Here is a 113,812-nt window from a genome sequence, read left to right on the forward strand (position 1 = left end):
AGAAGAACAATTCTATATGGGGACCAATATCCTTTCGTTTGCACCAAATAAGCTGGTTAGCCTGCCTTCCAATAAGCGCGTGAATGAAGCGCTGCGTAAAGAAGGCGTGACGGTCGTCGAAGTGACTTTCTCGGAAATCATCAAATCCGGCGGCTCATTCCGCTGCTGTTCTCTACCGCTGCAGCGAGAATGAGTGAATGAAATGGACATATTTATATATCTCAAGTTTTGACAGGCTGAGCGGATTGCTTTACTTCTGTTCCGGCCCTTTAGCATAATAAAATGTGGAGGCGATTAGATTGGATAATTTTACGTTTTATAACCCGACGAAATTGATTTTCGGTAAAGATCAATTAGATAAATTGAAAGAAGAAATTCCTGCTTATGGCAAAAAAGTTTTGCTTGTATATGGTGGCGGCAGCATCAAACGCAGCGGCTTGTATGACAAAGTAATAACGGAACTGAAAGAAATCGACGCAGAAGTATTCGAGCTTTCTGGTGTGGAGCCGAACCCTCGTGTCTCTACTGCACGCAAAGGTGTGGAAATCTGTAAAACAGAAGGAATCGATGTCCTGCTCGCTGTTGGCGGCGGTAGTGTAATTGACTGTACAAAAGCGATTGCAGCAGGTGCGAAATATGATGGTGATGTATGGGATATCGTGACGAAGAAAGCCTTCGCAGAAGATGCTCTTCCATTCGGTACAGTGCTGACCCTTGCAGCGACAGGTTCTGAAATGAACTCTGGTTCTGTTATCACGAACTGGGAAACAAATGAGAAATATGGCTGGGGAAGCCCGCATACATTCCCGAGATTTTCTATCTTGGATCCGCAGAATACGTTCACGGTACCGCGTGATCAAACAATCTATGGCATCGTTGACATGATGTCCCACACATTGGAGCATTACTTCCATACAACAACAAACACGGAATTACAGGATCGTTTCTGTGAATCCTTGTTGCGCACTGTGATGGAAATAGGACCGAAGCTTCTTGAGGATCTGGAGAATTACGACAATCGCGCTGCTATCCTTTATAGCGGAACTATGGCATTGAATGGCGTGCTGAATATGGGCTATCGTGGCGACTGGGCGACACATAACTTGGAGCATGCTGTTTCTGCAGTCCATGACATTCCGCATGGCGGCGGTCTGGCGATCATCTTCCCGAACTGGATGAAGCATGTACTTGATGATGAGACTGCCCCTCGTTTCAAACAGCTTGCAGTCCGTGTCTTCGGGGTTGATCCGACAGACAAAACGGATAAGGAAGCTGCGCTGGAAGGAATTGATGCCCTGCGTGCATTCTGGAACAGCATCGATGCTCCGGCTACGCTTCGTGACTACGACATATCCGAGGATAGTTTGGAATTGATGGCTGAAAAAGCTTACGCGAACGGTGAATTCGGCGGATATCGCAAACTGAATAAAGAAGATTCACTTGAGATTTACAAAGCATCCTATTGAAACTAAAAGCCTGCGCATACTGATTGCGCAGGCTTTTTCTTTTAGGAACTCACCATTGTACCGCCGTTTACGTGAATGATTTGCCCTGTTACGTAGGAGGAGTCTTCACTAGCCAGGTATACATATGCCGGAGCCAGTTCATATGGCTGGCCGGCACGTTTCATTGGTACATCCTGACCGAAAGTGGCAACATCCTCAGCGGAGAAACTGGAAGGGATGAGTGGTGTCCAGATCGGTCCCGGCGCTACACCGTTCACTCGTATTCCTTTTGTGGCAAGGTTCTGGGATAGCGCCCTGGTGAAGCCAACAATTGCTCCTTTCGTACAAACATAATCAATCAAGTCAGGTTTTCCTTCGTAAGCGGTCACTGACGTCGTATTCACAATGGTGCTTCCCCTTTTCAAATGAGGGAGTGCTGCCTTGGTCAAATAGAAGAAAGCAAAGATATTGGTGTGAAATGTCGCATCCCATTGAGCGGTGGAAATATCCGTCAGGGAGTCTTGAGGGAATTGGACCCCGTGGTTGTTCACAAGGATATCCAGTTTCCCATAAGTTTGGATAGTATGCTCGACGACAGCCCGGCAATGCGCTTCGCTGCGCAGGTCGCCTACAATCAATGTACAGCGCTGGCCAAGCTGCTCGATTCTGTTCTTTGTACGTCTGGCATCTTCGTTTTCGTACTCATAATAATAGGGGATGACAACATCGGCACCTTCTTTTGCAAAAGCAATGGCTGCTGCTGCACCGATGCCGCTGTCACCTCCAGTGATGATGGCTACCCTTCCAGTAAGTTTTCCTGCTCCTTTATACTTATCTGTCTCAATGATCGGCCTCGGTTGCATCAGCCCCTCTATACCAGGCTGCTGGTCTTGGTGCTGGGGTGGGAAATAGAAGTTCGTGCCGGGCTGGGCCGGCCGGTATTTGTTATTGGATTGCTGCGTCAATTCTAGCCCTCCTCTACATTCATGGCTCCAGATGAAATATATGCACAAAGCGCGATTAATTTGCCAAGAAAGAGGAAATTTACGTTAGCAAACAGAACAAAAAGGGAAAAGGATTTGGAGTGTGATTATTTAAAAGTTGGAGAGGGGTCTTATTCATGGAAAAAGTATTTATCAGTCCAAGCCGCTATGTTCAAGGAAAGGATGTGCTCCAGAAAGCTGGCGAGCATGTGAAAAAAATCGGAGATAGTGCACTAGTACTTGCTGATGATTTTGTATGGGACTTGGCAGGTGATACAGTGCTTGAGGATTTGGGGAAAAACGGTATCCAAACACAGAAAATCGTATTCGGCGGAGAAGCCTCGACGGAAGAGATCAAAAGAATTGCGGGTGAAGGCAAGGAAAGTAATGTTGTTATCGGTATCGGAGGCGGGAAAACACTGGATACAGCCAAAGCAGTCGCGGACGAGCTGCAGGTCGGGGTTGTCATCATGCCGACGACAGCATCGACTGATGCACCGACGAGCGGCTTGAGCGTTATTTACTCTGAGGAAGGAACATTCGAGAGCTACAAGTTTTATGACAAGAATCCGGACCTTGTCCTAGTCGATACAAAAATCATCTCCCAAGCACCTCCGCGCTTTTTAGCTTCCGGAATTGCGGATGCGATGGCCACTTGGGTGGAAGCGCGTGCCTCCATCGAAGGACGGGGCACGAACATGGCTGGCGGTCTGGCGACGATTGCCGGGCAAGCGATTGCGGAGAAAGCGGAAGAAGTATTGTTTGAGTATGGTTTGCTTGCATATGAAGCTAATAAGCGTCAGATCGTCACGCCTGCATTGGAAGCTGTGGTCGAAGCCAATACACTGCTCAGCGGACTCGGTTTTGAAAGCGGCGGACTTGGAGCGGCACATGCCATCCACAATGGTTTCACCGCCCTGCATGGCGAAATCCACAATCTTACTCACGGGGAAAAAGTTGCATTCGGTACATTGACACAGCTGGCCCTGGAGGATCGCACATTGGATGAAATCAACACATACATTGATTTCTATCTCGCTCTGGGACTCCCGGTTACGCTGGAAGATATCAAACTGAAAGATGTGTCGGATGAAGACTTGCTCAAGGTTGCCGAACTAGCAGTACAAGAAGGGGAATCCATTCACAATTTGCCTGGAACAATCACAGCAGACCAGGTCGTGGATGCTATCAAAGCAGCCGATCAATACGCGAAAGCCTACAAGGAATCCATCGGATACGAAGGCTGAAACTAAGAAAAAGCTGGAACAGGAAAAAATGTTCCAGCTTTTTTTCTTTGCCTATTGACGTGTATTTATGTATTAGTGTACTATTTGATTAATACAGCAATACATCAGGAGGGTTTATTTCATGAAAGCTTGGCTAGCATTAGTTAAGAAGGAGTTCCGTGTGGGATTGCCGATCTTGCTATTGGCAGTTGTTCTATTCCTTGTCGGCTTAGTTATAGTCGCCGCTACTACCTATAGATTTGGACATGTGTGGGATGCTGTCGGTATCATCGGTTTAGTCTGGGGCAGCGGACACTTCTTTTTCATGGCTATTTACATGCTTTATAGTCTTGGAGTAGAAAGAAAAAAATTGCATCTCTGGCTCCATAATCCGATGCACGCTTCAGGCCTTCTCGCAGCAAAACTGGTGACAGGAACGGTTTACATGATTATTTCTTTGCTCATCGTAAGTATTGCGGCATATTTAGGTGGTTTGCACTTTGTCGAGTTTTCAAATGACACATGGTTTAAGATCGGTATAATTGCATTCCTGCACGTAGTTTCCTTTTCAGTAGACTTTTCTGTTTACGTCATTCTTGCATACGTTGTTTTTCTACTATTGGAAAGATACATGCCATCATTTCTAAGTGGAACAGTTGTCTTCATAGGCTGGTGGGTGTTTGCCTATCTTTCATATGGACTTATAGTAGATACCAAATTCTACACTGCGATTACAGAATGGGGGAAAATCGATTTAGGCTTTATCGCAAATTCTCTTCAATTCGATATTAGTGTCAAAGAAGCCATAGTCAATTTTCAAGGTGAGAACACTTTCATCTATGCTGGTAATTATGTTATTGAATTGATTACTATTCTCATCATCTTCTTCATCGCATCTTGGTTATTAGACAAAAAAGTAGAGGTGTAGAGTATGACCGATACATTTCAATCTTCCCAGCCGATTTATCTGCAGCTGGCAGATCGGCTGAATAGACAGATTGTCAGCGGCGAATTGAAGCCTGGCGACAAACTGCCTTCTGTACGGGAAATGGCAGTTTCATCGAAAGTAAATCCGAATACGGTACAGCGGACGTACCGCGAACTGGAGGCATCGGGAATCGTGGAATCACGCAGAGGGCAAGGAACATTCGTGACGGAAAATGAAGATATTCTTCTTTCGATACGTGAGAAGCTGAAACAAGAACAAATCGAGAATTTCATCCAAGTCATGCACGACATGGGTTATCAAAATCAGGAAATAACCGAAGGGCTCCAAACTTATTTGGAAGGAGGCGCGCGTCATGATTGAATTCAAAGATGTGACAAAGCGTTATATGACGAAGACGGCACTGAGAGACGTGAATTTGAAGCTCGATAAAGGCAAAATCATCGGTCTTGTCGGATTGAATGGAGCGGGTAAATCAACGACGATGAAGCTCATTGCTGGTCTGATCAGCCCGACCAAAGGGTCTGTGGAACTGGACGGAAAGAAAGTGACACGCCGGATGGCTTCGAAAGTGAGTTATCTGTCCGAGCTAGATGAGTATTATTCTTTCTACACCGTTCAGCAGACGATCGATTTCTTTGCGACGCAATTCCCTGATTTCAATAAAGAAAAAGCCGAAGAAATCCGAGCTTATATGAATCTGGATGCCAATACCAAGGTGAAACATTTGTCCAAGGGGAATCGCGGCAGGCTGAAAATCATCCTGACGCTGTCGAGGGAAGTACCGGTCCTGCTGATGGATGAGCCGCTATCCGGTCTGGATCCGCTTGTCCGGGATTCCATTGTGAAAGGCCTGATCACATTCGTGGACACACAGAAGCAGCTTGTTCTCCTTTCCACGCATCAGATCATGGAAGTGGAAATGATCCTCGATGAAGTGATTGCTATTAAGGATGGTGTATTGGTGGATCACCGGGATGTGGAAGAACTTCGCTATGATGAGCAGAAGGGCATATTGGAATGGATGAGCTCGATCTATGAGTAAAGAAGCATTACAACTCTTATTACAAGCAAAGGAGCAAAAAAACATGCATAAGCAGCCAGCAGTTGAAATCAAACAAGTAACCAAAGTGATACGCGGCCGGAAAATCATCGATCGCATCAATTTCTCCATTTATCCAGGTGAGGTGTTCGGCTTCCTAGGGCCCAATGGTGCCGGGAAGACTACTACGATCCGGATGATTGTCGGATTAATGGGCATAACGGATGGAGATATCCTGATTAAAGGCAATAGTATCAAAACATCTCATGGAGCAGCGATGAAACATATCGGTGCGATTGTCGAGAACCCGGAAATGTATAAGTATCTGTCTGGTTATCTGAATCTTGTGCATTTTGCAAGAATGAATGATGGCGTTGATAAAAAACGGATTGATGAAGTCATCGAGCTGGTTGGCTTGAAGAAACGGATACATGACAAGGTAAAAACCTATTCCCTTGGGATGAGACAGCGTCTCGGTATTGCACAAGCATTGCTGCATCGTCCGGATGTCCTCATTCTTGATGAACCGACAAATGGCTTGGATCCAGCCGGGATTCGCGAAATGCGTGAATATATCCGCAACCTGGCAGAAACAGAGGGGCTTGCAGTTATCGTATCCAGTCACTTATTGAGCGAAATGGAATTGATGTGTGACCGAATCGGAGTGCTGCAGCATGGCAAGATGCTAGGGGTGCAGCAAGTACATGAAATATCGAGTGAACAAACACAAATGGTCAGCTTCCAGGTCGAACCGGTGGATCAGGCAGCAATCGTTCTGAGGGATATGGGAAGCAAAAAACCGCAGATCAAGGATAAACATGTCATCATTGAGCTGACGCGTGATGAGATTCCGGCAGCGGCAGCCAAATTGACGCAGGAAGCAATCAACATCTACGGCATCCAAGCAGAAACGAAAACATTGGAAGATACATTCCTGGAATTGACTGGAGGGAAGGAAATTGTCTAAGTTTATTAATCTGGTAAGAAATGAACATATGAAAACTTTCCGTCGTCTGTCGACGTGGATCATGCTGGGTATTGCGGCGGCATTACTCATTACAATCGCTGCATTTACGGCATATTACGCAGAGGACAGTAATGGTGACTGGCGAGCAAACACAGAACAGCAGATACAGGACTTACAAAAACAAGTTGAGGCTGGAGAGTTGGATGCCGCGGACATCCAGCAGGATTTGACCACCATGCAATATCAGCTGGATCACGACATCGCGCCAGTTCAAAATGATTCACTTGCATCTTATATGGAAAGCATCATGTACTACTGTGCGCCATTTCTTATCTTGTTCATCGCTATCATTGCAGGGGGGCTTGTCTCTTCTGAATTCGGTACGGGCACAATCAAATTATTGCTTACCAAGACTCCTTCTCGTTTCAGTGTGTTAACTTCCAAGTATGTAAGCATGCTCGTCACAACAGTTATTTTCTTTGTATTCTTCATCGGATTTTCCTTTATTATCGGTGGAATATTCTTCGGATTTAATGGATTCGAGGCGAAGAGTGTTGTCTTTGATAATGGAGAAGCTGTGACAAATAATATACTAGCTTCCACTTTGAGAGATTACGGGCTGAATTTTGTCCAGACGTTAATCTATGCGACAATTGCATTTGCTTTATCTGCCATTTTCCGTAATACGGCCTTGGCAATCGGATTTTCCATCTTCATTTCGATGTTCTTCCCGACCATTAGTTTCATACTTTCAAGATATGATTGGTCGAAGTATATCTTATTCAATAATGTGGATCTGACAGTATACAACCCGGGTAATGTTCCGCCTGTGGATGGTATGACAATAGGGTTCTCCGTGGCAGTGATGGCGATTTATTTTGTCATCATCACTGGTATCACCTGGTTCAGCTTCATGAAAAGAGACGTCACAGCTTAAGCAATTCGTTTGCTTTATGTTTAAAATAACGGTAAAAAGGAATTAGTAATACTGTATGCAGTTTTTTCAAACTAATAAACGAAACAGGAGTGAATTAACATGAGTGATGTATTGTTCACATCTCACGCAAAAGCAACTGGCGGTCGTGAAGGCCATGTAAAATCTGATGATGGTTTGATCGATCTTGACCTTGTTCAACCGGGCAGCAAGAAAGATCGTGAAGGTTCCAATCCAGAGCAATTATTTGCAGCAGGATATTCCGCTTGCTTTGACGGAGCTTTCAATCATGTAGCAAGAGCTGAGCGTAAGCGCGTTGAGACAGAAACTTCTGTTGATGTAAGCTTATTGAAAGATGGCGATGGTTTCAAAATCGCTGCTGCTATCACTGTGGACGTAAAAGGAGTTTCCCAGGAAGAAGCAGAAGATCTATTGGAAAAGACCCATCAGTTCTGCCCATACTCCAAAGCGACTCGCGGCAACATCGATGTTGATTTGAAAGTGAATGTTGTAGAATAATAAGCAAAAAACCACTTCCGATCATGGAAGTGGTTTTTTTATGCTCATTTTTTACGTTGGAATAAAAACTTTGCCAGCAATGTCTGACAGATGACGAATAGTCCACCGACTGCCCAGTATAGCGGTAGTACCGCTGGTGAACTGAAGGAGATAAAGCCGATCATGAGTGGTGAAATGATACCGATCATACGGGCTTGCTGCCTTCTTGCCGGATCCACCCCAATCTGGGAGACGCGGTATTGCAGCCAGTAGACTGCCATGGCAATCACTGTCAGCGCAATATCCGGCGTCCCGAGATTGAACCAAAGGAAATCATGCGTTGCGATATCTGGTGTGTTACGGATGGCCGAATAGAATCCGATCAGAAACGGCATCTGGATCAACAGCGGGAGACATCCCATTGCTGAGAAAGGGTTCATACCATGAGTCCGATATAGCTCCATCATTTCCTGCTGCTGTTTTTGCCGGGACTCAGCATCTGTTTTGTTTTTGTACTTGGCTTGCAGAGCATCAAGCTCCGGCTTGAACAGTTTCATTTTTTCCTGTGTTTCGTACCCTTTTTTCAGCTGCATCAGCATCAAAGGCATCAAGATGAGACGTACTGCCAAGGTGATCAAAATGATGCTGATACCGTAATCATCGTGGAAGTAACTGGCAATCAGCTTGATCAAGTAAGAGAACGGACTGATGAAATAATGGTTGAACCATCCCTCACCAGATGTTCCTCCGCTTGTGCCCTGGCATCCTGCCAATACTGCGAGCAGACCAATGGAACTTAAAATAATACCGTACTTTTTGAAGAAAGTGGATACAGATGTGCGTTGCAAATTGTTTTTCCTCCTTGTTGTATCGATTGATTCTTATATGGATACAAACAAGAAGCTGCTTCACCATCATCGTCCGGACCGTCTTTGCGCATGGTAGTGCGAACGAGCCAATGAACGATCGGCCTGCTGTAAGAAATAGTAGTAGGAGTATGCAATTGCCAGTTGTCTAATGAATAGACATACTGCCATTGCATCACATCACTGGTACGAAAACGACTCGTGACTTTCGTTGTTGTCCGATGCGCCAATATGAGGGTCATCGTCAGACCGATATAAAATACCAACGATGTAAAATCATCGGCGAACATATTCCAAAAAGCGTACAGCATCTGTATACACCTCCTTTCGTTCCTTCTATTTTCCTATAGATCTAGAAACTTGTCAAAGTTACGCAGGGATTCCCGATTCGTTTGGAGAAATGGCTAGAAGAAGCGTTTTCTCTGCTGACGGCAGTTTATTTGAACAGTTTTATGACGGAGGGGGACGAACATGATAAACTGGTTAACAAGACTACAAGCTGCAGAGGTGAAGCCGATGTTCAAGATACGCGAAGCCAAGGTCTCTGATTATGACCAAGTCGCTGTTCTGTACAAGGAATTATACAATACACATTATCAAAATCAGCCGGAGTATTTCGCCCAAAAGACGGAACCGCTTGATCAGCATGTGTTCGAAAGCAATATTTATCTCGATAATAAAAAGGTTTTCTTGGTGGAAAAAGCAAAGGAAGTCATGGCTTTTGCTACAATACGGATAACAAATGAGACGGTTTCACATCGTGCACATATCTTTATTGAGGAATTCTGTGTCCGATCCGATATGCGCGGCAAAGGAATCGGTGGCCATCTGTTTGAGAAAGTCAAACGACATGGCAAAAAAATCGGGGCCTCAGAGATAGAGTTGAATGTATGGAATTTCAACTCCAGGGCAGAAGATTTCTACGTCAAAATGGGCATGCAAACCCGCTCAAAACGAATGGGAATATCTTTGAAATAAGTAAATTATTGTCGAAAAACCCCTTGAATGAGGGGTTTTTCGATGTCAAGTAAAAAAGTTTAAATTTTGTGGAAAATTATGTAGCCAAGCCTTCGGGTTGCGTTTATAATATTCTGGAATTACATAAATATATTTCCAGGAGGAAACATACGTGACAAAGAAACTAGTGGTTGGAATGATCATGGTTTTGCTTTGCTTGCAAGCGGTGGCTCCGCAGACTGCGTTCGCTGCCATTGATGTGAAAGAGCTTGAAGCTTATGCTGCTGAGCTTGGTACAGATGCAGAAGGTTTGAAACGTTATTTAGTTGATTTTGACTGGGGAACTCTCGAGGAAATCGATGCAGGATCCGTGGAAGAACTACGTGAATCACTCGGTGATCCGGTAACAAGTGAAAACTTCCAAGCATTTTTGGATGAAAATAATTATACTGCGGAACAATTCGAGCAAAGGCTAAAGGATCAAGGATATGCAGAGAAGGGTTATACGGCCAAGGATGTTTTACTTGTTACCGACTTGTACTATGTGATGGGTGAACCGGTAAATGCCGTGAACCTCCAGATGCTTGCCGATGATCTTGATATGACAGAGAAGGAATTAGCCGATCTCTTTGCTGAAAATGGATTCGATCTTTACAGCTATGTGTATATGGATGATCTATACGAAATGATCTACAACGATATCAACGGTGTGTCCTTGCATTTCCTGTTGCTGGAAGTGGACATGAGCAAAGAAGAGTTGGATCAACTTTTGAACGATAATGGAATGACATTGGATGACTTTGCTAGCTATGATGAATTAGCATCATTCATCTATACCGAAAGCGGCTATGAATTCGAGATGGAATGGGAATCAGTAAGTTCATTCCTTCAAGCAATCGGGATCAGCAAAGAGGAATACCTGAATTTCTATGACCATCTACATACAGTCCTGAGCAGCATGGATGAGGCGTTCTTTGAGAGACTGCTGGCATTGTATGATCGCTTGGAGGTATTCAGTGACTTTGAAACGATCAATGAGCTTGATGACAGCCAACGAGAAGAAATCGTGTCCATTTGGGCAGAAGCAATGGATTTGTTCCAGCTTCAAGCCAAATTTTATTTAGTAGATGGGGAAACGAAGCAGGAAGTCACCATCGAGGAGTTATCTCGTATAACAGACATCGGCAATCAAATACTGTTTGTCGAGCTGTATGATGCAGACGGTAACCTACTGATGGATTTCTCTTTGACTGGAGATCTGGTGAACCATGACATCTTTGACATTCCGGCTGCTGTCGAACAACCAAAGCCGGCAGTTGAGCAGGCAGCTCCAAAACACAAAGCGCCTGTAAAAGAAAAGGTAACAGTCACACCAGCGGAGACTGCAACTAAGACAGTGAAAGAAGAAGGGAAGCGCCTGCCGGATACAGCGTCTCCGGTTGGTAATGTTCTCTTAACCGGTGCGGTATTGATGGCTGCCGGAGCGGTACTTTATGCATGGAACCGTCGTAAAAAACATAGTAATTAATAACTAATGCACCATGAATTACGTGATTCATGGTGTTTTTCTATTAAAAAATGAAACAATCTGACAAGGAGGCTCGTACATATTATGGAAAGTGACAAATATGTTACAAGGAAAGGGTGAACCAAATGGCAGAACCGGCGATGCAGCTGATCGGGCTGAAGAAACAGATCGGCTCTAAACTGATTGTGAAGGGATTGGACTTCGACATTCAGCCGGGTGAGGTATTCGGCTTCCTAGGACCGAATGGAGCAGGAAAAACAACGACAATCCGCATGATGGTCGGCTTGATCCGGATTTCGGAAGGTGATGTGCGCATTCAAGGAAAGAGCATTAAGACGGATTATAAAGAGGCAATCCGACATGTAGGCGCTATCGTCGAGAACCCGGAATTATATGGATTCATGTCAGGTTATAAGAATTTGCTTGTATTTTCAAGAATGATTCCCGGGATTTCGAGAGAGCGAATCGATGAAGTGGTGAAACTCGTCGGACTTGAAAAGCGCATCCATCAAAAAGTAAAGCGATATTCCTTGGGTATGCGTCAGCGGCTAGGCATCGCACAGGCATTATTACATAATCCATCCATCTTGATTTTGGATGAGCCGACGAATGGTTTGGATCCATCAGGTATTCGTGAAATCCGCCAATACATACGCAGATTGGCAGAACAGGAAAATGTGGCAGTCATCGTCTCCAGCCACTTGCTTTCCGAAATGGAACTGATGTGTGACAGGATCGGTATCCTGAAAAACGGCGAACTCATCTCTATCCAGCAAATCCAAAATACCGAAGAGGATGCACCTACTGAAGTTGTTCAGATCGATTGTCCACCAAGCTATCACGAAAAAGCACAGCGTCTTTTGCAGGAACGATTTGGTGTAACGGCTATGGCCAGCGGTGAGAAACTGACATTCCCGATAACACGCGGTGAAATTCCATCCATTATCAAAGAACTGGCAGTCGCTGATATTGAAATGCATGGCTTTGCAGTCGAACGGAAGACGCTAGAGGATAAATTCTTACATGTGATTGGAGAGAATGTCATTGAGTAATTTTTTCCAGCTTGTCCGTAACGAACAGACAAAGCTGTACAGCCAGCTGTCGACATGGATATTGCTTGGTATCCTTGTTGTCATCGTTCTTGGTTTTGCAATAATAATGCGGACAGCTGAAGGTATCATGCCGTACGAAGATGAGACATGGAAGCAGACCTTGCAAGAAGAAAATCAAATGTATGCAGAAATTGACCCAACAGACCCGAACATCGCCATAAACAATTACCGGATAGAGAACGATTTAAAGCCGGAAGGAATGTCGGCTTGGGGATTCCTGTATGAGAGCCATTACCTGACAAGTGTGCTCAGTCTGATTACTATCATCGTTGCCGGAGGTATTTTGGCCAATGAATTCCGTTGGGGTACAATCAAATTATTGTTGACCCGACCTGCAACAAGAACAAAGATCTTCTTTGCAAAGTATGCGAGCGTCCTTTTGTTTGCATTGACGGCATTGATTGTTTTATTTATCTCCGCCTGGTTGTTCGGCATGATTTTCTTCGGACTTGGGGGAGATGGTTCTGTGCTCCAATTGAAGGACGGAGAAATCGTCGATGTTTCTGTCTGGACACGGATTGCCCAGGATTATGGGCTGCAGCTGGTTAAGCTGGCAGTATGGTCAACATTTGCCTTCATGATATCGGCAGCATTCCGTAACAGTGCATTGGCCATCGGAACGGCCATCTTCTTGATGTTCGCTGGCATATCGGTTGTCAGCTTCATAGCAGACAAACCGTTTGCAAAATACATCTTGTTTGCTAATCTGGATTTAACGCAATTTACAACAGGGTATAAGATGATAGACGATTTAACACTTACATTTGCGATTGTAACCATCATTGTGTATTATCTAATCTTCTTAGTCGTAGGATGGGTATTGTTCGCCAAGCGAGATGTGGCGGGTCACTAAAATAAGAGAGGGGAATTTATATGTTGAAAAGAACAGCAGAAAAAGTATTGGCAATCATTGGGGCAGTTTTGTTTCTTATCTTCGCAGGTTGGTCAGCTTTAGGTCTTGGAGGATCGGATGAAGCGGCAACCAATGAACTCCTAAACCAAGGTTTTACGCAAGAGGATGCTTCCATGTTTACTGATCTCGTGAATGGAATGTCTATTTGGCTGATCATTCTATATGTGATTTGTGCAATTCTTGGTTTTGTTTCCCTAGCTATGCTTAAACCAAATAAGAAAGCAACAGGTGCTGGTGTGCTTCTTATCGTTACAGCAGTGCTTGGTACACTTCTGTCTATCTTTACAGGCATCATCGGCGGCATCCTCTACTTGATCGCAGGGATCATGGCGATTGTGCGAAAGCCTGTTGAGCAATATAATGATAGGGGAGAGACTTATTAAGAACTAACGCGGGAAGGAGGTTTGACATGTTGAAACGAACAGCGGAGAAGGTACTTGCCATCATTGGTGCAATTGTCTTCCTCATTACTGCGGTCATGACAACTGTTAGAGTTGCTACGTACGATCCCGAAGCGGCTCGCGGTGAAATTTTGGATAATGGGTTGGATCAGCCGATTGATACAGATCTGGTTGCCAATATGGCAAGTTCCATCGGGATCTTTATCATCATTGTAAGTGTGATCTCTGCCATCTTAGGTATTGTGGCAGCAGTAAAGCTTAAAGCAGGTCGTAAGCAGGTTGGACTGGGTGTCATGTTGATCATCGCGGCTTTGGTGGGTTCGATCGGTACATTCCTATCGGGCTTTATCGGTGGTGTATTGTACACGATCGCAGGCATCCTGGTACTTGCGAGAAGACCTTTGGATGAAAGTAGAGTAGAGGGCTGAGAGAGAGGGAAACAGATTGATTGGACGTACTGCAGAATTGGTTTTGGGAATTATAGGTGTTGTTTTTAATGCATTGGCTGCCATTTTGGTTGGATTTTTCATCGTGGCAGCTGGAGATGCCATGAGGGAGGAGATTTATAATGATCCTACCCTTACAGCTCAAGATGCAGATCTGATAAGCAGTGTATTAGGCGGATTGGGATGGTATTTCGTCATTGTCAGTGTAATATCGGCTATTCTGGGTATTGTAGGAATCTTGCTATTACGCCGTGACGGCAGAGCCACAGTTTCTGGCGTTATCTTTATTGTAACTGCCGTTCTGTCTGCTTTGCTGACACTTTTCGTATCTTTTATCCCGTCAATCCTATTTCTAGTCGCAGGGATCCTGGCGATTGTCAGGAAACCAATTGACACAAATGACAACACGATAGAGAGCTACTAAAAAAACGGGGCACTGCTTTGGGGCAGTGCCCTTTTTACATGGATAACCCGATCAACGCTAAAGCAATACCAGCAGCATAACTGCATAGCAAGTAACTGACAGCGATGATTATTCGCTTTTTGCTGCTTAATTGGACAATTTCCAAATGGAAAGTAGAGAATGTGGTAAACGAGCCCAGGAACCCAACGGCGAGGAAGTTGTGCCAGTCCGTTCCCCAATCTGCCTGAAAAACCAGTCCGATCAGGAAAGAACCCATTACATTGATCAGAAAGGTCGCCAGCGGGAAGCTGTATGTCCAGAATGTCTCTACTCGTCTGCTGATTTCATAGCGAATCACTGCTCCAAGCCATCCACCTATTAAAACGAAGATAATATTCATATAGTATGCTCCTTATGACTTGGGACCGGCGAAAGTCGCAGCCCGAGAAGCAGAGCACCTAGACCACCGGTTGTACTGCAAGCAAGGTAGAGCAATCCGATATGTAACAGATCGTCTTGGATAAGCAAGGCTGTTTCCAGACTGACAGTCGAAAAAGTCGTAAAGGCGCCGACCATGCCAGTAGTCAGTCCTTTAGCAAGGGCAGGATTATCCGCAAAGAATCGTCTTTTCACAAAGTTAGTCAAATACCCCATAGCGAAACAACCTATGATATTGACGCAAAGCGTACCAAAGGGGAAGGTGCCAGTCTGCGGCATGATCACCCCGATAAGATAACGCAGAAGTGCCCCGACACTGCCGCCGCAGCCGATGGCGATATACACTTTCATACACAAACCTTCTTTTTCTGCATATACTGCTGTATGCCTGTATTATACCCTAATAGTTGTGTTACGCTAGTATGACGGATTTATAAGGAAGGGTAGTATGATGATGAAAAACGCGGCGATTCTTAGTGAGGAATACTTCATATCCTATTTTCGCCTGTTGCTGAATACACGTGGATGTACTGTGGGAGAAGCTTATCAGCTCGCAGTTGAACAGATTTTCGAAGGTGATATTAATATCTTCGGCGAAGAAACAAAAAAGAATTTTAAACTTGCCTATCAGACCGTCAAAGGATACTGATGCTTCCTTGACTGCCCTATTTGACATTGAGAATGGTTATCAATTAAAATGAGGGTAGATGAAGGGAAGTGAATGAAGGTGGCAAGTGTACTGATCGCATTCACCAGTATGTCGGGCAATACGGAAGAGATGGCTGACATCATGGAACAGACTTTGGAAGAAAAAGGAGTCGAGGTAACGAAGCTCCAAATTGATATAGATCAGTTAGATGTTTTTACCATGACCGATTATGATGGCATCTTGATGGGCACCTATACATGGGGAGACGGAGACATCCCTTATGAAATCGAGGATTTCTACGATGAACTGGATGACATCGAACTGGATGGCAAGCCGGTTGCCCTGTTTGGATCTTGTGACTCGATTTATGCAAGCTATGGTGCGGCCATTGATACATTCGAGGAGAAGTTCAAGGAACGCGGAGCAGAAATTGTCCTAGATAATATGAAAGTTGACCTATCACCAGAAGACGAAGATATTCGGAACTGTCAGGAATTCGCAGCTTCGTTTGCTTCGATAGTGGATAAACAGCATATATAAAAAGCAGTCTGCTAATGCAGACTGCTTTTTACGTCATGAGATTTTTTCTTCTGTTATTTCTCTTAGCATCAAGTTAATCACTTCGTCACCGATTTCCACTTTAGCCGCTTCTGTCCTGGTAACAGAGATATAAGAGGAAGAGTTCGTTATAATGATCGGTGTAGTGAGGGAGAAGCCGGCTGCTTTGATTCCCTCCATATCAAATTCCAGCAGCAAGTCTCCAGGTTTTACTCGATCACCTTGCTGTACATGCAGGGTAAAATGTTTACCGTCCAACTGGACAGTATCAATGCCTACGTGAATCAGTATTTCTGCTCCATGGTCAGAAGTCAAACCGATGGCATGCTTGGTCTTGAAAGCGACCGTTACTTCTCCATCGATCGGGGATACAACCTTGCCAGCAGTCGGCTCAATTGCAATCCCTTTCCCCATCGCTTCGGATGCAAATGCTGGATCATCCACGTTTTGGAGAGCGGTGACTCGGCCAGAAAGGGGGCTGGAGATAATTTCATTCTGCTGTAACGTCAACGTGTCTTCTGTTTCCTTTTTATCTATATTTGTTTCTGTTTTATCGTCAAAACCGAGAATGAGAGTTAGTATAACGGAAACGGCAAAGGCAGCTGCTATTCCAATGAGCAGACCAGGGAATCCTTCACCGCCGGGACCGTAGAAAATAGGCAAAGTAAGTAAACCTGGTGCACCGGATGCAAACGCCTTCGTTCCTGCCTGCGCAATGATGGCACCACCTACAGCCCCGCCGATTATGCCAGCGATAAATGGTTTCTTCAAAGGAAGCGTGACACCGTAGATTGCTGGTTCTGTAATACCGAAAAGGGCGGTGATTGTAGCTGACCCCGAAAGAGCTTTCATTTTCTTATTCCTTGTCTTGATCATGACAGCCAGTGCGGCCCCTGTTTGTGCGAAGATAGAAGCTGCTGCCGCCGGTTTTAATGGATCACTTCCATTTACAGCGATATTATTGATGAATACAGGTGCTAACCCCCAATGTACACCAAAGATAACCAGGAGCTGCCAGCCGCCGCCAAGCAGAGCGCCAAATAACAATGGACTGAAATTGAATACTGCTAGAAGTCCAGAGGCAATCCCATTACCGATATTGACACCAAGCGGTCCGAATACAATCAACGTGACAGGAACCATTATCGTCAGCAAAATAAGTGGTGTCACGAAGTTGCGGACAGATTGATGGATAAAGCGGTTACATATATTTTCCAGCTTCGACATTAATATTATTGAGAATATGATTGGAAGAACTGTTGAAGCGTATTTCATTAGAACAACTGGAATACCAAAGAAGGAAGTATCTGTACCTTCCTCAAACAAGGTAACAATTGTAGGATATAAAAGCGCACCTGCAATAGTCAAGGCAACAAAAATATTACCATTGAATTTCCGGGCAGTTGTCACAGCCAACAGCAGCGGCAAGAAATAAAAGAAGCTATCAGCGGCTGCGTAAAGGATCGTATAAGTCGTCCCTGCAGAATCAAGCCAGCCTAAGTTGTCTGAAATCAGCAGCAAACCTTTCAGAATACCGGCACCAGCCATTACACCTAATAGTGGTGCAAAGATACTCGAAATAACATCAATGGCTCTGCTGAGCATATTGCCGCTTTTCTGCTGATCCTTATCTGCTTTTTTGCTGTCGGAAGTCAAGTCGGTGAAGGTACCGATAGCTTGATAGACTTGGGATACGTCATTTCCAATAACGACCTGATACTGGCCGCCGCTTCTTTTGACGGTTATGATTCCATCGGTATTTTCCAGTTTAGTTGTGTCAGCTTTCGATTCATCCTTGAGTACGAATCGCAGTCGAGTTGCACAGTGGACAAGTGAGTGGACATTCCCCTCCCCGCCAACAAGCTTGATGATTTTTTTTGCCAATTCATTGTACATAGATAACACCTCCATAAAAAATGAAAAAACCTAAACACAGTAAAGCGTGGGGGTGCATCCGCCGCTTCCTGCATTTAGGTTTTGCCTGAGAATCAGTTACAATCCTAATATCTATATTTGGTTGATGATTTCATTATAATTAATAGAAATGATATGTCAACGCTTACATTGATTATCTGTTCATCACTCGCTGAAGGTGGATTGTTAAATAGAACATCTCTTCCTTTGTCAGCTCATGTCCATACTCGGATACGATGAAATCTTTAATTTTCCTGCTGCAGTCAGCTGCTTCGGGGTACTTTTCTGACATCATTGTATAAAGATAAGCATCATTGCTGCCATAATATGTTTTCGTGAATATACGCTGTGCAAAATATCGTAAATGAGTGATGAATCGAGATACATTCAAGGAATTCTCATCTAGATCCATCTTGTAATGATACTTCACGATTGTCATGATATGCTCGACGAAATGGGTGATATCCATCGTGTTGGATACTTGTTCATTCATTTCAGCATTTATGAAATGGATAGCAATCAAGCCAGCTTCCTCATCGGGCAATTGATATCCAAGAGACTCCTTGATTTTAGCTAAAGCTTGCTTTCCAACATCAAATTCAGCAGGGTAAAGCTGCTTTGTCTCCCATAATAGGGCATTTTTAATATCATATCCCTGCTGATGCCTTTCGATAGCGAAATGGATATGATCTGTCAGTGCCACGTAAATATTTTCGTGAAATTGTTTTTGCAGCTGTACAGTTGCTTCCTGGACGATCGTTTCTACAAGTGAAGCTAGCTCCATCGGTACTTGTCGCAATAATGTCTGAAAGTTATTTGATACTTGCTTGTCTTTCAATGTAAAGATCTTCTGAATCTTGTCATCATCCAGCCGATCCCCGACTTTTTTGTGGAAAGCCAAACCTTTCCCCATGACAACCAATTCTGTGCCATCCAATTGATACACACTTACGACATTATTATTGATGATCCTGGCTATCCGCATGTATATGACCTCCTTGGGAGAGCCATGATGCCCTAAACGAACGGTTGGGCGTCTGGTCTTCCTATACTGCTATCATGTTAAACCATTTGTACTGATCACTTTCTGGTACCAATGGAAACTTTTCTTCTTTTTTCGTTCCAAGCTGCCATTCCCCTGATTATCACGATCTACATAAATATAGCCATATCGTTTCTTCATTTCACCGGTGGATGCACTGACCAGGTCGATTGGTCCCCAGCTTGTGTAGCCGATAAGATCAACACCATCTTTGATTGCTTCTGCCATCTGCTCGATATGCTGCTTTAAGTATTCGATCCGGTAGCCGTCTTCTATCTCATCTTCTTTATTCGGAACGTCAATTGCACCCAATCCATTTTCGACAACGAAGAGGGGCAGCTGATATCGATCATAAAGCTGGTTCGCTGTTATTCGGAAGCCTTTTGGATCAATTGTCCAGCCCCACTCGGACTTCTTGAGGTATGGATTGGAAACAGAGTGGAACACATTTCCCGCAGTCGATTTGGCCAAGACCTCCGGATCAGTGCTGGTCGTCCTGGAGGAGTAATAGCTGAAGCCGATGTAATCTACTGTATTAGCTTTCAAAATCTCTTGATCTTCAGGTTGCATATCAATCTGAATATCATTTTCCTCGAAGAATCTACGGGCATAGCTTGGATAGTATCCACGAGCTTGGACATCGATGAAAAAGTAAGATTCCCGATCCCGATCCAACGCAGCTTTGACATCATCCGGATTGCTTGTATATGGATAAAACATACCTGCAGCAAGCATGCAGCCAATTTTTGCTTCTGGCGCTATCTCATGACAAGCTTTCACCGCTAAAGCGCTTGCTACCAGTTGGTGATGTGCAGCTTGGTATTTAATCTGCAATTCTTGATCACCTTTTTCAAATATCAGCCCTGCACCGAGGAAAGGAAGATGAAGCAACATATTGATTTCGTTGAATGTCATCCAATACTTTACTTTATCGCGGTAACGTGTCAGGACGGTTTTGGCATACTTCTCAAATAAAGTAACCAGTTTCCGGTTACGCCAGCTGCCATATTTCTCTACGAGGGCAACTGGGACATCGAAATGAGCTAAGGTTACGACAGGCTCGATTTTATGCTCCAATAAGCAATCAAACAAAGAATCATAGAAAGCGAGACCCTGTTCATTCGGTTCATCTTCTTCACCAGTGGGAAAAATCCTGGTCCATGCAATAGATACTCGAAGTGCCTTGAAGCCCATTTCAGCAAACAAAGTAATGTCCTCACGAAAGCGATGATAAAAGTCGATGGCTTCATGGGATGGATAGAATAAATCATTTTGCAGCTCTAATGTAGGGATATGACCTTCCATATATGCCCTTCGTTTCTCCCCCGCCGGGAGCAAATCAACGGTGCTCAGTCCTTTTCCGTCTTCCAGAAAAGCTCCTTCTGTTTGATTGGCAGCCAATGCACCACCCCATAGAAAATCATTTGGAAAAACTGAATTACTCATCCTTATCTCTCCTCCAAAAATAAGAATAACCCAGCACAATAACACACTGCAGCGCAGTGGTATCGACTAGGTTATGCCCAAAAAGGTAACATTCCATATTTCTATATATACAAGTCTATTTTAAGGAAATGTGACAGCGCTGTCAAAGGGCATTTCAAACAGTTTTTTTAATTTAAAAAGGAATATGTAGAACAATGTCGAATAAATTCGGGTATAGGATCAGAATAGGAGGCAGGACTATGGACATATTCCCTATCGTAACAAATCAGCATGATGAAATGATTGAAATTACCGAATCTATTCAGCGCTATATACAGTCAACAGGCATCTTGGAAGGGATAGCAGTCATCTCCTCCTTGCATACAACAGCGGGCATCACCGTAAATGAGAATGCAGACCCGGATGTGAAGCAAGATTTTCTTCGTCGGCTTGCTGAAGTATTTCCTTGGGAACATAAATTGGATCTCCACGCAGAAGGAAACACAGCTGCTCATTTGAAAACAAGTACCGTCGGGCATGCTCAGACCGTGCTTATTTCGGGGGGCAGATTAGTGTTAGGGACGTGGCAAGGCGTCTATTTTTGTGAGTTTGATGGACCAAGATCGCGGAAATACGCAGTACAAGTCCTGTCGTCCGGAAAGGGTGGGGCATGATGGAGCAGCCCTCTGTTTGCGCAATGTGCGGTACTGTCCTGCATATACCGGAGAAAGGTGAATTACTGCTGCAGCTGCCGGAATCCCCTCAACACCCAGCACTAGGTAATCCGCTCAGGCAGGAAGATACATATACGATTTATCAATATTTCAATAAACAGCAGTTGGAGCAGATGCTGCTCTCCATTCGAAGTCATAGTATTACCTCAGCAATGTGTTCTGTTGCCAAAAAAGTCACACATAGTTATCCGATGCTATCTGTCGAAGAGCTGCTGCATCGGATACAATATCCTCAATTTACGGAGATTATCCACAAAAGAGCATTTCGTTCCTTTTTGCAGCCGATCATTTCAATGAAGGATGAAGCAATTTTCGGTTTTGAGCATTTATTGCGCGCAGACAAATTGGAAGTATCCCCTGCTGTTTTATTTAATTTCGCAGCAGAAGCAGGACTCACTTCCATGCTCGATCAAGAAGCAAGACAGACAGCAGTCAGGAAGAGGGCGCGCGAAGGCATACCTGTTGGAGTGAAAAGTTTCATCAACTTCCTGCCCTCCACCATCTACGATCCCGATTTCTGTCTGAGACAGACTTTCCATATAGTCAATGAATATGGGATTGCTCCAAACGACCTTGTATTCGAAGTGGTTGAAACAGAGAAGTTGGATGACATAGCCCGTTTGAAACGAATTTTCAAACGCTACAAACAAGAGGGCATGATGGTGGCTCTTGATGATATAGGCGCAGGCTATTCCACACTCGATCTGTTCAGGGAACTGGAACCTGATTTCGTCAAAATAGACAGAGCATACATATCTTATTGCGATACGGATTCCAAAAAACAGGAATTTCTCCATAAAGTAATTGATGTTGCCAGAAATCTTGGTTCAAAGGTTCTGGCAGAAGGGATTGAAAGAGAAGCAGAATTCAGTTTTTGCAAACAAATCGGTATCGATTTAGCCCAAGGCTACTTTGTTGGGAAACCGAGCCCGGAAGCTCTAGCTGATGATAGACTGTTTCCATTAAGATAAATGTTTGAAAGACCTGGTACTTGGCGGTTACATTACGCCGAAGTGGCAGGGCTTTTTGTTGTGTTTTATATAAAATTTAATCGGAAAATTTTACATAACCTTTACAATCACTTCATTTTCTTTTAACTTCGCCGATATATGGTACGTGATTATGCAGCGTAGTGCTGTGTAATAGTTATTAGTTTAAAGGAGATACATAAGTGAAAGTGATGAGAAATGTAAAAATCAGGTCAAAGCTATTTATTTTGATCCTGGTAGGAGCCATTGCGCTCGGTGTTGTAGGTGCATCTGGGTTGATTTACACACGGGAGATGGCTAAAGATGCTGAAAAGATGTATACAGACAAAATTCTGCCCAATTTATCACTTGGTATAATCCAAGAAGATAACACTGCGAACGATACATATTTATTGGAAATGATGCTCGTGACGGAAGAGGCAAGGAATGATGAACTGAATAAGCTGCTTACTGACTCCATAGTTGAAATTGATGATGAAGTGGAGAAACTGGAGCATAGTTATATGTCCCAAGATAGTAAGAAAATCTTCGAAACCTACCAGCAAGAGCGTGAAAAGTTGCATGATGTTCGAAATCGAGTTTTGAGCCTGACATTGGCGAACCAGAATGAAGAAGCTTATGATTTGTATGTCAAAGAACAGGTTCCGCAGCTTACTCTCGTAAATGATAGACTGAAGAAAATGCAGCTGCAGAACACAAAAGAAGCAGAGCAGGCTTATAACGAAGCGAATGAGGACGTAAAAACAGCCACAATTATCTTATCGATTGTCATTGCTGTCGCGTTGATACTGCTCATTGCGATAGGTATCTTGATTACGAAGCTTATTGTAACTCCTGTAAAAGAGTTGAGTGAATTACTGGGCAAGGCAGCAGATGGTGATTTCAGCAGCGATGGTTCGTATCAATCCAAAGATGAGATGGGGGAGCTGACAGCTTCTTATAACACTATGGCTGATGGTATGCGATCCATCATCCGTGTTGTGAACGATACATCTCAGCAAGTGGCAGCTTCCGCTGAGGAATTGAGTGCTAGTGCGGAACAAAGCAGTTCGTCATCCGAACATGTGGCAAGAACGATGCAGGAATTGGCAGGCGGGTCTGTCCAGCAGCTCGAACTTGTTACGACAGCTACAGGGACAATGAACGCCATGGGACAGCATACGAGTACATTAGCTGCAAACGTACAGACCGTTGAAGAAGCGGTAAGAAAGACTTCTGAGCTTTCTGTCCAGGGAGGAAATGCAATCAAGGATGTCAATAAACAGATGGATACGATCACTTCCCATGTTCAGGAATTGTCTGCTTCCATTGACAGCCTGAACAAGCGGTCGACGGAAATCAGTGATATTACAAGTGTCATCACAGATATCTCGGCACAGACGAATCTTCTTGCCCTGAACGCCACCATCGAGGCAGCTCAGGCTGGAGAACATGGGAAAGGATTTGCAGTTGTTGCGGATGAAGTGCGGAAACTGGCCGAGGAAACGAAGGGAGCAGCAGCGCAAATCGCTTCTTTGATCGACTTTATCCAAAAAGACACAACTGCAACAATCGACCTGATGCAGTATGCGGCGAATGAAGTGCAGGCAGGTACGCAAGTTGCAGGTCAAGCAGGCGGATCCTTCCATCAAATTGAAACTGCTGTAGCTGGACTGGTGAAGGAATTCCAAGAAGTGCGAGTCGCTCTGGAAGGTATGCTTGCTGGAACGGATTCTGTCAATCGTTCACTTGGTGATGTGAACGAGGTAGCTGAGGAAGGAGCTGCTTCAACGGAAAGTGTATCAGCTGCAACTGAGCAGCAGCTGGCAGCTATGCAGGAAATCGCTGCTTCATCCAGTTCGCTTGCGTATCTAGCAGAAGAGCTGCAAACCTCTGTAGCTCGTTTCCGCGTATGATTTAATTGGCCAGCAGATAGTAGACGATAAAAGATAAAATGATCAACAGAAAAATATAGATAAAGATTTTCACTCTTGAACCCTCCCTAAGAAGTAGACGAATACTTCCTGGAAAAGGGTTCATTTTTTTACATGCTTTGTCTGCAAACTGTGCATACTAGCCCCAGTGTGTATAAAAAAGGAGGTAATTGGCATGGATGCATTTCAAGCAGGTGATATCGTCTACGTCATCATTCGCAACCCCCATGCGCAGGGAGTGGCAAATATACAGGAAGCAGCAGTCGTCCATAATCCAGAGAAGCCAGGGGAACTTGCGTTGTTTGTTTATGAAACATATTATCCGTTGACGGATGAAGTAGCCGTCTATCAAGATCTTGGGGAGGCGGAAGAGGCGTATGTGGCTGCTTTCGGTCTCACCGAGGGCGGATATTATGGTTAAACCATTCGTACCACAGCTAGTCTATATCGAACCAAGGGCATTAGAGTACCCGCTTGGAGTGAAACTGCAAAATAAATTCAAGGATATGGGAGTGGAAATCCGTGAGACCACTTCCCATAATCAGGTTCGCAATCTGCCAGGGGACAATGATTTCCAGAAGTATCGCACGGCTAAATCGACATTGGTCGTCGGGGTACGGAAGACATTGAAATTTGATACGTCGAAACCATCAGCGGAATACGCGATTCCTTTTGCGACAGGCTGTATGGGGCATTGTCATTATTGCTACCTGCAGACAACGATGGGATCCAAACCTTATATCCGTACGTATGTGAATACAGATGAGATATTTGAAGCAGCAGAGCAGTACATGCAGGAGAGGGCTCCTGAGGAAACAAGGTTCGAGGCTTCGTGTACATCGGATATTGTCGGGATCGATCATCTGACGCATACGTTGAAGCATGCAATAGAATATTTCGGGCGGTCCAAGCACGGCCAGCTGCGCTTCGTAACGAAATTTGCCCACGTGGATCATTTGCTGGACGCAGATCATCAGGGACGGACACGATTTCGCTTCAGCATCAACGATGATTATGTGATCAAATATTTCGAGCCTGGCACCTCCCGTTTGAAAGATCGGATTGAAGCAGCTGTAAAAGTAGCCGAAGCTGGGTATCCGCTCGGTTTCATCGTTGCCCCGATATATTTACATGAAGGATGGCAAAGTGGTTACCCGGAAATGCTGGAGCATTTGGAAGCAGCGCTGCCTGCACATGCCAAAAAGAACCTCACTTTTGAATTGATTCAGCACCGTTTCACCAAGCCAGCGAAACGTGTCATCCAGAAAAACTATCCGATGACGAAGCTGGAACTGGATGAGAATAAGCGAAAATACAAGTGGGGGCGCTATGGAATCGGAAAATATGTATATCAGAACGAAGAACAGGAAGAAATCAAGGATGTGATCGGCAGTACGATTTACAAGATGTTCCCGCAAGCACGAATTGAATATTTCACCTGATGCATCGGTTGACAATCTTATCCATGCATGTGATAGTTAAGGGGACAATTGAATTTTGAGGAAGTCCACTAGGGGTGCCGTTTGGCTGAGATAAGAGAAATCTTTATCCCTTTGAACCTGATCTGGTTAACACCAGCGTAGGGAAGTGGAGCCGGATTCGTGTAAGCTTTGACACTATCACTATGTATACGAGTCGCTCCATACTTCTGGAGCGGCTTTTTTTATATAGCCGGCGCCAATCACACTTCATCAGGGCTTTCTCCAATAAGGGGAGGAAATGACATGTTTTCTGCACAATTGAGAGAAGAAGCAAACCCGGTTTTCGAAGCGATCTATAAACATCCATTTGTTACAGGAGTAGCAAATGGCCATGTGCCGAAAGAAGCATTGATCCATTATGTGAAGGCAGATTATGAGTATCTGACTGCGTTCGCTCGTATCTATGGCTTGGCAGTCAGCAAATGTGAGACACGGGAAGAGATGGATTTCTATCAATCTCAGATCAACTTTGTCCTGCATAGTGAAATTCATCCGCATAATGTTTTTTGTAAGGTTGCCGGTGTGAAATATGAAGATTTGCAACGTATGACACCGCCGCCAGCAGCGGACCACTATATATCCCACATGATGAATAGTGCTGTACATGGAGATATTGGGGAATTAATGGCAGCACTCCTGCCTTGCCCATGGACGTATCAAGCACTGGCGGCCCATATTATCGAGACGAAGTCACCGGATGCATCCAATCCGTTCCTGGAGTGGATCTTGTTCTATGGCAGCAGGGAAGATGGTATGCCGGATGTGACATCCGAACTTTGCAAGCGGCTGGACAAATGGGCTGAAACGGCAGGATCAGCAGCGAAAGAACGAGCACGGAAAGCCTTCCTGAAAAGCTGTATGCTGGAACATGCCTTCTGGGAGATGGCAACCACCGAGCAAGACTGGATGGTGCCGTTGAAAGGAGATACCCTTCATGCCTGATGTTAGAAGTGCTTTGACGATTGCTGGTACGGACCCTTCAGGCGGTGCTGGAATCCAGGCGGACCTGAAGACATTCCAAGAGCGTGAGGTATATGGCATGAGTGTGATCACATCTCTCGTCGCACAGAACACGACAGGCGTGCAAGCGATTCATCATGTACCCGTTACATTTCTGGAACAGCAGCTGGAATCCATTTTTTCAGATATCATACCGGCTGCTGTCAAAACCGGAATGATTGCATCAGAAGAAATGATGCAGTGTATTGCCGCTGTGTTGCATAAATCGAAGGCAGCTTATATCATGGATCCGGTCATGTATGCCAAAAGCGGGCATGCCCTCATGGGGGAAGATTCGAGAGATGCGCTCAAGTCGCATCTCGTTCCGCTGGCAACACTGGTTACGCCGAACGTACCCGAGGCAGAAGAACTGACTGGTATCCGGATAGATGATGAGTCTAGCATCAAAACAGCAGCAAAAAGAATCGTCCGGGAATATGGAGCAAAAGCTGTCCTGTTGAAAGGCGGGCATATGGAAGGGGCTTTTGCAGCAGATTGGCTTTATGATGGCGAAAACTTCACCTCCTTCACAGCCGAGCGTGTACAGACAAAGCATACACACGGTACAGGGTGCACATATTCGGCAGCGATTACAGCGGAATTGGCGAAGGGGAGATCCTTGCAACAAGCGGTTAAGGTTGGCAAGGAGTTTGTGACAGATGCCATTCGATATTCGCTGCAGCTAGGCAAAGGAAATGGACCGACAAATCATTGGGGCTACCGTCTGAAAAGTGTGCCTGTGCAGGAGGAACAGCATCATGAAGTATACTGATGCGATAAAGGAAGTCCGCGCAAAGAACCCATTGATTCACTGTATTACAAACAATGTTGTCATCAATTTCACGGCGAATGGATTGATTGCACTCGGTGCATCACCGGTGATGGCATCTGCCAAGGAAGAAGCGGCACAGATGGTGCAGCATGCACAGGCGTTGCTGATCAATATCGGTACACTGTCTATAGCGGATGTGGAAGCGATGATCCTAGCCGGGAAAGAAGCGAACAGACTCGGTATACCGGTGATTTTCGATCCTGTAGGTGTGGGTGCGACAACATACCGTACAGAAACAGCCCGTCGTATACTGGCAGAGGTGGATATCACTGTCATCCGCGGAAATGCGGGTGAAATAGCTGTCCTGGGCGGTACATCTGCCAACATAAAAGGGGTGGACGGTTCAGGTGAAGGTATCTCACCTAGTCTCGTTCAGCAGATAGCAAGGGAACTGGATTCGGTTGTGATTGCAACAGGAAAAATAGATATCCTCTCGGATGGGAACAATACGTACAGCATAGCGAATGGTCATGAAATGCTCACTAACATAACAGGGTCTGGCTGCTTGCTTGGTGCAGTTGTTGCGGCATTTACAGGAGTAGCAGATGATATAATGGAAGCATGCATCGGCGCGCTCAGCTTTTATGGTATAGCAGCAGAAGCAGCGGCTGAACATACAGAAGCCCCGGGAAGTTTTCAGGTTGCTTTTCTGGATCAGCTTTATTTATTAGGGGATAGTGCAAGTGATATGGAACAGGTGGATAAAATCGAAGTAGTTGTGAAATGAAACAATCAGCAGGAATTATCCTGCTGATTGAAATGGTCAGTCATCCGGATGGGGATGATGACCATGCCTATGTGGCTTTGGAATGAAGCCATCCTTCTCCAACTGCTCAAATCGTTGGTCCAAGTGCTTCACGATTTGGTCTGCTCTTTCCTCGGAGAAGACGCCGAATTCAACGTATTTCTCGATGATTTGCTTTTCCTGCTCCAATGCTTGTTTCTGCAGTGCTGCTATTTCCTGCTTTTGCTTATCTGTCAAAACATCGGCGACAACTTCATCAGCAGCGAAAGAAGCAGCAGGATTGGTAATGACCAATCCGAGACATAGAGCGATGATGACAGCCCCGGCTTTTATCCATTTCAACTTTACCATCTCCTTGCTCAAAGCTTGGGCTTACTTTACGCAGTTTTGGGATTACTATCCATCTTCCACACTTTTTCCTAAATTAGCAGCAAGGAGTTTTTCTATCTGGGGAATGAGAACATATTCGATTGGGGATCAGGATGTGTAAGTATCAATGGAAAAGGAGCAGTAACATGAAAGAAGAATTGGAGCTATATTTCATCATGGGCAGTCAAAACTGCCCGGACAAGGATCCAGAGGACATACTGGAACACGCGCTCAAAGCTGGTATCACGATGTTCCAGTTTCGTGAAAAAGGGGAAAGAGCGAGGGTAGGAGAAGCAAAACGGCAGCTGGCTGAGCGGCTCCAGGCTAGATGCAGGGCGCACCGCATTCCTTTCATCGTTAATGACGATGTCGACCTTGCCATTGCGATTGGCGCAGACGGCGTGCATGTCGGACAGACAGATGAAGCGATGCAGGTAGTGAAGGAGCGTTGTCCAGAGCATTTCATAATCGGTGTAAGTGCCCAAAATGCCGAAGAAGCCAAGAAGGCAATCCGAGACGGAGCGCATTATATCGGGGTCGGTCCGATTGCTGCCACCCGTACTAAAATCGATGCCAAGTTCCCGATCGGACTGACTGGGCTGCGGGAAATCCGGAAACAAGTCGGGGACTTCCCTATTGTTGCAATCGGGGGTATCAATCAAAAAAACGCAGAAGCTGTTCGTCAAGCCGGCGCGGATGGCATCTCGTTCATCTCGGTCTTGACCAAAGCAGTAAATATCCGGCAGGCTGTCGATGAGTTGAAAATGGGAATGGAAAAGATGCACAGATAAGTGCATCTTTTTTATTTGGCAGGGGGCAACGCTGCTTGAGGATATAAAAATGTAAGTTTTTGGTCACAATTCATTATATACGCTTGTCTTTTTCTTTTATACGATGGAAGAGACATTTGAAAATTGGAGTGGTAGATAATGAAGAAGGTGATGTTCGTCTTGCTGGCATTATTTTTATATATGCTGCCGCAGACTGTATCTGCCCATGCAGTCTTGACGGCATCTGACCCCGGACAGGGTGATATCGTGAGAGAGAGCTTGGATGCTTTCACGCTGACATTCAATTCGGATGTGGAAGATGTTGTGGAAACAAAGGTGACGGTTGATGGACAAACATTCAGCACAGAACCTGCGACTGTGGATGGAACGACAATTAACGTACCATTGGCACAAGAAATGATCAATGGCGATTATGCATTGAGCTACAAAGTGATTTCAGCTGATGGACATGAGGTTGGTAACACAGTTTCTTTTACAGCAGAAGGGTTGACAACGAATGACGATGAAGATGTTCAATCCGCAGAGAAAAGCGATCAAAATCTGAAAGTGAACGAGCAGGAGCAAACAGCTGCTGAAAAAACGAATGAAGAAGAGGAAGGTTCCAATACAGGATTCATCACCACTGGTTTGGTGGTCATCATCCTTCTTTGTGCGGGAGTCTTGTTCTTCGGATATCGGAAAAAGGATTAATTCTCCATGATTCTTGTCCCATTATTGGAGTTGCTGTCGTATATCGCTTTCTCTTTTCTCGCAGGGTCTATTGTATTCCGATTTGTACGCAAGGACGAAGCAGCTATCCAGACGCCGCGAAGTGATGTCTTGGCATCGGCAGCATCGGCAGCTCTTGTTACAAGCGGCCCGGTCATCAATCTTGTTTCTCTGCTTGGTACACAAAACGGTTATGGCCAGGCATTGAGACAGGTTTTATTTCAATTCACGGCCGGAAAAGTATGGATCGGAATCTTTGTTCTCGCCATTGGTGTCTGGCTGCTGCTTTATTTCGATAAACTTCCGGTTCTGACACTCATCTTGTTCCTTGGGATGCTATTTCTTGATGCGTATGGCAGCCACACAGCCACAGAGGGCGGTTTGGTCGGTGCATTCGCTCATTTCATACATTTAGGTGCTGCCGTTTTCTGGGTTGGTGTGCTGATTCATGTTTGTTTTTATGCTTCGGAACACTTCAGTTGGGAAAGTTTCCTGAAGTGGTTCACGCCGTTTGCAATCCTGCTCGTTATTGCAGTGATAGCCAGTGGAATCGTCATCATGCTGTTTGCGATGGATATCCGGGATTACGGAAATGCTTTGATGCTCACTTATGGGCAAATGCTGTTCATAAAACATATCGTGTTCATTCCAGTGCTTATATTTGCTGTCATCAATGGATTTCTGGCAAGGAAGGCACATCGTGATCCAGACTTCCGTCCAGTCGGCTGGATACGTGCTGAAGCTATCTTGTTGGCGATTGTCTTCATTTGCACAGCGATACTTGGTACATCCGCCACACCAGCGGACATTCCCGCTACTTTAAGCAATGAAGGTTCTGCACTGATTTTTGGCAGCATTTTTCCTCGTGTAACGGCTGAAAGTGTCGCAACCTGGCATTGGGGTGTGGCTGGAGTTATTTGCTTCATCGGATTTTTCTTCTTTTTGACCAGTATCATATATTTTTTCAAGAAAAGAGCAGCAGCAAGCTTCGCATTGGCAGCGGCGTTTGTTGCCTCGGGACTTTTATACACTGCCATTATGACTAGCTTGCAATATTGATAGTCTATAAAAAAAGACATTATTCCACTTTTTATCACGGAATGTTTCGTTTGGGCAAACATTCTGCTGGAAAAAGGAAAAAGAAATTGGAATCATGTCTTTTTTTGTGTGCTGCTGTCACCTATTTTCCCAATACATTTCGTTGGAAGCTTATGCTAGATTTACTGTAATAGTTTCTGAGAGTCTAGATTGACAGTGATCGGACTCTACCCCAGTGACTATAAAATCCAGCGAGGTGATGAAATGAAAAGAAAACTGGCAAGTATCGCTGCTGTCGCAATGATAGGATTATCTGTATTTCAGCCGCTGCAAGCTTCAGCTGCTCCTGACGAAACGGCAAAGAATGAGGAAGTCCGAGTACTAGTCAAGCAGAAGGAGGGTGTGTTCTCCACGCAAGCCACTGACAAGGTCAAGGAAGAACATGGTGTCCGTAACAGCTTCGGTAATGAAGGCTTTACAACTGAGGTATCTGAAAAAGAGCTCGAGGAGCTAAAATCCGACAAAGCCCTGGAAGTAACCGAAGTTAGTGTATATACGAAACAAGAAGTGTCTGAAAAACGAGATCTTTCGACACAAGCTGTATCCGACCGCACACCGTGGGGAATTCAAGCAATCTATAATAATCCATCCATTACTAGAACAAGTGGCGGAAATAATATTAACATCGCTGTCCTCGATACTGGTACATCTGTTAATCACCCAGACCTTGCTGCCAACGTGGAGCAGTGCATCGACTTTACTCAAGCCTCCAGTGGACAAGTCAATGGCTCTTGTGTTGACCGTGATGGACATGGTACGCACGTTTCCGGTTCTGCGCTTGCCAATGGCGGGAGTGGTTCAGGTATCTTTGGTGTAGCACCTGAAGCAGATCTGTGGGCATACAAAGTACTTGGCGATGATGGACGAGGTTATTCCGATGATATCGCAAACGGAATCAGGAAAGCTGCGGATGATGGAGCAAACCGTGGCGAGAAAGTCGTCATTTCTATGTCCCTTGGCGGCGGACAGGATTCTCTCATCTCCAGTGCAGTTCGTTATGCGAACAGCAGAGGCGCATTGGTTATCGCAGCAACTGGCAACTCTGGTCCATATGAAGGCTCAATCGGCTATCCTGCTGCACTGCCGGAAGCAGTTGCAGTTGCCAACCTCGAGAACCGTCAGCAAAACGGTACTTACCGTGTTGCCGATTCCTCCTCCAGAGGCTACAGCCGTACAGATGGTGATTACGTGATCCAACAGGGAGACGTAGAAGTATCAGCTCCTGGATCAGCCATCCTATCTACGTATCCAGGAAATACGTATGCATCACTGACTGGTACATCCATGGCTACACCGCATATCTCTGGTCTGGCTGCAAAAATCTGGTCTGAAAACACTAGTCTCAACAGCTCTCAGGTGAGACAGACACTGCAGTCGCGTGCCCGTGCCAATGATATTCTTGGCGGCTATGGTGCTGCGCGTGGCGATGATTATGCATCTGGTTTCGGTTTCCCCCGTGTACAATAATTTAAGGAAATGAAAAAAGAAGGCTCCTTTTGCGAGGAGCCTTCTTTTTTATAGTTTTCGAGGCAATCTCCATACAAGCACACTTGCTGTGCTGGCAATGCATCCGCCGATTAAAATCGTTGTGCCGATGCCTATCCATTCCGATAGCAAACCAGCAAATATAGAGGCCGCTGGGAGTAAGGTGAATGTGATGAAGCGGGATGTGGATTGGACTCGTCCGAGTAAATGGCGCGGTGTATAACGCTGTCGAATCGTTTTGATGATCGGATTCACCGCCCCTGCTGCCGCTGTGCCAATCATATTGAGACATGCAGCAAGCCATATCGTTTCTGTGAGGCCGACAAAGATGATGGATAATCCCCCGATCACTTTGGCAACGAATAGGATTTGTCTGTATGTAGAGAAGCGATCCGCAACAAAACCTAAGAAAGTCCCTAGCATGGCTCCGATTCCACCTGAGGATAGGACGATGCCGATAAGCATTGGATCATTTGTGAGTTTATCTATGTAAATGACCAGTAAGACAATGAGAAATTGAACGCCGAAATTGGAAATAAGTGAAATGAGATTTGTATACCAAATTTCTTTCTGGTGATAAATGAAAAGGAATCCTTCCTTCAGCTCTTGTATGTAGTTGGATATGGAAAATGCGCGCAAGCTGGATGTATGCTGATCGTATGGCAGCAGGAGGACCAGCCATACTGCGAGTAAGGATAATATGCATACTGCTATCAAGCTGTTATAGGTGCTGAGAAATAATAGAACAGCGCCGCCAAGACTTGGGCCAATCACGATTGTAAGTTGATATAGGGCACTTTCCAAACTGTTGGCATAATGAAGCTGGCGTCCGGAAACTAGATAAGGTATGGCGGTGAATTGTGCCCCTTGATAGAATTGCCCGGCAAAACCGATACATATAGATATGAAACAGATGAGGAGTAGGTTGAGCTGTCCAGTCGCAGCAAGGACACTTAACAGCAGAAAACAAAGGAAGCGTGTCAAGTCGGCCAACAGCAGTACATACTTCCAATTCGATCGGTCAAGCAAAGGGCCGATAAGAGGCTGTAGCAGCATAGTTGACCGTTCTGCAGCTATGGCGATCGTAACAGCTATGGCCGAAGAGGTCACTTCCAGCACGAGCAGCGGCAGCAGGAGGCTGTACACCTGCCCAGCCATGGCTGCCATGGTCGTGCTCATCATCAGGCGGGATAATGGATGGGTCAGCGTGATTTTTTGAGCGGGCATGTGTATCATCCTTCCAAAAAGGTCTGAAGTTCATGATCCAAAGACGCAATCGCGTCTTTATTCGCGTAGTAAACTTGTTTATTTGACCCGATGAGTCCGGCAGATTTGAGCATTTTCAAATGATGATGCAGAGTGGATTTGGCAACGGGAAGCTGTTCAGCTAAATACTGGAGCGTATGTTCACTTTCCATCAAACGTTTTAGTAAATTAAGTCTGATTGCATCCCCTAATGCCTTATATTTTCTTACAAGCATCGTATCCGGATTATATTTATTTTCTGGGTCGATACTGCCTGCGTGGATCGGATAATAGAACACTTTTGTTCCAGGCAGATCAGCGAGTATCGTCCACGGTCTATAATGGTAATGCGGAATAAATAGGATGGTGCGGATAGAGTCGTCCGGTTTATAGCTGGAGCTATTTGTCACCCAGCGTATGAAAGTCAGTTTATCCATTGCAGTCAGCCTTTGTTTTTTGTTGGAGATATCTCTTTCCAGCACATCTTGCAATAGCTTTTTCTTCGGCTCAATCACCTCGATGAACCATTTGGTCATGATCGAGATCAAATGACTTTTCAGGAAGGATATATCTACCTTTACGATAAAACCGATATAATTTGGGAAGAAAGGATTGTCCTTGGTTATTTTTTGGAGAGTGGCCAAGGAACTGGCATTTCCCTGAGCAGCCTTGATTCGGTGCTTTTCGAATGTGCTGCCAATGTAAGGTAGGCATCTCTCCCGCAATCTCTGTTTGGGCATGTCGGAGATTTCCGCTGTCCATTCTTTTAAAGTCCGGACATTTGAGTGGTGCAGCAACTGAAGCAGTGCTTTCCATGTATTGTGCGCATGGACGATTTGCAATTCGTGCTGCAGTTCCGGTGAAAAGCCGTTTTCCGGATCATCCCACATTTTTTCCAAGTGTTCGAGCGTTCCTTCCAGCGATGTATTCGTAACCGCCGCAATCCCTAAAGCAGCTTCCCATAATAAGGATGATTCAAAGGAAATGGTATAATCGTTTTTTGCCTTAAAACCAGTTTGAATTGTCTGCATATTCATCACCTCAATTGATATCCTATACTAATAGAATTATAAATTCAATAAAAATAGAACGGGGAAAAATAATGATACATTATCACCATGCATTCGGTGTCTATGCCGTTATACAGAAAGACGGCAATCTGCTCGTCATCCATAAAAGCCGCGGTCCTTATACCAATCGCTATGATTTACCAGGTGGGAGTCCAGAAAATGGGGAAGGGTTACTGGAAGCTGTCATCCGTGAAGTAAAAGAGGAGACAGGTCTGATTGCAGAAGTTACGAAACAGATTGGAGTGGTGGATTTCAAGCTTCCTTGGCAGTGGAAGCATTTTACCGATGTGCACCATACCGCTGTCTTTTATACAGGGGAGGTTACAGGGACATTGGAAGTCCCCAAGCAGTTTGCAGGGCAGGATGCACTCGCAGCTGAGTGGGTTCCCATCGAGAAGTTATTCAGTAAGAACAGCTCGCCTTTGGTCATGCAGGCAATCAAATGGCAATCGTCGTTTGAAATGCCGCTTGAGACCGTTGTCTATCCTGATTGGGAAATCAGGAAGAAGAGTTACCTGCAAGGTGATCGGAGTATTAGATAAGGAAAAAAGAGGGTGCAGCTTCAGTGAAAATAGCCGGGATGCATGTATTATAGTTTGCTGTTTATCGTGGCAGGTATTTTGCACTTCGTATTGGATGATGGTTTTGCTGTCATGCTCCAGCGTACGTACCGCTGCGCTATTTCCGGAGCACATTAACAGTGCTGTTTATTATATTCCGATACCGGGGTTTGATCCGGCATATTCGAGTTCCTTTCGCATAGGTTGAAAACAACAATGTATGTCGAGGTGACCTATGCATACCATCAGTCTATGTATGATTGTTAAAAATGAGGAAGAGGTGCTGGCCGGCTGTTTGGAGAGTGTCCGGGATCTAGTTGATGAAATCGTGATCGTAGATACAGGATCCACTGATCGGACAAAGGAAATTGCAGCACAGTATACTCCACGCATCTTCGATTTTGAATGGATAAACGATTTTTCAGCTGCTCGGAATTACAGCTTCAGTAAAGCGACGAGTGATTACATTATGTGGCTGGATGCGGATGATGTGCTGTTGCCCAAAGATCAGGAGGCTTTCCGTAAATTGTGGAAAGAGCTGGCCGATGAAGTAGATGTCGTATCGATGTTTTATCATACATCCTTGGATGAGAAAGGGAATCCGTTATATCTTTATCGGCGCAATCGAATTGTAAGGCGCAGCAAGAATTTTCGCTGGCACGGTGCCGTGCATGAATACTTGGAATTCGGCGGCAATATCGTGGCGTCGGAAATAGCCGTCACACATCGTAAAAATAAAAAAACGCATACGATATCAGATCGAAATCTGCGAATCTATGAGTCTTACATTGCTTCGGGCAGAAGCTTGACGCCGCGCGATATGTTTTACTACGCAAATGAGTTAAAAGATCACGGAAAGTTCGACCTTGCCAAGAGTTACTATACCGATTTCCTTCATTCAGAAGCGGGTTGGGTGGAGGATAATATCCGTGCGTGCCAGTACTTGGCGGATTGCTGCAAAGCAGAAGGAGATATGGAAGGGTATCGAATGCACTTATTTCAATCGTTTCGATATGATCGTCCGCGGCCAGAATTTTGCTGTTTGATCGGGGATTTGCTGACGGAGGACCGGAATTATGAGGCAGCTGCATACTGGTATCGGCAGGCATTGGATTATGAAGGGAAGGAACTGCCGGGATTCAGTGTACCTGCTTATACGACATGGTATCCATACTTGCAGCTGACACTTTGCTATTCACGGATCGGCCTGATGGAAGAGGCAAAATTAGCCCATGACAAAGCTGTGTCCTATCATCCAGATCACCCGAGTATCCTCCATAACACAGCTTTTTTTGAGAAGTTTAAGCTTTGATTTCCTTTTGCTGTTTCCTATGTCATAATACGTACTATCAAGGTAAGATATGGAGGATTGGTTGTGGCACTGGATATAATTGCTTGGATTATCATTGCGGTGGCATTCATCGCTAGTTTTGCGGGAATCATCTATCCCGTCATCCCATCTCCGCTTATGCTCTGGATTGGATTTTTAGTATTTCAGTTCATGCTTAGTGATGGAGACTTATCTGTAATCTTCTGGATCGCTATGGTCATCCTGACGGTGATTTTGATCATCTCGGATATCATCGCGAACAGTTACTTTGTTAAGAAATTCGGCGGCAGTAAGTGGGGAGAGCGAATTGCGGCGATCGGCGTAATCGTAGGTTCCTTCATCATCCCGCCTTTGGGCATCATCGTGGTGCCGTTTGTTGCTGTGCTTGTGACGGAGTTAGTCCAAAAAAGGACACCGAGGGAAGCTATTTATTCTTCCATTGGCTCATTGCTTGGCTTCCTTGGAGGCTCGATAGCTAAAATCGTCATCCAACTGATCATGATCGTATGGTTCTTGATAGCAGCATTCGTATAAAGTGAAATAAGAAAGAGTGATTTCAACGTGAGGTCACTCTTTTTTGTTTGTGTCTATCAAACGAATTGAGGTAATGCTGATTGGAGGTGTATAAGAAAGTCATCATGCCTTCCGATCCCTGTAATAACGCCATTAAAAAACACCCTGTGGAAACAGGATGTTCGTTTATAAATATTGCTTATGCATATTGTGTTTTCTGCAATCTCATATCAAAGATGTAATAGCCAAATGGAATGACGGATGCGAGCAAGGCGAAGATTGCCCATTTCAATCCCCAGCCGACTTTCAGTGTTGTGTATCCAGCCCAAATCACATATAGGACGAAAAGCCCACCGTGGATGGCACCTATATAGGTGACGAAGATTGGCATATCCATCATATATTTTAGCGGCATTGCTATGAATAATAACAAAAGCAAGGAAGTCCCTTCGAGAAATCCGATGATTCGGAACCATTTCAGTGTCGCTTGCATGAAAGCCCTCCCAGAAACTATTTGTTAATAGTATAAGCAAGCTAGCCTATCTTTACCACTGCCCAGGAGAACTTGTCATAACATTGTCAAAATATCACTGCACGTCATAGATGGACGGGCGTCTGTCCTGGAATACGGGAATACGATTTCGTACGTCAGCCACTTGGTCGAGATCTGCTTCGCCATACAGGATGGTCGCTTCCTCTTTGGCTTCAGCGATGATTTCACCCCACGGCCCGATGATCAGGCTGTGCCCGGCAAAGTCATTTGCTGGATCACTTCCGGAGCGATTACAAGCAACTACAAAACATTGGTTTTCGATTGCCCGACTGAGCAGGAGTGCGCGCCAGTGATCGAGCCGCTGCTTTGGCCATTCGGCGACGACGAATAATACTTGCTGATCACCTGTCATATGCGTGCGGATGAATTCAGGAAAACGGATGTCGTAGCAGATGACACCGGCTGCTCGTTTATTTCCAATGGAGAAGGAGGCGGATCTGTCACCTTGGGAGAGGAACTTCTCTTCATCCATCAGACGGAATAGATGTGCCTTATCGTATTCATGGAGCAGTTCACCTGCTGGGCCATAGACAAGCATCGTGTTGTAGACGCCTGTTTCAGTACGTTTCGCGATGGAACCAGCGACAATATATATTTGGTGGGTCTTGGCCAGTCTGCGGATAAAGTGCCTTGTCGTTTCCCCTTCCTTATCGCTGATGGAATCAAGCCGCGTCAGATCATAACCAGTTGTCCAAAGCTCCGGCAGTACAATAACATCTGCATTTTCCTGCGCCTCGTTTATCAATGCTTCCATTTTTCTATAATTGGCTTCCGGGTTTCCAAAAACAATATCATGCTGGATCAATGCAAGTTTCATTGTGTCACTCCCTGATTTGCTGCAACGAAGGTCTCCACACTTTGCATGGCATCCACCACTTGTTCCGAAGAAGAAACATGCATGAAATGAATGGATTCTCCTGGTGCAACTGCACCGTCTGCAGCAATTTTCATCGCCTTATCCACATTCTCTTTTACGCCGAGCTCATTCAGTATAGTCGGCAATCCGAGCTTCCGATAGATTGGAAGCAAAGTCAGGATCTCCTCAAATTTATCTTCCAGTGCCAGCTGTACGAGAATACCGTAAGCTACCTTATTCCCGTGCAGCTGCTCATGTGTTTCGGAAAGTCTTGTCAGTCCGTTGTGGATGGAATGGGCGCCAGCAATGCGACCATATGCATCACCGAATCCGCCCACCATACCGCCTGCCATGATGATTGTTTCTGCTACGCGCAGAAATGCATTATCTGCTTGCTTATTCTGCAAGGAACAAATTGCTGCATCTCCTTCGGCAATGAGGATATCCCGGCATAGCTTAGCGGCATTACGGGCTATTTGAACAGCAAGCGGCTGATCAGTCATCTTTTCGGTAAGTGCATCCGCTTCGTACCATTTAGCCAATGTGTCACCAATTCCCGCAATCAGATACGGTGTAGGTGTCGTGAGCAGCAATTTCGGTTCAACTAGCAGCATGAAAGTGCTGCGCGGGAAGACCGTGTATTCGGCGAAATTGCCTTCTTCGTCATAGAACACACTTAGTGAGGCCCATGGGGAGCAATTGGATACGATTGTCGGAATCAGGATGACTGGGAGTCCTGCATCATTGGCAGCAGCTTTGGCAGTATCCAACACTTTTCCGCCGCCCACACCGATTATGAATTGAGCAGCTTCGCCGGCTGCGATACCTGCTAATCGAGCTGCTTCTGCATGTGTGCATTGGCCGTTGTAAGCAATCCGTTTCACTGGTAAATCGATCGGATCCAAGAATGGGGAAGCTGCTTTCCATGATGCATCCCCGTGAATAAGCAAACCATTGGTCCAGTTCAATTCGGATAGCCGTGCTGGTAGGCTTTCCAATATATTATCCTCGCAGACGTAATAGTTCGGGGCGCCTTTTATGTTGATGGTCATGTTGTCACCTCATTGAATTTTTACATAAAAAAACTCTTCCAGACTAATATGGAAGAGGGAAAGGCGTGTGTCTTCATCCCCTTATCCCTCAGCGTGTCGCTGTTGGAATTAGCACCGTGTGCAAATGCACCGGTTGCCGGGCTTCATCGGGCCAATTCCCTCCGCCTTCTCTTGATAAGAGTGTGTGATTCATGTATGATTTGTTCATTATCGCATTCTATTTCCAACACTGTCAAGATTGGTAATAGTCAGAATAGGAAGCGCGACACAACAGGAGAGTGAGTAAGATGGATTTTCCGTTTTCGGATGCATTGAAACGATTGCCGGAGCAGTTTTTTGCCGGCTTAGTACATAAAGTAAGCCTGCTGGAAAAAGAGGGCCACGATATCATCAAGCTCGGACAAGGGAACCCTGATCTGCCGACACCGCAGCATATCGTGGACAAACTGAAGGAAGCCGCAGATAATCCGGCTTATCATAAATATTCACCATTCAGAGGATTTGATTTCCTTAAACAGGTCATTTGTGACTTTTATGATCGGGAATACGGAGTGAAATTAGATCCGACAACAGAAGTGGCTATCATGTTCGGGTCAAAAACAGGTTTGGTGGAAATCAGCCAATGTCTGTTGAATCCAGGTGATTTGGCACTGCTTCCGGATCCGGGATATCCCGATTATATGTCCGGCATTGAACTTGCACAAGCACGGACATCGCTCATGCCATTAACGGCTGAAAATGAATTCCTGCCTAATTATGGTGCTATTCCTGCAAGTGATCTGGAAGAAGCAAAGCTGATGTTCCTGAACTATCCAAACAACCCGACTGCTGCAACAGCGGATCAGAAGTTCTTCGATAAGACAGTGGAACTGGCAAAGAAACATAAAATATGTGTACTGCATGATTTCGCTTATGGTGCACTTGGGTTTGACGGAGAAAAACCGCAAAGCTTCCTGCAATCCGAAGGCAGCAAGGAAGTTGGCGTCGAGATGTATACCTTGTCCAAAACATATAATATGGCAGGCTGGCGCATCGCGTTTGCAGTCGGTAATGCCTCTGTCATTGAAAGCATCAATCTAATTCAAGACCATGTTTATGTAAGCTTATTCGGTGGCATGCAGGAAGCAGCAGCTTACGCGTTAACTACAGATCAGACATGCGTGGAAGAACTTGTTCATACATATGAAAGCAGAAGAGATGCTTTCATCGGCCATTTACGTGCAATCGGCTGGGATGTACCCGAACCAAAAGGAACCTTCTTCGTTTGGCTGCCAGTTCCGCATGGTTATACATCCGAGGAATTCGCTGACTTGCTGCTCGAAAAGGCACATGTTGCGGTAGCGCCAGGGAATGGATTCGGAGAATATGGAGAAGGATACGTCCGAGCGGGTCTATTGGATACAGAAGAAAGATTGCTGGAAGCGGCAAAGCGAATCGAAAAGCTCGGAATCTTCTCAAAAGCATAAGAAAGAGCCAGTCACGGAATGGGACTGGCTCTTTTGTCTGTCAGCTGGTTACCGCGCAGCGATTTGGTCCGGATTCGATATCGGCTTCGTCTGTGCTGTCTATCGTCGCTTTTCCTTGGTTGGCTTCTCGAATCAGCTGATAACTATTCGGCTGTTGGGCAGGAATGCTTTTCAGAACGGAGGAAGCAAATTCGTCCGCATTCTGCAGCTGCAGTCTTGGATTTTTTCTGTACAGGTCTTCCATACGTGCTTGGACTGTACCATCACTTCCGATCTCTGACAGCTCGGAAAAATGAGAAGGCAGGACAATCAAGTCCAGGGATAATAATGGATATTCTTTATATAAAGTGTTATGCAGATCTTGTACCCATTGTTCTGCTTGACCCGCCAAATCCGGGCGTCCGATCGACTCGGTGAAGAGCGTATCCCCAGATAGCAAGTACGTGTCGTCAACGACAAAGCTCATGCTTCCTTCTGTATGGCCTGGTGAGGCCAGACAGCGCATGCCTTCTTCAGACTTCCCGAATGGTATTTCGGTCCCGTCTTGTAATGGGGAAAAGCTGAATTTTGCTTCTTTCCCATCATTAGCGGGGAACCAATACGTTGCCCCGGTTTCCTCTGCAAGCTTACTTCCGCCAGATAAATGATCTGCATGGAGGTGAGTATCAAGTACATGTTTGATTTTCCAGCCATTTTCCTTTGCAAAAGAAACATAGACTTTCGTGAATCTGGAGGGATCCACTACGGCTGCTTCGTCACCTGAGACGATCATATAGGAAAGGCAGCCTTTCCCGATACGCATAAACTGGTAAATGGACCCGCCATAAGTAAGATCGCCTACTTTACGGGGACTGATTGTTTCTCCCCAAGCTTGCATGCCTCCGACAACGTGGACAATATTTTCCATTCCAGCTGCTTTTAAGAGGGAGGCGGCGGTCTGAGCTGATTTACCCCGATAGCACATCACATAAACAGGTTCATGTTCTGGCAGCTGACGGCGGGCATGATTCGGGTCTGCTTTGATGTCGGCAAACGGAATATCATATCTTTTGACGCTGTCGACATCAATCGCCCAGTCTTGCACATCTGACCCTTGGCGGATATCAAGCAGATGAACGGTTTCTTTCTTTTTGACTCTTTCTGCCAATTCTGCTGTGTGCAATGGATTCATGCGATCGTCTCCTTTAGAAATCTTTTTTTAATATAGGAAGGAGCAGTTTGACTCCTTTCTTATTAACAGGGAATATCTTGCTGTCAGCCAGCAAGTGGCTTGCATAGCCAGCTGTACCCGCGAGTTGGGTACCGAATAGGGCTGTCTCCTGTTCGAAGAATGTCATCAATACGTAGAAATAGACCAACCCGATCAAAGAATGTGTGTAGCTTCGATGGCTGAGGAAAGATGCAATCCCGATATAACAGCCGCTCATGACAACCCATGTATGTCCCGTGTACAATCCGGTCAGCAGCACAGCGATACCTGTAATCAGCAGCATGAACTTCTTATTGATTACGCGGGAAAGAACCATAATTCCTGCTCCGATCGCTAAACCAATATAACGATCTTGGCCAAATAAATTCCACATACTATATAGAATGAGCAATAATCCGATAAAAATTGTAATATTGCGGATGGCTTTGTGTGAAAAAGTGATGCGGTTGGAGAGGATACCGCCTGTATCCAAATCTGGTACAAGGGCTGCAACTGCTGCTGTACAAGTCATGGTGACGGTAACAGCGCCTTCAGCATCCAAGGCGGTTGCACTTGCGAATCCAGCGCCTGCTCCGATTAATAAATGTGTAATTCCTTTCATTCTAGCTGTGCCTCCAAAAGTTAGTCTTTAAAAGCATACTAGAATCTTTATGTCATGGCTATCCGTATTGCTTCCAATGTACTTTCTTTCGCGAAAAATAATCCTCATCTTCTCTTGTTTCATCTACTTCGTTTTAAAAACTGGGAGGAAGCTGCTTTTACTTTATCCAATTGCCACCTGTACTTTTCTGTCTAGTCTTCCACTTTGTATTTTTGCAGCCTTTGTAGTGGACATAGCGACGAGCCCGGATATTGCCCATCTGGATATTCCTCCTTGTCATATTCATCCCGATAATATCGACCTGCTTGTGGTATTCCACAAACATCTTCGGCAGGATTCTTTTTAATTTCTGATGTCTTGAAGCGCCAATGGGGAAGGGTTTCACTCTTATAAGGCTCCACCATCAGCACACCTTGTTCACCGCGGCCGACACGATACTTATCCGTGTGTTTGCGAAAATCGGTGGAGGCATCAAAATGATCGTAATAGCCCATTTCCTTTCCCTCTGTCTAATTGTTAATGTATATAGTTACCGAATGTGCAGCATGTGAAACGCGATTTTTCTAATGGACATAGAAGGCAGCCGCATTCGTTTGTGATAAAATGAAAGTAATGGTCTCATGTCAGAAAGGAATGATTACAGTTGGGTAAAACAAAAGTGGGTATCGTCTTCGGCGGAAAATCCGCAGAACATGAAGTTTCCTTACAATCAGCAAAAAACATTGCCGATGCAATCGATAAAAATAAATATGATGTTGTCTTGATAGGAATCGATAAAGAAGGGAAATGGCAGCTGAATGATAAAGCAGATTATCTGCTGAATGCAAACGATCCGAAATTGATCGAATTGAAGCCTTCTAAGCAAGGCATCGCTGTTGTACCAGGGGTTAAGGAGCAGCAGCTTGTCAGTCCGAGCCAAGGCTCTGTCCTTGATCAAGTGGATGTCATCTTCAGCATCCTTCACGGAACACTCGGCGAGGACGGAAGCATGCAAGGGATGCTTCGAATCGCCAATCTTCCATATGTAGGCCCGAATGTACTCAGCTCGGCCGTCTGTATGGATAAAGATATCGCCAAGCGTCTATTGAAGGAAGCGGGAATTCGTGTTGCGAATGGTTTCACCTTCAAAAAGCGTCAGCTTGGATCCATCAAATATGAAGAAGTGGCAAAAGTGCTGGGCAGCACAGTCTTCATCAAACCTGCCAACCAAGGTTCCTCTGTCGGTGTAAGCAAAGCCAAGACAGAAGAGGAATTCTACAAAGGTTTGGAAGAAGCATTCCGTTATGACACGAAAGTGCTCGTGGAAGAAGCTATCGCAGGCCGTGAAATTGAAGTGGCAGTACTTGGCAATGAAGAACCAATGGCATCATTGCCTGGAGAAATCCTGCCGAAAACGGAATTTTATTCGTATGAATCCAAGTATATAGATGAATCCGGTGCAGAGCTTGCAATCCCGGCTCAGCTTTCCGAGTCTGTTACAGTACAAGCGAGGAAGCTTGCAGTTGAGGTGTTCCAGACACTGGATGTCGAAGGACTTGCGCGCGTTGACTTCTTCTTGACAGAAGATGGCGAATTCGTTGTGAATGAAGTGAACACACTGCCAGGCTTCACAAAAATCAGTATGTATCCAAAGCTTTGGGACATCACAGGCATCTCTTATTCAGACCTGATCGACCGTCTGATTCAACTTGCCATTGAGCGACACAAACGGGATAACGAATTGAGTAGTGCAGCTTTTGAACAATTTTGATTGAGATATACACATAGTATTTTAAAAAGGAGAACCCGAACTGAATGGTGACTCGTAAAATAGATTCACTACAGTTAAGGTTTTCCTTTTTGATTTGCCGTCTGAACGGAATGGAATAGTCGAGATAAGGAATGCGGCGGTTTTCGTTTCTATATTACGTCCAAAGGATTTATATTCCCTTATATGGATTTAAATGGTATATTGGGTTGATACGAGGTGAATAGTAATGATAGAAGTTAAACGTCAGAGAAGTTGGTCGGATCAGTTAAGAAATTATGATGTGATATTGGATGGTAAAAAGTTAGGAACTGTTGGTCGGAAAGAAAGCTGCAGTTTTCATGTGGAGCCTGGCAGACATACAATCCACTTAGAAATTGATTGGTGCAGGAGTAAAAAAATAGAGTTTGAATCTCGTGAAAACGAAACAATAAGCTTTAATTGCGGAGGACTGAAAGGAATAAGATTTCTTTTTTTAGTTTGGTATATCACTTTTGGCCGCAGCAGCTATCTTTGGTTAAAACGAGTCTGAAAGTGGCGTGAGCAAATAACTGACAGGGCTGTTACTGGCGGCCCTCTAGTTGACTCGAGTCATTTTTCATATGCAAAAGACTCCGCCTATGATACAATGAACTGCAGAATAGAATAAAAAATCCAGGCCATTCTGGGAGAGGTTCTAGCACAACCCTCTATAAAAAACTAAGGAACTATATCCTTGGGTATAGTCTTTTTTATTTTTTTATGGATAATTGGCAGCCTCTTCCGCGTGGAAGAGGCTTTTTTATTGGAGTGTCTGGAAAAAAGGAGAAACGCAATGAAGAAGGGTAAAGCCATCGTCGTATTCAGCGGCGGTCAAGATAGTACAACTTGTTTGTTTTGGGCAATGGAGCAGTTCGAGGAAGTGGAGGCTGTCACATTTAATTATAATCAGCGCCATAGCCTGGAGATCGAAGTTGCTGAACAAATAGCGAAAGAACAAGGAATCAGACATCATGTATTGGATATGTCCCTACTGAATCAGCTTGCTCCAAACGCGCTGACAAGAGATGATATCGAAATCGAACAGGAGGAAGGAGAGCTTCCGTCCACATTCGTGCCAGGGCGTAATTTAGTATTCCTCTCCTTTGCTGCGATTTTGGCTCACCAAGTAGGTGCCAAGCATCTTGTCACAGGTGTCTGTGAAACGGACTTCAGCGGCTATCCGGATTGCCGCGATATCTTCGTGAAATCACTGAATGTATCTCTCAATCTATCAATGGATAAAGATTTCGTCATCCATACGCCATTGATGTGGCTGGATAAAGCCGAAACTTGGGAAATGGCGGATCAGCTCGGTCAGCTTGAGTATGTGAAAGAAAAAACACTTACTTGCTATAACGGCATTGTAGCCCAGGGCTGCGGCGATTGCCCAGCTTGTAAGCTACGCCAAAACGGACTTGATCAATACGAAGCGAAAAAGGCGGCAAAGGTATGATCCAGCAAATTTATCCACAAGTACAGCATGACTATAGTTACGAGCTGAACAAGGATTTGCATTTCGCTGCAGCACACAGCATCCAGCATCCTGATGCCGGCAAGTGCCAGCAGGTGCATGGCCATACGTATTTTGCCAATGTGACGATTGCTGGGGATGAATTGGATGACAGTGGATTTTTATTCAATTTCTCCACAATCAAAGCACTGATTCATAAGAAATTCGACCATACCTTATTGAATGACCACACAGATGTATTCGAAAAAAACGATTTCCCGACAACAGAAGTGATGGCTCGAAAAATCTATGAATTGATTCAACAAGAACTGGATCAGCTGCCTCACAAGCCGAAATGCCTGCAAGTTTTCTTGCGTGAGACACCGACCAGCTATTGCGTATACCGACCAAAGCGAGGAACAGAAAATGGCCAGTAAATTTCCAGTTTTAGAAGTATTCGGTCCTACCGTGCAAGGAGAAGGAATGGTTGTTGGACAAAAGACGATGTTCGTCCGTACAGCAGGCTGTGACTACAGCTGTAGCTGGTGTGATTCTGCCTTTACATGGGATGGATCGGCCAAGGATGACATTCGGCAGCTGACTGCCGAAGAAATTTGGGACCGATTGGAGGAAGTGGGCGGAGATCGGTTCCGTCACGTAACCATCTCTGGCGGAAACCCTGCACTTCTTAAGAATCTAGGGGAGTTCACAGAGCTTCTTAAAAAGAAGGAAGTAAAAATAGCTTTGGAGACGCAAGGGAGCCGGTATCAGCCTTGGTTCCTGGAAATCGATGACCTTACCATATCCCCTAAGCCGCCAAGCTCCTTGATGAAGACAGATTTTCATCGTCTTGATGAGATAATCAACAATCTGAGAGATGCAGGGCGACTTATGCATGTGAGTCTGAAGGTTGTCATTTTCGATGAAGAAGATTTGCGTTATGCAACGAATGTTCATAAACGTTATCCAGATGTTAGTTTTTACGTACAAGTCGGTAACCATGATACAGCTACTTTGGATGATGCAGCATTGAAGGATGCATTGCTGTCCAAGTATGAATGGCTGATTGACCAGGTATCTGCTTCCAACGAACTGAATCATGTGCGTGTCCTGCCGCAACTTCATACACTTGTATGGGGAAATAAACGCGGTGTATAAATGAAGACGAGTTCTTAGACTCGTCTTTTTTTATGCCTGAAAGTGGGCAGGCACAATCTACCTGTCAAAATAATAGGATACCTAGTCAATAAATTAACAAAAAATGCTTGAATTTATATTAGTTATAATGCATAATAATTCACATAAATAAATCGAGCATTCAGCATGGAGAGGGAGATTCATTATGGCAAAGGATAAAATCGTACTCGCATACTCTGGTGGTTTAGATACTTCTGTAGCAATCAAGTGGCTGCAGGATAAATATAATTATGATGTAATCGCAGTTGGTTTGGATGTTGGGGAAGGAAAGGATTTGGATTTCGTTCAGGAGAAAGCCTTGCAGGTGGGAGCTATCAAATCCTATACAGTCGATGCTAAAGCTGCGTATGCAGAGGAATACGTACTTCCAGCTTTGAAAGCAAACTTGCTATATGAAGGAAAATATCCCCTTGTTTCCGCGCTTAGCCGTCCGTTGATCGCGAAGGTGCTAGTCGATATCGCGAAAGAAGAAGGAGCGGTGGCTGTAGCTCATGGCTGCACTGGTAAAGGAAATGACCAAGTGCGCTTTGACGTAAGCTTCACAGCTTTGAATCCAGACTTGAAGATTGTTGCTCCTGTGCGTGAATGGGCAATGAGCCGTGATGAAGAGATTGAATATGCACAGCAGCATGGCATTCCAGTCCCGGTTGGCAAAGAAAGCCCATATAGTGTCGATCAAAATCTTTGGGGCCGTTCCAACGAGTGCGGAATTTTGGAAGATCCGTGGGAGCAGCCGCCTGGTGATGCTTTCGGATTGACGGTTGATCCGGAAGATGCTCCGGATGAGGCACAGATCGTGACAATCACTTTTGAAAAAGGGAAGCCGGTCGCAATTGATGGCGAGGCTTATGCATTGGATGAACTTATCCTGAAATTGAACGAAATCGCAGGTAAGCACGGTGTCGGACGTATTGACCATGTTGAAAATAGATTGGTCGGAATCAAATCCCGTGAAATTTATGAATGCCCGGCAGCCGTGACACTTATTGCTGCCCATCAGGAATTGGAAGCTTTGACGATGACTCGCGAAATTTCCCAATTCAAGCCGATCGTCGAACAGAAACTGGCACAGACGATTTATGATGGTCTATGGTATTCTCCGCTTACAAAAGCGCTGCAAGCATTCATCGAAGAAACACAGCAGACAGTCTCCGGTAATGTCAAAGTGAAGTTGTACAAAGGACATGCACTTGTTGTCGGCAGGGAGTCCGCTGAATCGCTGTACAGCTTTGATTTGGCAACATATAAACCAGAAGATAAATTCGATCATGATGCAGCACTCGGATTCATCCAGCTTTGGGGTCTTCCTACAAAGGTGCAGGCTGAGGTTGCCCGTCAGCAAACAGTACAAATCGAGGCACCATCTCTATTGAAAATCGACAAAAAAGAAGCTGTGAAACAATGAAGCTCTGGGGAGGAAGATTCACGAAGCCGACCAATGAATTAGTAGACGCCTACACTTCCTCCATCGGCTTTGATCAGAAACTGGCTGAATATGATATCCAAGGCAGTCTGGCGCATGTGGCAATGCTCGGCAAATGCGGCATCATCGAACAGCATGAAGCGGAAACGATCGCAGATGGATTAAAGCAGGTGCTGAACAAAATCCAGGAAGGCGAAGCAACGCTCACGCAAGCAGATGAAGATATCCATATGAATGTGGAGCGGTTATTGATCGAGCACATCGGTCCGGTGGGCGGCAAGCTGCATACCGGAAGAAGCCGTAACGACCAAGTGGCATTGGATATGCGTTTATATTTGCGGGAAGCAATCGTCGATATTGTCGGATTGCTGGGAGCTGTACAGACGGCATTGACGGAACAGGCAAAGCAGCATCTGGATACGATCCTTCCTGGCTATACGCATTTACAGCGGGCGCAGCCAGTATTGTTTGGCCATCACCTTATGGCATACGCATATATGCTGCAGCGGGATGTCGAGCGTCTGCAGGATAGTTGGAAGCGCGTAAACAAAATGCCGCTTGGCGCAGGAGCCTTGGCTGGGACCACTTTCCCGATCGATCGGCATTTTGTCGCGGGGCAGCTCCATTTTGACGGGATTACCGAAAACAGTCTGGACAGTGTCAGTGATCGTGATTTTGTCGTGGAATTCCTGTCAGCTGCAAGTTTGATCAGTATGCACCTATCACGACTATCAGAGGAGTTGGTGCAATGGTCCAGTGCGGAGTTCAATTTCATCGAATTGGATGACGCATTTTCGACTGGCAGCAGCATGATGCCACAGAAAAAGAACCCTGATGTGGCAGAGCTTGTCCGGGGTAAATCCGGCCGGGTCTTCGGCCATCTAATGGGGATGCTGACAACCTTGAAAGGTCTTCCGCTTGCGTATAACAAGGATATGCAGGAAGACAAAGAAGGTATGTTCGATACAGTGGAGACACTGAAGGGGGCACTTGGGCTTTTCGCGCCGATGATCGAGACGATGTCTGTGAAGCAGGATAATATGTACCGCGCTGTCCGTAATGATTTCTCGAATGCGACAGATCTTGCCGATTATTTGGTGGCAAAAGGCATGGCTTTTCGTGAATCACATGCAGTGGTCGGTCAGACAGTATTGTACAGTATCGAACAAGGAAAGTACTTGCTGGATCTTGGTCTAGAGGAGCTGCAGCAGTTTTCCAGTCTGATAGAAGAAGATATTTATGAGGCACTTGCGCCGGAAACGGTCGTAGCAGCCAGGAATATTCCGGGAGGTACGGCCAAAGCAAGGGTCCAGGACCAAGTGGATAATATAGAAGCCTTGCTGGAAACAAATAGGAAGTGGACAGAAGAGCAGGCTGCCAAACTGGAGGGGTGAGCAGCTGCTCACCTTTCTTTTTCTTATAAATGCATATTTATTAGTTTTTCGGAATAAAGATAATGTCCGTTTCGGAAAGGAGCAGCATGAATGGAAGAGACAAAGGGTTATTTGATGCTCAGTACAGGCGATATATTGGAAGGTGTCTGGCTCGGTAAAACAACGGAATCAGATGGGGAAATGGTTTTCAATACAGCGATGACAGGCTATCAGGAAGTGATGACGGATCCTTCTTATGCCGGGCAGATTGTTACGATGACATATCCGCTGATCGGAAATTATGGTTTCAATGCACAGGACAAGGAAAGCCATACACCGTTTATCCATGGGCTTGTCATTTCGACGCCATGTGAAACACCGGCGCACTACCAAGCAACCCAGACATTGCAGGATATTGCGGATGCGTACAATTTTCCGATTTTGGCACAGGTGGATACGCGAAGACTGACAAAAATAATTCGCCAGCATGGGGACGTTTATGGAAAAATGACCAAAACGCCGGGAGCTGTTCCGGATAAAGCAAAGGTATCCGAGAAAATCGTGGAGAAAGTCTCCGTTAAACAGGAGCAGTTCCACCAAGCAGAAGGCCCACCGGCTGCCCATGTAGCAATCATCGATTATGGGTATAAGCATTCCATACGGGATATGCTGCTGGAAAATAACTGTGACGTCACCATTTTTCCTTTTGATACGACGCTGGAAGAGCTGCAGAAAGCAAAAGTGGATGGGGTTCTGCTGTCCAATGGTCCTGGCGATCCGAAATCCTTGGCATACTTAGCGGAAGAAATCAAACGGATTGCAGATTTTTACCCGACTCTGGGTATCTGTCTCGGACATCAGCTGCTGGCACTTGCATTCGGTGGAAATACGATGCGGCTGCCTTATGGACATCGCGGAAGCAACCACCCGGTTCAGCATCTGCCGAGCGGCAAAGTATCGATTACTTCTCAGAACCATGGATATGTCGTCGATGAAGCTTCTATTTCCCAGTCGCTTTGGAATATCCTTTACAGCAATGTCAATGATGGTTCGGTGGAAGGGCTGCAGCACTGCTCCAAACCGATCATGAGTGTCCAATTCCATCCCGAAGCGCATCCTGGACCGAGCGATACGTATGATGTGTTCGAACAATTCTTGAATTCGGTACGAAACAGAGGAGTGACAGCATATGCCTAAACAGCCACACATCAAGAAAGTCTTAGTCATCGGTTCTGGTCCGATTGTCATCGGGCAGGCGGCAGAATTCGATTATGCAGGCACACAAGCTTGTCTGGCTTTGAAAGAGGAAGGAGTAGAGGTCATCCTCGTCAATAATAATCCAGCCACGATCATGACGGATCAGGCATTTGCCGATCAAGTGTATTTGGAGCCGCTCACCTGTGAGTCCTTGACCAATATCATCGAAAAGGAAAGACCGGATGGCCTGCTGCCTACTTTAGGCGGCCAGACCGGCCTTAACCTTGCTGTAAGTCTGGATCAAGCAGGTGTTTTGGAAAAATACGATGTCACCCTTTTAGGTACACCGCTGGATGCCATCCAGCGTGGTGAAGATCGCGAACTGTTCAAGCAGATGATGCAAGATATCAACGAACCAGTACCGGAAAGCCTTCCGATCACTTCCATCCAAGAAGCCAAAGCTTTCGCTGAAAAAACGGGATTTCCAATCATCATCCGCCCGGCTTATACGCTGGGAGGAGCCGGCGGGGGGATCGCCAATGACCTACCTGAACTGCTGCGTTATGTGAAAAGCGGAATCCAGGCAAGTCCGATCAACCAAGTATTGATCGAGCAAAGTGTAAAAGGCTGGAAGGAAATCGAATATGAAGTGATGCGTGACGCCAATGACACCTGCATCATTGTCTGCAATATGGAAAATATCGACCCTGTTGGCATACATACAGGAGACAGTATCGTGGTCGCGCCTTCCCAGACGCTGACGGATAGACAGTATCAGATGCTCCGGACAGTATCTTGTAAAGTCATCCGTGAACTGGGGGTTGTCGGAGGATGTAATATCCAGTTTGCACTGAATCCGCATAGCGATGAGTACGTCATCATCGAGGTGAATCCGCGAGTAAGCCGCTCCAGTGCACTGGCTTCCAAAGCAACGGGCTATCCGATTGCCCGGATTGCCGCAAAGCTTGCACTGGGCTATCACCTACATGAGGTGCCGAATCCGATCACCGGAGATACATTTGCCAGCTTCGAGCCGGCCATCGACTATGTAGCGGTGAAAATTCCGCGCTGGCCATTCGATAAGTTCACACAGGCTGATCGTTTGCTTGGTACACAAATGAAAGCGACAGGCGAAGTCATGGCACTTTCCCGCAACTTGCCGGCTGGATTGCATAAAGCAATTCGTTCTTTGGAGATTGGACTTGAAGAATTCCGTCTCCCGTCTGCTGAAGCACTGTCGGACATCGAGCTGGAACAAGGTCTCAAAGCTGCAGATGATCGCCGGCTGTTCCTGCTTGCAGAAGCACTGCGCCGCGGGATAACGATTGAAACCATTCATGAATGGACAGAAATCACGACATTCTTCCTTCATGAAATGAAGCGAATCATTGATGTCGAGCAGGAATTGAAGGATGGAGGCTGGCAGCCGGATGAAATGCTTGTTCGAAAGGCAAAGACACTTGGGTTCAGCAATGTCGCCCTGGCCAGCGTTCTTGATCAGCCACTGGCGGCAGTCGAAGGACTGATTAAGGAGCTTGGAACCAAGCCATCTTATAAGATGGTAGATACATGTGCAGCAGAGTTTTCCGCGCAAACGCCTTATTTTTATTCCAGCTGGCAGGAAGAAGATGAGGTCGATCCATTGCCAGCAGCAGGTAAAAAAGTAGTGGTGCTCGGCTCTGGTCCGATTCGGATCGGGCAAGGGGTGGAATTTGATTTCTGTTCTGTACAATCGGCTCTATCTTTGCGGGAGCAAGGAATCCGTTCGATCGTCATCAATAATAATCCGGAAACTGTCAGTACAGATTTTAATACGGCAGACCATTTGTACTTCGAGCCGCTCACAAAAGAAGATGTGCTGCACATCATCGAAAAAGAGCAAGCCGATGAAGTGCTCGTCCAGTTCGGAGGGCAGACAGCAATCAATTTGGCTGCGGATTTGGCGGAAGCTGGGGTGACGATTGCTGGAACCAGCACGGCTTCGATCGATCGTGTAGAGAACAGGGAAGCTTTCTATGATTTGCTGCATTCTTTGAACATCCCGCATATTCCAGGCGCGACGGTGATGGATACAGCATCGTTGAAGGACGAGGCTCGCCGTATCGGCTATCCGATTTTGATTCGTCCATCTTATGTGATCGGCGGTCAAGGAATGGTCATCCTTCATTCGGAAGATGAGCTCGAGTCTTATTTGGAAGGACTGCAGCACCAAATCCAAACTTCCCATCTGTTCCCGCTGCTTCTCGATAAATATGTTCCAGGTATGGAAGTAGAGGTGGATGTTGTATGTGATGGAGCAGATATCCTTATTCCGGGCATCTATGAACATATCGAACCGGCTGGTATCCATAGCGGGGACAGTACTGCAATTTTCCCTGCTCCCAGCTTGAGTCAATCAGAGACAGATAGGATTGTAAGTTATGCAAGTCGAATCTCGGATGCTCTTCAGATGAAAGGCATCATGAACATACAATTTGTCTTCAGTAAGGATCGTGGCATTCTGTATGTCCTGGAAGTCAATCCGCGTGCCTCCCGTACAGTACCTATTTCCAGTAAGGTGACAGGTATCCCATTGGTTGACTTAGCGACAAGAATCCAGATGGGTGCAGCATTGCAGCAATTAGGTTACCCGCTTGGATTGCAAAAAGAGATACCATTCTTTGCCGTGAAGCTGCCTGTCTTCTCGACGACAAAGCTTGCAGGTGTTGATCCGCTCCTTGGACCGGATATGCAATCGACGGGAGAAGCAATCGGTTTAGGGAAAACGGTGCCGGAAGCACTGAATAAGGCATTTGGCTGGAAGGAAAAAACACTTAGAACTTTGACGGATGACGCACAGATCCTCTTGGATGCAGAAGCTTCCGATTTGATCCAGCTGGAAGCACTGCTTGGGCAGCTGCAAGCCAAAGCAGTACTGACAGAGGAAACGGCAGCGCTTCTGCCAGATGCGGATGGATATCAAGTTATTTCCTATGAAGAAGCGATCGATATGGTTGAAGATCAAAAAATGACAGCAGTATGCAGTACGAGAAAGGGGCGTCAAGGTATCCGTGAATCGGCATGGAAGACAGAGACGCCGTGTATGACAAGTTTGCCGACCATGCAAAGCTATTTGATGGCTAGCAAAGAGATGCTGGCAGACAGCCTATCAATTTCAGAATATCTGGATCAAGCGGAAAAGGAGCATGTGCGATGAAACAACGGACAGAGGAGCATTCCCTTGCAGGCAGAAGCCTTTTATCCTTGCAGGATTTGACAAAGGAAGAGATTCATTACGTGCTGGATTTGGCTGCCGGGCTGAAGAGTCAGCAGCAAAAAGGGGAGCTGATCCAGCCGCTGAATGGGAAAACATTAGGGATGATTTTCGAGAAATCTTCCACACGTACACGAGTCTCTTTTGAAACCGGCATTTATCAGCTTGGCGGTATGGGACTTTATCTGAATGCAAATGACCTGCAGCTCGGCCGCGGTGAACCTGTTGCAGATACAGCAAAGGTGTTGTCGGGCTATCTGGATGTGATCATGATCCGTGCCAATTCACATAAGATGGTCGAAGAGCTGGCAGCCCATGCCAGCATCCCGGTGATCAATGGTTTGACGGATTTGTTCCATCCATGTCAGGCACTGGCTGATATGCAGACAATCCTGGAATATAAGGAAACATTGGAAGGTGTGAAACTTGCCTATATCGGAGACGCCAACAATGTAGCCAACAGCCTGATGTTTGCGGCAGCGAAGACAGGTATGCAAATCCGGATTGCATCACCTGCCGGTTATCAGCCACTTCCTGAAATGGTAGAGAAAGCAAGCGCAATTAGTGATGATCCGGAATTTCTGCTTATTACGGAGAGTCCAGAAGTTGCATGCGCAGGAGCGGATGTCATTTATACAGATGTCTGGACGAGTATGGGGCAGGAACAGGAGACAAAAGCAAGACTTGCGGCTTTCCATGGATATCAAGTGAATGAAGCACTCATGGATTCTGCAGCGTCAGATGCCATCTTCTTGCACTGTTTACCGGCGCATCGGGGAGAGGAAGTCACCGCTGCTGTCATTGATGGTCCACAATCGGCCGTATTCCAGGAAGCGGAAAACCGTCTACATGTCCAAAAAGCGCTTATGCTTGCTGTTATGGGAAAATAGATAAAAAACAAAGAGGCTGGGACAAAAGTGTTTTAGCTAAATGAAAACCCGAACTATTGACGTGAATCTTGAAAAAAAGATACGCGTAAGTTCGGGTTTTTTGACGTTAACCTATACTAGCGTAGATAGAATACGGAGACTCCAACGGGAACAGCACGAGCTGAAGACCCCGCAGTGGTGATCTTTCCACGAGGAGGCTGAGGCCGTGCCCGTGGAAAGCGGAGTATTCTGCCGAAGCGGCAGCAATGTTCGCTTTTAAGCAATCATATTTTAGTTATGTCCCAGCCTCTTTCTGTATCTATGCGTTCACAATAAAGGAAAAATCATGTAGACTAGACGGTATATGTCCACTTACTCCACGTAAGGGACTTCTAGCATACAGGAGAGAGTAATTACTATGTTAACTTACGTAGCGCCAGCTATTTTCCTGGCGTTTGTCTATTTATTGTCCATCATTCCGTTTCACCAGACGTTCGGTATTACCAAGAAACAGCATTTATTGATGGCATCGTTCGCCATATATGTGATTGCCGTCGTCTGTCTTACATTTTTCCCATTGCCCGTGGATCAGCACCTCATCGAAGAAAATCAGCAGCTGGAAACAAGCTACCGCTGGAATACATCGCCGCTTGCTTCCATCATGCAAATCTGGCATACGACGCAAATAGATGGCTTCGGATACGGGCTGGCACTTAAAAATCTAGGAGGCAACATTCTCTTATTCGTACCGCTTGGCTTTTATCTGCCTTTGCTCGTGCGCCGCACCAGATCGTTCTTTGCCGTCGTTCTGTGCGGACTCATATTCAGTACGGCAATCGAGTCGACACAAGGTCTGCTCAATTATTTTGTCGGCTATAATTATCGATCTGTCGATATAGATGATATCATCCTCAATGTGTTAGGAGCTATGCTCGGCTATGCATTTTATTGGGTGGCGCTGCGTCCATTGTTGAAAAAGGACAAACTGTGATCAGCTTGTTTCCTGCCGGGAACCCTTGAAACCGAGCAATTCTGGTGAAAGGGAAGCTAGCGGTCCTAGTTTGCGCAGCTTCGGATACAGAAGCCAGGATATGGAAAGCAAGGCTAGGCCGACACCAGCGGCGCAAAAGACCCAAGACACAGGAAGAAGTGTGGCTGCGTAACCGCCGGTCAACGATCCGATTGGTGTTGCAATGGTGCTGAAGCTCGCGGTTGCGCTTGTGACTCTGCCGATCAAGGAAACAGGAAGTAAGGTCTGTAACATCGTTGCGAACGTAACATTGATGCAGCCGACAGGGACCCAAGCGAGCCCGAATAGGATTACACTCATCCAAGTCCATGGCACAAAAGCAGCAGCTGCCCATATTGCAGAAGCTAAGAACATGGTGAGGATTGTCGCTTTGCCGATGGGAAGTTTACTGAAAGAGGCTGCTAATAGTGCTCCTATCAAAGCGCCGCAAGACATAGCTGCTAAATACAAACCATATACAGCAGCCCCTTGCCGCTCGTCTGCAAAAGCTGGCATCACAGCCATAGCTGCACCAATTGCCAGATTGCATAATACTGCCCCGAATAATGCGGCAGCCAAAATGGTTGTGAATAGAATCTTGAGCCCTTCTTTCAATTCAGTGATGTAAGAATTTATAGCTGAACGAGCAGTGCCGGACATATCAGTCTGTACTTTTTGATGCGGAATTCTAAGGAAGCTGAATAAAAGGAAAGCAATACAGAAGGTGAAAGAGTCGATGATGAATAATAATGTCGCTCCAAAGACAGCAATCATCACGCCTGCAATGGCGTTAAAGATAAGATCGACACCTTGGTAAGCAAGGGAGAATAATGCATTACCAGCAGGCAGTTCTTCTTTTTTCAGAACGAGTGGTAATGCCTTGGTTTCTGTCGGATATGCGAATGCATTGATAGAAGTCAAAATCGGCATGATGATGAGTACCAGTGTGACAGACAGGAAGTCCAGCCAAGCCGCAAGCGGAATAAGCAGGATAAGCACGGCTTGGAGTGCTTGCGTCCATAGCAGCGTGGCACGTATCGGCCAGCGGTCAATAAGCGGGCCGATCAGGAACTGCAAAATATTCGGGATCTGTGTCAGGGCTCCGGCTAGCCCCGAATAAAATGCGCTGCCGCTCAGGTCATAAACAAGCCACATAGCGGCAATGAAATAAATGCTGTCGCCAATATTGGTGACAATGCGCCCTGAGAAAAGAAGGCTATAATTTCGCTGTTTTAAAATAGCAAACATCCTCAATCCTCCTCTTTTAGTTCAGTTTGATCGAACGACGGTGTATCGATTTCAAAACCGAAGGCAGAAAAGTGATAAAGCTTGCCATTTGGGTCATTTTCGGCCGCTTCACTTTTTTCACGCAGCGTCTGTATCAAGCCGAATAAACCTTGAATGAACTCCTTGAAATCGGCTTCTGTAGCACTGATTTCCCATATACTGCCGATTGCGTCCCAATCTTTCGGATCAGTGGAACCAGCTGCTTTGGCAAAGGATGATTCCGGGGCGGTGAGTATGGATGACCTCGTCTTATTTGCCATTTGCACATAAAGCTGTCTGGTCGATTCGCTGAGTTCTTCTGCATAGGGAAGTAAATTTTCCGATGGAAAGAAGCCACTTGCTGTGGATCGATAGAACTTCTGTACAATACCATTCTTTTCTTCGGTATGGACCACCTCAATCAAACTGTTTTTCTCCAACTCTTTTAAATGATAATGGATCTTTGGTCTGCTTGTTTCCAACAGGACAGCCAGCTGCTGGCCAGTATAAGATGTTTCGACTAGCTTCATCATCATTTCGGCGCGAAGCGGATCACTAATTGCTTTGAGCTGCTCAAGGGTCGTCAATGCCATTGCCTGTTTCATTTTGAAAACTCCTTTCGGTAAATTTATTTTGAACGGTCAACTTTATTTTACGGATTTAGTTTAGCGATTGTTCCACATATTGTCAACTCAGTTTTCAGACTTTTTTCCTGCTGTACAAGAAGATAAAAAATATGTTAAGGTAAAAGCAATCGAATAGGTTTTCTCTTGGGGCAGGGTGAAATTCCCGACCGGCGGTGATAGGCAGCACAGCTGTCTTCAGTCCGTGACCCGTTTTTACAACGGTGGATTTGGTGAGATTCCAAAGCCGACAGTATAGTCTGGATGGGAAAGAGGAAACGAGCGTGCTATCCACACGCCAAAAATGCTTTTCGTCTATTGACGATAGCTTGTTTCGCTATACTTTTGAATTCCTGAGCCCCAGAATTTTTGATTCTGGGGCTTTTTATATGAAGGATAGTGATGAAAGAGACAAGATTAAACTTGCTTCTCTTATTTCGACATCTAAAAAATTTAGTGATGAGATGTTACATGTTCGATGGCATCTCCATACCCCGATCAACCGTCACATTGCCCCGAGACGGTAATATTCCCATTCGTAGTATCTATGGAAGATTAGAAGGATAGGAGGAAGAATTGTGTTTACTGGAATCATCCAGGAAGTAGGCAGCATGATTGCTGTAGATCAACAGGAAAAGGCGATGCAGCTTACCATTGCCAGCGAGAAGCTGACAAAGGATATGCATATTGGAGACAGCATTGCTGTTAACGGTGTCTGCCTTACAGTCACCAGCTTTACATCGCATGCATTCCGAGTCGATGTGATGCCGGAAACATTTCGTGATAGTTCTTTATCGAATTTGCGCAGTACCGATGCAGTGAACTTGGAACCAGCACTTCAGCCAAGTGGAAGACTGGGCGGCCATTTCGTAAGTGGTCACGTGGATACGACCGGCACTATTCTATCCATCCGGGATGAGTCAAATGCACGCTATGTTGATATTGGCGTCACAGAAGGCCTGCAGTACTTAATGAAAAAAGGATCGGTCTCTGTCGATGGTGTGTCATTGACTGTGTTTGATGTGCAGGATGATTTATTTACCATTTCGCTTATTCCTGAGACAAGGAAGGCAACGATTTTAGGGAACAAAAAAGCTGGTGATCTAGTGAATCTTGAATTTGACCAGCTGGCCAAATACATGGAACGGCTTATGGGATACCAAAACAGCCCGCAGCCTGCTGGCATCACGACAGAAACATTAGCACAACACGGATTCATGGATTAGGAGGGAAAAGAATGAAAACGACGATAGCCCATGCAATAGAGTACTTGAAAAGCGGCAAAGCCATCATTGTCACCGACGATGAGAAAAGAGAGAATGAAGGGGATTTACTTGCCTTGGCAGCATTTGCAAGTCCTGAAACAGTTAATTTCATGGCTTCTGTCGGAAAAGGTCTGATATGTGCACCTATTTCCCGGGAAATTGCCGAAAGATTGGATTTGCCCCCGATGGTGGATACGAATACAGACCCACACGGAACGGCATTTACTGTCAGTATCGATCACATCGCTTCTACTACAGGCATCAGTGCATTCGAGCGTGCCCATACCATTGGGAAACTGGCTGATAAGGCTAGTGTACCGACTGATTTCCAGCGCCCTGGGCATATCTTTCCGCTAATCGCCAAACCGAATGGTGTGCTGGAGCGTCCTGGGCATACCGAAGCAGCAGTGGATTTGGCTGCGTTGGCCGGGACAGCAGAAGCTGCCTATATATGTGAAATCATGAATGAAGATGGCACGATGGCTCGCATGCCCGAACTTGAGCAGCTAGCTGAAATACACCAGTTGCCGATTATCACAATTGCCGATTTAATCGCTTATCGACAGCTGCATGAAAGCAAGGTAAAGGGTTGAATCAAATCAACTTCCACGATTAAATAATAAAACTACAAAATGGGCTGATAATGCCTGTATATAAAGGAGTATTCAAATGGTTAACGTATTGGAAGGAAATGTAGTAGGAACAGATTTGAAGATTGGTATTGTTGTAGGAAGATTCAATGAGTTCATCACGAGCAAGCTATTGAGCGGTGCCGTTGATACGCTGAAGCGTCATGGTGTCGATGAAACTAAAGTGGATGTGGCATGGGTGCCTGGTGCATTTGAAATACCTCTTGCAGCCAACAAACTTGCCCAGAGTGGAAAATATGATGCTGTCATCACATTGGGAACTGTGATCAAAGGCTCTACACCTCATTTCGATTATGTCAGCAATGAAGTCGCTAAAGGTGTCGCAAGTGCTGCTGATAAAGCTGGAATTCCAATTATCTTTGGTGTGCTGACAACCAATACAATTGAGCAAGCCATCGAACGCGCGGGTACGAAAGCGGGCAATAAAGGCGCAGAGGCAGCTGTTTCTGCAATTGAGATGGCTAATTTGCTAAGACAAATCTAACCAAAGCGAGAAGCAGGGGATATCCTCTGCTTCTTTTTCGTATTCAGAAAATAATGTACACTTTTAGTGGGAGGTGCTTGTATGAGAATGCGATGTGAATCATCGGGCGTTGTAACGAAACCAACATTCATAATGATCCACGGTCTGGGTTGGAAGGAAGTTCAAGTAGCGCTATATGAAAATTCGGACCATCTCACCATGCTTGATAAATCAGGCAGATTTATTGCTGATATAAAACAGTGCATTCGTGGGACAGTTGTGGAATGAGTGAGGAATTTCGGCCGCAGAAAATACATATCATCGGTTCTGTCGGCAGCGGCAAAACAACGCTTGCCAAGGAGTTGTCAGCATTGTCAAGCGCAGCCCACTACGAGTTGGATAACATTGTTTGGGAGCGCTCTTCGATTGGAGATAGACGCCGTACCGACAAGGAGAAGAAGGAAATCCTGAACGAAATCATCGGATCTGCTGCTTGGATCATCGAGGGAGTTCATACAGATGCTTGGATGGAAGGCAGCCTGCAGCAAGCAGATGTAATCATTTTGCTGGATCCTGGTTATAAGGTAAGGAACCTGCGAATCATCAAACGATATCTGCGACAGATATCAGGTTTGGAATCAGCTAATTATAAACCGTCTTTCCGTATCTTTCTTAATATGTTCAAATGGAACCGTTATTTTGAACATACGACTAAGCCTTATATCTTTGACACGTATTTAAACTATGGTCATAAGGTGATTATTGCTGAAAATAAAGCAGATGTGATCGATTATTTGCATTTTGCTAAAAAGCCATTCTGAAACAGGTTAATAGCCTGTTTTTTTGTTTTTGGGAAAAAGATGCAAAAATTACTTTGACACGCAGAGTAATATCGATTATGATTACTTTATCAGATAGAGTAATTTAGAAAGAAGGGGTGCCATATTCGGAGTGATACGATTCGAGGGCATCTGGACTCCATCATCCTTCGTCTGCTGATGGACGGGGATAAGTATGGCTACCAGATTTCGAAAGATATAGCAGCTTGGACACACGATGTATTCCAAATCAAAGAAGCGACGCTTTATGCTGTTTTCCAGCGGCTGGAGCGCCGGGAACTGATAGAGTCCTACCAAGGTGAAAAATCGCATGGAGGCAAGCGTAAATATTATACTATCACGATACTTGGGAAGGCATACTTGCATGAGGCAGCGAAAGAATGGAAAGAAGCAAAACAATTAATCGATGTATTTATGGAGGGTGTTTGATGCAAAAGATCAGAACGTATGTTGAAGAACAGTTTGCCGATCTGCCAGAGACCGAACAGGTAGTGACGTTAAAGGAAGAGATAAAGGATTCGATGGAAGAGAAGGCAGCGGATTTCATGCGCGACGGAAAAATGGAAGAGGATGCAGTTAACAAGGCAATCGTCGATTTCGGTAATTTAGCCGAAATTAAGAAAGAATTCATGCTCCAGCATACCTCACCGGAAACACCGAATAAAAAGAAGAAGCAAAAAGAAGATATGAGCACATTGAATCTTGGTTTTTCCATATGCGGTAGTGCCTTGGTCATAGCATTACTCGTCTTTGTGAATATGTATTATACACCGAGCGAAATCTGGTTTGTTTATCCGACCTTTGGTATCCTTTGGTGGCCGGTGAGTATGACTTTCGTTTGGTTGAAAGCTAGAAAAAGAAAGGTGTTGCATCGATGAAGCCGTGGAGATTGTTTTTAGCATTCATGTTGGTTAGCATGGGCGCATTTTCTGTTTATATCAACATGATGACGACACCGCAGGAGATTTGGTATACGTATAGTTTAGGTGCTGCTATCATCATCGCCTTACAGATTCTTCTGCCAAAGCAATTAACATTTGTCACATGGGTGTCGGCCATCATTGTCGGTGCGGTACTTGTAAGAGAGAATTTCTTGGATTCACCGTCGTATCCTTGGTATTTATACACTATCGGTGGTTTGGTTTTATGGGCTGTCGCAGTCACGTTTCGGAAGCATTTAGCGAATCTAGGCATAGCATGTCTCGTCAGCTTGACCGTCTGCCTGTACTATTTCAGTTTACATTCTTATTTCGGTCATGAAAATCCTTGGTACGGCTTCATTATCTTTACAATGAGCTGGTGGCCATTGTCCATCATAGGTCATCGCACCTCCAGTTTATTCTTTTCCGTAATAGGATTCGGATCACTCAGTGTGTTCTTCCTATTCGTGAATATTGCATATTCGCCTTCTGTGATCTGGGCGATCTACCCTATTTTTGGAGCGGCATGGTGGCCGTTGACAGCATACTTCTATAGTCATCGCCGTCATCTCAGCAGATAAAAAGACACCCTCTCGGGTGTCTTTTCGCTTACCTTGTATACATCTTCTTGGTCATTTTACTCAGCAGGCTGCTCGGCATGAGCTTCATGAACAGCACGGCTGCATGGATGTTCGCTGACGGGAATACAACCCGTTTTCCCTTTATGAATCCTAGGAAACCTTGTCTGGCCACATCTTCCGGAGCGTCACGGAACGAAGACATGATTTTGTCGTTGCCTGCCCGTTTGAAGAATTCGGTCTGCGTGGGACCTGGGCAAAGTGTCGTCACCGTTACGCCGTCCCCAGTCAACTCCTCTGCAAGTGCTTCCGAATAGCGCTGGACGAATGCTTTGGATGCATGATATGCCGCCATATATGGACCGGGAAGGAAGGCGGCCATGCTGGAAATATTCAAAATCCCATTTGGAACATTCCGGTAAGGGGAGTGAATGATATCATCGATGAACAGACGAGTCAGGTTTGCCAATGAAACCATGTTCAGATGCAGCAGCTTTTGCTGTGTCTCAAAGCTTGTATCCTCGAACTTGCCGCTAAGTCCGAAGCCGGCATTGTTCACAAGCACCTCGACGGTTTTACCTTCATCACGAATCTTTTGATATAGTTCATAGGCGCTGTTAGGCACGGACAAATCATGAGGAATGACAGTCACATTCGAATCTTGCAGTTCTGTTTGCAGCGATAGGAGTTTGTCCTTGGAACGCGCTACGATGATGAGATCATAGCCTGCTTTGGCAAACCATTTGGCTATATGGTAGCCGATCCCGCTGGAGGCTCCTGTAATTAGCGCGGTTGGTTTCATTGTGCTTCACCTCATTTGACAATCTATACCCTGTTGTCGGGCAGTAAAAACGCTATCTCCTATTAGTATACCCTTTGCTTGGTTCTGTTACAAAGCAGCAGGAATGTTTTTACCCATGGAAGAAAGGGAAAGGGCTTACAAAGGAGGGGAAAAGAGATGGTGCAAAAAAACGGTGCCAAAGGCGACAAGGATAAGCACGGATTTTCCAAGGTCGAAAGTGAGAATCGGGAAAAACAACTGGAGAATAAACAAGATATGCAGGTGGATGATATACCCGTGGATGAAGTGGAGCGGGAGCTGCAGGATGATCGGCATAAGCATCGGACAAAACAGGCATCCAATTCGGATCCGGAAGAATGAATCCTGCATCAAACTGGGTGCGGGGCTTTTTTTGTAAAATAGGAAATAAGCAGATGTGTCACTTGGACATTATCTGCTTATTTGAGCTGTTTTTCAATTGCCGGCTTCATGTCCAATGGGCTAGTTTTGGGAGCAAAGCGCTCGACAACATTGCCCTTGGCATCGACGAGGAACTTGGTGAAATTCCATTTGATGCTTTTGGTGAATAGTCCGCTGGCTTGACTGGTTAGATGTTTATAAAGCGGGTGGGCGTCAGGTCCATTTACTTTCACTTTCTCGAACATCGGGAAGCTGACACCGTAATTGCGCTGACAAACAGCTGCTATTTCTTTACTGCTGCCTGGTTCCTGATTCATGAATTGATTGCTCGGAAAACCAAGGATGACCAGGCCTTTCTCTTGGTATTCCTTATATAATTCCTGAAGCTGTTCCAATTGTGGAGCAAAACCACATTTACTGGCTGTATTCACAATGACGAGCACTTTGCCTGCGTAATCCTTGAGACTGACTTCTTTACCCTCTAAAGTAACGGCTGAATAGTCGTATACTGTCATATCGTTTTCCTCCTCTGCAAATTCAATGTAGCATAAACCGTAAAGTAGCGATAACAATCCGAACTTTTAATGGTAGAATATAGAAAAAAAGGGGGGTTATCCGATGGAGTTTTTCCTGAAACAGCTTGATCATGTGCAGCTTGCCTGTCCACGCGGCAGCGAAGGGCAAGCAAGGGAGTTCTTTGGGGATGTTCTTGGTTTTGAGGAGATCGAAAAACCAGCCAATTTGCGAGCAAGAGGGGGTGTGTGGTTCAGCTGCAATGCTATTACTGTGCACATGGGGGTGGAAGAACCGTTTTCCCCGGCACGAAAAGCCCATCCAGCTTTTGAGGTGGAAGGACTCGCGTCGCTTAGGCGCCATTTGGGTGAACACAATATTTCTTTCATGGATGATACAGATCTGCCTGGGGCTAACCGGATTTATGTATATGACCCTTTTGGAAACCGATTGGAATTCTTGGAATGGCAATAAAAAAAGAACCCCGCAGGGTTCTTTTTTAGTTTGCTACTGTTTCGTTTTCAAGTTTTGCAAGACGTTCTTCCACTTCTTCTTCAGTCAAGCCGTGTTCTGCCACGTACATGTTACGCGGGGAACGGCGGCAGCTGTCGGAGCAGCCGCGAAGATATTTGTGCTCATTCTCTTCAGAACAGATGATCTGGCGGTTGCAGGAAGGATCTGCACAATTTACATAACGTTCACAAGGCTGTCCATCGAAGTAATCTTTCGCAACGATGACATGTTCTGTTTGGTTGATCGGTACGGAAATGCGGGAATCAAAGACATACATTCTACCGTCCCAAAGTTTACCTTGTACTTCCGGATCTTTTCCGTAAGTGGCGATACCGCCATGCAATTGACCGACATCTTCAAAACCTTCGCGCACGAGCCAGCCGGAGAATTTCTCACAGCGGATACCGCCTGTGCAGTAAGTCAATACGCGTTTGCCTTCCAAAATATCTTTGTTTTCACGGACCCAATCCGGCAGGTCACGGAATGTTTCGATATCAGGGCGGATAGCGCCGCGGAAGTGACCAAGATCATATTCATAATCATTCCGTGCATCGAGAACAATCGTGTTCTCATCTTGCATTGCTTCATAAAATTCATGCGGAGAGAGGTAGTTTCCTGTCATCTCGCGGGGATCTATATCATCTTCAAGACGCAGCGTCACCAATTCAGGACGGTGGCGTACATGCATTTTCTTGAAAGCATGTCCATCTGCTTCGTCGATTTTGAAGACCATGTCCTCAAATCCTGGTTTTGCATGCATCATATCCATATAAGCTTGTGTCTGTTCCACTGTTCCGGAGCAAGTACCGTTGATGCCTTCCTTCGCAACGAGGATACGGCCCTTAAGTCCAAGTTCCTTACATTGCTTCAGATGTTCTTTGGCAAAAGCTTCCGGATCTTCAATATCTACATAGTTGTAATACAACAATACTCGATAATCACTCATTATTTTTTTCCACCTGTCATTTATATTTGCAAGATACAAAATTAGGCGTCATGTCGTTATTCATACTCTTGCAATCAAATATTTTAACATGAATGGAAGTCCAGTACAAATGGAATTTAAAACAACTTATTTTTGAAGTAATACCACATGCCAAAAGTGACCAATACAAGAAGGACACTGATGCCTAATGTTGTCCAGGGGCTGTCTTGGAATGGTATCGGCAGGTTCATCCCGAAAAATCCGGTCACGAATGTGAGCGGGAGCATGATTGTGGAAATAATCGTCAGGACGTTCAGTTTTTCCGCAGACTTGGCACTGATGATGGAATAATACGTATCCAATGCACTATTCACCAAGTCACGGAATGTTTCGGTAGAGTCGACGATACGTTCCAAGTGATCGATCAAGTCGGTGTAAAAAGGTACGTTTTCTTCCTGGATATCGAATTTCCATTTGCCGTTCACATTCAGGAAGATGCGCCGCTGAGGCAGGATCACTCGCCTGATCAGTATGATCGTCCGTTTCAAGGCGAGGAATTCCTCGGTTACCTCTTTGACGCCTTCGCTGTACATCTCATCTTCAAGTTCCTCAATCCGGATGCCGATTCGATCCAGAACCGGGAAGTATTCATCCGTGATGCCATCTGCCAGTGCATATAGCAAAAAGTCGGCTCCTTGGCTCATGAAGCGGGAAGAACGAGAGCAAATGGCATCCATCTGGCCGAGCCAGCGAAGCTTATGCCTATGGATGGTAACGACATAATTCGGTCCCAAAAAAACATTCAGCTCTAGTGTCGTAATTTCATTATCACTTTATTCGTTGTAACGCAGGGCGTGGAAGACGAAGAATTTGTATGCATCATAATCATCGACCTTTGCGCGCGGGCTGTCATGCAGGCAATCCTCGATCGCAAGCGGATGGAAATCGAATATCCCAGCTAGTTCATGCAATTCATGGGATTGCACGTCATAGGCATCGATCCATAGCAGATTATCCGGATCCTCCAAATGTCGATTGCTGTCTTGCAAAGAAATATTCGTATGCATCGTGTCTGTATGATGATCATAGAGATACGTCTTAATCATGCTGCCACCCCTTTCGTTACGCTTATTCTTTCACAAAATCTATAGTCACTATAAAAAAAGGGGGTAAGGACTGTCAACAGGAATATTTCTTCTTCAAAGCGGGTATAGAAAAGAAAACCAACGGGGAAACTGGAAGACAAATGACATGTTTGTCGGAATATTACTTGAAATAAATGACAATAGTCACAGGTCTTATTACATCTCCTTGTAAGCGGATTCTGCCAATAATGTCAGTAATGTAAGCGGTTTTATAGGGCGTAGGTCTCATTCTTAACTTAATTTGGAGAAAAAGTTAGAATTGGCTTGCATTCTTATTGAAAAAAAGGTACTCTTAAAGAGCAAAAGGAAACGGTTGAATAATCTTTACGATCTCTTTCACAATAAGTGGTGTAAAGGTATAACGATTCAATACCTGTACTTTTGTACTTCTATTGTAAGGAGGTCATTTAAATGACTGGAAAAGTAAAATGGTTTAACGCAGACAAAGGTTTTGGTTTCATCGAAAGAGAAGACGGCGACGACGTATTCGTACACTTCTCTGCTATCCAAGCTGACGGCTTCAAAACTCTTGACGAAGGTCAAGAAGTTGAATTCGAAATCGTTGAAGGCAACCGCGGCCCACAAGCTGCTAACGTAACTCGTCTGTAATATATCATACGACGACAGAGGCGCATTCTGGATTTTCCAGGATGCGTCTTTTATCGTTTTTAGGAGAGGTGAGCGCTGATGAGTCAAGAAGAGCTGTCTAGAAAAATCATCGAAAAGTATCAGGAAGACGAACGGATGATGATCCGGATATTCGTCCAGTGGTGTACGAATCATGACTTGGATGCTGTTTCCTTGTACGAACAAGCCTATCCGAACCAGGGGAAAAACGAGGCTTTGTCGGAAGCTTTGGAAGATGTCCTTCCTAAGGAAGAAGCGTCCGATATTTCGGATGAGATGGTATTGGAAGTACTGCAATTTTTCGGCAATGATGATTTGGCTTTCGTAGTCGCTTCTGCTGCACATAAAAGGAAGGGGAGCCGATAGATGGAACTGCTCGAAAAAGCAATTCAAGAAAGAGGAACCATCATTGGAGACACAATCGTTAAAGTGGATAGCTTTTTGAATCATGAGTTGGATACCTCCCTCCTTTATGAAATAGGGAAGGAATTCCAGCAGCAATTCAGGCATAAACGAGTGACGAAGATTGTAACAATCGAAGCGGGCGGTATTGCTCCTGCTCTAATGGCGGGGTTGGCTTTCAACGTTCCGGTTGTTTATGCAAAAAAGCAGAAATCGCTGACAATGAAGGGTGACGTATACTGTGAATCTGTTTATTCGTTCACCAAACAAGTCTACTCGGATGTGACGATTTCAAAAGATAGATTATCATCAGAAGATCATGTGCTGATCGTCGATGATTTCCTTGCCAATGGGGAAGCGGCAGCTGGATTGATCAGTATTTTGAAACAAGCCGGTGCTGAAGTTGCGGGTATTGGAATTGTAATTGAGAAGAGCTTCCAAAATGGACGGAAACGTCTGGAGGAATTGGGGATGGAGGTAGTGTCCCTTGCGCGGATTGCTCGCATCGGTGAAGCACGGATAGAGTTTTTGAAATCATAAAATCATAATGTGATAGGATGATAGTCTTTGGCTTACATATTGACATTATTGCCGATATTCGGCATTTTTCTTCTTGGCTTCATCGGGCAGAAACTGCTGAAGTTCGACATCAGAAGCATCTCGAAGATGTCGGTTTATCTGCTGTCGCCGGTATTGGCTTTCCAAACATTCTTTGAGAATCGTCTGAGTGTGGATTATATTTATCTGGCCATTTTCGTAGTGGGGATATGTCTGGCACTCGTTTTGATTTGTTATATCATCAGTTTGCTGCGAGGGTATGATCGCCAGGATACATACAGTTTGATGCTTGGTGCTTCCTTCATGAACAATGGAAACTACGGAACGCCGCTCGTATTGTTCGTTTTCGGTGCAGCGGGTTTTGATTATGCGGTCATCCTGCTTGTCTTGCAGCAGCTTGTCATGGTTACAATCGGCGTCTTCATCGCAGCTAAAGGAGGCGGTGCTGCGTTATCGGTCCGTGGTACGTTCTTGTCAGTCTTGAAGATTCCGATCATTTATGGAGCTTTGCTTGGTATCTTGTTCCAGACTTTATCCATACCGCTTAGCGGACCGGTTACCGAAGCCGTTCATCTCGTAGCTGATGCAGCGATTCCTACCGTCATGATCGTGCTTGGTATGCAGCTGGCTAATATTTCATTGAAATCCTTTGAATACGAGCGTCTTACTTATGCGCTCGTACTGAAGCTGCTTGTTTCACCGGCAATCGCGTACCTTTTCACCTTATTCCTCCCGGTCGACGATATGGTGAAACAGATCATGATCTTGGTAGCTGCCATGCCGACGGCTGCAAACACGACGCTTTATGCACTTGAATTCGGTGCCAAACCAGCTTATGTATCAAGTGCAACCTTGATCAGCACGCTTCTCAGTCTTATCACCTTGCCGCTCTTATTATATATACTTATATAAAGAGGCCAGTTTCCTGGCCTCTTTGCTCATGCTTTTTTCGTAAATAGTTTGATCAGAGCTTGTGTGCCGAGGTCTCCGTCGCCGTTTTCGGCCAGGCGTTCATATAACGAAAGGCTTAATTCCAATCCGGGAGTCATCAAGCCCATTTCTTTGGCGGCTTCCAGGGCAAGCAACATGTCCTTGATAAAGTGCTTTACATAAAAGCCGGGATCATAATCTCCTTTGATCATTCGAGGGGCAAGATTGCTCAAGCTGAAACTGCCGGCAGCGCCTGTCGTAATAGACTGAAGCACCTTCGAAGGATCCATGCCGGCATATTCCGCATAGGAAATCGCTTCACAAACCCCGACCATATTGCTTGCAATCGTCACTTGGTTGATCAGCTTCGTATGCTGTCCGAAACCGGCAGGACCTTGAAGGATGATATTCTCCCCCATTGCCTCGAAAATCGGCAGTACAGCTTGGAATGCCTCTTCTTCACCGCCGACCATGATGGCGAGTTTGCCGTTCTTGGCGCCGACATCTCCGCCTGAGACAGGAGCATCCAAGGCGAATATTCCCTTAGCTTTTGCAGCAGTATGAATTTCTTCTGCAAGGGCCGGTCTGGAAGTTGTCATATCGATTGCGTATGTACCGGACTTCGCGTGCTGTAGAATACCGCTTTCGCCAAAGTAAACTTCTTGCACATCACTTGGATAGCCGACCATCGTGATGACGGCATCCACACTGGCTGCAAGGCTTGCTGGTGTATCGTGCCAAACTGCCCCAGCATCGATCAATTCTTCCGCTTTCGCTTTCGTCCTCGTGTAGACAGCCAATTCAAAACCAGCCTGCATCAAGTTGCGGCTCATGCTCTTGCCCATGACCCCCGTGCCGATGAAACCGACCTTTTTAATGGTTCCCATATTATCCCTCCTTTGAATCTGTTTTCATCGTACCGCTAAGATGCAGGAATGTCGAGTGGGGTGATATTTTGACTCAAAATCACAAACATTTTTTCGCTAGGAAAAAACCTCGAAAGATGGCAGTTTCCGTTCTAAGATAGATTGTGAAATGAAGCTTGTGATCAAAGTAGAGATTGAAAGAGCCGGGGATGTATGGTAAAGTTTTTATACAACATCTTGTTAGTTCAGACATGAATCAATACTATATATAGTTTCGAAGGCGAGCAAGCCGGGTATCGACAGGTAGATGAAGAAATCGCTTTATCAGCCTGATAGACAGTGTTCTGTGACACTTTTTATTTGTCGATTCTGATCTAAGTTACTACTGTATCTAGTAGGACGGACAGAAGAGACACCTTCCTGGTAGTTGCTCACTTTGTGCGTTTAGGGGAAAGAAAAGTACTTACAATCACACCTGTATTTTGGAGGAGGAAGTTTCAACATGTTAGATACGACGCAGACAGACAATTGGAAAGAGCATATAGCATCCGTGCTCGAATCACCCTTTGCAGCAGCAGATGCGAAGCACTTAGTGCAATATGGCGAACGCCTGATGGAACAAAAGGCGTGGTCATCGGATAAGGAATGGCTGAACCAGCTGATTTTGGAAGGCTTGGCGCAGCTGGATGAAGAAGAGCCGCAGTGGACATATATCGCAGCCAGCTTATATCTGGAACTGCTTTATTTCCAAGCTTCACAGAACAGGGGTTATCATTTCGAGGACAAGTACGGATCCTTTTACAGCTTGATTCAGCAATTGACTGAAATCGGTATCTACAACAAATTCCTTCTCGACACATACAGTGAAGAGGAAATCAATTATTACAACAGCTTGATTGATTATAAAAAAGATGGTTTGTTCACATATATCGGGTTGCGTACGTTGGCGGATCGTTATTTAGCTACGGATCATAAAGGCGGTACATACGAGCTGCCGCAGGAAAGGTTCATGATCATTGCCATGACGATCATGAGCAAGGAGCCTGAAGCATCTCGTAAAGAGCTTGTTACAGAAGCTTACTGGGCATTGAGCAATCTTTACATGACAGTTGCTACACCAACATTGTCCAATTCAGGTAAGAGTTACGGTCAGCTTTCCAGCTGCTTCATCGACACAGTCGATGACAGCCTGCAAGGCATCTTCGACAGCAACACGGATATTGCCAACCTGTCCAAAAACGGCGGCGGCATCGGTGTCTATCTAGGTAAAATCCGCAGCCGAGGCAGTGCCATCAAAGGCTTTGAAGGTGCTTCTTCTGGAGTGCTTCCATGGATGAAACAGCTGAATAACACTGCGGTCAGTGTCGATCAGCTTGGACAGCGTAAAGGTGCGATTGCCACATATCTTGATATTTGGCATAAGGATATCTTCCCGTTCCTTGATGCAAAACTGAATAATGGTGACGAACGTCAGCGTACACATGATTTATTCACAGGCGTCTGCCTGCCTGATATCTTCATGGAACAAGTACAAGCACGAGGCAATTGGTACCTGTTCGATCCGCATGAAGTCCGCCGCGTGATGGGCTTCTCCCTGGAAGATTTCTATGATGAAACAAGAGGCGAAGGATCCTTCCGTGAGAAATACTGGGCATGTGTGGAGAATCCCGACTTGCATAAAGAAGAGGTTCCAGCAATCAATGTTATGAAGCGTATCCTGCGCAGCCAGCTGGAAACAGGCGGTCCATTCATGTTCTATCGCGACGAAGTCAACCGTCAAAATGCGAACAAACATGCAGGTATGATTTACTCCAGCAACCTTTGTACGGAAATCATGCAAAACCAAAGCCCGACACTCATGACGGAACAGACGACAAAAGACGGCAAAATCATCATTACGAAAGAGCCGGGAGATTTCGTCGTATGTAACCTTTCTTCCATCTCTTTGGCGAAAGCAGTTACAGAAGACGTCCTGGAACGTTTGATCCCGATCCAGGTGCGTATGCTGGATAATGTTATCGATTTGAATACGATCCCTGTCCTGCAAGCACAGATCACGAACCAGAAATACCGTGCCATCGGACTCGGCACATTTGGCTGGCATCATCTGCTTGCTTTGAAACAAATCGATTGGGAAAGTGATGAAGCTGTTGCATATGCAGATGAACTGTACGAGAAAATCGCATATCTGACTATCCGATCCAGCATGGAAATCGCAAAAGAAAAAGGTGCATATCCTATTTTCGAAGGTTCTGAATGGGCAGATGGCAGTTACTTCGACAATAAAGGCTATACCACTGGCGATTCAGCGCTTGACTGGAAAGGTCTGCAGGAGCAAGTGAAGGAAAACGGTATGCGCAACGCTTACTTAATGGCGGTAGCACCGAACTCTTCCACTGCACTGATCGCAGGAAGCACAGCGACTACAGATCCGATCTTCAGCAAATTCTATTCGGAAGAGAAGAAGGACTACAAAATTCCTGTCACTGCACCTGATTTGAATGAGGACACAGATCGTTTCTATAAATCCGCTTATGAGATCGATCAGCAGTGGAGCGTGAAACAAAACGCAGCACGCCAAAAGCACATCGACCAAGCGATTTCATTCAACATGTATGTACCGAACTCCATCAAAGCAAAAGAATTGCTTGATTTGCATATGGCCGTTTGGGACTCCGGAATTAAGACATCTTACTATTTGCGTTCTACATCCAACTAATACAGAAGGGACCCTATGAATGGGTCCCTTTTTCTATGCGTTTCACTTGTTCGTTACCGAAAGAAGCAGTGGGCTGCTCGTTTTCAAGATATAAACAGGCGTCCTCATCTATGCCGTACCCGATAGGGATGTCGTGCCGAATCAAACCCGCAATAAGGTTCGGCTCATCCTGCCATTGGGAGAAGTGGACACTGATCAGCTGGTTCTGGAGAAGACCAATACCCGGCCCGCTCCAAGCTAGCTGATGATCCGTGTCATGCGGGGATAGCAAAACGGTTTCGGGCATGATCAAGGCCCCGGCGCTATTTCCTGCCAACGGGATGCCGGCACGGTATTTCTCTTTTAGCAGCTGCTTGAATGGCTGCTGGGTATACAGTGCATGGTATGTTTCTGAATGACCGCCTCCGATGAATATACCAGTGGCATTTTGTATTATATCAGCTGCCTTTTCTGTATCTAAATTCCCTGTCTCATCAGGCACGATGACGGAAATGCTTTTCTCGTTGACTCCTTGGGTGATCCAGTGACTGGTATAACGCGGCAGGAATTCTTCCCAGCCTTCCCGATAGACGATCAATAGGGCAAGATGTGCTTTTTGACCGCCCGCTGCCCTGGCAAAGTGGACATTGGCTTCTTCCTGTGATGTATTGCCGCCGAGCAGATACAATTTACGTGTTTGCATAGACCTCTCCTCCATTTTCCTGATTATACAATAAGTACCGTCTTAATAGAGATAGGTTTTTTGTCGCATACTAAGTTGCAGCAGGAAATGAACAGGAGGAAAGTGCATGGTCACACAACAGACATTGAACGCCTGTAAGGAAATGCTTGAAAATCGTATGCAGGAATTGAAACAGGCACTGAAGGACCATTTTGGCGCCGAGATGTCCTATACGAAGGATGCGATGGGCGAGTTAAGTAACTACGATAACCACCCTGGTGATACAGCAACAGAATTATATGAGCGGGAGAAAGATATTGCATTGAATGATCATTTGGAGCAAGAGATGCAGGATATCAAGGCCGCACTTGCCCGGATAGAGGATGGAACCTACGGAATTTGTAAGATCTCAGGAAAGCCGATCCCAAAAGAACGGCTGCTGGCGATGCCGACAGCAGAAACACTTGTGGAATATAAGCCACAGCAGATGACCCTGCATGATAGACCGGCAGAGGAAGCTGTCATCCATCCTCGGCTCGAAGATCTTGAAGGAAAAGACGATGAGGAAGATACAGAGCACAACTTTTACGATGGAGAGGATACCTTGCAGGATCTGCAAGCGTACGGTTCGTCAGAAACACCTTCCGATTTTGTGAACGCAGAAAAGGATTATGATTACATGGCTGTGAATTCAGATGAAGAAACAGGCGGGGCACAGGATATCGAGAATTTCCTGCTGGCTGATATGGATGGGCATTATGATGGTGTGAATGAAGATCATGAAAAATATGAGGATTATCTGGAGGATGCAGACGTCAAATCGATTCTTTATGATGAATGAAGGGGCCGGGCTGGCATGCCCGGTTCTTTCATGTAAAGAGAAAGCAAGCATACATGCTTATCCTGCGGAATACGTTGGTACTACACGTCATGTATTCTAAAAAAGGGGTTGAAGCATGTTGACAGAGGCATGGACTTCGAGATTTTTCAAGCACGAGGATCGGGCAGCGCGGGACTTTGTGCTGAAATTACCGGATGCTTGGTGGAGCCGCAGCTATGAATATGGATGGGCAGCTTCTTTTGTGGAAGCAGAAGATATCGTATTGGATGCGGCTTCCGGAATCAGTCATCCGTTCAAGTTTCATTTGGCAGCCTCAGCTAAAACAGTCTATGCATGTGATATAGATAGCAGGATTACCGATGATCAAGCGATTTTGGATGATGTTACCAGGGAATTTGGACCGCAGGAAGCAGCGCGTTTGCCTGAAGGTATTCTTCAAAAAATTCATCGTGCCGAAGCAGACTTGACGTCATTACCGTATGAAGATGCTTTTTTTGATAAGATTTTCTGTATCTCGGTGATGGAACATCTGGATGTAAGTGTACAAAAGCGCGCTTGGGAACAATTCGGCCGCACCTTGAAGCCGGAGGGGCACGTTATTATGACATTCGATTATCCAACCGTCGAGATCGGCATCCTCGAAACATTGGCTGAACTTGCCGGGTTTGAATATGCCGGTCCAGTCGATTCGGAAATGCCTGCAGGTGCTTTATTCGATGACCGATGGGGGCGACTGTACTGCTATCGCGCTATTTTTCGGAAGAAGAAACCTCCGTCCACTTGATCAAGTTCGGGTAAGGGTCAAGAATGCTCTCATATTGCTCTTTCTGACCATAGAGAGCTTTGGGGTCCTGCTGGCGATAACGTTCATATTTCCGAATGCGATCTTCCGTTTTGGCCCAGCCAAAATGCTTGATGCGGGTAGCGCTTAGGCCGTTCGGCAGCTGGAAGATATTCTCGGGGAAGCGGCCGCAGTGTACTGGGGTATCCAGCCACTTGTAAGGAAATGCAGGCTGATAGCGCAGCAAAAAAGGACGATAGAATAAATGTGCCTGCCAATACTGATCTTCCCGATAATGCTCTTCATCCCAGAAATCATATAGACGAAACGAATATAGATCAAGGCCAGCTTGGTTCAGCAGCTGGTCTTTTTCTGTGAGAAAGGTGCTGTCCAGTACTTCATCAGCATCGAGATTAAGAATCCAATCAGGCTTGGCAGCAATCGTTTCCTCCCACTGCTGTTTCCGAAGCGCCACTTCATTGCTGAAAGTGGATGCAGGATTTTCGATCAGTTTCAATGGAACATCATATTCCTCGCAAAGCTGTCTGCAAATGGTTTTCGTATCATCTGTGCTGTGATCATCGATGATGACGGCTTGATCGACTGCGGGAAGGGAAGAACGCAGGGAACGCTCCAAAAAACGATCAGATTCATTTTTGACAATCATGGATAAAGTGAGCGTGTTGCTGCTAGTCTTTGTAACCCGAACATTATAACCGGGCCATTCATTCTCCCATCGGAAGGCGGGGAGCTTCGCTAGATCGGTCTTTCGGTAAAGATGGAACGCTGGGTAATGTGTATCCACATATAAGGGGATGTCGAGTGCGGCTGCACGGATGCAGAAGTGGCGATCTTCCCCCCAAAACGAAAGATTCGGAATTTCCCCGAAGTGGACACCCTTCTCCAACGCTTCCCTGCTGATCAGTGTGCAGGCACCAAGACCGCCAACTTCGTATAATCCAGGCTGTTGCATTTGTTCAAGGAATTTTTGATGCCGATCTATCGTTTCTTCTTCGGATAACGATTCGCCCCGGTGAATTAGAAATTGATCATATTCATCTTTCAGCCAGACTTGGGGCAGGGCTTGCGTGCCAGGCTGCCACGCTGTCCAAAAAATGCAGGAGATGATATCTTTTTGGTTCGCAAGCAATTGTTCCAAGGTAGCAGGGTGCAGGATGATATCGGAATCGACGAAAAAGATATAGTCCATTTTCTGCTCGATTGCATAAGCAATGAGCTTATTTTTCAATGCAGCAACTTTCCATATCAGAGCTTCCGTCCAGTAATGTGTGTGCTCATCTTTATGGTAAGTATCGGCTGTTTTGGATGGCAGAATGACGGCGTCGTTTTCTGCGGCAAAATCATGAAGTAAAGAACTGGATTCTGGGTCGTCATTATCGTCCACAAAACAGTAGGAGATAGATAAGTCCTTTGTTTGCAAGCTTTTGAGGGAATTCAAGTAGACGGTTAATATGTCGGGATCCTGTTTGACGGTGGTGCCGATCAATACGTTATACATGCATCATGCTCCTTTATGTAATCTGTTTATACTGTATTATCTGCAAGCATGGCATGTGCCTGTTCAGCTGGTTTTAACAATCTTTTTTCTTATCAGCTGCAGGAGTTGATTTTGTGAAGCTGCCAGCGGTGAGTGTGAATGAGCAGTTGATACGTGTCTTTGTGATTTCGTATGATATAAGCCAATACCCTTTTCGACCAATGATCTGATGTTACAAAAAAGGCGATCACCTACATTATTCAGGTGATCGCCTTTTTTATGGAAAGCTCTGGGGGGAGCGTATTCGGCCGCGAAGATGACATTTGGGGATATCATGTTTAGTTTTGTTTATGCTGCGGCCTTCATCTATCTGATCAATAAGCTGGGCTTATTGTTGTTGTTGCTGTTGGGTAGATTGTTCGGATTGCGTTGTTTGTTCTTTGGCTAATGTTAGTTTGGTTGTTTCTTTCTTTCCATCGCGATAATACGTTACGGTTACCTCATCACCGATATCCTTATCGGAATAAAGGTACGAGCGCAAGTCGACCATGCTCGTGATATCTTGGTCATCAATCTTCGTAACGACATCGTATTGCTGCAGGCCAGCTTCTGCTGCTGGAGAATTCTCCACCACTTGAGCCAGCACGACACCTTGTGTCACGTCTTCCGGCAGGTTCAATGTTTGCTGCGCATTAACATGCGGTACTTGATCGAGGCTGACTGCCCCAATGCCGATGTAAGGACGTTCTACTTTTCCGGAAGTCTCCAATTGATTGATGATTGGTTTGGCTGCATCGATCGGAATGGCGAAACCGATTCCTTCCACTTCTTCTTGGGCAATCTTCATAGAGTTGATACCGATCACTTCTCCGTTTGCATTAATGAGCGCGCCACCGCTATTACCAGGGTTGATTGCTGCATCTGTCTGTAATACTTCTGTTACCCAATCTTCTGTGCCATCATTATTGGAATCCACTGCTACGGAGCGATCCAACCCGCTGATGATGCCTTGTGTAACGGAACCTGCGAACTCGGCTCCTAATGGGTTGCCGATGGCAATTGCCTGCTGACCGACCGTCAAGTCATCTGAAGTACCGAATGTAGCCACAGTATCTACATTGGTTCCATCGATTTCAAGTACAGCTAAGTCGCTTATTTGATCTGTTCCAAGCAATGTAGCTTTTTCTTTTCCACCATTGGCTAGTGTGACTTCCAAGCTGGAGGCTCCATCGACTACGTGGTTGTTTGTAACGACGTATGCCTTGCCGTTTTCTTTCTTATAGATGACACCTGAGCCGGAACCAGCTTCTTCGGATTCAGAGAACAGATCAGTCTGCTGCAGGTTTTCAACACCTACTACTGCTGCCGATGCATCCTGAATCGCAGTGGTCAGGTTCTCGGTACTTGTTTGCGTTGCTAATGTCTTATTGCTTGATTGTGTTGTTGATGTATTATCTGTCCCCATGGTTGCGGGACTGGCTGCATTGGAGCTGAATGATATCACATTTGTAAAAACAAGAATGGCAACAATTGCAAGTACCAGGATGCCGCCTGCAATTCCGCTGATGAAGCTCGTCCATACTTTTCCTTTTTGTTTTGGCTGCTGCGGTTCTTTGATTGGTTCATCCACTTGTATTGCTTGTCTGTATTTGGTCGTTCCTTCAGTATGATCAGAGCCTTCGTGTTCATTGTCCATAAAAGACCGCTCTTGCTCTAATGATGAGTCATGCTGCTGTCCTTCTGGCTGCTCATTGAATTGATTGTCATTTTCTCTATTCATGTAAGACACCTCTTTCGTGTTGTGTATGCGTCGTTCTATACTACACATTCTACTGTCTGGTTTTGGCATCTTTTCGGAGCAATTATGTAAAATATGTGGAATGGACAATTGACAGGAAAGTCTTTTCTTTTTGCGATTTTGTGGGAAAATAACCGTAGAGAGGAAAGGGGTACGACAAAATGACGCATCATATAATCGTTGTCGAAGACGATCAAAATATACGGAATATAGTAGAAGCTTATTTGAAAAAGGAAGGCTATCAGATCAGCGTCGCCGAAACAGCGGAGCTGGCACTAGAAATTGCCGATAAAGAAACGCCTGATATGTGGATCATGGATATCATGCTGCCAGGTATGGATGGATACGCACTCTGCAATAAAATCCGTCAGACAAGTGAAGTGCCGATCATCATCATCTCGGCAAAGGATGAAGAAATCGATCGAATCCTCGGTTTGGAGCTTGGTGGGGATGATTATCTGACCAAACCATTCAGCCCGAGAGAATTGGTTGCACGCGTGAAGCGCCTGTTCAAGAGGTGGAACCTGCAAACAAATCAGGAACCGCAGCAAATGAAACAAATGGACCTCCAAGCAGGTGACTTGCAGCTTCAATTAGGAGAACGCCGTATCTACTGGCATGAGGCAGAGATAGAAGTAACGGCGAAAGAATTCGAGATGCTTGTGATCCTTGTCCAGAATCCGAACCGAGCTTTCTCACGTGATGAATTGCTGACACAAGTATGGGGGGAAGACTATTTCGGCAGTGATCGCGCCGTTGACGACTTGGTCAAACGACTGCGCAAGAAGATGGACGGCATCCCGATCGAAACAGTCTGGGGCTTTGGTTACCGATTCAGGATGAGTGAGGCATGAGACTGAAGACACAGCTGAATATTGCATTTACAACCCTATTGATTATTGTGATGGGCTTCACAGCTATTACGCTGTATTCGCAGCTTAGGGGACTGCTGGTTACGAATGAAACGAGGCAGCTAGAGGAAAGCGGGCAGATTTTAATCACGGCGATCAGCGGTGTAGATACGATTCCTGCTGCTACACTTGATTCCATGCTTAATAATTTGGATCTCAAAATGTTCATTTATAACGAAGAAACAGAGCAAGTGACCTATACCAACCTTGTTCGGTCTGATGCAGAACGATTTGCAGATAAATATGATACTGCTCCAACTCATAAGAACACTATCTGGCAAGAAAATCGAAATAGTTATGTAGTTAAATCAATCAGAACCAGCGAAGATCAAAACATGGTCATCCTCCGTCCGATACGTGAATTGGAAGAAGTGCAGCAAAGTTTCTTTCAGCGTATTTTTCTTGTGTTTTTGATCGGTGTCATGATAGCCATCTTAATCAGCACTTATCTGACACAGCGTCTTGTCAAACCACTCACGGAATTAAAATATCAGCTGAAAAAAATCGAACGGCGTGAATTCGATAATATAAAATCAGTCAAAGCAAGCGGTGAAATCAAAGAAGTAGAGCAAAGCGCCATCGAGATGGCCAAGGAATTGAATCGCTACATCACATCCCAGCGTCAATTCTTCCAAAACGCAAGTCATGAACTGAAAACACCGCTCATGACTATTCAAGGCTACGCAGAAGGAATCAAAGACGGTGTCTTCACAGGCAAAGATCAGGAACATGGACTGGAAGTCGTTGTGTCCGAAATCAAGCGTTTGAAACAGCTTATCAACGAAATGATCCTGTTGGCCAAGCTCGACAGTGAAGAAGGTATTTATAAAGAAGAGCAGATTGAAATCAAGGAACTGGTCGACTTGACCATTGACCGCGCCTTGCCGCTTGCAAGCGACAAAGATATCCAACTTACTTACAACAAACCTGCTGCAATTGTAATTAATGGGGATAAGGAGAAACTGCTTCGGGCAATGATGAATATAACGTCCAATGCCATCCGTCATGCCAACAGCAGGGTGCATATCTCTGTGCAGCCAAGCAGCATCAGGCAAGTAGAAATTACCATCAACGATGATGGAGCGGGTATTGCAGAGGAATTGATGCCGAATATGTTCCAGCGCTTTGTCAAAGGTGAAGGCGGAGAAACAGGACTTGGCTTGGCTATTTCGCGTGCCATCGTGGAACGGCATAACGGTATCATTCGAGCTGGGAAATCGGATTTGGGCGGAGCAAGCTTTACAATAATATTATAATGTTAATGTTTACCTATCCTATTGTACGGGTCATGAACTGTGGTATAATTAACAAGTTGTAGTCGGTTAGGATTACATGAAGAAGAGGAGACATGTATACATGCAATTAAGAGAAGATATTCGCAATATCGCGATTATTGCCCACGTTGACCACGGGAAAACGACTTTGGTCGATCAGTTGCTTAAATATTCTGGTACGTTCCGTGACAATGAACACGTGGATGAGCGTGCAATGGATTCCAACGACATTGAAAAAGAGCGTGGAATCACAATTTTGGCGAAGAACACTGCGATTAATTATAACGATACACGCATTAACATATTGGATACACCAGGACACGCCGATTTCGGTGGAGAGGTGGAACGCGTACTGAAAATGGTAGACGGCGTTTTGCTTGTCGTGGATGCATACGAAGGCGCAATGCCACAGACTCGTTTCGTATTGAAAAAAGCTTTGGAGCAAAAGCTTACCCCGGTTGTAGTCGTGAACAAAATCGACAAACCGAGTGCACGTCCTGAACACGTCATCGATGAAGTACTCGATCTCTTCATCGAGCTTGGTGCGGATGATGATCAGCTTGAGTTCCCAGTTGTTTATGCTTCAGCATTGAACGGTACTTCCGGTGAAGAACCAGACGGGCAAGTGGAATCCATGGATGCCATCTTTAAAACAATCATGGATAACATCCCGGCTCCAATCGATAACGCTGATGAAGGCTTGCAATTCCAGGTTACCATCCTGGATTACAACGACTTCCTTGGCCGTATCGGTGTTGGCCGTATCTTCCGTGGTTCCGTCAAAGTCGGTGATCAGGTTGCCTTGATGAAAAAAGACGGTTCCGTGAAGAATTTCCGCATTACGAAACTATTCGGCTTCATTGGTTTGAAACGCATCGAGATCACGGAAGCAAAAGCTGGTGATATCGTTGCAGTTGCTGGTCTTGAAGACATCAACGTTGGAGAGACTGTCTGCTCCGTGGATCAGCAGGAAGCATTGCCGGTTCCGCGTATCGATGAACCGACATTGCAGATGACATTCCTAGTGAACAACAGCCCGTTCGCAGGTAAGGAAGGTAAATATATCACTTCCCGTAAAATCGAAGAGCGTCTGCTTAACCAGCTTGAGACAGATGTAAGTCTTCGTGTAGAACCAACTGATTCTCCTGATGCTTGGACAGTATCCGGTCGTGGAGAGCTTCACCTTTCCATCCTGATCGAGAACATGCGTCGTGAAGGCTATGAGCTTCAGTTGTCCAAACCACAGGTAATCCTGAAGGAAATCGACGGCAAAACGTGTGAACCGGTAGAACGTGTACAAGCGGATGTACCGGAAGAATACACTGGAGCAGTCATGGAGTCCCTAGGTTCCCGTAAAGGGGAAATGGTCGACATGATCAACCAAGGTAACGGTCAAGTACGCCTTGAGTTCCGTGTTCCTTCCCGTGGATTGATCGGATATTCTACTGAATTCATGTCCCAGACGCGCGGATTCGGTATCCTGAACCACACATTTGATGGGTATGAACCTGTTGTTGCCGGCCAAGTGGGCGGAAGATCCAAAGGTGTGCTTGTTGCCCTTGAACAAGGTAAAGCATCCACTTACGGTATCATGAAGTTGGAAGACCGCGGTGTCATCTTCGTACCGCCTGGTACAGATGTGTATGCTGGTATGATCGTTGGAGAACACAGCCGTGACAACGATCTTACAGTTAACATCACTGTGGAAAAACACTTGACTAACGTCCGTTCTGCGACGAAGGACCAAACGTCCACTATTCGTAAAACACGCGACTTGTCCCTTGAAGAGGCAATCGAGTACTTGAACGATGATGAGTATTGCGAAGTAACGCCGGAGTCCATCCGCCTTCGTAAGAAAATCCTTAACAAGAACGAACGTGAAAAAGCAACGAAAAAGAAAAAAGCATAAGTTAAGAGAGCTCAGCATGTTGATGCTGGGCTCTTACTTTACGTTAAAATAGTTAATTGTGGAATTACTACCCAATGCAATTCCTCTCCCAGGAACTTGTGAAAAAGTCCGGTATCCCTTAAAATGGGAACAGCTCCACTTGGGGCAGAAAGGAAGGATGATATGACCAGACTATGGAGCAGGCTCCGTTTTCTGTTCAATTTCCGCAAATCGATTCCATTTCTGAAAGCCTTCTTTACAGCTAAAGAGGTGGCAGCAGCCAAGAAGGTAACCGCCATTGCATTGATCGTCCTGTACTTTGTCTTCCCGTTTGATTTGATTCCGGATTTCCTTATCGGAATTGGTATCGTGGATGACTTGGCAGTCGCAACATTCATCCTGCAGCTTATCATCAAGATGGCTCCTGCAACTATTAAAGCGAAGTATGACGTTGACCGAAACGATAATAAGGTTATAGATATATGAGAAAGCGCCCAGTCGGGCGCTTTTTCTGTTTGCATCGTTCGAAAGGGCGGTTTACAGCTTCCGTGAATCTTTATAGCCGAACATCCAAGTCAGCGTGAAGGCTACCGCCATGGCAGCCAAATTGACCAGAATATACAAAGGGAGCTGACTATTTAAATAGAGCAAGGTTCCAGGTATGACAGTCACACTCATTCCTGTTCCAGCTAAATCGAATAGAGAAGCAAGGAAACCTCCGACACCTCCGCCAATCAACCCCATGATAAAAGGCTTGATGAATCTTAAATTGACTCCAAAGATAGCCGGTTCCGATATACCAAGAAATGCGGAGAAGGAGGATGGGAGTGCTAGCGCTTTCAATTTAGCATCCTTTGTTTTAAGGCCAACTGCCAGACAGGCAGCACCTTGCGCAGCCATACCGCATGTAATGATCGCATTGAAGGGGTTCATTCCACGATTTTCTAATAGCTGTATCTCCAGGAAGTTGAAAATATGATGCACACCGGTGACCACGACTAGCTGATTGAGAGAGCCGATCAATAATCCAGCAATTCCAAATGGTAAATCCAATACTGCTAATGTACCAGCCAGGACAAGATCCTCCAAGGAATGGAAGATTGGACCAATAGCAAACAGTCCTAGAGTAATCATGATCGTCAATGTAAGGAAGGGGGTAAGAATCAAATCAAGTGCTTCCGTTATGCGACGACGTAATGCTTTCTCTAACTTTGCACCGATCAGTCCGATGAAAAAGGCAGGCAATACAGATCCTTGATAACCTACCACAGGTATAAAACCAAATAGAGTAATGGCTTCAGCGGACCCATTTGCTACTTCGTATGCATTGGGTAAAGCAGGATTGACAAGCATGAGACCAAGTACGATACCTAAAACAGGGCTTCCGCCGAATACTTTAAAAGATGACCAAGCGACTAGTGCCGGTAGAAAGGCAAATGCAGTATCAGTCAGAACTTCCGTAAATAAGAGAAAGTTCGCCGGAATATCTGCCGGAGCCAAACCGAACAGATTGAGAATTTGATCCTGTGTCAGCAGACCGCGAAGTCCCATGAATAAACCAGTCGCAACGAGGACAGGGATGATCGGCACGAAGACATCCCCGAAAGTACGGATTGCCCGTTGGAAAGCGGAACCTTCTTTTTTAGCAGCTTGTTTGACGTCCTGTACAGAAGCACCACCGATACCGATTGATTGCAATTCATCATGGATTTTATTCACGGTACCGGTACCGAAGATGATTTGATATTGTCCAGAGTTGAAAAATGCACCTTTGACCTTATCGATATTTTCGACTTTATCCTTATCAATCTTTTCCTTATCATGTACGACAATCCGAAGGCGAGTTGCACAATGCGCCAATGAGGCGATATTCTCTTTTCCTCCGATGGCATCGATGACTTCTTCAGCAATTTTCCTGTTTTCTGTCATTATATATCACCCTTTCAGGATTAATATCTAACTGTAAAGCCACTGCACTGCGTCGAATGTTGCCTTTCCTCCTTCCGTGAAGAAGGTGACGCCATTACTGTCCTTTGCTGGAAATAGTCTTGCTGTCATGACGGCTTCTCCGTCATTGATGAAAATCTCAACGGATGATTGGTCGACAAATAATCTGAGCTTTATTTTTTTTGCATCGAATGCATAACGTCGAATGTTTCCATTTTCACTTTTCATTGCCGCACCTGATCGGGTTCGGTCCAGGACAAGATACTTAGAAACAGCGTCATAATAAAGCAGTGTCTCTTCCGTATCCCCAACTCGAAAAGCAATTCCGGCCTTTTCAGCATCCTCCATACACAGTTCGCAAATTAATTCATAGGATGAACCATTTATTTCTTCGAGCTCGATTTTGGCATCTTGTACTGTATGAGCAGCAGTATATTTCTCTTTTCGAAGCAGCTCCAATTCTTTGACAGGCCGCTGCAGCAGTCTGCCATCTTGGATGGTAAGTTCTCTCGGGAGCGTAAGGCAATGTGCCCAGCCATGCGCATCTGTCGGATAAGTAGTATCGGGAAGTCCCATCCATCCGATGAGGATACGCTTTCCTTCAGGAGAAAGGGTGGTTTGCGCAGCATAAAAATCAAACCCTCGATCCAGTTCCATGAAGCTGCCATGCTGAAAGTGCGGTTTTTCGGGATTGATTGGTTCGCCTATCAAAAATCCGGCTTGATGAATATTCTCAAAACGATCCTCTTCGGCAGATAATCCTTGTGGACAAAAGAGAAGCACACCTTTTTCGCCTAGTTCGAAGTAATCAGGGCATTCCCACATATATCCGAAATCAGCAAGGGAAGTTTCCAGCTCCCCGATGAATGACCAAGTAAGCAAATCATCCGATCGATAAATCAGCACACATCCTGTTTGGTTCAGCCGCTGTGCACCTAAAACAGCATAGTAGCGATCAGCTGCTTTCCACACTTTTGGATCGCGGAAGTGGGCGGTATAGCCTGGAGGAGGGGCATCAATGACTGGGACTTCTTGTTTTGTTATATGCCCTTGTTTATCTAACACGGCAAGACATTGATAGGGATGTCTCACCCACTCTTCATCCCGGGTATTCCCAGTGTAAAAGAGGTAGAGCTTGCCTTCCTTAGCCAAGGCACTGCCTGAGTATGCACCATGTGAATCATACTGTCCGCCAGGTTCTATCCCAATTCCCTCATCTTTCCAATGAATCAAATCGGTCGAGGTTACGTGATACCAATACTTCATTCCATGAACCGGCCCGAATGGGTGCCACTGATAAAACAGATGGTACTGGCCATTATAATAGACAAACCCATTCGGATCGTTCAATAATCCGGTGGTGGGCTGAATATGATAGTGCTGACGCCATGGGGAGGCATTGACCTGCTTTGCCAGGTTTTTTAATTCATCAGGCGCAGCATCCGATAATAAACGGTATTTATCTGAATTCGTCACCTTATCACTACTTTCCAAATGGAGTTTCGGAACCGGTTCCAAAATGAATGAAAAAAAACCAAAGATTCGAGTTCGTTTATGTTGGAACCGGTTTCTTTGGTACTAGCATATACTGTGGCTTATATTATGTCAACGCTTTCACGTTTTTTTAACTGCACAGGATAAATAGTGAGATTCTCACAGTATTCCTCCTCGACAAGCTGTACAATTTTTTCACCAGCTTTTTTCCCGGAGTCAAGGTAATCGTATGTAACCGTAGTTAAAGCTGGTGTGACAATCTCTGCTGTATCATAGCCCCCAAATCCCGCGATCGATATATCGTCAGGGATTCGAAGGTTTAATTGATGTGCTGCTTTGATGATACCCAAGGCGATATTATCGGTTGCCCCGACAATCACTGTGGCTTCTGTTTCGGAAAGGAAGCTTTGTGCCAACTCCATCGCATCCTGCATCCGAAAGCTTGTTTCCAGATAATCTGCCTGGCAGTCATGACGTTCCAAAGCTTCGCGGAAACCGCGTTTCCTTTCGATTCCGACAGCAATATCACGTTCCGTAACACCGAGATAAATGATGTGACGGTGCCCGTTGTTTATGACATATTCCCCCATCATCTTTCCTGCCTCATAATCATCGTGTATCAAACTGGGGAGTAAAGGGTGCTGCTGCCCCACTAATAGAGTTGGTATATTTGCTTCTTTTATTGCGTGCAAGTGTTCTGCAGTGATTTGTGTAGACATGAGGATGATGCCGGCAAGCTTCTGCCTGGCAAAGTTATGAATTGCTTCGATTTCCTGGCTGACCTCTTGATTGGCACTTGCAATCAGCAATTGATAGCCCTGTCTGCGCAAGGAATCATCAATCCCCATCATCGTATGAGATGCTGCAAAGGAATCCAGACGAGGCACGATGATACCGATCATGGCCGTTTTTTTAGCCTTGAGACTTTGAGCAAATGTATTTGGTACATAATTTTGTTCAATTATGATACGTTCCAGCTTCTTCTTTGTGGCTGAACTGACAGAACCGCCATTCAAATAACGGGATACCGTACTTTTTGAAACGCCAGCCAGATCTGCAATATCCGCTATAGTCTTCATCTTTTCTTCCCTTTCAAAAAGCAATGGTTTTCCTCAGTATACTATGAGAATGGCGGACTTGTCATAGACACTAGATCTCACGCCGCAATGCGCGTAGTACGTCTACATTCGTTGCCTGTTTTGCTGGTCTTGATCCGGACAGGACAGTGACAATCAGGCAGATTGTGATGCTGATTGCTACTAACAGGAATGGAATGGACGACAGCTGCAAGGTGCTGGGGATTTCCTCATTGAATATCTGCTCCAAGATGACGGGGACCCCTGCATTGACGATGAAGCTGATCAGATAAGCAACTGTTGTTCCGATCAAGGCACCAGCCAATCCGATGAATGTGCTTTCCATGAGGAAAATCTGTTTGATGGTCTTAGGATTGGCTCCAATCGCTTTCATGATGCCGATATCTGGTGCACGTTCGGTTACTGCCATTGTCATCGTATTATAAATGCCGATGGAGGCAATCAAAACAGCAATTGTGCCGACAATAATAAGCCCGGCCTTGACGACGTTGAAAAGAATATTGATATTTTTAAGTTCCTCCAAATTCGAATAAGCGAGATAGCCTTTCTCTTCCAGAGTGGTAAGGATGCCTTCCACTGCTTCTGCATTGACTGCATATACTTCCGCTTGGTCGTATAAAGGATCTCCTTGTTCTGTAACACTTTCTGTTACACCCAACGCTTTATCGAGCTTATTTTTCAGTGCGGGAGTTGTTTTTACGGAGTTCGTGTAGAGATATTCGTTCGCCGGTGCTGCTTCAATCCCGACAATCTCGACTTTTTCCGTTGCTGTACGAGGCTTGCTTCCATCCTCCGGAAAGGTAGAAGCTTCGAGTTCGATCTCCTTGCCCAGAAGATCCTCTTGGTAGCGATGCTCGGATTTAATCGTTCCATCGTCAGCATACTTGTCTTTATCTTCCAAACCATCTTTGCCTAGGAGTGCTCCAAAGTCACTGCTGACAACGATCTCATTCTCGGCTTCTGGCAATCTCCCGCTGCCAAGCTCCAGTCCCGCTTGCTTTTCGCTTTCGAAATCGACTGCGATAGCAGATGGCATATCATTCGTGTATCCGTCCAGATGAAAGCTGGTTTCGCCTAAATTTTGGATTTGCCGTACTGCCCTGACATCTTCAATCTGCTTCAATTCGGCAATGTTCTCGGTCGTAAAGCCCAGCTGATCTTCATCACCGGTACCGTAAATATCAATTTTGGTTACTGCTCTGCTTTCCATTTCGTCCTTGATCAAGGAATCATGCAAGCCAAAGCCGACAGAAGCCAGGACAATCAAGAAACAGCTTCCCATAGCTGCTGCGAGTATCGTCATGAATACGCGAACTTTATTCTTCTTCATATTTTGCTGTACGAACCGCCACTTATCTCCGAATGTCATACCGGCATCACACCTTTCACCTTCAACATCTGTCCATCTTTGATTTCCAGCTGCCTGTCCGCAATCGCTGCAACTTCCTGATCATGCGTAATCAAAAAGAACGTAATGCCGTTTTGTTCGTTCAGTTTCCTGATCAGCGTAAGCAGTTCAGCTTCGGTATCACTATCCAAGCTGCCCGTAGGCTCATCTGCCAAGATCAGTGGCGGATCGAGGATAAGTGCCCTGGCGATGGCAACACGCTGCTGCTGTCCGCCGGATAACTCGGAAGGGTAATGATCCGGGTATGCTTCCAGCTCCACTTGGCGCAATATCTCAGCGACTTTTTGTTTGCGCTCTTGTTTGGCTGTTCCATTCAAGATGAGCGGCAGTTCGATATTCTGGGCTGCTGTCATACTCGGAATTAGCTGGAAGTTTTGAAAGATATAGCCGATATGCTGCAGACGGAAGTCGGCCAATTTGCCTTCATCCCAGCCAGTGATCGTTTTTCCATTTATCACGACTTGCCCGCTGGTTGGCTGGATAAAGCCTCCGATAATATGCAGCAAAGTCGATTTACCGGATCCGCTTTTACCGACAAGGCTGACGATTTCACCTTTTTCCACGTGTAAGTCTATTCCGTGCAATACGGGTACAGTCGTTTCCTTCGCTTTTTTACCCATCGTGTAATGATGGGACACTTGCTTGATCGTTATCATTTTTTTTCTCCTCCTGTCTTGCTTCTATAAATAATGACGGAAGCAAGGAGGAAAAGTATTCAAAAAAAATCCTGCTGTTTTTGTTTGACAGCAGGATTTCCACACTTATTTGTTTTTCTTCTTACGGAAGCCGCCGGCGATATCCGCTTGTTTGAATTCTTTGCGGAATGCGACTTCACGGGCATCAGATAGACTGATACCATTCATCCGTACAGGCTGATAGTTGCCATATTGCTTAGCCATGCGATCATCCTCCTTTTTACGGGTTATCAAAAGTGTTCCCCTGACTATTGTGTTCTAAACAAGGGTTGCATCTTTTGTCAGAACAGCTATAATGAAAAACAATATATATTTGCCGATAAGAAAGAGAGTACTGCAGCTGGAAACAAAAGCGAGTCCCGGACGGTGGAAGCGGGATGTGGAAGGTAGCAGGAACCGGACTTTCTTGGCTGTAGTCCTGAACGTACGTGAAGTAGGGGCTGCCGGGAGCTATCATTCCCGTTATCCAATTGAGCAGGTCCGATCAGGACAATTAGAGTGGCACCGCGGATATACCGTCTCTTCCAAGTGGAAGAGGCGGTTTTTTATTTGAAGGAGGAAGTGGGATAATGTACAAACAGATTGCAGCAGAATTACTGGCTAAATCTTTAAACAAATCAGCAGAAGAAATCGAGGAGCAAATGGAGCGACCGAAGCAGCTGCAGCATGGGGATTATGCTTTTCCGTGCTTTGCTTTGGCGAAAGAAAAAAGGCAAGCACCGCAAATCATCGCAGCTGAACTAGCTAACGATCTATCACATGATGTATTTTCTGGCATTACGGCAAGGGGTGGCTATGTCAACTTCAAGCTCGATAAACAAATTGCCGGCAGCCGCGTTTTGCGCAGTATCCATCAGCAACGTGAGCGTTACGGAAGCGCAGCTGTTGGCCAGGGGCAGGTAGTCGCAATCGATCTATCTTCTCCCAATATTGCCAAGCCCTTCTCCATGGGTCATCTGCGCTCGACCGTCATCGGGAACAGCATCAGTCTGCTGCTGGAAAAGCAAGGGTATGAAGTTGTCAGGATCAATCATGTCGGTGATTGGGGGACACAATTCGGCAAGCTTATGTGTGCGTATGAAAAATGGGGCGAGGAAGCAAAGGTCCGTTCCAATACGATTCCGGAGCTGTTGAAGCTCTATATACGCTTCCATGAAGAAGCCGCCAATGATGAGCAGCTGGAGCAGGAAGGCAGGGAATGGTTCCGAAAATTGGAGCAGGGCGATGCATATGCCAATAAGCTCTGGCGCTGGTTCCGTGACGCGTCGATGGAGGAATTCGAGCGTGTGTATCAGCTGATGGGCGTGCGATTTGACTCCGATGCGGGGGAAGCTTTTTATAATGACAAAATGGAACGAGTCATTGAGGAATTGGAACAGAAGAAACTGTTAAGCTGGTCGGAAGGAGCGCAAGTAGTCCGTTTGGATGAACAGGAGCTTCCGCCCAGCCTGATCAAGAAAAAGGATGGTGCCACACTATATGCAACACGTGACCTAGCCGCGGCTATTTATCGCAAGGAAACATATGGATTTTCCGAGAGTCTGTATGTTGTCGGTCATGAACAGAGCTTGCATTTCCGACAGCTGAAGCTGGTACTCAAGAAAATGGGATATGAATGGGCAGATGGAATCAGCCATCTTTCATTTGGTATGGTATTGCAGGATGGAAAGAAAATGTCAACCAGAAAAGGAAAGTTGGTGCTGCTTGATAAAGTGCTGAAGCAGGCGATTCAGCTGGCAGCCGCTAATATTGCCAAGAAAAATCCTGAATTGGCAGATAAGGAGGAAGTTGCAAGGCAGGTCGGCGTAGGAGCAGTGTTATTCCATGACTTGAAGCACGAACGCATACGTGATATCGAGTTTTCACTGGAAGATATGCTTCGTGTAGAAGGTGAGACGGGACCATATGTGCAATATACGCATGCTCGAGCATGTACGCTGCTTACGAAAGCAGGTGACATCCGCTGCGATTCAGAAGTTGCAGCAGCCATTGCCGCGGATGCTTGGCCGATACTTTCCCTGCTGATGCAGTTCCCGGAAGCAGTGGCCGATGCGATCGCCAACCATGATCCTTCCCGTATCGCAAAATACGTGATTGATCTTGCCCAAGCGTTCAACAGTTACTATGGAAAGGTCCGCATTTTGGATGAAGATGATGACCTTGGTGCTCGCCTGGCCATTGTCAAAGCTGTGGCAATAGTTTTGGCAGAAGGACTGCGCCTCCTTGGTATTGCTGCACCGAAACAGATGTGATCATCAGCTCCGGATAAGATTTCTGGTAACAGGATATCGCTTTGACATCGGGGCAGGGATAGGTGCCATCACCTTGGAAATGGAATTTTTTATCGTTTTTATATTCAAGATTTTTCACCTTTTATGCAAAACAGACTATTTTTTATGCGAGCCTCCGCTTATAATACGGTTAAATAACAGGAACAGGCGGATTACGCATGAAAATTAAAGCATTCTTTGTCATATTGTCGAGTTTTGTCATCTTAGCAGCGTGCAGTGGCGGTGTTCCCTTAGAGCAGCCAAAAGCGATGCATGCAGTACAGCAGAATATAATTGAGCTGGAACCGAAAGAACCGCCAGTCATTTCATCATCGATCTCCATTACAGCCGTTGGTGACGTGCTCTTACATAGTTCTATCTATTCAGAGGCGAAAAATGGGACAGGTTATGATTTCGATCCGATGTTTGGGGATATCAAACCTTATCTTGGAGAATCGACACTTACCGTAGCAAATCAGGAGTCGATCATGGGCGGGGAAGCATTGGGTATCTCCTCTTATCCGACATTCAACAGTCCCGATGAAATAGGAAATACATTGAAGGACGTCGGGGTGGACGTAGTCACAATGGCCAATAACCACACACTTGATCAAGGGGAAGCTGGTGTGGAACATGCAACAGCACAGTATGAAAAAATCGGGATGGCATATACTGGAGCGTATCGAAACAAGGATGATAGTGAAAAGCTAACAATAGAAAAAACAGAGGGAATTTCTGTTGCCTTCCTTAGTTATACGTATGGGACGAATGGTATTGCTATACCTGACGGAAAAGATTATCTAGTCAATCTGATTGACAAGCAGAAAATAAAAGAAGATATCAAAAAAGCAAAACAGGAAGCAGATGCTATCATCGTAAGCTTACATTTTGGTATCGAATACGAACATGACCCCAATGATGAACAAAAAGAGCTGGCCCAATATGTTGCTGACCAGGGAGCGACAGCGGTATTAGGCTGTCACCCGCATGTGCTGCAGCCGGTTGAATGGCTGACAGGAAAAGATGGAAATAAGACACTTGTCATCTATTCGCTGGGGAATTTCATTGCAGCACAGGAAGAAACGGATCGACGTATAGGAGCTGCGTTTCAATTTGATATTGTGAAGGATGGCAAAAAGGCAACGGCAACGTCCCCAAAAATGCTGCTGACATACTTATCTTTCACGGATTGGCATCATTATCGTATTGAGCCGATGTATCAGCTTCCGGAACTGAAACACGAGTATGAGGAGAAGAAAACGCATATGGCAAAGCTTGCTCCTGACCTTTCTTTTATGGAAGAAAGTCCATCAAGCTAACTGCTTGATTCCCTTTCGTAGGTACCGTATCTTTAGAAAGAAAGCAGAAGGGGGAAACAGATAATGGAACAAATCAATACAAAAGAAAAGTTCAACGAAATCATCATGAGTGAAGAACCGGTCATCGTTAAGTTCTTCGCAGATTGGTGTCCGGATTGCACACGCATGAATATGTTTATCGATCAGGTGCTTGCGGAATATGGCAATTATAAATGGTATGAGCTGAATAATGATGAAGTACCTGATGTTGCAGCGGAACAGGAAGTGATGGGGATTCCAAGTATCCTCCTCTTCCAGAATGGTGAAAAGCTGGCGCACTTGCATAGCGCAAACGCGAAGTCTCCTGAAGAGGTTATCGCGTTCCTTCAACAGCAGCTTGGATGAGGAATCAGCTGAGAAGCTTCCCTGAATCAGCAGGGAAGCTCTTTTTATATACACGCATATCTTTTCTTTGACTAAAAAAGTTTCCTTTGGTAAACTTGCGCTAACAACAACTAGAAAGAAGCGATCTTTATGAATAAAGAACGAGATAAAGACTGGCTCAAAAGGGCAGGGAATGCAAGTTTAGAGGAGTCGAACCATAGTGTAGCCATTCCAGAGAATGGCGGCTTTTTCAAAAAACTCTTCGCTTTTATGGGGCCAGGTGTCCTGGTGGCTGTTGGTTTCATTGATCCGGGTAACTGGGAGACTTCCATATCGGCAGGATCGTCTTTTGGCTATATGCTGCTGGCGGTCGTCTTGCTTTCCAATTTGATTGCCATGCTCATGCAAGGACTTGCTGCCAAGCTTGGGATTGTTACTGGTCGTGATTTAGCACAAGCGACAAGGGATGCTTTTTCTCCGAAAGTGGTCGTGGTGCTTTGGTTACTGACGGAGCTGGCAATCATTGCAACGGATTTGGCCGAGGTATTGGGATCTGCCATAGCATTGAACTTGCTTTTTCATATCCCGATCACAGCAGGTATCATCATCACAGCTTTGGATGTGCTCTTGCTGCTTTTATTACAGAAAAAAGGATTCCGCTGGATGGAGGCGATCATCACCGTTTTGATGATAACCATTGCGGGCTGTTTCTTATTCGAAATGATATTCTCCCATCCGGCTCTTTCAGAAGCATTGAAAGGCTATGTCCCTTCCCCGGAAATAGTTACTGATCCATCGGTTTTGTTTTTGGCGCTTGGTATTCTCGGGGCAACGGTAATGCCGCATAATCTGTATTTACATTCTTCCATCGTCCAGACAAGGAATTACCAGGATACAGAGAAGGGTAAAAAGGAAGCTGTCCGTTTCGCATATATCGATTCGACCTTCTCACTCGGCGTAGCCTTCTTTGTCAACTCGGCGATTCTGATTCTTGGTGCAGCGGCCTTCCATACGATCGGACAGCATGTGGAAGGAATCGAGGATGCGTACAAGCTGCTCAGTCCGGCAATCGGTGCTGGTGCGGCCAGCTTCTTGTTCGGGTTCGCGCTGCTTCTGTCTGGTCAGTCTTCGACCATTACGGGAACGCTGACAGGTCAGATCGTCATGGAAGGATTCATCCAATTTCGGATGAAGCCATGGGTCAGACGACTTGTCACAAGAATCATCGCGATCATACCCGCACTCATCGTAGTGGGAATTTACGGTCCTTCCAGCACGGGTGATTTGCTCGTCTGGAGTCAGGTGATACTTAGCCTGCAGCTCTCCTTTGCTGTCATTCCGCTTGTGCTGTTCACAAGCAGCAAGAAAAAGATGGGAGCATTCGTAAATAAACCGCATATCAAGGTGCTGGCATGGACGGCGACAGGATTGATTGTCTGTTTGAATGCATTCATGCTTGGCTATATGATCGTGACAGGGCATGCTTTATAAAGCCGGTTTCCAGCCGGCTTTTTTTATTTGCCAAAGTTTAGACAATCCAATATACAGGGAACGATAATAAGGAAGGAGAGGAGAACGATGCAAACTTTCAAACGCGCTGTATATATAGTGAATGGGAATATGGATAATGACCAAATCGAACGGGAACTCGCACAGACGCTGCCAAAGCTAGCAACTGCGATCAAGCAGTTTGAGATCATGCAAACGAAGGATTTGGAAGAATTGGTGAGCTACAGTCAGCAATCTGCTGCACATATAGATTTAATGATCATTCATGGGGGCGATGGTACCATCCATCAAGTGATCAATGCAATCGCTTCTTTGCCGAAGCGTCCGACAATCGCCATCATTCCAGGGGGGACCTGCAATGATTTCAGCCGCATGCTTGGTCTTCCGCAGAATTTGGGAAAGGCAACTGATGCAATCGTTCGCGGAAACACCACTGCTATTGATATTGGTCAGTACGGAGACAGATACTTTCTGAATTTCTGGGGGGTAGGACTGATTGCGGATGCCTCGAACAATATCGATGAAAATCAGAAAGCCCGTCTTGGTGTGCTGTCCTACTTTATCAGCACTTTAAAGACAGTCAACCAAGCAGAGCCATTTGCATATGAGCTGGAAATTGACGGAGAAAGACTTACTGGGGAAGCAGTCATGCTTTTGGTGATGAATGGTCGTTTTATTGGTACGAGAGAATTCGCAGGATCAGATATCCGACCTGATGATGGAAAACTGCATGTCTTTGTCGTGAAGAATTCCAATTTGACCAGCTTTAAGGAACTACTTCAAATCAAGCAAGAAAAAACGGATCTTTCAGAGCTTAACGAAGTAGCTATGTTAGAGGCCGAGAAAATCCGCTTTCTTTCTCCAAATGGCAAACCGATCGATATGGACGGGGAGGTTTATCGGGAAACACCTGGTGAGGTGAAAGTCTTACCAGCTCATCTGGATATGATAATTGGAGAATAGTTTGACAATTAAGTGCCATATCTTCTATAATAGAAATACTTATTATGAAAAGGAGGGGAATCAGATGTTGCACACACTTTCGCGTGAAGCCGATCAGAATCTATTGCATCGCCGCGCGATTATTCATGGTTTTGTTGGTAACGGGATACGTATGCCCTTTTTTACCAACTGAATAATGGATAATGTGCAGGATCTATTTCTCTACGACACGACTGAAAAGAATAGCGTTTCAAGAGGACCACACCCTGCGTGTGGTTTTTTTGTACTCTTTTTTCGAGTCGATTCAGAGTCAGACAGTCTTGCTGTTTGGCTTTTTTTAATAGGAAAAGGAGCGGATATCATGTTGATTACATTGAAGGATGTCAAGAAAATCATGGGTGGCAATATATTGTTTGAAAAGCTCAACCTGGAGCTTAAACCAGGGGAAAAGCTCGGTTTGGTCGGAAGGAATGGCAGCGGTAAATCAACTATTTTCAAATTAATTACTGGCACGGAAGATTGTGACGACGGGCAAGTATTCATTCGGAAGCAAGCTAAAATCGGTTACTTGGAACAAATCCCCACTGGTCATGAGGGTACAGTCAAGGATTACTTAATGGGAGCTTTTGAAGAGCTGAGTGTTTTGCAGGAGAGAATGCGGAAGCTGGAAGTAGAAATGCTGGATCCGGATAAATTGGATAAAGCATTGGCCGCATATGGAGAGATACAGAACGCATTTGCAGAAGCTGGGGGTTATGAAATGGATGCGCAGATTGCGCGGACAGCAAATGGTCTGCATATTGCCCATTTGCTGGAGGAACCATTCGCCCGTCTTAGTGGAGGGGAAAAAACGAAAGTGGGCTTGGCATATGTTCTCCTGCAGCAGCCTGATTTGCTGCTGTTGGATGAGCCGACGAACCATCTCGATTTATCGGCGATTGAATGGCTGGAAAACTTCCTTGCAAACTATGCGGGAGCCGTATTCATCATATCGCATGATCAATACTTTCTGGATGCAACTGTCTCGCGAATTGCTGATTTGGAGGATGGGGAAGTGACTGTTTATACTGGCAATTTCACGTCCTATTTGAAACAAAAAGAAGCAAAGCTTTTGCAGGAATTCGAAGCATACAAAGAGCAGCAGAAGAAAATCAAGAAAATGAAGGAGACAATCAAGCGACTGAAATTATGGGCGAACCAGGCTAATCCGCCAAACGAAGGGTTGCATAAGCGTGCCCGTAATATGGAGAGAGCATTGGAGCGAATGGAGAAGCTATCCCGACCGAATATCGATCCAGCCAAGATGAAACTCAAGCTTGCTGCCGATGAACGTAGCGGGGAGGATGTCATCCGCTTGGAATCCATCAGCAAGCGTTTTGGTGACAGGGAAGTGCTGCGGAATATCATGCTGCACGTGCGCTATAAAGAAAGATTGGCCATTGTCGGAGATAACGGCAGCGGAAAATCGACTTTAGTCAAGATAGTTCTTGGTACTTTGGAGGCTGACGATGGGAGTATCAAGGTGGGGAGTTCGGTAAGGGTAGGTTACTTGCCGCAGCACCCTTTGGAGGAAGCTGATCCAGCTATGCGGATGATTGATTATTTCCGGACTGCCATTTCTGTAACCGAAGCCCAAGCACGGCATATGCTGGCAGCCTTCTTGTTTTATGGTTACGCGGTATTCCAGCCAATCGGACGATTGAGCGGCGGAGAAAGAATGCGGCTGAAGCTGGCAATTTTCATGCATCAAGGTATCAATCTGCTCATCTTGGACGAACCGACAAACCATTTGGATCTGGAATCCAGAGAAGTGTTGGAGGAAGCGCTTGGGCGTTTCGATGGGACAGTGATCGGTATCAGTCATGATCGGCATCTTTTGAATACTTGCTTTGATCAAACAGCTTACCTGGAAGATGGGTCACTGCATCGACACCCGGGTAATTATGAACAGACGAAAGCCCATTGGAAAAGCATATAACGACATCTTCTCAGACTATTAAAAAGTGTTGAGAAATCAAAAAGGCAGAGGGTAACCTATGACATGTAGGCACCTTCTGCTTTTTAACCTTACTTCTTTAGGTTTGTTCGTTTTTCAGTGATCTTTATTTACTCGCCATCTTTCTTTATGCAGTCGGAACGCCGCCAGTGATGCTATATACCTGTGCGGTAACATAACTGGATTCCTCGGATGCTAGGAAAACGTATACGCTGGCAAGCTCGACAGGCTGTCCGGCACGACCGATAGGAGTTTCTGGCGTGCTGGAGCCGAATTCCGGGATATTATCCTGCAGCTGCCCGCCGGAAATCTGCAACGGAGTCCAAATCGGGCCTGGCGCAACGGAGTTCACCCGAATGCCTTTATCAGCGATCTGTTTGGCCAAACCTTTCGTGAATCCGATAATCGTGCTTTTGGTTGCCGCATAATCCAACAGCATCGGGGAAGGGTTAAAGCCTTCCACAGAAGTTGTTGTAATGATGGAAGATCCTCTTGGCAAATGCGGCAGAGCAGCTTTTGTCAGCCAGTATAATGGGTAGACGTTTGTCTCGAATGTAGATTTCAGCTGTTCGGTAGTCAAGTCAGCAATGTCCTCGACAGCTTGTTGCTTACCAGCGACAAGTGCAAGGATATCAAGACCGCCTAGTTGTTCGACTGCTTCTTCCACCAGCTTATAGTTAAATCGCTCGCTTTTAAGATCTCCAGGGATAAGGATGGCTTTTCTTCCCTCTGCCTCGACCAATTCTTTTACTTCCTCGGCATCGGGCTGCTCCTCTGGGAGGTAGTTGATGGCAACGTCTGCGCCTTCCCTGGCATATGCAATCGCAGCTGCACGACCGATACCGGAGTCGCCGCCTGTTACCAGTGCTTTTCGGCCAGTCAGTTTACCGGCCCCTCGGTAGCTTTCTTCCCCACAATCAGGCTTTGGATCCATTTCTTTTTGCAGTCCAGGAGGATCTTGGAATTGTTTAGGGAAAGTATCGTGGTAGTATTGTGTTATTGGATCTTTTGGCATATGAAGACAGCTCCTTTTATCGTTGTATATGATATTGATACCACGTACCAGATAACTCAAACTGTATTTTCGCAATGTAAAGGGTTGCATGAAGAAATAAAAGAAATTATGTTGGGAATGGGTTTAAAGTACTAGAAGTCAGGGTATTATTTGACAGGACCTTAACTTCTTAGAAAATAAAGGAGAGTGTTCATGAGGCATCGCGAGGTGGAAGTATACATCAGTGATGATTGCAGACAATGCGAGCAAGTAATAGATCAGCTTAAAAAATGGAACATCCATTACACTGTTAAAAATATCACGAATTCACCGGCTTTCTTGAAAGAGATGCAGGCACATTCCATATATAGTGTACCGCTTGTCTTGATAAATGGTGAGAAAGTGCACGGTTTTCAAAAAGACAGAATTCAACAGTTGCTTGGCTAATCAACAGAATGCGGACCATTCGGACTCATTTTTAGCTATTGTGCAAAAATCACGCACACGCGATGTTTTTTGCTTTCTTTTTATTCTTGGTAATAACGCCCTCCCTTCGCCTGACATAGGATAAAGGAGAACCAGGAAAGGTGTGTGGAGATGTATTATTACAATACGACAGAGCCACGCTCCCATGTACAGCAACAACAGATGAGCGATGGCACACAGCGCTATTACTACGAACCGATTTTTCAAACCGAGCCCCAAGAGCAATATAATGAGATGTACAATCATACATGGATGCAAGCAAATGAAAATGTTGAGGATACTAATAGACAGACCCAGCCTTATTCTTACAATCCTTATCCGCCCGAGTATTTCACACAGTGGGGAGGATGGCAGCAGCAAGCGCAGCCCCAACAGCCGGTAACGCCTTATGAATATTTCAAGAAACCGCCTCTTGCACCGTATTGGCATGCATTTGCTCAGCCGACGAATGTCTATCAGCCAAAGCAGCAAGCGCAGCTGACAAAAGGTCTGGCATCCTATTTTCAGGATAAGAACGGCCAAATGGATATCAATAAAATGATGTCCACTGTCGGTCAAATGGCCTCGACAGTTCAGCAAGTTTCCCCTATCGTCAAATCACTCGGTTCTTTTTTGAAGATACTGAGATAAACATTAAGGAAAGCGAAGATGATCCAATGACAGGAATACTATGTATCCACGGCTTCACTGGCGGCACATATGAAGTGGAGCCTTTGAGCGAGCATTTAATGAATCATACGGATTGGAAAGTGGAGATGGTTGCTTTACCCGGTCATGGGACGACCAAAGAGCTATCTTTACATGAAGTCGGGCACAAGGAATGGATAGAGGCAGCAGAAGAAGCATACGAGCGGATGGCTCGGGAATGTTCGCATATCTATGTGATCGGGTTCTCGATGGGTGGGATGATTGCCTCACATTTAGCTGCGAAATATGGTGCAGACAAGCTTGTGCTGTTATCAGCTTCTGGGAAATACCTGAACTGGAAGCTGCTTACACAGGAAGCATGGCAATACATGAAAAAGTATATGAGCGGGGACATTGTCGAGGATTATAATAAGCTTCGGAAAGAAAAGAAAGGCAAGGTCCCGTTCCGGGCATTCTTGGAATTCAAGAAGTGTGTGGATTACACGAAGAAATCATTGCCCGCTGTCTCTTGCCCGGTCTTCATCATTCAGGGAATCCAGGACAGCATGGTACCGCACCGGACCGTCAAGTATTTGCACAAGCATCTTGGCTCTGAGAATCAGAAGATGGTGCTTTTCGATGAATCGAGACATCTGATCTGCCACGGACCGGATATCGACCAGATCTGTACGCAAGTGGAAGAATTCCTGCTGGAGGCATGAATTTTCGCGCGATGTGTTTAATATCTTTTCGCTAGGGAGAAAATATAGTGAAAGCTGTGAAGATCGGCAGTTTGCTGCTTGAAAAGCGCATAAGAAAATCCAAAGATTATGTAATTCTTTTGGAAGGGCTTTAATGGTACATTGTACGCGTGAATATACGTGTAATCATAGATATAGGTAGAATTCAGACAAATAGTGTGTTACTATTATTAAATCCAATGAATGCTTGCTTAAGGCCTCTTCCCAAGCGTGGAGGAAGGCTTTTTTATTGTGTATAACTGCCGTGCTTCATCAGTGAGACTTTTTTTATATAAAGGAGTAATAAGAAATTGACAACATTTAGTTCATTAGGTATTTCGGAACCAATTTTGAAAGCATTAAATAAAATGGGATTTGAAGAAGCTACACCGATCCAAGCTGAAACGATCCCATTCGCCCTAGAAGGTAAAGACGTACTAGGTCAAGCGCAGACTGGTACTGGTAAAACTGCTGCCTTCGGTATCCCGATGATCAACAAGATTGATCGCTCTAAACGCCAGATCCAAGGTTTGGTAATTGCACCGACTCGTGAGCTTGCTATCCAGGTAGGAGAAGAGCTTCACCGTCTTGGCCAATTCAAAGGAATCCGTACACTTCCAGTATACGGTGGTCAGCATATGGATCGTCAGATTCGTTCATTAAAAGAAGGCCCGCATATCGTCGTAGCGACACCTGGCCGACTGCTTGACCATATCCGCCGTAAAACGATCAATATCAGCAATGTACACACTGCTGTATTGGATGAAGCAGACGAAATGCTTAACATGGGCTTCATCGATGATATCCGTGAAATCCTTTCATCTATCCCTGAAGAGCGTCAGACATTGCTATTCAGTGCGACAATGCCGAAGGAAATCCGTGATATCGGAACCAAATTGATGAAAGACCCTACAGAAGTGAAAGTAAAAGCAAAAGAAATGACTGTAACGAATATCGATCAGTCTTACATCGAAGTTCAGGAAAGACAGAAATTCGATACACTTTCCAACTTGCTTGATATCGATGAGCCAACATTGGCTATCATTTTCGGCAGAACGAAAAAACGTGTTGATGAAGTGACAGAAGGCCTGCAGGCTCGCGGTTTCCGCGCAGAAGGTATTCATGGCGATCTTACACAAGGCAAGCGTATGTCCGTGTTGAACAAATTCAAAAATGGCCGCGTAGAAATTTTGGTTGCGACTGACGTTGCCGCACGTGGTCTTGATATCTCTAATGTAACACATGTATATAACTTCGATATCCCGCAGGATCCGGAAAGCTACGTACACCGTATTGGTCGTACAGGACGTGCTGGTAAAACTGGACGAGCTGTCTCCTTTATCACGCCTAGAGAGATTTCTCACCTGCATTTGATCGAAAAAACAACGAAGAGCAAGATTGCACGTAAAGATGCTCCGACAAACGATGAAGCTGCACAAGGACAGCAGCAGATCGCTATCGATAAAATGATGCGTACGATTGAAAACAAAGATCTAAAAGCATACAACGAAAAAGCAAATGACCTGATCAACCAGTTCGGCGCTGAAACAGTTGTGGCAGCTGCTTTGAAAATGCTGACAAAAGAGCGCCGTAATACACCGGTTCGTATTACTTCCCTTGCTCCTGTCAGTGTGAAAGGCAGCTTCAAGGATAAGAAGAAATATCGCGGCGGTTCCCGAGGCGGTAATGGCGACAGACGCGGTTATGGCGGTCGCAATGGTAAGCCTCGCAGCCGTAACTATCAAGGACAAGGCAAACGCAATAACAGCGGCGGCTATCGCGGCAAACGCAATAACGATAATTAATAGAGGCAGACACCTGAGAAGGTGTCTGTTTTTTTATGGATTATTATTCGATGAAACAAATTTCTGGTCCAATCGTATGATATAACTGGAAAGAGGGGGAATTGTATGAAGACACAACCAAGCAATAGAATTGCAGCCAATGCAAAGAAAGTATGGAGGATAAATGCAAGTCTATATATGCTGCTGCCGATCATTGCGGCGGGGGTTGTTACATATTTTCAAAATGCATGGTCCATTCCCGATTATATCCTGTATATAGGATGGGCTGTTCTCATTGCTGCCTTATTCATTTTTATTTGGCTGCTTCCGGCAGTGCGGTGGAAGAGATGGCGTTATGAGGTGTTTGAGCAAGAAATATACATACAAAGCGGCATTCTCATTGTGACACAGACAATTGTGCCGATGATACGGGTGCAGCATGTCGATACGGAGCAAGGCCCGGTCCTGAAGAAATTCGGTTTGGCTACGGTATCTGTTTCGACAGCGGCAACGACGCACCATATACCAGCTCTTGCTTTGGAGGAAGCGCTAGAGCTGCGTGATCGGATTGGAGTGCTTGCGCGCGTGGAGGAAGACGATGTCTGAACCGAGACGGATGCATCCCATCAGCATTTTCCTCCGAATGCTGAAGATTATCAAGGATGTCATCATCCCGATGGCGATTGGTTTTATTGCTGTCATAAAAAATATAAGTGCCATGTTTTGGTGGCTTCCATTCGTGCTAGGTGGCGGAATCCTGCTGATTATCGGATTATTTGCATTTCTCTATTGGTTCCGATTCACTTATCGCACGGAAGATGATGAGCTGCGAATAGAATCTGGCATCTTCGTCCGGAAGAAAAGGTATATATCCAGACATCGTATCCACTCGGTGAATACAAGTGCCAATATCTTTCACAGATTATTTGGGCTGGTGAAGCTGGAAGTACAGACAGCTGGCGGCGGAAAAGAAGCGGAGGGGGTAATTCCGGCCCTTTCCAAATTGGATGCATCAGCAATCCAGCAATTTGTAAAAAGAAAAGAGCAAGATGTTGTTCTTGAAAATACAGAGGATATAAAGCTTTCAGAGCATAAAGTGAGCTACCGGCTCAGTTTTCGTCGCTTGTTAGCAGCTGCTGCGACTTCGGGCGGAACAGGAATCATTTTTGGTTTTCTATTTGCAATCACACAGCAAGCTGACAATGTCATGGATATTAATATCTATTCATTCTTCTATCACTGGCTGTTGGAGCAGAGTCTGCTTTTGTCCATCCTTTTTGCAGTCGGCAGTTTGGCGGTGACGTGGATGGTAGCGATGATTGGTACAATCCTGAAATATTGCTTCTTTGAAATATCCAAGCAGGGAAATGAGCTTTTCATTCAAAGAGGTCTCTTGGAACGTAAGGAAATGACCATACCACTGCATAGGATTCAGGCGGTGAAGGTGGAGGAGAATATTTTCCGTCAGCCATTCGGGTTGCTGGCGGTCAGTGCGGAAATAGCAGGAGGGGAAGCTGGGAAAGACGAAAAGAACATTTCCACTGTCCTCTTCCCTCTGTTAAGGAAAAAGGAGCTGCAAGCCTTCTTGGAAGAGCTTCTTTCTGATTATGTAGTCGAGACTGCTTATCGGAAACCGCCGAAGCGGGCATTCATGAGATATTTATTCCTTCCATTAGCAATATCCGTTCTCATCACAGGTGTGCTCATTTATTTCTTCGGCGGGTATGGACTGTTTGCTCTGGTGCTTGTTGTACTTACCATCATATTTTGTGTGTTGGACTATCGGGATGCCGGAGTATCATGGACGGCAGATACGCTGACCATGCGGTACCGGGAACTGACTCGTGTGACCGTTCATGTGCATCGTAAAAGGGTGCAGACTTTCTATGAATCCCAGCATTACTTCCAATCGAAAAAGCAGCTCGGGACTTTGAAGGTTGCTGTTGCATCAGGAGGTACTGCCGGAAGCAGATTCAAAGTAAAACACTTGGAGGAGAAGGATGCAGATGAGGCATATGATTGGTATTCCTTCCGAAGCCAAAAAAGAACCGCACAGTAGCTGTGCGGTTCAATTCATATAGTCGTAGATGCCGATCAGCACCAAGGCTGCAATAACGATCCAGAGAACCAGCTTCTTATTGGTGCGTCTTCCATACGGACGCTTTTTCCAGCGGTCTGGATCAAAGCCCGTGTCATCCTCCCGCTGAGGCGGACGTTTGTTCCGATAAATCGAGAACGGATTGGCTTTGATAAGGAAGAGCGGAGCCAGTACAAATCCTCCCACAGCTCCTGCCAGATGTGCTGTGAGGTTTATATTTGCAGAAAAGAGGGACATGATGATACCAATCACAAAAATGATGAGTATCAATTGTGCATTTCCGGAATCAATCAAGTGCTTGCGGAAATATACCATGAACAAATAGCATCCGAACAAACCGTAGATGGCACCGGAGGCACCAATATGACTGACAAAGCTGTAAGGGTCCAGTATATACGTAATAGCGTTTCCGATGATTCCTGTAAGCAAATAAAATAAGCTGAATTTCAGTTTGCCCAGCATCTGCTCAAGGGCAGGTCCGAAGATTACCAGGGAAAAGCAGTTGAATAATACATGCGAGACGCTTCCAGGAGCGTGCAGGAAAATCGGCGTGACCAGCCGCCAAAATTCTCCGCCCGAGATGAATAGATTCACACCTGCACCTAATTGATACAGGCTGTTCCCGAATGGATTCTGGAACAGTCCGGTTATGATCCAAAGCAGCAGATTGACTGCCACGATTAAACTGATGACAGGATAAGCGTACAAATATTCTTTAAAGGTTTCGGTCCTGCGGAACAATCGAATTCCTCCTTCTATTAATCAGCAAAACGGAAAGCATTAAAAATTTGCTTTGTTTACATCCTATAACTTTCCTCCCTGCTTTTATACATATAGGGTACAATACTCGGTAGAGAAATTCAGCTGGAAGGTAGGTTGTACAGCCGTGATTAAGGGTATCGGTTTAGATATTACAGAATTAGCACGAATTAAGAAAGCGATTGAGCATAATGAGAGGATCCTGGACAGGATCCTGACGAAATCGGAAAAAACGCACTATGAATCACTGACATCGGATAAACGGAAGATGGAATTTGCAGCTGGTCGTTTTGCGGCCAAGGAAGCATATGCAAAAGCAAGGGGGACCGGATTAGGCAAACTGGGCCTTCATGATATTGAAATATTGCCCAATGAAGCAGGAGCGCCAGTTTTGAATTCTGCTGACCTGACAGAGGAGGAGCTCGTCTTCTTGTCGATCACACATTCGGATGCATATGCAGCAGCACAAGTGATCATTACACAAGGCAAATAGACTTGTCTGCATATTTCTTGGGCATGTCTCATAGATTGTAGTGCGGGTAGGAGGGAACAGCGTGTATATTGTCACCGCAAAGGAAATGTACGAAGTGGATCGCTATGCGATGGAGGATATTGGAATAGTCGGCAGCATCCTGATGGAATCTGCTGGACGAGCCATCGCTGAACGGATGAAACCGCTGATCGGAACCACGGACCGGATAATTGTCCTCTGTGGCTCTGGCAATAATGGCGGCGATGGATATGTGGTAGCTAGAACACTGCTGAATGAAGGATATGACGTGGCTGCCGTTCAGGTCGGGCGAAATTTGACAGCTGATGCCGCCATGCATCAGCAAGTCTATGACCGTCTTGGCGGTGAAGTGATGGATGTCGAAGCAGATACTTTCCAAGCAGCATTGAAAGAAGCGGATGTCATTGTTGACGCGATGCTCGGCTTGGGTGTCAGAGGTAAGCTGAAAAGCCCTTATAAGGAAACTGTACAGGCTGTCAATGAAGCGGATGCACTTGTTTTTGCCATTGATTTGCCTTCTGGTGTACCGGCGGATGATGCCTCGGATTTCTCAGAGGCGATTTTCGCCGATCATACCTTCGTCATCGAAGCGCCAAAGCCAAGCGTATTTATCCAGAAGACAGCAGCACATTACGGAAAGTGGCATACCGTATCCATCGGTCTGCCCGTTGCTTATTTAGGCAGACAAGCCGGTGCCAGGATTTGGACAAAACAGGACGTGAAGCGGTCATTTCCGAACCGACAGCCTTTTTCGCACAAAGGAACCCATGGCAAAGGCTTCCTCATCGGGGGAGGGGCGGAGATGCCAGGATCAGTTACGATGTCCAGCATGGCTGCTTTACGAGCCGGGGCGGGTCTTCTTACCGTCGGTACATTACGTCAAGTCATTCCGACTGTATCAGCTCACTTGTCTGAAGCGACATTCGCTGTCTTGGAAGGCGAGAATGGCGTGATAGTCGACTCGGAAACCCTGGATGTGAGTGCATATGATGGTATTGTCGTTGGTATGGGGATGGGTAGGGGCGAAGCGACAGCAGCCTTGACCAAAAGGGTGCTGGAGCAGGCAGAGGTTCCTGTCCTGTTGGATGCTGACGGTCTTCATCATATCAAATCCGACTTGGAGATCCTGCGGAATAGACAAGCTCCTACGATATTGACGCCTCATCCTGGCGAAATGGCGATGCTCTTGGATATGAAAGTGCCGGAGCTCCTGGAAAATCCTTTCGAGCTCGCCCGGAAATTTGCGATTGTACACCAGGTACATCTCGTGCTGAAAGGAACGTACACGATCATCACCGCCCCTGACGGCAGCCAGATTGTCAATACGACAGGAAACCCTGGCCTTGGAAAAGGCGGAAGCGGAGATGTACTCTCGGGTATTCTGCTGGCTATGCAGATGCAGCACGAAAATCTGATGGAGGCAATCGCAAACGGAGTCTACGTCCATGGAAAAGCAGCAGATGTGCTGGTAAAAGAGATGCATTCGCAGCAGGATCTGCTGGCAACTGATCTTATGAAAGGGCTGGCCAAGGTTTTTCGTGACATTTCCGATTGATGGTGGCATGTTCTCTTTGTTCGCTTTATAGCTGACAAAGGAGTGTGACCATGAAAAGATTTGCTGGTTTGATTGTCTTTGCTGCCTTTTTATTTTTATTAGCCGGCTGCAGCGATGCTTCCCGCGAGGAAGTAGTCCAAAAGCTGGAGGAGACATCGGCTGAGCTGCAAGGCTATAAGGCCGAAGCCACTATGAAGCTGAACACAGGGGAAGAACAGCAAGCCTACGGAATCGATATATGGTATCAAAAAGATGACCAATACCGGGTTTTATTGAAAAACGATGCTGACGAACAAGGCAGTCAGGTGATCCTGCGTAATAAGGATGGTGTATTTGTGCTCACCCCGGCTTTGAGAAAAAGCTTCAAATTCCAAAGCGAATGGCCTTATAACAGCAGTCAGCCTTATTTGTACCAGTCGCTTGTCCAGGATGTTTTGAAGGATGGAAATGCTACTTTTGAAACAACGGAAGAACATTATGTCTTCCAGACAAAAACGACTTATCAGAACAATACGACACTACCTTATCAAGAAATCTATTTCAATAAAAAGACATACACACCAGAGCTGGTGAAGGTCTTGGACAAAGATAAGAAACCAATGGTTGAAGTGACGTTCTCCGCATTCAAGCTGGATCCGAAGTTCACAGAAAAGGATTTTGAACTGGAAAACAATATGACAGGTTCCTTATCCGGCGTACCTGCTTCTGCCACACCAACCGAGCAGCAAGGGTTGACGGTACTGTATCCTACCGAAACAGTCGGCGCAACGCTTGCCGAGGAGAAGGAAGTAAGTGCGGATGGGAAGGAACGTGTGATTTTGACTTATGAAGGTGAAAAGAGCTTTACTTTGATACAGGAACTTGCGGATGTATCGGAAATCGCGCCGGCTGCTGCAACGCCTGCAAGCGGGGAGCCTTTTAGTCTCGGTTTCACCGTGGGAGCCATTACATCGTCCAGTCTGACCTGGACACATAATGGTGTGGATTATATGCTTGCCAGTGAGGAATTGACCAGGGAAGAGATACAGGAAGTAGCCGCATCCATCAATGGGCAGGCTATGAAATAACGATTGAGAGCAGACGAACCGAGTCTGCTTTTTTATTTTCCTGTTATAATAGGCAAAGGTAAAAATTCTAGGAGATGAATACATATGCGGAACGATCATTTTTATCGGGATTCCTGGGTGGAAATAAATCTCGATCATGTTGAATATAATATAAAGCAACTGGCAGCGCATATCGGAGAAGACAAAGGGATCTATGGAGTTGTCAAAGCGAATGCATACGGACATGGTTATGTGCAAGTCGCGCAGACGGCGTTGGATGCAGGGGCTCAAGCCCTGGCGGTCGCTTTTTTGGATGAGGCGCTCCATCTGCGTAAGAATGGTGTCCATGCAGCCATCCTTGTGCTTGGGGCGACAAGACCGGAGGATGCGGCGATTGCCGCAGATCACGATATCTCGCTGACTTTCTATCGCAAGGATTGGTTGGAGGCCGTACGTACCCAGCGATTCCGTAAGCCGCTGCAGCTGCATATGAAGCTTGATACGGGAATGGGAAGATTGGGTTTCCGGACGGAGGAGGAGATCCATGCAGCCTTGCCGTTGCTTGACGTCCCATCTCTTCACTTGGAAGGTGTTTATACGCATTTTGCAACAGCTGACGATGCGGATTTGGCATATTTCGAAGGGCAGCGGAGTAAGTTTGATAAGCTATACAAATCGCTGCAGAAAGCATGGCCGCATCCACTCATCGTACACAGTGACAACAGCGCAGCAAGTATGCGCTTTGCTGCGGATGAGTCGGATTTTGTCCGTTTTGGCATTGGCATGTACGGACTGTATCCGTCGAAGATTGTCAAAGAAGAGCATCCGATAGCTCTCCGCCAAGCGTTTTCCCTACACAGCAAGCTTGTACATGTCAAACAGCTTGAAGCGCATGAAGCTGTAAGTTATGGTGCAACCTATGAAACAAATAAAGCCGAGTGGATCGGGACACTGCCGATTGGCTACGCGGATGGCTGGATCCGTAAGATGCAAGGCTTCGAGGTACTTGTGGAAGGCAAACGAATGCCGATTGTCGGCAGGGTCTGCATGGATCAATGCATGGTGAAGCTCGATAAAGCTTATCCGAACGGTACGGAGGTTGTTCTCATTGGAATGCAGCAGAATGCATTTATCAGCATGGATGAAGTGGCAGACTGGATCGATACCATAAATTATGAGGTTCCTTGCCTCATCGCCGCACGCATGCCGCGCGTTTACAAACGCTCTGGCAGGATTGTCGAAGTCGCCAATGCGCTTTCTCCCGGCGAAAGCTTGTAATTTTCGGCAGAAAGCCAGCCTTTCTCCCAAGTTTTTTGTTTGAAAAAGGCTTTTTTTATCAAAAAGTTCCGGAGGGTCCTTTGCAAACACAATGCTCGGATGGTATGATGGAAATGGATTTTTACAGAAACGACCCGAGCGAATTGGTGGAGGTGTATGGTTGTGTCCGAAGGCTTACAAGAAATCGTTGTAAAGCTGCCTAAGAAACTCCTGAATGAGGTGGATGGTTTGATGCAGAATAATAACAATAGTCTCGATCATTTCTTCTATCAAGCAACGAAGTCATACGTGCAGGAAAGAAAGAATATCCGTGAAACCATGCAAAAAGGATACATGGAAATGGCACGTATTAATCTTAATATCGCTTCAGAAGCTTTCCAAGCTGAAGAGGAGGCAGAAATAACGTTAGAGCGCCTTGTAAGCGGGGTGTAGGCCCTTGATCGTTAAAAGAGGCGAAGTCTATTTCGCCGACCTGTCCCCGGTAGTGGGATCGGAACAGGGGGGCGTGCGCCCAGTGTTGGTCCTGCAAAATGATATCGGAAACAGATTCAGTCCGACCGTCATCATAGCGGCGATCACGGCACAGATCCAAAAAGCCAAGCTGCCGACCCACGTGGAGATCGATGCCAAGAAGTATGGTTTTGAACGGGATTCCGTCATTCTTCTGGAACAGATCCGAACTATCGACAAGCAGCGTCTGACCGATAAGATCACCCAGCTTGACCCTCAGATGATGGGGAATATCAATCGAGCACTTGAAATAAGTCTAGGCCTTACAGAGTTCTAGGTACGGACCAGCCCTTACGGAAACGTAAGGGCTTTTTTGTTTTGATTTCAGTCCCGTTGGATTATGGTATATACTAAAAAGAAGTCGCCTTATTGGCAAGGCGGACATATAGGTGTTAGATTAATAAGTAGATAAAAGTGACCTTGAATATATGACTGGCATCATACAGCCTTTGACAAGGTGAACGTTACAATACGGGGGTTTCATGATGGCAAAAAATCTGAAGGAGATTCTGGTTGAAAATAGTAACAATCTGGTTCATATGTGGCTTGAGGAAGTCGCAGAGAAACAGAAAGAAGTCGCAAATTCATCTATTTCACAGGAACTTTTCGAGAATACGAACCGAGAATTCGTCAATATCATTTTCGGCAGTGTCGAGAAAGAGAGTTTGACTTCTGATCTTGACAGCTTTACAGAACGGGTTATCAATCTTGGCTGGCCGCTTAGCTATCTTACGGAGGGACTTCAGCTTTTCAAACGCGTCGCAGTTGAATTTCTTATTGATCATGAAGAATTGGATGTCCCTGTGTCGAAAGTGTTAAGGCATGTGGACGAGCTTGTGAACCCGGTTATCAATCAACTTGTGAACGAGTACTCCGGCAACTGGGAAAATACAGTATCCCTTCAGCGTGTCGCGTTGCAGGAATTATCCGCACCTTTGATCCCGGTCATGGATAACATCACAGTCATGCCGCTGATTGGAACGATCGATACCGAGCGGGCTAAATTCATCATGGAGAATCTGCTCGATGGAGTGATCAAGCATCACGCAGAAGTAGTGCTGATTGATATTACAGGCGTGCCGGTTGTAGATACAATGGTCGCGCATCATATCATCCAGGCTGCCGAAGCAGTGAGGCTTGTCGGGTCTACTTGTATTCTTGTCGGCATCCGACCGGAGATTGCGCAGACAATAGTGAATTTAGGAATTGATCTTAGTAAATTCCCGACGAAGAGCTCGTTGCGCAAAGGCTTCACTACTGCTCTGGAAATGACGAATCAAATGATCGTACAAACAAACAGCGAAGAACAGACTATAGAAGAACTGATCGATACGCTTGATAGGAGTGAACAATCGTGAGAATCCCGATATTGAAGCTGCATAACTATTTGCTGATCAGTATCCAGATCGACTTGGATGATCAGACTGCGATTCAATTCCAGGAAGACTTGCTCAATAAAATCCATCAAAGCGGAGCAACAGGGGTAGTCATCGACTTGACTTCCGTTGACATCATCGACTCCTTCATTGCCAAAGTACTGGGCGATGTGGTGACGATGTCCGACTTGATGGGTGCAAAAGTCGTCCTGACCGGAATCCAGCCAGCAGTGGCAGTAACACTTATTGACCTGGGCATTCATTTGAATGAGGTAACGACGGCATTAGATCTGGAACAAGGATTGATCAAATTGCGCCAGGAACTGGAGGAGTGAAAATGGACTTCAGAACCTGTGTGAATATACAGAAAGAATGGGACATTGTCGGTGCAAGACAATTCGGTCGCGACTTTTCGAAAAAGCTGGGCTTTGGGATCGTTGATCAAGCTCGTATCGCTACTGCTATTTCGGAGCTTGCGCGTAATATCTATCTTTATGCTGGAAGTGGAAAAATCTGCTTTGATGAGGTAGAGAATGTCGGTTCGCGCGGAATTTGCATCATTGCAATCGACACAGGTCCCGGTATAAAAGATATCAGTCAGGTGATGGAGGATGGTTACTCCACATCCGGAGGTCTGGGCGCAGGTCTTCCTGGTGTAAAACGCCTGATGGATGAATTCGATATCAGTTCAAAGACAGGCGAAGGGACGGAAATTCGCGTCGTTAAATGGGTCCGTTAGAGGAGGATGATGCCAGGTGGACGCACTTAAGCTAGATCTATCCCACTATCGGGAACTGCTCAAGCAATACATCGATACACAAGATGAGTCTGCCTTATATGAGGCGGAGCAGATAAGTAAACGCTCCATCCAGCACAATATATCGCTGGAGGAGATCATCAACACGCATATCAATGCGCTGGAAGATATCTATCCTGATCTTCCGGAGAATATACAGCACTCGATGAGCTTCCTATTGGAGGTGATGATTTCCTACGGACTGGCACTACAGGAATTCCAGGATCTGCGGGAAGCGCAGCTCGAGATCAAATCGGAGATCTCCGTGGCAGCCCGGGTGCAGAATACATTGCTGTCCACCGAAAAGCCTGATGTGGAAGGTTTTGATATCGGTGTTGTCAGCGTACCTGCGAATCAGATGAATGGTGATTATCATCACTTCATACATCACGAAGACGGTACTGTAGGTATCACAGTGGCGGATGTGATCGGTAAAGGCATCCCGGCGGCATTATGTATGTCCATGATCAAATATGCCATGGAGAGTTTTCCGTCTGAGCATAAAAACCCGAGTGAGATTCTTGAAAGCCTTAATCGGGTAGTGGAACGCAATGTCGACCCAAGCATGTTCATCACGATGTTTTATGCTCTTTTCAACCCGGCAGCCAGTACGATTTCCTATTCATCTGCAGGGCATGAGCCTGGTTTTTATTATCATGCTGCTGATGATACATTCGAGGAGATCCGGGCAAAAGGGGTCGTCCTCGGTGTTACGGACATGGCGC

Annotated in this window: 122 protein-coding genes, 3 pseudogenes and 4 riboswitches (2 of these 129 only partly in view); of the genes and pseudogenes, 90 read left to right on the plus strand and 35 right to left on the minus strand. The window is 45.6% G+C overall.

Going from position 1 to position 113,812, the window contains the following annotated elements:
- Both BLQ53_RS11650 and BLQ53_RS11655 read left to right on the plus strand, forming a co-directional pair.
- Nucleotides 1-193, plus strand: partial view of a dimethylarginine dimethylaminohydrolase family protein gene (locus BLQ53_RS11650; protein WP_093727493.1) — the 3' portion only. 665 nt of this gene lie to the left of the window's left edge; only the last 193 of its 858 coding nucleotides appear in the window; its start codon lies beyond the left edge, outside the window; the stop codon is at nt 191-193.
- A 106-nt stretch (nt 194-299) separates the two neighbouring features.
- Nucleotides 300-1,466: an iron-containing alcohol dehydrogenase gene (locus tag BLQ53_RS11655; protein WP_093727494.1), complete on the plus strand. Its 1,167-nt coding sequence runs from the start codon at nt 300-302 to the stop codon at nt 1,464-1,466.
- Between the two features lie 41 nt (nt 1,467-1,507).
- Here BLQ53_RS11655 and BLQ53_RS11660 read toward each other — a convergent pair whose 3' ends face one another.
- Nucleotides 1,508-2,410 carry an SDR family oxidoreductase gene (locus tag BLQ53_RS11660; RefSeq protein ID WP_170829677.1) on the minus strand — a complete coding sequence of 301 codons (903 nt, stop codon included), beginning with the start codon at nt 2,408-2,410 and terminating at the stop codon, nt 1,508-1,510.
- 155 nt (nt 2,411-2,565) lie between these two features.
- On the opposite strand from BLQ53_RS11660, the gene BLQ53_RS11665 reads away from it, so the two are divergent.
- The 7 genes from BLQ53_RS11665 to BLQ53_RS11695 all read left to right on the plus strand — a co-directional run bounded on the left by BLQ53_RS11665 (nt 2,566) and on the right by BLQ53_RS11695 (nt 8,062).
- Nucleotides 2,566-3,675 (plus strand): glycerol dehydrogenase, encoded by a 1,110-nt coding sequence (locus tag BLQ53_RS11665; RefSeq protein WP_093727496.1) that lies wholly within the window; start codon nt 2,566-2,568, stop codon nt 3,673-3,675.
- A gap of 121 nt (nt 3,676-3,796) precedes the next feature.
- Nucleotides 3,797-4,582 (plus strand): hypothetical protein, encoded by a 786-nt coding sequence (locus tag BLQ53_RS11670; protein ID WP_093727497.1) that lies wholly within the window; start codon nt 3,797-3,799, stop codon nt 4,580-4,582.
- Between the two features lie 3 nt (nt 4,583-4,585).
- Nucleotides 4,586-4,963, plus strand: coding sequence for a GntR family transcriptional regulator (locus tag BLQ53_RS11675; protein WP_093727498.1), 378 nt, complete (start codon nt 4,586-4,588; stop codon nt 4,961-4,963).
- Nucleotides 4,956-5,645 (plus strand): ABC transporter ATP-binding protein, encoded by a 690-nt coding sequence (locus BLQ53_RS11680; protein WP_093727499.1) that lies wholly within the window; start codon nt 4,956-4,958, stop codon nt 5,643-5,645. Before BLQ53_RS11675 ends, BLQ53_RS11680 begins: the two co-directional genes overlap by 8 nt.
- 43 nt (nt 5,646-5,688) lie before the next feature.
- Nucleotides 5,689-6,609, plus strand: coding sequence for an ABC transporter ATP-binding protein (locus BLQ53_RS11685; RefSeq protein WP_093727618.1), 921 nt, complete (start codon nt 5,689-5,691; stop codon nt 6,607-6,609).
- A complete protein-coding gene (locus BLQ53_RS11690) occupies nt 6,602-7,546 on the plus strand; it encodes an ABC transporter permease (RefSeq protein WP_093727500.1) in 945 nt (314 codons plus the stop codon). The genes BLQ53_RS11685 and BLQ53_RS11690 overlap by 8 nt, the downstream gene beginning before the upstream one ends.
- A 99-nt stretch (nt 7,547-7,645) precedes the next feature.
- Nucleotides 7,646-8,062: an organic hydroperoxide resistance protein gene (locus tag BLQ53_RS11695; RefSeq protein WP_093727501.1), complete on the plus strand. Its 417-nt coding sequence runs from the start codon at nt 7,646-7,648 to the stop codon at nt 8,060-8,062.
- A gap of 44 nt (nt 8,063-8,106) precedes the next feature.
- Here the strand turns inward: BLQ53_RS11695 and yidC are convergent, their stop codons facing one another.
- A complete protein-coding gene (gene yidC, locus BLQ53_RS11700; protein WP_093727502.1) occupies nt 8,107-8,889 on the minus strand; it encodes a membrane protein insertase YidC in 783 nt (260 codons plus the stop codon).
- Nucleotides 8,838-9,218, minus strand: a complete 381-nt coding sequence (locus tag BLQ53_RS11705) for a hypothetical protein (RefSeq protein ID WP_093727503.1) — start codon at nt 9,216-9,218, stop codon at nt 8,838-8,840. The genes yidC and BLQ53_RS11705 overlap by 52 nt, the downstream gene beginning before the upstream one ends.
- 160 nt (nt 9,219-9,378) lie before the next feature.
- On the opposite strand from BLQ53_RS11705, the gene BLQ53_RS11710 reads away from it, so the two are divergent.
- The 7 genes from BLQ53_RS11710 to BLQ53_RS11740 all read left to right on the plus strand — a co-directional run bounded on the left by BLQ53_RS11710 (nt 9,379) and on the right by BLQ53_RS11740 (nt 14,688).
- Entirely contained in the window at nt 9,379-9,885 is a 507-nt protein-coding gene (locus tag BLQ53_RS11710; protein WP_093727504.1) for a GNAT family N-acetyltransferase, read from the plus strand.
- 151 nt (nt 9,886-10,036) lie between these two features.
- Nucleotides 10,037-11,392, plus strand: a complete 1,356-nt coding sequence (locus BLQ53_RS11715) for a processed acidic surface protein (RefSeq protein WP_093727505.1) — start codon at nt 10,037-10,039, stop codon at nt 11,390-11,392.
- Between the two features lie 125 nt (nt 11,393-11,517).
- Nucleotides 11,518-12,444 carry an ABC transporter ATP-binding protein gene (locus tag BLQ53_RS11720; protein WP_093727506.1) on the plus strand — a complete coding sequence of 309 codons (927 nt, stop codon included), beginning with the start codon at nt 11,518-11,520 and terminating at the stop codon, nt 12,442-12,444.
- Nucleotides 12,431-13,357 (plus strand): ABC transporter permease, encoded by a 927-nt coding sequence (locus BLQ53_RS11725; protein WP_244499337.1) that lies wholly within the window; start codon nt 12,431-12,433, stop codon nt 13,355-13,357. The genes BLQ53_RS11720 and BLQ53_RS11725 overlap by 14 nt, the downstream gene beginning before the upstream one ends.
- 20 nt (nt 13,358-13,377) lie before the next feature.
- On the plus strand, nt 13,378-13,800 hold the full coding sequence (locus BLQ53_RS11730) for a DUF4064 domain-containing protein (RefSeq protein ID WP_093727508.1): 423 nt from the start codon (nt 13,378-13,380) through the stop codon (nt 13,798-13,800).
- A 26-nt stretch (nt 13,801-13,826) separates the two neighbouring features.
- Complete coding sequence (locus BLQ53_RS11735; RefSeq protein WP_093727509.1) at nt 13,827-14,246, plus strand: DUF4064 domain-containing protein; 420 nt, start codon at nt 13,827-13,829, stop codon at nt 14,244-14,246.
- A gap of 16 nt (nt 14,247-14,262) precedes the next feature.
- Nucleotides 14,263-14,688 (plus strand): DUF4064 domain-containing protein, encoded by a 426-nt coding sequence (locus BLQ53_RS11740; protein ID WP_093727510.1) that lies wholly within the window; start codon nt 14,263-14,265, stop codon nt 14,686-14,688.
- 34 nt (nt 14,689-14,722) lie between these two features.
- On the opposite strand, the gene crcB (BLQ53_RS11745) is transcribed toward BLQ53_RS11740, so the two are convergent.
- Both crcB (BLQ53_RS11745) and crcB (BLQ53_RS11750) read right to left on the minus strand, forming a co-directional pair.
- Nucleotides 14,723-15,067, minus strand: a complete 345-nt coding sequence (crcB, locus tag BLQ53_RS11745) for a fluoride efflux transporter CrcB (protein WP_093727511.1) — start codon at nt 15,065-15,067, stop codon at nt 14,723-14,725.
- Nucleotides 15,064-15,456 carry a fluoride efflux transporter CrcB gene (crcB, locus tag BLQ53_RS11750; RefSeq protein WP_093727512.1) on the minus strand — a complete coding sequence of 131 codons (393 nt, stop codon included), beginning with the start codon at nt 15,454-15,456 and terminating at the stop codon, nt 15,064-15,066. Before crcB (BLQ53_RS11750) ends, crcB (BLQ53_RS11745) begins: the two co-directional genes overlap by 4 nt.
- A gap of 97 nt (nt 15,457-15,553) precedes the next feature.
- Between crcB (BLQ53_RS11750) and BLQ53_RS11755 the strand changes: the two genes are divergently transcribed.
- Together BLQ53_RS11755 and BLQ53_RS11760 are read left to right on the plus strand one after the other, a co-directional pair.
- Nucleotides 15,554-15,754 carry a hypothetical protein gene (locus BLQ53_RS11755; RefSeq protein ID WP_093727513.1) on the plus strand — a complete coding sequence of 67 codons (201 nt, stop codon included), beginning with the start codon at nt 15,554-15,556 and terminating at the stop codon, nt 15,752-15,754.
- A gap of 78 nt (nt 15,755-15,832) precedes the next feature.
- Nucleotides 15,833-16,294, plus strand: a complete 462-nt coding sequence (locus tag BLQ53_RS11760) for a flavodoxin (RefSeq protein WP_093727619.1) — start codon at nt 15,833-15,835, stop codon at nt 16,292-16,294.
- A gap of 33 nt (nt 16,295-16,327) precedes the next feature.
- On the opposite strand, the gene BLQ53_RS11765 is transcribed toward BLQ53_RS11760, so the two are convergent.
- The 3 genes from BLQ53_RS11765 to ascB all read right to left on the minus strand — a co-directional run bounded on the left by BLQ53_RS11765 (nt 16,328) and on the right by ascB (nt 20,714).
- A complete protein-coding gene (locus BLQ53_RS11765) occupies nt 16,328-18,208 on the minus strand; it encodes a beta-glucoside-specific PTS transporter subunit IIABC (RefSeq protein WP_093727514.1) in 1,881 nt (626 codons plus the stop codon).
- A gap of 172 nt (nt 18,209-18,380) precedes the next feature.
- Complete coding sequence (licT, locus tag BLQ53_RS11770; RefSeq protein WP_093727515.1) at nt 18,381-19,211, minus strand: BglG family transcription antiterminator LicT; 831 nt, start codon at nt 19,209-19,211, stop codon at nt 18,381-18,383.
- A 72-nt stretch (nt 19,212-19,283) separates the two neighbouring features.
- Nucleotides 19,284-20,714 (minus strand): 6-phospho-beta-glucosidase, encoded by a 1,431-nt coding sequence (gene ascB / locus BLQ53_RS11775; protein WP_093727516.1) that lies wholly within the window; start codon nt 20,712-20,714, stop codon nt 19,284-19,286.
- Nucleotides 20,715-20,953: 239 nt separating this feature from the next.
- Between ascB and BLQ53_RS11780 the strand changes: the two genes are divergently transcribed.
- From BLQ53_RS11780 to thiM, 8 genes are all read left to right on the plus strand, one after another.
- Nucleotides 20,954-21,367 carry a secondary thiamine-phosphate synthase enzyme YjbQ gene (locus BLQ53_RS11780; RefSeq protein ID WP_093727517.1) on the plus strand — a complete coding sequence of 138 codons (414 nt, stop codon included), beginning with the start codon at nt 20,954-20,956 and terminating at the stop codon, nt 21,365-21,367.
- A complete protein-coding gene (locus tag BLQ53_RS11785; protein WP_170829678.1) occupies nt 21,367-22,398 on the plus strand; it encodes an EAL domain-containing protein in 1,032 nt (343 codons plus the stop codon). Before BLQ53_RS11780 ends, BLQ53_RS11785 begins: the two co-directional genes overlap by 1 nt.
- 209 nt (nt 22,399-22,607) lie before the next feature.
- Complete coding sequence (locus BLQ53_RS11790) at nt 22,608-24,311, plus strand: methyl-accepting chemotaxis protein (RefSeq protein ID WP_244499345.1); 1,704 nt, start codon at nt 22,608-22,610, stop codon at nt 24,309-24,311.
- A gap of 193 nt (nt 24,312-24,504) precedes the next feature.
- Complete coding sequence (locus BLQ53_RS11795; protein WP_093727520.1) at nt 24,505-24,750, plus strand: transcriptional regulator SplA domain-containing protein; 246 nt, start codon at nt 24,505-24,507, stop codon at nt 24,748-24,750.
- On the plus strand, nt 24,743-25,771 hold the full coding sequence (gene splB, locus BLQ53_RS11800; RefSeq protein ID WP_093727521.1) for a spore photoproduct lyase: 1,029 nt from the start codon (nt 24,743-24,745) through the stop codon (nt 25,769-25,771). Before BLQ53_RS11795 ends, splB begins: the two co-directional genes overlap by 8 nt.
- 60 nt (nt 25,772-25,831) lie before the next feature.
- Nucleotides 25,832-25,932, plus strand: a riboswitch (TPP riboswitch).
- Nucleotides 25,933-26,053: 121 nt separating this feature from the next.
- Nucleotides 26,054-26,752, plus strand: coding sequence for a thiaminase II (gene tenA, locus BLQ53_RS11805; protein WP_093727522.1), 699 nt, complete (start codon nt 26,054-26,056; stop codon nt 26,750-26,752).
- On the plus strand, nt 26,745-27,581 hold the full coding sequence (gene thiD, locus BLQ53_RS11810) for a bifunctional hydroxymethylpyrimidine kinase/phosphomethylpyrimidine kinase (RefSeq protein ID WP_093727523.1): 837 nt from the start codon (nt 26,745-26,747) through the stop codon (nt 27,579-27,581). The genes tenA and thiD overlap by 8 nt, the downstream gene beginning before the upstream one ends.
- Nucleotides 27,568-28,368 (plus strand): hydroxyethylthiazole kinase, encoded by an 801-nt coding sequence (thiM, locus tag BLQ53_RS11815; RefSeq protein ID WP_093727524.1) that lies wholly within the window; start codon nt 27,568-27,570, stop codon nt 28,366-28,368. Before thiD ends, thiM begins: the two co-directional genes overlap by 14 nt.
- A gap of 36 nt (nt 28,369-28,404) precedes the next feature.
- Here thiM and BLQ53_RS11820 read toward each other — a convergent pair whose 3' ends face one another.
- Complete coding sequence (locus BLQ53_RS11820) at nt 28,405-28,728, minus strand: YckD family protein (RefSeq protein ID WP_170829679.1); 324 nt, start codon at nt 28,726-28,728, stop codon at nt 28,405-28,407.
- A gap of 173 nt (nt 28,729-28,901) precedes the next feature.
- Here BLQ53_RS11820 and thiE point away from each other — a divergent pair, with 173 nt between their 5' ends.
- From thiE to BLQ53_RS11840, 4 genes are all read left to right on the plus strand, one after another.
- Complete coding sequence (gene thiE, locus BLQ53_RS11825; RefSeq protein ID WP_244499338.1) at nt 28,902-29,546, plus strand: thiamine phosphate synthase; 645 nt, start codon at nt 28,902-28,904, stop codon at nt 29,544-29,546.
- A 138-nt stretch (nt 29,547-29,684) separates the two neighbouring features.
- Nucleotides 29,685-30,236 (plus strand): copper resistance CopC family protein, encoded by a 552-nt coding sequence (locus tag BLQ53_RS11830; protein ID WP_093727527.1) that lies wholly within the window; start codon nt 29,685-29,687, stop codon nt 30,234-30,236.
- Nucleotides 30,237-30,242: 6 nt separating this feature from the next.
- Nucleotides 30,243-31,313 (plus strand): copper resistance D family protein, encoded by a 1,071-nt coding sequence (locus BLQ53_RS11835; protein ID WP_093727528.1) that lies wholly within the window; start codon nt 30,243-30,245, stop codon nt 31,311-31,313.
- A 243-nt stretch (nt 31,314-31,556) separates the two neighbouring features.
- Nucleotides 31,557-32,819 carry a S8 family peptidase gene (locus BLQ53_RS11840; RefSeq protein ID WP_093727620.1) on the plus strand — a complete coding sequence of 421 codons (1,263 nt, stop codon included), beginning with the start codon at nt 31,557-31,559 and terminating at the stop codon, nt 32,817-32,819.
- Between the two features lie 48 nt (nt 32,820-32,867).
- Here the strand turns inward: BLQ53_RS11840 and BLQ53_RS11845 are convergent, their stop codons facing one another.
- Nucleotides 32,868-34,064 (minus strand): MFS transporter, encoded by a 1,197-nt coding sequence (locus BLQ53_RS11845; protein ID WP_170829680.1) that lies wholly within the window; start codon nt 34,062-34,064, stop codon nt 32,868-32,870.
- Between the two features lie 5 nt (nt 34,065-34,069).
- Nucleotides 34,070-35,113, minus strand: a complete 1,044-nt coding sequence (locus BLQ53_RS11850) for an ArsR/SmtB family transcription factor (protein WP_170829681.1) — start codon at nt 35,111-35,113, stop codon at nt 34,070-34,072.
- Nucleotides 35,114-35,184: 71 nt separating this feature from the next.
- On the opposite strand from BLQ53_RS11850, the gene BLQ53_RS11855 reads away from it, so the two are divergent.
- The 3 genes from BLQ53_RS11855 (at nt 35,185) to BLQ53_RS11865 (ending at nt 37,576) form a co-directional block, all read left to right on the plus strand.
- A complete protein-coding gene (locus tag BLQ53_RS11855; RefSeq protein WP_093727531.1) occupies nt 35,185-35,694 on the plus strand; it encodes an NUDIX hydrolase in 510 nt (169 codons plus the stop codon).
- 253 nt (nt 35,695-35,947) lie between these two features.
- Complete coding sequence (locus tag BLQ53_RS11860; RefSeq protein ID WP_093727532.1) at nt 35,948-37,024, plus strand: tetratricopeptide repeat-containing glycosyltransferase family 2 protein; 1,077 nt, start codon at nt 35,948-35,950, stop codon at nt 37,022-37,024.
- 69 nt (nt 37,025-37,093) lie between these two features.
- Complete coding sequence (locus BLQ53_RS11865) at nt 37,094-37,576, plus strand: DUF456 domain-containing protein (protein ID WP_093727621.1); 483 nt, start codon at nt 37,094-37,096, stop codon at nt 37,574-37,576.
- A gap of 178 nt (nt 37,577-37,754) precedes the next feature.
- Here BLQ53_RS11865 and BLQ53_RS11870 read toward each other — a convergent pair whose 3' ends face one another.
- The 3 genes from BLQ53_RS11870 to BLQ53_RS11880 form a co-directional block, all read right to left on the minus strand.
- A complete protein-coding gene (locus BLQ53_RS11870) occupies nt 37,755-38,048 on the minus strand; it encodes a DUF3817 domain-containing protein (RefSeq protein WP_093727533.1) in 294 nt (97 codons plus the stop codon).
- A 94-nt stretch (nt 38,049-38,142) separates the two neighbouring features.
- A complete protein-coding gene (locus tag BLQ53_RS11875; protein WP_093727534.1) occupies nt 38,143-38,925 on the minus strand; it encodes a carbon-nitrogen family hydrolase in 783 nt (260 codons plus the stop codon).
- The gene (locus BLQ53_RS11880; RefSeq protein ID WP_093727535.1) at nt 38,922-40,016 is read right to left on the minus strand and encodes an iron-containing alcohol dehydrogenase family protein; all 1,095 of its coding nucleotides are present in this window, start codon (nt 40,014-40,016) and stop codon (nt 38,922-38,924) included. Before BLQ53_RS11880 ends, BLQ53_RS11875 begins: the two co-directional genes overlap by 4 nt.
- A 78-nt stretch (nt 40,017-40,094) precedes the next feature.
- Nucleotides 40,095-40,197: riboswitch (SAM riboswitch) on the minus strand.
- Between the two features lie 106 nt (nt 40,198-40,303).
- Here BLQ53_RS11880 and BLQ53_RS11885 point away from each other — a divergent pair.
- Nucleotides 40,304-41,482, plus strand: a complete 1,179-nt coding sequence (locus BLQ53_RS11885) for a pyridoxal phosphate-dependent aminotransferase (RefSeq protein ID WP_093727536.1) — start codon at nt 40,304-40,306, stop codon at nt 41,480-41,482.
- A 40-nt stretch (nt 41,483-41,522) separates the two neighbouring features.
- Here the strand turns inward: BLQ53_RS11885 and BLQ53_RS11890 are convergent, their stop codons facing one another.
- The 3 genes and pseudogenes from BLQ53_RS11890 to BLQ53_RS19455 all read right to left on the minus strand — a co-directional run bounded on the left by BLQ53_RS11890 (nt 41,523) and on the right by BLQ53_RS19455 (nt 43,787).
- Nucleotides 41,523-42,653: an MBL fold metallo-hydrolase gene (locus tag BLQ53_RS11890; protein ID WP_093727537.1), complete on the minus strand. Its 1,131-nt coding sequence runs from the start codon at nt 42,651-42,653 to the stop codon at nt 41,523-41,525.
- A gap of 13 nt (nt 42,654-42,666) precedes the next feature.
- Nucleotides 42,667-43,293, minus strand: coding sequence for a metal-dependent hydrolase (locus BLQ53_RS11895; protein ID WP_093727538.1), 627 nt, complete (start codon nt 43,291-43,293; stop codon nt 42,667-42,669).
- Between the two features lie 157 nt (nt 43,294-43,450).
- Nucleotides 43,451-43,787, minus strand: a pseudogene (locus tag BLQ53_RS19455) (DUF4385 family protein).
- A gap of 149 nt (nt 43,788-43,936) precedes the next feature.
- On the opposite strand from BLQ53_RS19455, the gene ddlA reads away from it, so the two are divergent.
- The 11 genes from ddlA (at nt 43,937) to BLQ53_RS11955 (ending at nt 56,814) form a co-directional block, all read left to right on the plus strand.
- A complete protein-coding gene (gene ddlA / locus BLQ53_RS11905) occupies nt 43,937-45,043 on the plus strand; it encodes a D-alanine--D-alanine ligase (protein WP_093727539.1) in 1,107 nt (368 codons plus the stop codon).
- A gap of 226 nt (nt 45,044-45,269) precedes the next feature.
- Entirely contained in the window at nt 45,270-45,572 is a 303-nt protein-coding gene (locus tag BLQ53_RS11910; RefSeq protein WP_093727540.1) for a hypothetical protein, read from the plus strand.
- Between the two features lie 132 nt (nt 45,573-45,704).
- A riboswitch (PreQ1 riboswitch) is annotated at nt 45,705-45,749 on the plus strand.
- Between the two features lie 105 nt (nt 45,750-45,854).
- Nucleotides 45,855-46,514, plus strand: coding sequence for a 7-cyano-7-deazaguanine synthase QueC (gene queC, locus BLQ53_RS11915; RefSeq protein WP_093727541.1), 660 nt, complete (start codon nt 45,855-45,857; stop codon nt 46,512-46,514).
- The gene (gene queD / locus BLQ53_RS11920) at nt 46,511-46,948 is read left to right on the plus strand and encodes a 6-carboxytetrahydropterin synthase QueD (RefSeq protein ID WP_093727542.1); all 438 of its coding nucleotides are present in this window, start codon (nt 46,511-46,513) and stop codon (nt 46,946-46,948) included. Before queC ends, queD begins: the two co-directional genes overlap by 4 nt.
- Nucleotides 46,938-47,669 (plus strand): 7-carboxy-7-deazaguanine synthase QueE, encoded by a 732-nt coding sequence (queE, locus tag BLQ53_RS11925; protein ID WP_093727543.1) that lies wholly within the window; start codon nt 46,938-46,940, stop codon nt 47,667-47,669. Before queD ends, queE begins: the two co-directional genes overlap by 11 nt.
- 184 nt (nt 47,670-47,853) lie before the next feature.
- Complete coding sequence (locus tag BLQ53_RS11930; protein WP_093727544.1) at nt 47,854-49,113, plus strand: argininosuccinate synthase; 1,260 nt, start codon at nt 47,854-47,856, stop codon at nt 49,111-49,113.
- A complete protein-coding gene (gene argH / locus BLQ53_RS11935; RefSeq protein ID WP_093727545.1) occupies nt 49,110-50,525 on the plus strand; it encodes an argininosuccinate lyase in 1,416 nt (471 codons plus the stop codon). The genes BLQ53_RS11930 and argH overlap by 4 nt, the downstream gene beginning before the upstream one ends.
- Nucleotides 50,526-50,615: 90 nt before the next feature.
- The gene (locus BLQ53_RS11940) at nt 50,616-51,701 is read left to right on the plus strand and encodes a carbamoyl phosphate synthase small subunit (RefSeq protein WP_093727546.1); all 1,086 of its coding nucleotides are present in this window, start codon (nt 50,616-50,618) and stop codon (nt 51,699-51,701) included.
- Nucleotides 51,694-54,897 (plus strand): carbamoyl-phosphate synthase (glutamine-hydrolyzing) large subunit, encoded by a 3,204-nt coding sequence (gene carB / locus BLQ53_RS11945; protein ID WP_093727547.1) that lies wholly within the window; start codon nt 51,694-51,696, stop codon nt 54,895-54,897. The genes BLQ53_RS11940 and carB overlap by 8 nt, the downstream gene beginning before the upstream one ends.
- A complete protein-coding gene (argF, locus tag BLQ53_RS11950) occupies nt 54,894-55,844 on the plus strand; it encodes an ornithine carbamoyltransferase (protein ID WP_093727548.1) in 951 nt (316 codons plus the stop codon). Before carB ends, argF begins: the two co-directional genes overlap by 4 nt.
- Before the next feature lie 397 nt (nt 55,845-56,241).
- Nucleotides 56,242-56,814 carry a VanZ family protein gene (locus BLQ53_RS11955; protein ID WP_093727549.1) on the plus strand — a complete coding sequence of 191 codons (573 nt, stop codon included), beginning with the start codon at nt 56,242-56,244 and terminating at the stop codon, nt 56,812-56,814.
- Here the strand turns inward: BLQ53_RS11955 and BLQ53_RS11960 are convergent, their stop codons facing one another.
- Together BLQ53_RS11960 and BLQ53_RS11965 are read right to left on the minus strand one after the other, a co-directional pair.
- Complete coding sequence (locus BLQ53_RS11960) at nt 56,815-58,080, minus strand: MFS transporter (RefSeq protein WP_093727550.1); 1,266 nt, start codon at nt 58,078-58,080, stop codon at nt 56,815-56,817.
- Nucleotides 58,081-58,082: 2 nt separating this feature from the next.
- Entirely contained in the window at nt 58,083-58,703 is a 621-nt protein-coding gene (locus BLQ53_RS11965) for an ArsR/SmtB family transcription factor (protein WP_093727551.1), read from the minus strand.
- Between the two features lie 157 nt (nt 58,704-58,860).
- Nucleotides 58,861-59,001: riboswitch (FMN riboswitch) on the plus strand.
- Nucleotides 59,002-59,299: 298 nt separating this feature from the next.
- On the opposite strand from BLQ53_RS11965, the gene ribE reads away from it, so the two are divergent.
- The 8 genes and pseudogenes from ribE (at nt 59,300) to BLQ53_RS12005 (ending at nt 63,439) form a co-directional block, all read left to right on the plus strand.
- Nucleotides 59,300-59,947 carry a riboflavin synthase gene (ribE, locus tag BLQ53_RS11970; RefSeq protein WP_093727552.1) on the plus strand — a complete coding sequence of 216 codons (648 nt, stop codon included), beginning with the start codon at nt 59,300-59,302 and terminating at the stop codon, nt 59,945-59,947.
- A gap of 11 nt (nt 59,948-59,958) precedes the next feature.
- Nucleotides 59,959-60,573, plus strand: a pseudogene (gene ribB, locus BLQ53_RS11975) (3,4-dihydroxy-2-butanone-4-phosphate synthase); the annotation flags it as partial.
- 82 nt (nt 60,574-60,655) lie between these two features.
- Complete coding sequence (gene ribH, locus BLQ53_RS11980) at nt 60,656-61,120, plus strand: 6,7-dimethyl-8-ribityllumazine synthase (RefSeq protein ID WP_093727554.1); 465 nt, start codon at nt 60,656-60,658, stop codon at nt 61,118-61,120.
- A gap of 81 nt (nt 61,121-61,201) precedes the next feature.
- Complete coding sequence (locus BLQ53_RS11985; protein WP_093727555.1) at nt 61,202-61,387, plus strand: hypothetical protein; 186 nt, start codon at nt 61,202-61,204, stop codon at nt 61,385-61,387.
- Complete coding sequence (locus tag BLQ53_RS11990) at nt 61,384-61,920, plus strand: P-loop NTPase family protein (RefSeq protein ID WP_093727556.1); 537 nt, start codon at nt 61,384-61,386, stop codon at nt 61,918-61,920. The genes BLQ53_RS11985 and BLQ53_RS11990 overlap by 4 nt, the downstream gene beginning before the upstream one ends.
- A gap of 123 nt (nt 61,921-62,043) precedes the next feature.
- Nucleotides 62,044-62,367, plus strand: a complete 324-nt coding sequence (locus tag BLQ53_RS11995) for a PadR family transcriptional regulator (RefSeq protein WP_280137071.1) — start codon at nt 62,044-62,046, stop codon at nt 62,365-62,367.
- Nucleotides 62,367-62,816, plus strand: a complete 450-nt coding sequence (locus BLQ53_RS12000) for a permease prefix domain 1-containing protein (protein WP_093727558.1) — start codon at nt 62,367-62,369, stop codon at nt 62,814-62,816. Before BLQ53_RS11995 ends, BLQ53_RS12000 begins: the two co-directional genes overlap by 1 nt.
- A complete protein-coding gene (locus BLQ53_RS12005; protein ID WP_093727559.1) occupies nt 62,813-63,439 on the plus strand; it encodes a hypothetical protein in 627 nt (208 codons plus the stop codon). Before BLQ53_RS12000 ends, BLQ53_RS12005 begins: the two co-directional genes overlap by 4 nt.
- A 28-nt stretch (nt 63,440-63,467) precedes the next feature.
- Here the strand turns inward: BLQ53_RS12005 and BLQ53_RS12010 are convergent, their stop codons facing one another.
- Nucleotides 63,468-64,238: an SDR family NAD(P)-dependent oxidoreductase gene (locus BLQ53_RS12010; RefSeq protein WP_093727560.1), complete on the minus strand. Its 771-nt coding sequence runs from the start codon at nt 64,236-64,238 to the stop codon at nt 63,468-63,470.
- A gap of 156 nt (nt 64,239-64,394) precedes the next feature.
- Here BLQ53_RS12010 and BLQ53_RS12015 point away from each other — a divergent pair, with 156 nt between their 5' ends.
- Entirely contained in the window at nt 64,395-64,598 is a 204-nt protein-coding gene (locus BLQ53_RS12015) for a hypothetical protein (protein ID WP_093727561.1), read from the plus strand.
- A 77-nt stretch (nt 64,599-64,675) separates the two neighbouring features.
- Here BLQ53_RS12015 and BLQ53_RS12020 read toward each other — a convergent pair whose 3' ends face one another.
- A complete protein-coding gene (locus BLQ53_RS12020; RefSeq protein WP_093727562.1) occupies nt 64,676-65,152 on the minus strand; it encodes a glutathione peroxidase in 477 nt (158 codons plus the stop codon).
- Between the two features lie 103 nt (nt 65,153-65,255).
- On the opposite strand from BLQ53_RS12020, the gene BLQ53_RS12025 reads away from it, so the two are divergent.
- Nucleotides 65,256-65,624 (plus strand): VOC family protein, encoded by a 369-nt coding sequence (locus tag BLQ53_RS12025; RefSeq protein WP_093727563.1) that lies wholly within the window; start codon nt 65,256-65,258, stop codon nt 65,622-65,624.
- Between the two features lie 25 nt (nt 65,625-65,649).
- On the opposite strand, the gene trhO is transcribed toward BLQ53_RS12025, so the two are convergent.
- Both trhO and corA read right to left on the minus strand, forming a co-directional pair.
- Entirely contained in the window at nt 65,650-66,609 is a 960-nt protein-coding gene (gene trhO, locus BLQ53_RS12030; protein ID WP_170829682.1) for an oxygen-dependent tRNA uridine(34) hydroxylase TrhO, read from the minus strand.
- A gap of 116 nt (nt 66,610-66,725) precedes the next feature.
- Nucleotides 66,726-67,694 (minus strand): annotated as a pseudogene (gene corA / locus BLQ53_RS12035) (magnesium/cobalt transporter CorA).
- A 450-nt stretch (nt 67,695-68,144) separates the two neighbouring features.
- Here corA and BLQ53_RS12040 point away from each other — a divergent pair.
- From BLQ53_RS12040 to BLQ53_RS12055, 4 genes are all read left to right on the plus strand, one after another.
- Entirely contained in the window at nt 68,145-68,342 is a 198-nt protein-coding gene (locus BLQ53_RS12040) for a cold shock domain-containing protein (protein ID WP_077305238.1), read from the plus strand.
- Between the two features lie 78 nt (nt 68,343-68,420).
- A complete protein-coding gene (locus BLQ53_RS12045) occupies nt 68,421-68,726 on the plus strand; it encodes a hypothetical protein (RefSeq protein ID WP_093727564.1) in 306 nt (101 codons plus the stop codon).
- Nucleotides 68,727-69,302 carry a xanthine phosphoribosyltransferase gene (locus BLQ53_RS12050; RefSeq protein WP_093727565.1) on the plus strand — a complete coding sequence of 192 codons (576 nt, stop codon included), beginning with the start codon at nt 68,727-68,729 and terminating at the stop codon, nt 69,300-69,302.
- 27 nt (nt 69,303-69,329) lie between these two features.
- On the plus strand, nt 69,330-70,232 hold the full coding sequence (locus tag BLQ53_RS12055; protein WP_093727566.1) for an AEC family transporter: 903 nt from the start codon (nt 69,330-69,332) through the stop codon (nt 70,230-70,232).
- Nucleotides 70,233-70,258: 26 nt separating this feature from the next.
- Here BLQ53_RS12055 and BLQ53_RS12060 read toward each other — a convergent pair whose 3' ends face one another.
- Nucleotides 70,259-71,137 (minus strand): NAD(P)-dependent oxidoreductase, encoded by an 879-nt coding sequence (locus BLQ53_RS12060; protein ID WP_093727567.1) that lies wholly within the window; start codon nt 71,135-71,137, stop codon nt 70,259-70,261.
- Between the two features lie 481 nt (nt 71,138-71,618).
- Between BLQ53_RS12060 and BLQ53_RS12065 the strand changes: the two genes are divergently transcribed.
- Nucleotides 71,619-73,835 (plus strand): ribonucleoside-diphosphate reductase subunit alpha, encoded by a 2,217-nt coding sequence (locus BLQ53_RS12065; protein WP_093727568.1) that lies wholly within the window; start codon nt 71,619-71,621, stop codon nt 73,833-73,835.
- 13 nt (nt 73,836-73,848) lie between these two features.
- Here the strand turns inward: BLQ53_RS12065 and BLQ53_RS12070 are convergent, their stop codons facing one another.
- Complete coding sequence (locus BLQ53_RS12070) at nt 73,849-74,517, minus strand: Type 1 glutamine amidotransferase-like domain-containing protein (RefSeq protein ID WP_170829683.1); 669 nt, start codon at nt 74,515-74,517, stop codon at nt 73,849-73,851.
- A 106-nt stretch (nt 74,518-74,623) separates the two neighbouring features.
- On the opposite strand from BLQ53_RS12070, the gene BLQ53_RS12075 reads away from it, so the two are divergent.
- Complete coding sequence (locus BLQ53_RS12075; RefSeq protein WP_093727570.1) at nt 74,624-75,337, plus strand: TraR/DksA C4-type zinc finger protein; 714 nt, start codon at nt 74,624-74,626, stop codon at nt 75,335-75,337.
- 115 nt (nt 75,338-75,452) lie between these two features.
- Nucleotides 75,453-76,121 (plus strand): class I SAM-dependent methyltransferase, encoded by a 669-nt coding sequence (locus BLQ53_RS12080; protein WP_093727571.1) that lies wholly within the window; start codon nt 75,453-75,455, stop codon nt 76,119-76,121.
- On the opposite strand, the gene BLQ53_RS12085 is transcribed toward BLQ53_RS12080, so the two are convergent.
- On the minus strand, nt 76,087-77,637 hold the full coding sequence (locus tag BLQ53_RS12085; RefSeq protein WP_093727572.1) for a glycosyltransferase: 1,551 nt from the start codon (nt 77,635-77,637) through the stop codon (nt 76,087-76,089). The two genes, BLQ53_RS12080 and BLQ53_RS12085, sit on opposite strands and share 35 nt — an antisense overlap.
- A gap of 367 nt (nt 77,638-78,004) precedes the next feature.
- Nucleotides 78,005-79,396, minus strand: a complete 1,392-nt coding sequence (locus tag BLQ53_RS12090) for a S1C family serine protease (protein WP_244499339.1) — start codon at nt 79,394-79,396, stop codon at nt 78,005-78,007.
- A gap of 179 nt (nt 79,397-79,575) precedes the next feature.
- Between BLQ53_RS12090 and BLQ53_RS12095 the strand changes: the two genes are divergently transcribed.
- The 4 genes from BLQ53_RS12095 (at nt 79,576) to BLQ53_RS12110 (ending at nt 83,973) form a co-directional block, all read left to right on the plus strand.
- Nucleotides 79,576-80,268 (plus strand): response regulator transcription factor, encoded by a 693-nt coding sequence (locus BLQ53_RS12095; RefSeq protein WP_093727573.1) that lies wholly within the window; start codon nt 79,576-79,578, stop codon nt 80,266-80,268.
- Nucleotides 80,265-81,581, plus strand: a complete 1,317-nt coding sequence (locus tag BLQ53_RS12100) for a sensor histidine kinase (RefSeq protein ID WP_093727574.1) — start codon at nt 80,265-80,267, stop codon at nt 81,579-81,581. Before BLQ53_RS12095 ends, BLQ53_RS12100 begins: the two co-directional genes overlap by 4 nt.
- A 100-nt stretch (nt 81,582-81,681) precedes the next feature.
- Nucleotides 81,682-83,508 carry a translational GTPase TypA gene (gene typA / locus BLQ53_RS12105; protein ID WP_093727575.1) on the plus strand — a complete coding sequence of 609 codons (1,827 nt, stop codon included), beginning with the start codon at nt 81,682-81,684 and terminating at the stop codon, nt 83,506-83,508.
- A gap of 162 nt (nt 83,509-83,670) precedes the next feature.
- Complete coding sequence (locus BLQ53_RS12110) at nt 83,671-83,973, plus strand: YkvA family protein (RefSeq protein WP_093727576.1); 303 nt, start codon at nt 83,671-83,673, stop codon at nt 83,971-83,973.
- A 51-nt stretch (nt 83,974-84,024) separates the two neighbouring features.
- Here BLQ53_RS12110 and BLQ53_RS12115 read toward each other — a convergent pair whose 3' ends face one another.
- The 6 genes from BLQ53_RS12115 to BLQ53_RS18970 form a co-directional block, all read right to left on the minus strand.
- Complete coding sequence (locus tag BLQ53_RS12115; protein WP_093727577.1) at nt 84,025-85,416, minus strand: sucrose-specific PTS transporter subunit IIBC; 1,392 nt, start codon at nt 85,414-85,416, stop codon at nt 84,025-84,027.
- A 27-nt stretch (nt 85,417-85,443) separates the two neighbouring features.
- Entirely contained in the window at nt 85,444-86,910 is a 1,467-nt protein-coding gene (locus BLQ53_RS12120) for a glycoside hydrolase family 32 protein (protein ID WP_244499340.1), read from the minus strand.
- 119 nt (nt 86,911-87,029) lie between these two features.
- Nucleotides 87,030-88,031 (minus strand): LacI family DNA-binding transcriptional regulator, encoded by a 1,002-nt coding sequence (locus BLQ53_RS12125; RefSeq protein WP_342005193.1) that lies wholly within the window; start codon nt 88,029-88,031, stop codon nt 87,030-87,032.
- A gap of 46 nt (nt 88,032-88,077) precedes the next feature.
- Nucleotides 88,078-89,394, minus strand: a complete 1,317-nt coding sequence (locus BLQ53_RS12130; protein WP_093727578.1) for an ABC transporter permease — start codon at nt 89,392-89,394, stop codon at nt 88,078-88,080.
- A complete protein-coding gene (locus tag BLQ53_RS12135) occupies nt 89,391-90,089 on the minus strand; it encodes an ABC transporter ATP-binding protein (RefSeq protein WP_093727579.1) in 699 nt (232 codons plus the stop codon). Before BLQ53_RS12135 ends, BLQ53_RS12130 begins: the two co-directional genes overlap by 4 nt.
- A 105-nt stretch (nt 90,090-90,194) precedes the next feature.
- A complete protein-coding gene (locus tag BLQ53_RS18970; protein ID WP_170829684.1) occupies nt 90,195-90,332 on the minus strand; it encodes a hypothetical protein in 138 nt (45 codons plus the stop codon).
- A gap of 91 nt (nt 90,333-90,423) precedes the next feature.
- Between BLQ53_RS18970 and BLQ53_RS18765 the strand changes: the two genes are divergently transcribed.
- The 8 genes from BLQ53_RS18765 (at nt 90,424) to abc-f (ending at nt 98,509) form a co-directional block, all read left to right on the plus strand.
- On the plus strand, nt 90,424-90,681 hold the full coding sequence (locus BLQ53_RS18765; protein WP_139180877.1) for a hypothetical protein: 258 nt from the start codon (nt 90,424-90,426) through the stop codon (nt 90,679-90,681).
- Between the two features lie 13 nt (nt 90,682-90,694).
- Nucleotides 90,695-92,380 carry an arginine--tRNA ligase gene (gene argS, locus BLQ53_RS12140; protein WP_425288304.1) on the plus strand — a complete coding sequence of 562 codons (1,686 nt, stop codon included), beginning with the start codon at nt 90,695-90,697 and terminating at the stop codon, nt 92,378-92,380.
- Between the two features lie 197 nt (nt 92,381-92,577).
- Nucleotides 92,578-93,717, plus strand: a complete 1,140-nt coding sequence (locus BLQ53_RS12145; protein WP_093727581.1) for a CapA family protein — start codon at nt 92,578-92,580, stop codon at nt 93,715-93,717.
- 63 nt (nt 93,718-93,780) lie between these two features.
- Nucleotides 93,781-94,101 carry a thioredoxin family protein gene (locus tag BLQ53_RS12150; protein WP_093727582.1) on the plus strand — a complete coding sequence of 107 codons (321 nt, stop codon included), beginning with the start codon at nt 93,781-93,783 and terminating at the stop codon, nt 94,099-94,101.
- A 129-nt stretch (nt 94,102-94,230) separates the two neighbouring features.
- Entirely contained in the window at nt 94,231-95,571 is a 1,341-nt protein-coding gene (locus BLQ53_RS12155; RefSeq protein WP_093727583.1) for an Nramp family divalent metal transporter, read from the plus strand.
- 87 nt (nt 95,572-95,658) lie between these two features.
- Complete coding sequence (locus BLQ53_RS12160; protein ID WP_093727584.1) at nt 95,659-96,552, plus strand: YegS/Rv2252/BmrU family lipid kinase; 894 nt, start codon at nt 95,659-95,661, stop codon at nt 96,550-96,552.
- Nucleotides 96,553-96,616: 64 nt separating this feature from the next.
- Entirely contained in the window at nt 96,617-96,724 is a 108-nt protein-coding gene (locus BLQ53_RS19460) for an RAxF-45 family protein (RefSeq protein WP_353615327.1), read from the plus strand.
- A gap of 168 nt (nt 96,725-96,892) precedes the next feature.
- Nucleotides 96,893-98,509 (plus strand): ribosomal protection-like ABC-F family protein, encoded by a 1,617-nt coding sequence (gene abc-f / locus BLQ53_RS12165; protein WP_093727585.1) that lies wholly within the window; start codon nt 96,893-96,895, stop codon nt 98,507-98,509.
- A gap of 145 nt (nt 98,510-98,654) precedes the next feature.
- Here abc-f and BLQ53_RS12170 read toward each other — a convergent pair whose 3' ends face one another.
- On the minus strand, nt 98,655-99,542 hold the full coding sequence (locus tag BLQ53_RS12170; RefSeq protein ID WP_093727586.1) for an SDR family oxidoreductase: 888 nt from the start codon (nt 99,540-99,542) through the stop codon (nt 98,655-98,657).
- A 192-nt stretch (nt 99,543-99,734) separates the two neighbouring features.
- On the opposite strand from BLQ53_RS12170, the gene BLQ53_RS12175 reads away from it, so the two are divergent.
- The 6 genes from BLQ53_RS12175 (at nt 99,735) to BLQ53_RS12200 (ending at nt 105,217) form a co-directional block, all read left to right on the plus strand.
- Nucleotides 99,735-99,968 (plus strand): glutaredoxin family protein, encoded by a 234-nt coding sequence (locus tag BLQ53_RS12175; protein ID WP_093727587.1) that lies wholly within the window; start codon nt 99,735-99,737, stop codon nt 99,966-99,968.
- A gap of 150 nt (nt 99,969-100,118) precedes the next feature.
- Nucleotides 100,119-100,637, plus strand: coding sequence for a YppG family protein (locus BLQ53_RS12180; RefSeq protein ID WP_093727588.1), 519 nt, complete (start codon nt 100,119-100,121; stop codon nt 100,635-100,637).
- A 26-nt stretch (nt 100,638-100,663) separates the two neighbouring features.
- Nucleotides 100,664-101,356, plus strand: a complete 693-nt coding sequence (locus tag BLQ53_RS12185; protein ID WP_093727589.1) for an alpha/beta hydrolase — start codon at nt 100,664-100,666, stop codon at nt 101,354-101,356.
- 329 nt (nt 101,357-101,685) lie between these two features.
- Entirely contained in the window at nt 101,686-103,179 is a 1,494-nt protein-coding gene (gene cshA / locus BLQ53_RS12190; RefSeq protein WP_093727590.1) for a degradosome RNA helicase CshA, read from the plus strand.
- Between the two features lie 105 nt (nt 103,180-103,284).
- On the plus strand, nt 103,285-103,764 hold the full coding sequence (locus BLQ53_RS12195; protein ID WP_093727591.1) for a PH domain-containing protein: 480 nt from the start codon (nt 103,285-103,287) through the stop codon (nt 103,762-103,764).
- A complete protein-coding gene (locus BLQ53_RS12200) occupies nt 103,757-105,217 on the plus strand; it encodes a PH domain-containing protein (protein ID WP_093727592.1) in 1,461 nt (486 codons plus the stop codon). Before BLQ53_RS12195 ends, BLQ53_RS12200 begins: the two co-directional genes overlap by 8 nt.
- A 9-nt stretch (nt 105,218-105,226) precedes the next feature.
- Here the strand turns inward: BLQ53_RS12200 and BLQ53_RS12205 are convergent, their stop codons facing one another.
- Nucleotides 105,227-105,997 carry a rhomboid family intramembrane serine protease gene (locus BLQ53_RS12205; RefSeq protein ID WP_093727593.1) on the minus strand — a complete coding sequence of 257 codons (771 nt, stop codon included), beginning with the start codon at nt 105,995-105,997 and terminating at the stop codon, nt 105,227-105,229.
- 145 nt (nt 105,998-106,142) lie between these two features.
- Here BLQ53_RS12205 and acpS point away from each other — a divergent pair, with 145 nt between their 5' ends.
- From acpS to BLQ53_RS12255, 10 genes are all read left to right on the plus strand, one after another.
- Nucleotides 106,143-106,508: a holo-ACP synthase gene (gene acpS / locus BLQ53_RS12210; protein ID WP_093727594.1), complete on the plus strand. Its 366-nt coding sequence runs from the start codon at nt 106,143-106,145 to the stop codon at nt 106,506-106,508.
- 61 nt (nt 106,509-106,569) lie between these two features.
- Nucleotides 106,570-108,081 carry an NAD(P)H-hydrate dehydratase gene (locus BLQ53_RS12215; protein ID WP_093727595.1) on the plus strand — a complete coding sequence of 504 codons (1,512 nt, stop codon included), beginning with the start codon at nt 106,570-106,572 and terminating at the stop codon, nt 108,079-108,081.
- A 50-nt stretch (nt 108,082-108,131) separates the two neighbouring features.
- Nucleotides 108,132-109,148 (plus strand): LolA family protein, encoded by a 1,017-nt coding sequence (locus BLQ53_RS12220; protein WP_093727596.1) that lies wholly within the window; start codon nt 108,132-108,134, stop codon nt 109,146-109,148.
- A gap of 84 nt (nt 109,149-109,232) precedes the next feature.
- A complete protein-coding gene (gene alr / locus BLQ53_RS12225; protein WP_093727597.1) occupies nt 109,233-110,405 on the plus strand; it encodes an alanine racemase in 1,173 nt (390 codons plus the stop codon).
- Nucleotides 110,406-110,561: 156 nt separating this feature from the next.
- The gene (locus BLQ53_RS12230) at nt 110,562-110,837 is read left to right on the plus strand and encodes an antitoxin (protein WP_093727598.1); all 276 of its coding nucleotides are present in this window, start codon (nt 110,562-110,564) and stop codon (nt 110,835-110,837) included.
- 4 nt (nt 110,838-110,841) lie between these two features.
- Entirely contained in the window at nt 110,842-111,192 is a 351-nt protein-coding gene (locus BLQ53_RS12235) for a type II toxin-antitoxin system PemK/MazF family toxin (RefSeq protein ID WP_093727599.1), read from the plus strand.
- 208 nt (nt 111,193-111,400) lie between these two features.
- Nucleotides 111,401-112,273 (plus strand): STAS domain-containing protein, encoded by an 873-nt coding sequence (locus BLQ53_RS12240; RefSeq protein ID WP_093727600.1) that lies wholly within the window; start codon nt 111,401-111,403, stop codon nt 112,271-112,273.
- Nucleotides 112,270-112,626, plus strand: a complete 357-nt coding sequence (locus BLQ53_RS12245) for an STAS domain-containing protein (protein WP_038558142.1) — start codon at nt 112,270-112,272, stop codon at nt 112,624-112,626. The genes BLQ53_RS12240 and BLQ53_RS12245 overlap by 4 nt, the downstream gene beginning before the upstream one ends.
- Nucleotides 112,627-112,628: 2 nt before the next feature.
- Nucleotides 112,629-113,030, plus strand: coding sequence for an anti-sigma regulatory factor (locus tag BLQ53_RS12250; RefSeq protein ID WP_093727601.1), 402 nt, complete (start codon nt 112,629-112,631; stop codon nt 113,028-113,030).
- Nucleotides 113,031-113,046: 16 nt separating this feature from the next.
- Nucleotides 113,047-113,812, plus strand: the 5' portion of a protein-coding gene (locus BLQ53_RS12255) for a PP2C family protein-serine/threonine phosphatase (protein ID WP_093727602.1). Its footprint extends 245 nt past the window's final position; the window shows 766 of its 1,011 coding nt (coding positions 1-766); its start codon is at nt 113,047-113,049; its stop codon lies off the right edge, out of view.

Source organism: Terribacillus halophilus (assembly GCF_900101385.1).
In the GTDB taxonomy this organism is placed as follows: Bacteria; Bacillota; Bacilli; order Bacillales; family Amphibacillaceae; genus Terribacillus; species Terribacillus halophilus.

What these genes read in the sequence shown, in the direction of transcription:
- BLQ53_RS11665 (WP_093727496.1), top strand. Translation starts at nt 2,566, where the DNA reads ATGGAAAAAGTATTTATCAGTCCAAGCCGCTATGTTCAAGGAAAGGAT.
- BLQ53_RS11670 (WP_093727497.1), top strand. Translation starts at nt 3,797, where the DNA reads ATGAAAGCTTGGCTAGCATTAGTTAAGAAGGAGTTCCGTGTGGGATTG.
- BLQ53_RS11675 (WP_093727498.1), top strand. Translation starts at nt 4,586, where the DNA reads ATGACCGATACATTTCAATCTTCCCAGCCGATTTATCTGCAGCTGGCA.
- BLQ53_RS11680 (WP_093727499.1), top strand. Translation starts at nt 4,956, where the DNA reads ATGATTGAATTCAAAGATGTGACAAAGCGTTATATGACGAAGACGGCA.
- BLQ53_RS11685 (WP_093727618.1), top strand. Translation starts at nt 5,689, where the DNA reads ATGCATAAGCAGCCAGCAGTTGAAATCAAACAAGTAACCAAAGTGATA.
- BLQ53_RS11695 (WP_093727501.1), top strand. Translation starts at nt 7,646, where the DNA reads ATGAGTGATGTATTGTTCACATCTCACGCAAAAGCAACTGGCGGTCGT.
- BLQ53_RS11705 (WP_093727503.1), bottom strand. Translation starts at nt 9,218, where the DNA reads ATGCTGTACGCTTTTTGGAATATGTTCGCCGATGATTTTACATCGTTG.
- BLQ53_RS11710 (WP_093727504.1), top strand. Translation starts at nt 9,379, where the DNA reads ATGATAAACTGGTTAACAAGACTACAAGCTGCAGAGGTGAAGCCGATG.
- BLQ53_RS11720 (WP_093727506.1), top strand. Translation starts at nt 11,518, where the DNA reads ATGGCAGAACCGGCGATGCAGCTGATCGGGCTGAAGAAACAGATCGGC.
- BLQ53_RS11725 (WP_244499337.1), top strand. Translation starts at nt 12,431, where the DNA reads ATGTCATTGAGTAATTTTTTCCAGCTTGTCCGTAACGAACAGACAAAG.
- BLQ53_RS11730 (WP_093727508.1), top strand. Translation starts at nt 13,378, where the DNA reads ATGTTGAAAAGAACAGCAGAAAAAGTATTGGCAATCATTGGGGCAGTT.
- BLQ53_RS11735 (WP_093727509.1), top strand. Translation starts at nt 13,827, where the DNA reads ATGTTGAAACGAACAGCGGAGAAGGTACTTGCCATCATTGGTGCAATT.
- crcB (WP_093727511.1), bottom strand. Translation starts at nt 15,067, where the DNA reads ATGAATATTATCTTCGTTTTAATAGGTGGATGGCTTGGAGCAGTGATT.
- crcB (WP_093727512.1), bottom strand. Translation starts at nt 15,456, where the DNA reads ATGAAAGTGTATATCGCCATCGGCTGCGGCGGCAGTGTCGGGGCACTT.
- BLQ53_RS11755 (WP_093727513.1), top strand. Translation starts at nt 15,554, where the DNA reads ATGATGATGAAAAACGCGGCGATTCTTAGTGAGGAATACTTCATATCC.
- BLQ53_RS11765 (WP_093727514.1), bottom strand. Translation starts at nt 18,208, where the DNA reads ATGTACAATGAATTGGCAAAAAAAATCATCAAGCTTGTTGGCGGGGAG.
- licT (WP_093727515.1), bottom strand. Translation starts at nt 19,211, where the DNA reads ATGCGGATAGCCAGGATCATCAATAATAATGTCGTAAGTGTGTATCAA.
- ascB (WP_093727516.1), bottom strand. Translation starts at nt 20,714, where the DNA reads ATGAGTAATTCAGTTTTTCCAAATGATTTTCTATGGGGTGGTGCATTG.
- BLQ53_RS11780 (WP_093727517.1), top strand. Translation starts at nt 20,954, where the DNA reads ATGGACATATTCCCTATCGTAACAAATCAGCATGATGAAATGATTGAA.
- BLQ53_RS11785 (WP_170829678.1), top strand. Translation starts at nt 21,367, where the DNA reads ATGGAGCAGCCCTCTGTTTGCGCAATGTGCGGTACTGTCCTGCATATA.
- BLQ53_RS11790 (WP_244499345.1), top strand. Translation starts at nt 22,608, where the DNA reads ATGAGAAATGTAAAAATCAGGTCAAAGCTATTTATTTTGATCCTGGTA.
- BLQ53_RS11795 (WP_093727520.1), top strand. Translation starts at nt 24,505, where the DNA reads ATGGATGCATTTCAAGCAGGTGATATCGTCTACGTCATCATTCGCAAC.
- splB (WP_093727521.1), top strand. Translation starts at nt 24,743, where the DNA reads ATGGTTAAACCATTCGTACCACAGCTAGTCTATATCGAACCAAGGGCA.
- tenA (WP_093727522.1), top strand. Translation starts at nt 26,054, where the DNA reads ATGTTTTCTGCACAATTGAGAGAAGAAGCAAACCCGGTTTTCGAAGCG.
- thiD (WP_093727523.1), top strand. Translation starts at nt 26,745, where the DNA reads ATGCCTGATGTTAGAAGTGCTTTGACGATTGCTGGTACGGACCCTTCA.
- thiM (WP_093727524.1), top strand. Translation starts at nt 27,568, where the DNA reads ATGAAGTATACTGATGCGATAAAGGAAGTCCGCGCAAAGAACCCATTG.
- thiE (WP_244499338.1), top strand. Translation starts at nt 28,902, where the DNA reads ATGAAAGAAGAATTGGAGCTATATTTCATCATGGGCAGTCAAAACTGC.
- BLQ53_RS11830 (WP_093727527.1), top strand. Translation starts at nt 29,685, where the DNA reads ATGAAGAAGGTGATGTTCGTCTTGCTGGCATTATTTTTATATATGCTG.
- BLQ53_RS11835 (WP_093727528.1), top strand. Translation starts at nt 30,243, where the DNA reads ATGATTCTTGTCCCATTATTGGAGTTGCTGTCGTATATCGCTTTCTCT.
- BLQ53_RS11840 (WP_093727620.1), top strand. Translation starts at nt 31,557, where the DNA reads ATGAAAAGAAAACTGGCAAGTATCGCTGCTGTCGCAATGATAGGATTA.
- BLQ53_RS11845 (WP_170829680.1), bottom strand. Translation starts at nt 34,064, where the DNA reads ATGCCCGCTCAAAAAATCACGCTGACCCATCCATTATCCCGCCTGATG.
- BLQ53_RS11850 (WP_170829681.1), bottom strand. Translation starts at nt 35,113, where the DNA reads ATGCAGACAATTCAAACTGGTTTTAAGGCAAAAAACGATTATACCATT.
- BLQ53_RS11855 (WP_093727531.1), top strand. Translation starts at nt 35,185, where the DNA reads ATGATACATTATCACCATGCATTCGGTGTCTATGCCGTTATACAGAAA.
- BLQ53_RS11860 (WP_093727532.1), top strand. Translation starts at nt 35,948, where the DNA reads ATGCATACCATCAGTCTATGTATGATTGTTAAAAATGAGGAAGAGGTG.
- BLQ53_RS11870 (WP_093727533.1), bottom strand. Translation starts at nt 38,048, where the DNA reads ATGCAAGCGACACTGAAATGGTTCCGAATCATCGGATTTCTCGAAGGG.
- BLQ53_RS11875 (WP_093727534.1), bottom strand. Translation starts at nt 38,925, where the DNA reads ATGAAACTTGCATTGATCCAGCATGATATTGTTTTTGGAAACCCGGAA.
- BLQ53_RS11880 (WP_093727535.1), bottom strand. Translation starts at nt 40,016, where the DNA reads ATGACCATCAACATAAAAGGCGCCCCGAACTATTACGTCTGCGAGGAT.
- BLQ53_RS11885 (WP_093727536.1), top strand. Translation starts at nt 40,304, where the DNA reads ATGGATTTTCCGTTTTCGGATGCATTGAAACGATTGCCGGAGCAGTTT.
- BLQ53_RS11890 (WP_093727537.1), bottom strand. Translation starts at nt 42,653, where the DNA reads ATGAATCCATTGCACACAGCAGAATTGGCAGAAAGAGTCAAAAAGAAA.
- BLQ53_RS11895 (WP_093727538.1), bottom strand. Translation starts at nt 43,293, where the DNA reads ATGAAAGGAATTACACATTTATTAATCGGAGCAGGCGCTGGATTCGCA.
- BLQ53_RS11910 (WP_093727540.1), top strand. Translation starts at nt 45,270, where the DNA reads ATGATAGAAGTTAAACGTCAGAGAAGTTGGTCGGATCAGTTAAGAAAT.
- queC (WP_093727541.1), top strand. Translation starts at nt 45,855, where the DNA reads ATGAAGAAGGGTAAAGCCATCGTCGTATTCAGCGGCGGTCAAGATAGT.
- queD (WP_093727542.1), top strand. Translation starts at nt 46,511, where the DNA reads ATGATCCAGCAAATTTATCCACAAGTACAGCATGACTATAGTTACGAG.
- queE (WP_093727543.1), top strand. Translation starts at nt 46,938, where the DNA reads ATGGCCAGTAAATTTCCAGTTTTAGAAGTATTCGGTCCTACCGTGCAA.
- BLQ53_RS11930 (WP_093727544.1), top strand. Translation starts at nt 47,854, where the DNA reads ATGGCAAAGGATAAAATCGTACTCGCATACTCTGGTGGTTTAGATACT.
- argH (WP_093727545.1), top strand. Translation starts at nt 49,110, where the DNA reads ATGAAGCTCTGGGGAGGAAGATTCACGAAGCCGACCAATGAATTAGTA.
- BLQ53_RS11940 (WP_093727546.1), top strand. Translation starts at nt 50,616, where the DNA reads ATGGAAGAGACAAAGGGTTATTTGATGCTCAGTACAGGCGATATATTG.
- carB (WP_093727547.1), top strand. Translation starts at nt 51,694, where the DNA reads ATGCCTAAACAGCCACACATCAAGAAAGTCTTAGTCATCGGTTCTGGT.
- argF (WP_093727548.1), top strand. Translation starts at nt 54,894, where the DNA reads ATGAAACAACGGACAGAGGAGCATTCCCTTGCAGGCAGAAGCCTTTTA.
- BLQ53_RS11955 (WP_093727549.1), top strand. Translation starts at nt 56,242, where the DNA reads ATGTTAACTTACGTAGCGCCAGCTATTTTCCTGGCGTTTGTCTATTTA.
- BLQ53_RS11960 (WP_093727550.1), bottom strand. Translation starts at nt 58,080, where the DNA reads ATGTTTGCTATTTTAAAACAGCGAAATTATAGCCTTCTTTTCTCAGGG.
- BLQ53_RS11965 (WP_093727551.1), bottom strand. Translation starts at nt 58,703, where the DNA reads ATGAAACAGGCAATGGCATTGACGACCCTTGAGCAGCTCAAAGCAATT.
- ribH (WP_093727554.1), top strand. Translation starts at nt 60,656, where the DNA reads ATGGTTAACGTATTGGAAGGAAATGTAGTAGGAACAGATTTGAAGATT.
- BLQ53_RS11985 (WP_093727555.1), top strand. Translation starts at nt 61,202, where the DNA reads ATGAGAATGCGATGTGAATCATCGGGCGTTGTAACGAAACCAACATTC.
- BLQ53_RS11990 (WP_093727556.1), top strand. Translation starts at nt 61,384, where the DNA reads ATGAGTGAGGAATTTCGGCCGCAGAAAATACATATCATCGGTTCTGTC.
- BLQ53_RS12000 (WP_093727558.1), top strand. Translation starts at nt 62,367, where the DNA reads ATGCAAAAGATCAGAACGTATGTTGAAGAACAGTTTGCCGATCTGCCA.
- BLQ53_RS12005 (WP_093727559.1), top strand. Translation starts at nt 62,813, where the DNA reads ATGAAGCCGTGGAGATTGTTTTTAGCATTCATGTTGGTTAGCATGGGC.
- BLQ53_RS12010 (WP_093727560.1), bottom strand. Translation starts at nt 64,238, where the DNA reads ATGAAACCAACCGCGCTAATTACAGGAGCCTCCAGCGGGATCGGCTAC.
- BLQ53_RS12015 (WP_093727561.1), top strand. Translation starts at nt 64,395, where the DNA reads ATGGTGCAAAAAAACGGTGCCAAAGGCGACAAGGATAAGCACGGATTT.
- BLQ53_RS12020 (WP_093727562.1), bottom strand. Translation starts at nt 65,152, where the DNA reads ATGACAGTATACGACTATTCAGCCGTTACTTTAGAGGGTAAAGAAGTC.
- BLQ53_RS12025 (WP_093727563.1), top strand. Translation starts at nt 65,256, where the DNA reads ATGGAGTTTTTCCTGAAACAGCTTGATCATGTGCAGCTTGCCTGTCCA.
- trhO (WP_170829682.1), bottom strand. Translation starts at nt 66,609, where the DNA reads ATGAGTGATTATCGAGTATTGTTGTATTACAACTATGTAGATATTGAA.
- BLQ53_RS12040 (WP_077305238.1), top strand. Translation starts at nt 68,145, where the DNA reads ATGACTGGAAAAGTAAAATGGTTTAACGCAGACAAAGGTTTTGGTTTC.
- BLQ53_RS12045 (WP_093727564.1), top strand. Translation starts at nt 68,421, where the DNA reads ATGAGTCAAGAAGAGCTGTCTAGAAAAATCATCGAAAAGTATCAGGAA.
- BLQ53_RS12050 (WP_093727565.1), top strand. Translation starts at nt 68,727, where the DNA reads ATGGAACTGCTCGAAAAAGCAATTCAAGAAAGAGGAACCATCATTGGA.
- BLQ53_RS12060 (WP_093727567.1), bottom strand. Translation starts at nt 71,137, where the DNA reads ATGGGAACCATTAAAAAGGTCGGTTTCATCGGCACGGGGGTCATGGGC.
- BLQ53_RS12065 (WP_093727568.1), top strand. Translation starts at nt 71,619, where the DNA reads ATGTTAGATACGACGCAGACAGACAATTGGAAAGAGCATATAGCATCC.
- BLQ53_RS12070 (WP_170829683.1), bottom strand. Translation starts at nt 74,517, where the DNA reads ATGCAAACACGTAAATTGTATCTGCTCGGCGGCAATACATCACAGGAA.
- BLQ53_RS12075 (WP_093727570.1), top strand. Translation starts at nt 74,624, where the DNA reads ATGGTCACACAACAGACATTGAACGCCTGTAAGGAAATGCTTGAAAAT.
- BLQ53_RS12080 (WP_093727571.1), top strand. Translation starts at nt 75,453, where the DNA reads ATGTTGACAGAGGCATGGACTTCGAGATTTTTCAAGCACGAGGATCGG.
- BLQ53_RS12085 (WP_093727572.1), bottom strand. Translation starts at nt 77,637, where the DNA reads ATGTATAACGTATTGATCGGCACCACCGTCAAACAGGATCCCGACATA.
- BLQ53_RS12090 (WP_244499339.1), bottom strand. Translation starts at nt 79,396, where the DNA reads ATGAATAGAGAAAATGACAATCAATTCAATGAGCAGCCAGAAGGACAG.
- BLQ53_RS12095 (WP_093727573.1), top strand. Translation starts at nt 79,576, where the DNA reads ATGACGCATCATATAATCGTTGTCGAAGACGATCAAAATATACGGAAT.
- BLQ53_RS12100 (WP_093727574.1), top strand. Translation starts at nt 80,265, where the DNA reads ATGAGACTGAAGACACAGCTGAATATTGCATTTACAACCCTATTGATT.
- typA (WP_093727575.1), top strand. Translation starts at nt 81,682, where the DNA reads ATGCAATTAAGAGAAGATATTCGCAATATCGCGATTATTGCCCACGTT.
- BLQ53_RS12110 (WP_093727576.1), top strand. Translation starts at nt 83,671, where the DNA reads ATGACCAGACTATGGAGCAGGCTCCGTTTTCTGTTCAATTTCCGCAAA.
- BLQ53_RS12115 (WP_093727577.1), bottom strand. Translation starts at nt 85,416, where the DNA reads ATGACAGAAAACAGGAAAATTGCTGAAGAAGTCATCGATGCCATCGGA.
- BLQ53_RS12130 (WP_093727578.1), bottom strand. Translation starts at nt 89,394, where the DNA reads ATGACATTCGGAGATAAGTGGCGGTTCGTACAGCAAAATATGAAGAAG.
- BLQ53_RS12135 (WP_093727579.1), bottom strand. Translation starts at nt 90,089, where the DNA reads ATGATAACGATCAAGCAAGTGTCCCATCATTACACGATGGGTAAAAAA.
- BLQ53_RS18970 (WP_170829684.1), bottom strand. Translation starts at nt 90,332, where the DNA reads ATGGCTAAGCAATATGGCAACTATCAGCCTGTACGGATGAATGGTATC.
- BLQ53_RS18765 (WP_139180877.1), top strand. Translation starts at nt 90,424, where the DNA reads ATGAAAAACAATATATATTTGCCGATAAGAAAGAGAGTACTGCAGCTG.
- BLQ53_RS12145 (WP_093727581.1), top strand. Translation starts at nt 92,578, where the DNA reads ATGAAAATTAAAGCATTCTTTGTCATATTGTCGAGTTTTGTCATCTTA.
- BLQ53_RS12150 (WP_093727582.1), top strand. Translation starts at nt 93,781, where the DNA reads ATGGAACAAATCAATACAAAAGAAAAGTTCAACGAAATCATCATGAGT.
- BLQ53_RS12155 (WP_093727583.1), top strand. Translation starts at nt 94,231, where the DNA reads ATGAATAAAGAACGAGATAAAGACTGGCTCAAAAGGGCAGGGAATGCA.
- BLQ53_RS12160 (WP_093727584.1), top strand. Translation starts at nt 95,659, where the DNA reads ATGCAAACTTTCAAACGCGCTGTATATATAGTGAATGGGAATATGGAT.
- BLQ53_RS19460 (WP_353615327.1), top strand. Translation starts at nt 96,617, where the DNA reads ATGTTGCACACACTTTCGCGTGAAGCCGATCAGAATCTATTGCATCGC.
- abc-f (WP_093727585.1), top strand. Translation starts at nt 96,893, where the DNA reads ATGTTGATTACATTGAAGGATGTCAAGAAAATCATGGGTGGCAATATA.
- BLQ53_RS12170 (WP_093727586.1), bottom strand. Translation starts at nt 99,542, where the DNA reads ATGCCAAAAGATCCAATAACACAATACTACCACGATACTTTCCCTAAA.
- BLQ53_RS12175 (WP_093727587.1), top strand. Translation starts at nt 99,735, where the DNA reads ATGAGGCATCGCGAGGTGGAAGTATACATCAGTGATGATTGCAGACAA.
- BLQ53_RS12180 (WP_093727588.1), top strand. Translation starts at nt 100,119, where the DNA reads ATGTATTATTACAATACGACAGAGCCACGCTCCCATGTACAGCAACAA.
- BLQ53_RS12185 (WP_093727589.1), top strand. Translation starts at nt 100,664, where the DNA reads ATGACAGGAATACTATGTATCCACGGCTTCACTGGCGGCACATATGAA.
- BLQ53_RS12195 (WP_093727591.1), top strand. Translation starts at nt 103,285, where the DNA reads ATGAAGACACAACCAAGCAATAGAATTGCAGCCAATGCAAAGAAAGTA.
- BLQ53_RS12200 (WP_093727592.1), top strand. Translation starts at nt 103,757, where the DNA reads ATGTCTGAACCGAGACGGATGCATCCCATCAGCATTTTCCTCCGAATG.
- BLQ53_RS12220 (WP_093727596.1), top strand. Translation starts at nt 108,132, where the DNA reads ATGAAAAGATTTGCTGGTTTGATTGTCTTTGCTGCCTTTTTATTTTTA.
- alr (WP_093727597.1), top strand. Translation starts at nt 109,233, where the DNA reads ATGCGGAACGATCATTTTTATCGGGATTCCTGGGTGGAAATAAATCTC.
- BLQ53_RS12230 (WP_093727598.1), top strand. Translation starts at nt 110,562, where the DNA reads ATGGTTGTGTCCGAAGGCTTACAAGAAATCGTTGTAAAGCTGCCTAAG.
- BLQ53_RS12240 (WP_093727600.1), top strand. Translation starts at nt 111,401, where the DNA reads ATGGCAAAAAATCTGAAGGAGATTCTGGTTGAAAATAGTAACAATCTG.
- BLQ53_RS12250 (WP_093727601.1), top strand. Translation starts at nt 112,629, where the DNA reads ATGGACTTCAGAACCTGTGTGAATATACAGAAAGAATGGGACATTGTC.